77 protein-coding genes, 1 pseudogene and 1 riboswitch (1 of these 79 only partly in view) are annotated in these 115,343 nt (G+C 44.6%); of the genes and pseudogenes, 39 read left to right on the top strand and 39 right to left on the bottom strand.

The features are described 5' to 3' along the window. Positions 1-670, top strand: the 3' portion of a protein-coding gene (locus tag BCT49_RS09335) for a DUF3726 domain-containing protein (RefSeq protein ID WP_102435007.1). The gene continues 68 nt to the left of window position 1, outside the view; only the last 670 of its 738 coding nucleotides appear in the window; its start codon lies off the left edge, out of view; the stop codon is at positions 668-670. 394 nt (positions 671-1,064) lie between these two features. After that, positions 1,065-2,357 carry an alpha/beta fold hydrolase gene (locus BCT49_RS09330; RefSeq protein ID WP_102435006.1) on the top strand — a complete coding sequence of 431 codons (1,293 nt, stop codon included), beginning with the start codon at positions 1,065-1,067 and terminating at the stop codon, positions 2,355-2,357. A 246-nt stretch (positions 2,358-2,603) separates the two neighbouring features. Here the strand turns inward: BCT49_RS09330 and BCT49_RS09325 are convergent, their stop codons facing one another. From BCT49_RS09325 to BCT49_RS09300, 6 genes are all read right to left on the bottom strand, one after another. Then, positions 2,604-2,786: a hypothetical protein gene (locus BCT49_RS09325; protein WP_004730424.1), complete on the bottom strand. Its 183-nt coding sequence runs from the start codon at positions 2,784-2,786 to the stop codon at positions 2,604-2,606. 349 nt (positions 2,787-3,135) lie between these two features. Next, the gene (locus BCT49_RS09320; RefSeq protein ID WP_076670032.1) at positions 3,136-3,360 is read right to left on the bottom strand and encodes a PAS factor family protein; all 225 of its coding nucleotides are present in this window, start codon (positions 3,358-3,360) and stop codon (positions 3,136-3,138) included. Between the two features lie 313 nt (positions 3,361-3,673). Beyond that, on the bottom strand, positions 3,674-5,830 hold the full coding sequence (locus tag BCT49_RS09315; protein WP_102435005.1) for a c-type cytochrome: 2,157 nt from the start codon (positions 5,828-5,830) through the stop codon (positions 3,674-3,676). Beyond that, positions 5,827-6,441 (bottom strand): cbb3-type cytochrome c oxidase subunit II, encoded by a 615-nt coding sequence (locus BCT49_RS09310; protein WP_102435004.1) that lies wholly within the window; start codon positions 6,439-6,441, stop codon positions 5,827-5,829. The genes BCT49_RS09315 and BCT49_RS09310 overlap by 4 nt, the downstream gene beginning before the upstream one ends. After that, positions 6,431-7,867 (bottom strand): cytochrome-c oxidase, cbb3-type subunit I, encoded by a 1,437-nt coding sequence (gene ccoN, locus BCT49_RS09305; protein WP_102435003.1) that lies wholly within the window; start codon positions 7,865-7,867, stop codon positions 6,431-6,433. Before ccoN ends, BCT49_RS09310 begins: the two co-directional genes overlap by 11 nt. 15 nt (positions 7,868-7,882) lie before the next feature. Beyond that, positions 7,883-8,278 (bottom strand): c-type cytochrome, encoded by a 396-nt coding sequence (locus BCT49_RS09300; RefSeq protein WP_102435002.1) that lies wholly within the window; start codon positions 8,276-8,278, stop codon positions 7,883-7,885. A gap of 356 nt (positions 8,279-8,634) precedes the next feature. On the opposite strand from BCT49_RS09300, the gene BCT49_RS09295 reads away from it, so the two are divergent. After that, positions 8,635-9,090 carry a hypothetical protein gene (locus BCT49_RS09295; protein ID WP_102435001.1) on the top strand — a complete coding sequence of 152 codons (456 nt, stop codon included), beginning with the start codon at positions 8,635-8,637 and terminating at the stop codon, positions 9,088-9,090. Positions 9,091-9,099: 9 nt separating this feature from the next. Further along, complete coding sequence (locus BCT49_RS09290; RefSeq protein WP_102435000.1) at positions 9,100-10,125, top strand: GGDEF domain-containing protein; 1,026 nt, start codon at positions 9,100-9,102, stop codon at positions 10,123-10,125. A 401-nt stretch (positions 10,126-10,526) separates the two neighbouring features. On the opposite strand, the gene BCT49_RS09285 is transcribed toward BCT49_RS09290, so the two are convergent. Together BCT49_RS09285 and BCT49_RS09280 are read right to left on the bottom strand one after the other, a co-directional pair. Further along, on the bottom strand, positions 10,527-12,959 hold the full coding sequence (locus BCT49_RS09285; RefSeq protein ID WP_102434999.1) for a putative bifunctional diguanylate cyclase/phosphodiesterase: 2,433 nt from the start codon (positions 12,957-12,959) through the stop codon (positions 10,527-10,529). 3 nt (positions 12,960-12,962) lie between these two features. Beyond that, positions 12,963-13,994 (bottom strand): ABC transporter substrate-binding protein, encoded by a 1,032-nt coding sequence (locus BCT49_RS09280; protein WP_102434998.1) that lies wholly within the window; start codon positions 13,992-13,994, stop codon positions 12,963-12,965. 241 nt (positions 13,995-14,235) lie between these two features. Here BCT49_RS09280 and BCT49_RS09275 point away from each other — a divergent pair, with 241 nt between their 5' ends. From BCT49_RS09275 to BCT49_RS09250, 6 genes are all read left to right on the top strand, one after another. After that, positions 14,236-15,036 (top strand): PhzF family phenazine biosynthesis protein, encoded by an 801-nt coding sequence (locus BCT49_RS09275; RefSeq protein WP_102434997.1) that lies wholly within the window; start codon positions 14,236-14,238, stop codon positions 15,034-15,036. A gap of 132 nt (positions 15,037-15,168) precedes the next feature. Further along, a complete protein-coding gene (locus BCT49_RS09270) occupies positions 15,169-15,672 on the top strand; it encodes a YgjV family protein (protein ID WP_102434996.1) in 504 nt (167 codons plus the stop codon). A 9-nt stretch (positions 15,673-15,681) separates the two neighbouring features. After that, the gene (locus BCT49_RS09265; protein ID WP_102434995.1) at positions 15,682-15,996 is read left to right on the top strand and encodes a cupin domain-containing protein; all 315 of its coding nucleotides are present in this window, start codon (positions 15,682-15,684) and stop codon (positions 15,994-15,996) included. 75 nt (positions 15,997-16,071) lie between these two features. Beyond that, positions 16,072-16,539 (top strand): GNAT family N-acetyltransferase, encoded by a 468-nt coding sequence (locus tag BCT49_RS09260; protein ID WP_102434994.1) that lies wholly within the window; start codon positions 16,072-16,074, stop codon positions 16,537-16,539. A gap of 135 nt (positions 16,540-16,674) precedes the next feature. Then, positions 16,675-16,875, top strand: a complete 201-nt coding sequence (locus tag BCT49_RS09255; protein ID WP_102434993.1) for a hypothetical protein — start codon at positions 16,675-16,677, stop codon at positions 16,873-16,875. 197 nt (positions 16,876-17,072) lie between these two features. Beyond that, positions 17,073-17,369: a hypothetical protein gene (locus BCT49_RS09250; protein WP_102434992.1), complete on the top strand. Its 297-nt coding sequence runs from the start codon at positions 17,073-17,075 to the stop codon at positions 17,367-17,369. 129 nt (positions 17,370-17,498) lie between these two features. On the opposite strand, the gene BCT49_RS09245 is transcribed toward BCT49_RS09250, so the two are convergent. Beyond that, a complete protein-coding gene (locus BCT49_RS09245; protein ID WP_102434991.1) occupies positions 17,499-17,996 on the bottom strand; it encodes a fasciclin domain-containing protein in 498 nt (165 codons plus the stop codon). Between the two features lie 203 nt (positions 17,997-18,199). Here BCT49_RS09245 and BCT49_RS09240 point away from each other — a divergent pair, with 203 nt between their 5' ends. Both BCT49_RS09240 and BCT49_RS09235 read left to right on the top strand, forming a co-directional pair. Further along, positions 18,200-19,192: a DUF2860 family protein gene (locus BCT49_RS09240; protein ID WP_102434990.1), complete on the top strand. Its 993-nt coding sequence runs from the start codon at positions 18,200-18,202 to the stop codon at positions 19,190-19,192. A gap of 162 nt (positions 19,193-19,354) precedes the next feature. Next, the gene (locus tag BCT49_RS09235; protein WP_102434989.1) at positions 19,355-19,849 is read left to right on the top strand and encodes a GNAT family N-acetyltransferase; all 495 of its coding nucleotides are present in this window, start codon (positions 19,355-19,357) and stop codon (positions 19,847-19,849) included. 156 nt (positions 19,850-20,005) lie between these two features. Here the strand turns inward: BCT49_RS09235 and BCT49_RS09230 are convergent, their stop codons facing one another. Then, complete coding sequence (locus tag BCT49_RS09230) at positions 20,006-20,788, bottom strand: response regulator transcription factor (protein WP_102434988.1); 783 nt, start codon at positions 20,786-20,788, stop codon at positions 20,006-20,008. Positions 20,789-20,974: 186 nt separating this feature from the next. Continuing rightward, a riboswitch (purine riboswitch) is annotated at positions 20,975-21,074 on the top strand. Positions 21,075-21,163: 89 nt separating this feature from the next. Here BCT49_RS09230 and BCT49_RS09225 point away from each other — a divergent pair. The 3 genes from BCT49_RS09225 to BCT49_RS25810 all read left to right on the top strand — a co-directional run bounded on the left by BCT49_RS09225 (position 21,164) and on the right by BCT49_RS25810 (position 23,587). Next, positions 21,164-22,177, top strand: a complete 1,014-nt coding sequence (locus BCT49_RS09225) for an adenosine deaminase (RefSeq protein ID WP_102434987.1) — start codon at positions 21,164-21,166, stop codon at positions 22,175-22,177. 344 nt (positions 22,178-22,521) lie between these two features. After that, the gene (locus BCT49_RS09220; protein WP_102434986.1) at positions 22,522-23,238 is read left to right on the top strand and encodes a Crp/Fnr family transcriptional regulator; all 717 of its coding nucleotides are present in this window, start codon (positions 22,522-22,524) and stop codon (positions 23,236-23,238) included. A gap of 190 nt (positions 23,239-23,428) precedes the next feature. Next, on the top strand, positions 23,429-23,587 hold the full coding sequence (locus BCT49_RS25810; protein ID WP_198595837.1) for a hypothetical protein: 159 nt from the start codon (positions 23,429-23,431) through the stop codon (positions 23,585-23,587). 85 nt (positions 23,588-23,672) lie between these two features. Here BCT49_RS25810 and BCT49_RS09215 read toward each other — a convergent pair whose 3' ends face one another. The 4 genes from BCT49_RS09215 to BCT49_RS09200 form a co-directional block, all read right to left on the bottom strand. Next, positions 23,673-24,326 carry a DUF2057 family protein gene (locus BCT49_RS09215; RefSeq protein WP_102435035.1) on the bottom strand — a complete coding sequence of 218 codons (654 nt, stop codon included), beginning with the start codon at positions 24,324-24,326 and terminating at the stop codon, positions 23,673-23,675. Between the two features lie 178 nt (positions 24,327-24,504). Beyond that, entirely contained in the window at positions 24,505-26,898 is a 2,394-nt protein-coding gene (locus BCT49_RS09210; RefSeq protein ID WP_102434985.1) for an ATP-binding protein, read from the bottom strand. After that, positions 26,891-27,997: a cytochrome-c peroxidase gene (locus BCT49_RS09205; RefSeq protein WP_102434984.1), complete on the bottom strand. Its 1,107-nt coding sequence runs from the start codon at positions 27,995-27,997 to the stop codon at positions 26,891-26,893. Before BCT49_RS09205 ends, BCT49_RS09210 begins: the two co-directional genes overlap by 8 nt. 409 nt (positions 27,998-28,406) lie before the next feature. After that, positions 28,407-29,969, bottom strand: coding sequence for an arylsulfatase (locus BCT49_RS09200; protein ID WP_102434983.1), 1,563 nt, complete (start codon positions 29,967-29,969; stop codon positions 28,407-28,409). Between the two features lie 346 nt (positions 29,970-30,315). Between BCT49_RS09200 and BCT49_RS09195 the strand changes: the two genes are divergently transcribed. From BCT49_RS09195 to BCT49_RS09155, 9 genes and pseudogenes are all read left to right on the top strand, one after another. After that, positions 30,316-31,863 (top strand): arylsulfatase, encoded by a 1,548-nt coding sequence (locus BCT49_RS09195; protein ID WP_102435034.1) that lies wholly within the window; start codon positions 30,316-30,318, stop codon positions 31,861-31,863. 208 nt (positions 31,864-32,071) lie between these two features. Continuing rightward, positions 32,072-34,473 (top strand): annotated as a pseudogene (locus BCT49_RS09190) (tetratricopeptide repeat protein). A gap of 165 nt (positions 34,474-34,638) precedes the next feature. Next, positions 34,639-35,622 (top strand): AAA family ATPase, encoded by a 984-nt coding sequence (locus BCT49_RS09185; RefSeq protein WP_102434982.1) that lies wholly within the window; start codon positions 34,639-34,641, stop codon positions 35,620-35,622. Between the two features lie 12 nt (positions 35,623-35,634). Next, positions 35,635-36,597 carry a DUF58 domain-containing protein gene (locus BCT49_RS09180; protein WP_102434981.1) on the top strand — a complete coding sequence of 321 codons (963 nt, stop codon included), beginning with the start codon at positions 35,635-35,637 and terminating at the stop codon, positions 36,595-36,597. Further along, entirely contained in the window at positions 36,598-37,158 is a 561-nt protein-coding gene (locus tag BCT49_RS09175; RefSeq protein ID WP_102434980.1) for a DUF4381 domain-containing protein, read from the top strand. Next, positions 37,151-38,230, top strand: coding sequence for a vWA domain-containing protein (locus BCT49_RS09170; RefSeq protein WP_102434979.1), 1,080 nt, complete (start codon positions 37,151-37,153; stop codon positions 38,228-38,230). Before BCT49_RS09175 ends, BCT49_RS09170 begins: the two co-directional genes overlap by 8 nt. Continuing rightward, positions 38,223-39,947, top strand: a complete 1,725-nt coding sequence (locus BCT49_RS09165) for a VWA domain-containing protein (protein WP_102434978.1) — start codon at positions 38,223-38,225, stop codon at positions 39,945-39,947. The genes BCT49_RS09170 and BCT49_RS09165 overlap by 8 nt, the downstream gene beginning before the upstream one ends. Then, positions 39,944-41,323, top strand: coding sequence for a BatD family protein (locus BCT49_RS09160; RefSeq protein WP_102434977.1), 1,380 nt, complete (start codon positions 39,944-39,946; stop codon positions 41,321-41,323). The genes BCT49_RS09165 and BCT49_RS09160 overlap by 4 nt, the downstream gene beginning before the upstream one ends. A gap of 78 nt (positions 41,324-41,401) precedes the next feature. Then, the gene (locus BCT49_RS09155; protein WP_102434976.1) at positions 41,402-42,307 is read left to right on the top strand and encodes a LysR family transcriptional regulator; all 906 of its coding nucleotides are present in this window, start codon (positions 41,402-41,404) and stop codon (positions 42,305-42,307) included. A gap of 150 nt (positions 42,308-42,457) precedes the next feature. Here the strand turns inward: BCT49_RS09155 and BCT49_RS09150 are convergent, their stop codons facing one another. Then, entirely contained in the window at positions 42,458-44,932 is a 2,475-nt protein-coding gene (locus tag BCT49_RS09150) for an EAL domain-containing protein (protein ID WP_102434975.1), read from the bottom strand. Continuing rightward, the gene (locus BCT49_RS09145; protein WP_102434974.1) at positions 44,929-46,047 is read right to left on the bottom strand and encodes a substrate-binding domain-containing protein; all 1,119 of its coding nucleotides are present in this window, start codon (positions 46,045-46,047) and stop codon (positions 44,929-44,931) included. The genes BCT49_RS09150 and BCT49_RS09145 overlap by 4 nt, the downstream gene beginning before the upstream one ends. A gap of 81 nt (positions 46,048-46,128) precedes the next feature. Between BCT49_RS09145 and BCT49_RS09140 the strand changes: the two genes are divergently transcribed. Then, on the top strand, positions 46,129-47,223 hold the full coding sequence (locus tag BCT49_RS09140; protein WP_102434973.1) for a substrate-binding domain-containing protein: 1,095 nt from the start codon (positions 46,129-46,131) through the stop codon (positions 47,221-47,223). 123 nt (positions 47,224-47,346) lie between these two features. Here the strand turns inward: BCT49_RS09140 and BCT49_RS09135 are convergent, their stop codons facing one another. Both BCT49_RS09135 and BCT49_RS09130 read right to left on the bottom strand, forming a co-directional pair. Further along, positions 47,347-49,029, bottom strand: coding sequence for an alkaline phosphatase family protein (locus BCT49_RS09135; RefSeq protein ID WP_102434972.1), 1,683 nt, complete (start codon positions 49,027-49,029; stop codon positions 47,347-47,349). A gap of 148 nt (positions 49,030-49,177) precedes the next feature. Beyond that, positions 49,178-49,966, bottom strand: a complete 789-nt coding sequence (locus BCT49_RS09130) for a formylglycine-generating enzyme family protein (RefSeq protein ID WP_102434971.1) — start codon at positions 49,964-49,966, stop codon at positions 49,178-49,180. A gap of 137 nt (positions 49,967-50,103) precedes the next feature. Here BCT49_RS09130 and BCT49_RS09125 point away from each other — a divergent pair, with 137 nt between their 5' ends. Continuing rightward, positions 50,104-51,435, top strand: coding sequence for an anaerobic sulfatase maturase (locus BCT49_RS09125; RefSeq protein WP_102434970.1), 1,332 nt, complete (start codon positions 50,104-50,106; stop codon positions 51,433-51,435). A 93-nt stretch (positions 51,436-51,528) separates the two neighbouring features. Continuing rightward, a complete protein-coding gene (locus BCT49_RS09120; RefSeq protein ID WP_102434969.1) occupies positions 51,529-52,623 on the top strand; it encodes a tetratricopeptide repeat protein in 1,095 nt (364 codons plus the stop codon). Positions 52,624-52,808: 185 nt separating this feature from the next. On the opposite strand, the gene ggt is transcribed toward BCT49_RS09120, so the two are convergent. Then, complete coding sequence (gene ggt / locus BCT49_RS09115) at positions 52,809-54,539, bottom strand: gamma-glutamyltransferase (protein WP_102434968.1); 1,731 nt, start codon at positions 54,537-54,539, stop codon at positions 52,809-52,811. A gap of 619 nt (positions 54,540-55,158) precedes the next feature. On the opposite strand from ggt, the gene BCT49_RS09110 reads away from it, so the two are divergent. From BCT49_RS09110 to BCT49_RS09100, 3 genes are all read left to right on the top strand, one after another. Beyond that, positions 55,159-56,625: a methyl-accepting chemotaxis protein gene (locus BCT49_RS09110; protein ID WP_102435033.1), complete on the top strand. Its 1,467-nt coding sequence runs from the start codon at positions 55,159-55,161 to the stop codon at positions 56,623-56,625. Between the two features lie 118 nt (positions 56,626-56,743). Continuing rightward, on the top strand, positions 56,744-57,880 hold the full coding sequence (locus BCT49_RS09105) for a hypothetical protein (protein WP_102434967.1): 1,137 nt from the start codon (positions 56,744-56,746) through the stop codon (positions 57,878-57,880). Positions 57,881-57,889: 9 nt separating this feature from the next. Continuing rightward, a complete protein-coding gene (locus BCT49_RS09100; RefSeq protein ID WP_102434966.1) occupies positions 57,890-58,300 on the top strand; it encodes a phosphate ABC transporter substrate-binding protein in 411 nt (136 codons plus the stop codon). 88 nt (positions 58,301-58,388) lie between these two features. Here the strand turns inward: BCT49_RS09100 and BCT49_RS09095 are convergent, their stop codons facing one another. The 10 genes from BCT49_RS09095 to BCT49_RS09050 form a co-directional block, all read right to left on the bottom strand. Next, a complete protein-coding gene (locus BCT49_RS09095; RefSeq protein WP_102434965.1) occupies positions 58,389-59,456 on the bottom strand; it encodes a sulfate ABC transporter permease in 1,068 nt (355 codons plus the stop codon). A 1-nt stretch (position 59,457) separates the two neighbouring features. Continuing rightward, complete coding sequence (locus BCT49_RS09090) at positions 59,458-59,934, bottom strand: hypothetical protein (protein ID WP_102434964.1); 477 nt, start codon at positions 59,932-59,934, stop codon at positions 59,458-59,460. Between the two features lie 9 nt (positions 59,935-59,943). After that, positions 59,944-63,171: a response regulator gene (locus BCT49_RS09085; RefSeq protein WP_102434963.1), complete on the bottom strand. Its 3,228-nt coding sequence runs from the start codon at positions 63,169-63,171 to the stop codon at positions 59,944-59,946. Positions 63,172-63,385: 214 nt separating this feature from the next. Further along, positions 63,386-63,760, bottom strand: coding sequence for a hypothetical protein (locus BCT49_RS09080; protein WP_102434962.1), 375 nt, complete (start codon positions 63,758-63,760; stop codon positions 63,386-63,388). Positions 63,761-63,869: 109 nt separating this feature from the next. Beyond that, positions 63,870-66,008 (bottom strand): ATP-binding cassette domain-containing protein, encoded by a 2,139-nt coding sequence (locus BCT49_RS09075; RefSeq protein ID WP_102434961.1) that lies wholly within the window; start codon positions 66,006-66,008, stop codon positions 63,870-63,872. Beyond that, positions 66,005-67,591 (bottom strand): ABC transporter transmembrane domain-containing protein, encoded by a 1,587-nt coding sequence (locus tag BCT49_RS09070; protein ID WP_102434960.1) that lies wholly within the window; start codon positions 67,589-67,591, stop codon positions 66,005-66,007. Before BCT49_RS09070 ends, BCT49_RS09075 begins: the two co-directional genes overlap by 4 nt. After that, the gene (locus tag BCT49_RS09065; protein WP_102434959.1) at positions 67,581-69,005 is read right to left on the bottom strand and encodes a TolC family protein; all 1,425 of its coding nucleotides are present in this window, start codon (positions 69,003-69,005) and stop codon (positions 67,581-67,583) included. The genes BCT49_RS09070 and BCT49_RS09065 overlap by 11 nt, the downstream gene beginning before the upstream one ends. Then, complete coding sequence (locus tag BCT49_RS09060) at positions 68,980-71,211, bottom strand: ATP-binding response regulator (RefSeq protein WP_102434958.1); 2,232 nt, start codon at positions 71,209-71,211, stop codon at positions 68,980-68,982. The genes BCT49_RS09065 and BCT49_RS09060 overlap by 26 nt, the downstream gene beginning before the upstream one ends. A 3-nt stretch (positions 71,212-71,214) precedes the next feature. After that, a complete protein-coding gene (locus BCT49_RS09055) occupies positions 71,215-72,564 on the bottom strand; it encodes an HlyD family type I secretion periplasmic adaptor subunit (protein ID WP_102434957.1) in 1,350 nt (449 codons plus the stop codon). Between the two features lie 3 nt (positions 72,565-72,567). Beyond that, positions 72,568-72,930, bottom strand: coding sequence for a hypothetical protein (locus tag BCT49_RS09050; protein WP_102434956.1), 363 nt, complete (start codon positions 72,928-72,930; stop codon positions 72,568-72,570). A gap of 186 nt (positions 72,931-73,116) precedes the next feature. Between BCT49_RS09050 and BCT49_RS09045 the strand changes: the two genes are divergently transcribed. Beyond that, complete coding sequence (locus BCT49_RS09045) at positions 73,117-94,635, top strand: tandem-95 repeat protein (protein ID WP_102434955.1); 21,519 nt, start codon at positions 73,117-73,119, stop codon at positions 94,633-94,635. Between the two features lie 218 nt (positions 94,636-94,853). Next, complete coding sequence (locus tag BCT49_RS09040) at positions 94,854-95,207, top strand: hypothetical protein (protein WP_102434954.1); 354 nt, start codon at positions 94,854-94,856, stop codon at positions 95,205-95,207. 206 nt (positions 95,208-95,413) lie between these two features. Here the strand turns inward: BCT49_RS09040 and BCT49_RS09035 are convergent, their stop codons facing one another. From BCT49_RS09035 to BCT49_RS09015, 5 genes are all read right to left on the bottom strand, one after another. Further along, the gene (locus BCT49_RS09035) at positions 95,414-96,310 is read right to left on the bottom strand and encodes a sigma-70 family RNA polymerase sigma factor (protein ID WP_102434953.1); all 897 of its coding nucleotides are present in this window, start codon (positions 96,308-96,310) and stop codon (positions 95,414-95,416) included. Positions 96,311-96,809: 499 nt separating this feature from the next. Continuing rightward, the gene (locus BCT49_RS09030) at positions 96,810-97,142 is read right to left on the bottom strand and encodes an Hpt domain-containing protein (protein ID WP_102434952.1); all 333 of its coding nucleotides are present in this window, start codon (positions 97,140-97,142) and stop codon (positions 96,810-96,812) included. Further along, positions 97,136-98,725, bottom strand: a complete 1,590-nt coding sequence (locus tag BCT49_RS09025) for a response regulator (RefSeq protein WP_102434951.1) — start codon at positions 98,723-98,725, stop codon at positions 97,136-97,138. Before BCT49_RS09025 ends, BCT49_RS09030 begins: the two co-directional genes overlap by 7 nt. A 342-nt stretch (positions 98,726-99,067) precedes the next feature. Further along, complete coding sequence (locus BCT49_RS09020; protein ID WP_102434950.1) at positions 99,068-100,618, bottom strand: DHA2 family efflux MFS transporter permease subunit; 1,551 nt, start codon at positions 100,616-100,618, stop codon at positions 99,068-99,070. A 3-nt stretch (positions 100,619-100,621) separates the two neighbouring features. Next, complete coding sequence (locus BCT49_RS09015) at positions 100,622-101,686, bottom strand: HlyD family secretion protein (RefSeq protein WP_102434949.1); 1,065 nt, start codon at positions 101,684-101,686, stop codon at positions 100,622-100,624. Between the two features lie 127 nt (positions 101,687-101,813). On the opposite strand from BCT49_RS09015, the gene BCT49_RS09010 reads away from it, so the two are divergent. Beyond that, a complete protein-coding gene (locus BCT49_RS09010; protein WP_102434948.1) occupies positions 101,814-102,716 on the top strand; it encodes a LysR family transcriptional regulator in 903 nt (300 codons plus the stop codon). A gap of 123 nt (positions 102,717-102,839) precedes the next feature. On the opposite strand, the gene BCT49_RS09005 is transcribed toward BCT49_RS09010, so the two are convergent. From BCT49_RS09005 to BCT49_RS08990, 4 genes are all read right to left on the bottom strand, one after another. Continuing rightward, a complete protein-coding gene (locus tag BCT49_RS09005; RefSeq protein WP_102434947.1) occupies positions 102,840-105,152 on the bottom strand; it encodes a glycoside hydrolase in 2,313 nt (770 codons plus the stop codon). A 118-nt stretch (positions 105,153-105,270) separates the two neighbouring features. Then, complete coding sequence (locus BCT49_RS09000) at positions 105,271-106,095, bottom strand: DUF2861 family protein (protein WP_102434946.1); 825 nt, start codon at positions 106,093-106,095, stop codon at positions 105,271-105,273. Further along, positions 106,092-106,742 (bottom strand): response regulator transcription factor, encoded by a 651-nt coding sequence (locus tag BCT49_RS08995; protein ID WP_102434945.1) that lies wholly within the window; start codon positions 106,740-106,742, stop codon positions 106,092-106,094. Before BCT49_RS08995 ends, BCT49_RS09000 begins: the two co-directional genes overlap by 4 nt. After that, positions 106,720-108,129, bottom strand: a complete 1,410-nt coding sequence (locus BCT49_RS08990; protein ID WP_102434944.1) for an ATP-binding protein — start codon at positions 108,127-108,129, stop codon at positions 106,720-106,722. Before BCT49_RS08990 ends, BCT49_RS08995 begins: the two co-directional genes overlap by 23 nt. Positions 108,130-108,571: 442 nt before the next feature. Between BCT49_RS08990 and BCT49_RS08985 the strand changes: the two genes are divergently transcribed. The 4 genes from BCT49_RS08985 (at position 108,572) to BCT49_RS08970 (ending at position 111,507) form a co-directional block, all read left to right on the top strand. After that, a complete protein-coding gene (locus BCT49_RS08985; protein ID WP_102434943.1) occupies positions 108,572-109,576 on the top strand; it encodes an amidohydrolase family protein in 1,005 nt (334 codons plus the stop codon). A 9-nt stretch (positions 109,577-109,585) separates the two neighbouring features. Next, entirely contained in the window at positions 109,586-109,897 is a 312-nt protein-coding gene (locus tag BCT49_RS08980) for a hypothetical protein (RefSeq protein ID WP_133151654.1), read from the top strand. Positions 109,898-110,102: 205 nt separating this feature from the next. Continuing rightward, positions 110,103-110,636 carry a YbhB/YbcL family Raf kinase inhibitor-like protein gene (locus tag BCT49_RS08975; RefSeq protein ID WP_102434941.1) on the top strand — a complete coding sequence of 178 codons (534 nt, stop codon included), beginning with the start codon at positions 110,103-110,105 and terminating at the stop codon, positions 110,634-110,636. A 73-nt stretch (positions 110,637-110,709) separates the two neighbouring features. Further along, positions 110,710-111,507: an AraC family transcriptional regulator gene (locus BCT49_RS08970; RefSeq protein ID WP_102434940.1), complete on the top strand. Its 798-nt coding sequence runs from the start codon at positions 110,710-110,712 to the stop codon at positions 111,505-111,507. A 15-nt stretch (positions 111,508-111,522) separates the two neighbouring features. Here BCT49_RS08970 and BCT49_RS08965 read toward each other — a convergent pair whose 3' ends face one another. Continuing rightward, entirely contained in the window at positions 111,523-112,716 is a 1,194-nt protein-coding gene (locus BCT49_RS08965; protein WP_102434939.1) for an MFS transporter, read from the bottom strand. A gap of 157 nt (positions 112,717-112,873) precedes the next feature. Between BCT49_RS08965 and BCT49_RS08960 the strand changes: the two genes are divergently transcribed. Beyond that, complete coding sequence (locus tag BCT49_RS08960; protein ID WP_102434938.1) at positions 112,874-114,223, top strand: D-serine ammonia-lyase; 1,350 nt, start codon at positions 112,874-112,876, stop codon at positions 114,221-114,223. A gap of 161 nt (positions 114,224-114,384) precedes the next feature. Beyond that, positions 114,385-115,158, top strand: a complete 774-nt coding sequence (locus BCT49_RS08955) for a hypothetical protein (RefSeq protein ID WP_102434937.1) — start codon at positions 114,385-114,387, stop codon at positions 115,156-115,158. Positions 115,159-115,343: the final 185 nt, after the last annotated feature.

Raw genomic sequence — 115,343 nt, 5'->3', positions numbered from 1 at the left:
TGGTGAAGCCGATGTAATAGCGAACATGGTGGCAGATTTACAAATGGTCGGTTTGGATGGAGTTCGTCATTTTAACAATGCGAGCAACTTTATGGGTCTTGAAGACGATTGCCCTGTAGACATTCAAGTGAGCAGCGACAATACCGTTGAAGTTGACCTGCACAAGGCGAGCTTAGCCTGTCACCTTCCCGTGATTATGGACTATTCGATTGAAAAAATGGTCGGTAAGAAGACGCTGAAAATTGAGCTAAACAACTGTCACAACCGTTGGTTAGCGTACAGCGAGCTTGTGAAACTGGCTGCGAAAGGCATCGCGTGTACCGCACGTTGGGACAATGGTTCTAACCCTAAGAGCACTTTGTATGTTCTTAACCGTGGTTGCGTAGCTCCAGAACTGTTTTTATCAGATTTGCCACTGGCATCGGACGAACATATCCACAATATGACCATCGAACTTTCCGTCCAGGATTTCGATATCGAACGTTTGTCAGATGGCTACCAAACACACATTGAATCGGAAGCGCTTTTTAAAACTCAAGAGAAAGCGTGGAACGATGGCATTGAAGTTGATGATGGAGAGTGGGCCGCGTTGAAAGAGACTGCGACGGCTATTCTTGTCGAAAGTAGCCAACGTTCGACTCAAGGTGCAGGTGAATTGACGGCTTCCTAGTCGCTAGATTCTCTAAATTTGATAGATTTGTTAGAACGAATAGATTCGATAGATTAACGGCAAATAAGCCAGTTAGTTTATCAACACAGATAAAACCAAAGAGCTTAACGTATCCTCACCTCGTTAAGCTCTTTTTATTTGCCTCACGCTTTGGGTTTACTTCACTTCATTCTTTTGGCTTCTCGCTGGATAAATCCCTTCTAAACTGACTGTTTTGACACATGTTGTTACCCGTTGAGGGTTAATTGAACAATTAAACGAAGCACGTTCACATTCATGTTAAACAAACGGTTTCATTTACAAGCTACTATGCGTATCTTGCTAACTAAGGTGCCAAATGGCGCCGTTTTTATTCGTACCGATGACTTTAGAATCAGATAAAAAGGAATGAAGCGTGCAAGCTAACTTTATTGATGGAACCACCCTGTATCGTCAGCACTCTTTTGAGTTGCCACTCGATTACCAAGCAAAAGATGGACAACAGATCCAAGTCTTCGCACGTGAACTGGTTGATCTCGAAAAAGATGCGCAAGAACTGCCGTGGTTGATCTACTTTCAAGGTGGTCCAGGCTTTCCTTCTCCACGTGTTAGCGGTCAATCAGGTTGGCTAAAGCGTGCATTGCAAAACTACCGTGTTCTGCTTCTTGATCAACGTGGTACGGGCAACAGCACGGTGATCAGCCATGAAACCTTGGCGCACCTGTCCCCAGAGCAGCAAGCTGAATACCTAACGCATTTCAGAGCCGATAACATCGTTCGTGACGCGGAAGCGATTCGTGAGCAGTTTGGTGTTCAACAATGGTCGACGATTGGTCAGAGCTTTGGTGGCTTCTGCACCTTGAGCTATTTGTCGCTGTTCCCACAAAGCTTACAACGCTGCTATGTCACGGGCGGTATTCCTTCTATCGAACGCGAAGCTGATGATGTGTATCGCGCGACCTATAAGCGTGTAGAAGACAAAAACAGAGCCTTCTTTGCTCAGTTCCCACAAGCGCAAGCTATGTGTCGTGAGATTTCTGATTACCTGCTTAACAACGATGTGAGACTGCCAAACGGTCAAGTGTTCACCGTTGAACAGTTCCAGTTGATCGGCATTAATCTTGGTGGCGGTGAAGCAAACCTTCCTATGTACTTCACGCTAGAAAGTGCGTTTGTGGAAGTGAACGGAAACAAGCAGTTGAGCTACAGCTTCTTAAATCAAATGCAGCAAGAGCAGGGCTACCTAACGAACCCAATTTACGCGATTTTGCATGAATCGATTTACTGCCAAGGCACAGCGTCTAACTGGTCTGCACACAGAGTGCGCGAGCAGTACCCACACTTTAACTACCAAGCGGGTAGCGAGTTCTGGTTTACTGGAGAAATGGTGTACCCATGGATGTTCGACCAACTAGAAACGCTGAAGCCACTGCGTGAAGCGGCGAACATGTTGGCTGAAAAATCGGATTGGGGCACTTTGTACAACGCTGAACAGCTAAGCAAGAATACCGTTCCAATGGCATGCGCCGTTTACGCTGACGACATGTACGTAGAACTGGATTACAGCCGTGAAACACTGGCGAATATTCCAAATTCAAAAGCGTGGATCACCAACGAGTATGAACACAATGGATTGCGAGTTGATGGCGAACGAATTGTCGATAATTTAATGACGATGGTTGAAGCGTTAGAGAACCTGCCAAAATAATTAGACGGTTTACGTTGGAAGCTGTCTACGTTAAAAGCTAGGTACGTTAGAAGTTATCTACGTCAAAAGCTCTTTACGTTAGAGGTTATCTACGTTAGAAATCAGATACGCTAGAAACAAGAAAACGCTGCATCCGTGCAGCGTTTTTTTTATGTCATCAAACTCTGTTTTGCTCAGTATCGTATTGATAACTAAAGCGAGTAAAGCAGAGAATTTAAGAACCGGGAGGGATAGTTCCTAAACTCATTAAGGTTGGATGACGATATCTTGATTCTCAGTTGTAGATAAGCTGGCGCGGTTCTGTTCGATAAGTTGAGCCGCGTAAGAGGGAGTCACAGCTTGAATTTCGCCTTTCGAACGAATTGTTAGTGCTTCCCACGCATGATCACGGTATTTGCCTGTTTGTGTATATTCAATAAGTACTCTCATGATTCTTCCATCCGATGTGTGGTTAACGTGCTACTAACATTAGCGCCATTGTTGAGGTTGCACACCTGTTAAAAATGGAACATAAGATTAACCAAATGAGAATGCGTGTAACTTGAAAAACAGAGAGAATTGGACTTATCGCGAACCGTTATCAATACGGTTTGCCTGCTAGAAGCTAGAAGCTAGAAGCTAGGATAGGATAGGATAGGAGTTAAGAGTCAAGATTTGAGTTTATGTATGAAAGTCTTTGTTGTATGAAAGTCTTTGTTGTAGGAAAACAAAAAACGCTGCGAATTCGCAGCGTTTTAATTTTTGGTTCCTAGAAAGAAATACTCAGTACCAAGGCGGGTTATTTTTTCAAACCAACAATCTTACATGCAGAAACGACCGCACTTTCAAGGTCTGTTAAACGGCCTGCACTGGCTGGTCCTAGGACATTTGAATACAAGGCTAACTGCTTCTCAAATGATAAATCTAATTGGTTGTATAGATTTTGGCGAATTTGAGCGTGCTGTTGAGGCTCTGCGCTCGATAACCCTTCCAATGTATCGTAGATGAGAGTTGTTGTATCCATAGACGGTCCCTTAGTACATCTTTATAAAATAATGAAGATTATGCACTTAGTCACATCTTTGTTCTGGGATATCGATCTCATTATGTGTGAATTGACTTTATTATGTAATCAGTTAGTTAAAACGTTTGGTGGGTAAAGTGTCGAGATTGGGTGTGATTAGAATATCAAAAACACGGTTGTATCAAAGCTCGTCTGTACTAAAACACCGTTGTATTGGAGAGCGTTCTATTAAAAACTGTTCTATTAAAAACCCGCTCTATTAAAAAACAAAGAGGAGGCCTGAATTTGGCCTCCTGCTTGGTCTGTTTGTCGACTAACGAATGTTGATGTTCTTATCTCGACTTTCGTACATTTCAGGTGTGGTGTGTAACCCTCCAGCGTAACCTGCAGCTTCAAGCGTTTCTCTTACTTCTCGCACGTGCTCTGCCGTCACTGGCTCTTCTCTATCTCCAAGGTGCAATCGCACGAAGGTGATCAACTCAGCCAGTCTTTGATCCGACAAGACATCTTCAAAGCTTGCCATTGGCATGAAGTTTCTGTCTTTGTCGAGATAGGTGGGTTGTAGACCGCGCACGGTTACCGCGATGGTGTTGAATGGGTCACTGTGCATGATGATGCCGTTGTTCAACAATGTCGGCGCGATAGGGTCTCGCCCCTTACCATCGTCACCATGGCAGGCCCCACACGTTTGGCGGTAAGTGGCATAAATGTCAGTCGCGTAAGAGTCTTCATCAAACCCTTTAGGCTGCAACGGAACGGCGTCACTGCTGATGGTGTTGTTGATATCACCACTGAGTAGGTAGTAGGACATCGACTCGATATCTTCACGCGTCATCAAACTTAGGCTGTTTTTCACTACGTCTGCCATGCCCGCAAAAGCCGTCCCTTTGTCTGAGTGACCTGTGTGTAAGAAGTCGGTGAGTGTCGCCTCATCCCAACCATCGATATACAACTCATTGGCCGTGATATCGGGCGCGTTCCAACCATCAATTAAGTTACCTTGGAAAATACGTTCTGGTATCAGAGCTTGGGCAATGTTTCGTGGCGTGTGGCACTCAGAACAGTGACCTAGACCCGCAACCCAGTATTTACCTTGTTGCCATTTCTCAACGTTGTCGACCTTATCTGTGAGTTCCTCAGGTACTTGATAATCGACTGGGTCTGTGTCCATGAACACAATATTCCAACCAAGTAGCCCTAGACGAATGTTCGATGGAAACATCATGCTGTTATCATCATTGCGACGAGGCACAGCGGTGATTGACTGCATGTATTCCCACAAGTCGACCATGTCTTGGTCAGTAAGATACTGATATGACGTGTACGGCATAGCAGGGTATAGATAGCCGTTCTTACCCTTGCCGGCGACTAGCGCAGCTCGGAAGTCTTCAAAGTCGTAGGTCCCTATACCTTCCGTTGTGTGTGGCGTAATATTGGTTGAGTAGACAGTGCCGAAAGGGGTCACGAACGGCAAGCCACCAGCAAAAGGTTCGCCACCTTCGGCACTATGACATGCAACGCAGTCACCGGCATAAGCGAGGTATTCACCACGTTCAACGGACTGAGCTTCTAGGTTCGCGAGTCTTTGTTGCTGCTCTGAGCCCGCATGTCGAATGTAAGCACCCAGTGCGAGTATCTCGTTCTCCGTAAGCTGTTTATCGAACGCAGGCATGAGGTTGTTCAAGCCTTTGTTGATGGTGTGTTGTATCTCTTCAATACTCCCTCCGTGCAGCCAGATATCATCTGAAAGGTCAGGGACGCCAATCGCCGGATTCGCGATAGAACCATCGGCGTGACAAGAGGAACAGTATTTTACAAACAGCTCTTTACCGACTTTAACTTTTACCTCTGGCACATCGGTATGACGTTGATTAAGTGAGGCTAAGTAATAAGAAACCTTAGCCACTTCGTCTGGGCGCATTATTTCGCTCCAACCTGGCATCGCACCATTTCGCCCTTTGGCTATCGAGTGAATGATCGCTTCATCACTGCCGCCATATAGCCACTCTTGATCAATAAGGTTAGGGAAGTGTTTCTGACCTTGAGCGTTGTCACGATGACAAGCCGCGCAGTGAGTTTGGAACAAGATCTGTCCGCTATTCACTATTTCGGGTATGCCAGACAACCCTTCGAGGGTGGTCTCCGTTGTTTGTGAGAATTGCTCGTTTAACGTTGTGCTGGGTGAACTGAGTTTATCGTCGCTTTGTTGCCAGTCGACTAAACCTTCCCATTCCCCTAATCCGGGGTAAAGGACTAAATAGCCTGCAGACATTAAGAAGGCAATAGCATAGCTAACAAAGAGTAGTTTTGGCGGTGGCGCGTCTTTTTCCTCAATCCCATCAAAAGTGCCAAGGGTATGGTCTTGATCGGCTTGGTGATTGCTACGCCAGTATTTAACGACAACGGACACCATAAGAACGAAGAAAATTAAGGTTAAAATTACCGCCCATAGATTCCAAAATGTGCTCATTGTGATACCTCCTGTGACGTATCTTTACCAAGGCTTTGTAGATAGCGGATCAGAGCTTCACCTTTGGTTTTTCCTCTTACTTGTAATCGAGCGTCACCAATTTCTTGGTCGGTATAAGGCACGCCGAGTATGCGGAGGGTTTCCATATTGTCACTTATATCGTCGCCTGACAGTGTCTGTTCAAATAACCAAGGGTAGGCGGGCATGATCGATGTAGGTACGACTTTTCGAGGGTCAATTAGATGAATAGCGTGCCATTGGTCTGAGTATTTGCGGCCTAAGTTAGTTAGATCTGGCCCCGTGCGTTTAGAACCCCACAAGTTAGGAAACTCGTATATATCGTCTGCTTCTTTGTTCGGACGACCATTTCGTTTCACTTCCGGTTCTATAGGGCGAACCATTTGCGTATGACACACATGACAGCCTTCACTGATGTAGATGTCTCGTCCTGCTAACTCAATAGGTGTGAGCGGCATCGCTAAGCTGCCCTTGGCGATATCATCCCCACGGACAATGCTTGGCACTACCCAAACCAACAGAGAGAAGGAGGCGACGACAACGGTAGTCACAATTAAAATGACGATTGAATGCGTAAAGTCTTTACTCATCATTTAAGCCTCCTTCGCTATAAGCGTGTTTAGCATCAAGTGTTACTGGCATACGAACGGTCTTAAATAAGTTAAATGCCATTAGGAATAAACCCAGAACAAACAGCGCACCGCCAAAGAATCGTAAGAACAACCAAGGTGCTTTGAAGTCCATCGCTTCTACAAAACTGTAAATCAGTTCGCCATTTTCATTTTGAGCGAGCCACATATAACCTTCACCAATACCTGCGACCCAAAGTGCGATCGCATAAATCGCCACGCCAGCATGAGCAAGCCAGAAGTGCCATTTAATGAGACGTCGTGACCAGAGTTCGGTTTGGCCCCACAAGCGCGGAATGAAATAGTAAAAAACCGCTATCCCTGACATTCCTACCCATCCGAGTGCTGCGGAATGTACGTGACCGATTATCCATTCGGTGTTGTGCGCCACCATGTTGAACCAGCGAATAGCAAGTAGCGGGCCTTCGAATGTCGCCAAGCAGTAGTAAAGAATCGCTGAGAAAAAGAATAAAAGAATGTAGTCGGACTTCAGCTTTTCTTTGTTTTGAAGCAGGGTCATTGCGCTATTGAACGCACCGGCCCAGGAAGGGAGCCATAATATCAACGACATCACGATTCCGATGTTTTGAATCCAGATGGGAACGGAAGAATAAACTAAGTGGTGCGTTCCGGCCCACGTGTAAAAGCCGACCAAGCCCCAGAAATGGATGACAGACAAACGGTAGGAATAGATAGGTCGATCGGCCGCTTTGGGTATGAAATAGTAGTTCATACCAATCACACCAGCAGTCAGTAAGAAACCGACGGCATTATGCCCCCACCACCATTGAACAATCGCATCTTGAGCGCCTGCGAATACAGAGTAAGACTTCATGGCCGAGACCGGCATCGCAAGATTGTTCACAATGAAAATCATGGCAACAACGATAATGAAAGCAGCAAAAAACCAGTTGGCCACGAAGATATGGCTCACTTTTCTCTTGGCAAGGGTGCCAAAGAACAACACTGCATAGAGCACCCAAACCAACACAATCATTAAGTCGATTGGCCATTCAAGTTCTGCATACTCTTTTGAGCTGGTGTGACCCGCGGGTAAGGAAACGACCGCAAGTAACAGAATAAATTGCCATCCCCAAAAGACCATCCATGACAAACTTTTGTTGAACAGCCCGCAATGACCCGTTCGTTGGGCAATGTAGAGTGACGTACCCATTAAAATATTGACCACAAACCCGTAAATAACGCCCGAGGTATGCAATGGACGAAGACGTCCAAATTGGAAATATTGAGAATCGAAATTGAGTACAGGCCAATACAATTGAGCGGCGAGGATCACGCCGATGATCATACCCACAAAAGCCCAGATTAAAGAGGCGATGATAAAGTATCTCACGACTTTAATGCTGTACTGCGTTGTCACTTGTTCCATAACAAGGCTCCTTGCCTACAGTTTTGAACTGCTGTCTGATTTTGAGTCGCTATCTGAATTTGATTCATTGCCGAGCATTGAATAGAAGTAGGAGATATCGCGGATGTCTTGGTCTGAGAGCGTATCGGCTTGTTGTTGCATGAGGATCGCTAAACCGCTGGTTCTCTCCCTTGTTTGATAGTCTTTTAAAGAAGAGATGAGATAACCCACCTTTTGACCGCGAAGGTTAGGGTAGGGATCTTGCGTTGAGATACCATTAACGCCATGGCAAGTCATACACACCTTGGCTTTTTGTTTTCCTAGTTCGAATTGCTCATCGCTTGATTCTGCATAAACTGGATTCATGACAGCCGTCATTAGCAGAATGGAAAGTGCGGTTATGGGGTTAAACTTTTGCTTATTTAATCTCATTACTGATTCCCTTATTGAAGAAAAGAGCGAGTGCTTGATGATCCTCAGAAAACACCCACCTTGGTGTAAAGGTTATGCATGCATAAGCGTTCTCGCTACTCAGTTACTCATTTTTATTGTCAATTTTATTGGTCACTACGTATTCATCACGGGAATTGGATTACTTGTTAGCCATAAAAAAGCCGTTTTTATTTAAATTGAGCGACGTCAATAGCACGGTAAACCGAGGATTATGGGATTTCATTGAATATAGAAGAAACGTGGTAGGTGGACTGAAATTAGCGAGCGACTTACACCAATTAAATGAGGAATATGAACTAGACTCAGATAAGTGACCTTTTAAAATGGAGTTTAAAATGCGAACTGCACTTCTGTTTATACTTTCACTGTGTTCATTTTCTATTTTCGCGACATCGGAACTCACCGTATTCGACCACTTAGGGCAAAAACATCAATTAAGTAGAGAACAGCTGTTATTGCTCCCTCAAAAAGAAATTACCACGTCGTTACCTTGGGTTGATGGAGAGTTGGTTTATAGCGGTGTGACTTTACAAACCGTGCTTGAAACAATGGACTTACCCATTTCATCACAAGTCACTTTTGTTGCTTTGAATGACTACAAGATCGCTGTACCTAAAGAAGACTTTGATGATTATCAGCCGATCATTGCGATAAAACAAAATGGCCAGTTTATGTCTGTTAGGGATAAGGGACCGTATTGGTTGATTTACCCACTTTCTTCGACTCCTGAGATTGATAACACAGACTTCCATGCCAAGATGATTTGGCAGATACGCGATATTCATTTGTAAGGGTTTACTATGAAAAAGCTGCTGTCATTGACTGCTATTAAAATCGCTGTGTTATCTCTGGCAGCAGTGGTACTGACCGTTAATATCTATAGTGTTACCCGTATTAACGATATCAATAAGAGTTTTTCAAATAGACAAAATGAAGCGACCTGGTTCGTCTTTCAATTGGTAAAAGAATATGCCAACTTCTTAATGGTAAGCCGTTCTGAAACCATTGATTATGATAAGTTGTGGCTAGCATACGATATTACTTGGAGCCGTTTTGATATATTGATTAATAGTAACGAGTCTTCCAATTTCATTAAGTCAGCTAACTTTAAGCCTTATTTTACCGCGGAATTTGAGAAGTTTAAGAGCTTGGAATCTTCCATAAAGCTAGTCAGTCAAGGGGTCCTACCTAAGGAGTCTTTGCAGAAGAAAGTTGATATTTGTTATCACACACTTGTAGATTTTATTAACGAAAAATTTCGATTACAAAGCCCTGTCATTGAAGAAAACACCTCAATGGTTGATAAATTAGTCGTAGTGCATCGAATCAGTAGTGTTTTTCTTGTTGTGATCTTGGTGATGACCGGCATCATTTTCTATATGGACTTCTCTATTAAAAGGAAGCTTTACTCAACCGATTTCATCACAGGCTTTCGAAATCGAGTGTCGTTAATGAAGTTCGTTAAAAACAACTACCCGAAAGACAATAACTTCGACCTTTATTTCGTACGTATCAGAAATTTAAGCGAAATTAATCAAAAGTATGGACTTGAATATGGAGATCTCGTGGTGAGTTCTGCTGCTAAGTCTCTGACCGACAAGATTCCTGAAAGCACAATTTCATTCCGTAGTAGCGGAAGTCAGTTTTTATTTTTTATTCCTGACCATTTATATGCGAGTGATGAAATTCAAGAGAGATTTAACGATGTACTCAGTGATTACATCTCGGCAGGTAATCTAGAGTTGATGATTGACGCCGTAGTTAGACATAAGAAAAACATCAGTTCAAAAGACATGATGGAGTTACTCACATCCATGCAAGGCTAAGCTTTGTCAAAAGGCTCCTCTTGCTTTCATTGTTCTATTCCACCCGACACTTAGTTTGTCCTACCTAAACCTCTCCTATATTCGGTGTTGGCATTGCAACGCTAATAGCTTCCGCTGAACAAATGAAGACTTATTCTGTTTAATTGCCTTTTTATAGGGCGCATTGGCTTATAGGAACATATTGGTTTATAGAAGCATATTGGCTGTTCAAGGTATGTTGCGTGAATAGTTTGTGGTTGAGGTGCAGATAATGATTGAGCATCACTCAGTACATCAGAAGAAGGATTCTTGTCGCTGTGATCAAGTTGTCGCGGTTATTAAGGTGCCGTGGTTATTAAGGTGCGTAAGCGACCATGGTCATCAGTCACTGTGATTCCCTAGTAATACGGCTACTGCAAGCGTTACTGCTTTTGCTTTAGTGCCACAATCCTTTCGTGAGAGCTTGGTTCTACCGTTGTTTGTTGGTCTAGAATAGCTCGGGGGTTATGGTCACGGACAAATTCAATGAACTCGATATAAGTTAATGGTGAGCTAAAGAAGTACCCTTGTATTAAGTCGCAGTTAGCTCTTCGCAGGTGATGATATTGCTCGATCGATTCTACGCCTTCCCCAACAACAAAGGTGTCACAAGAGTGCCCTAAGTTAACCATTGATTCGACCATCTTACGGCCAGCCTTGTCCTTGACGATATTATCTATAAAGCTCTTATCAATTTTAAGCTCGTCAACAGGGTAGTGAAGTAATTGGTTGAACGCGGTATAGCCTGTGCCGAAATCGTCGAGGGAAACTTTTAGTCCTAAACTTCGGAGACTTTCTATGGTTTGCACGGTCAGTTTCGTGCTTTTAACGTAACTGGTTTCGGTGATTTCTATAATGATGTTTTCGGGAGGCACTTGATAACGTTCGATCACTTTACGAATGTTGTCGGCAAAATTACGATTGTAGAGCTCCATCGCTGATATATTGATGGATAAGGTGCCTTTGTAGTTGTGAATCTCTGAGAGCTCTTTGTAGCTCCTGATTGCCGTGCTTATAACCCACATATCGAGTTTGGAGATCAAGTTACTTTTCTCTGCGACTGGAATGAATTCATCTGGCCCTGCTTTAATGTCAAACAGGGCAGGACAGCGAATGAGACATTCAGCGCCGTCGATATGGAGTGTTTGAGCATTAAAAATAGGCATAAAACGAAGTTCAAAGTTGTCGCTCTCACAACATTCCAAAAGTCTTTTCTCAATAATATCGTGCCTTTCCAGCGTATGGACCAGCTCTTCGCCGTAAACAATGCGGCTCTCGCCATCACTGTGCGCTTTGGCGTTGATTAGCATTTCATCAATGCATCTGTGCCATATTTCTTCAAATTTCGGTGTGTCGACTGGCAGTACGCCAGTGGCAATCGAAAGTCTAAAACCATAATAATCAAGGAATGTCGTACCTGTTAGCGTGTTATTGATGTTCTCTATTTCTTCGTTTATCGATTGGTTTTCATTCATTTCCAAGATGGCAATGAACTGGTTTCCGCCCAATCTTGCGAGTGAGTAATCGCTGCAACTGAACCCAAAAGAAGACTGTTGATTTTGCAGCGTTTCTTTAAGCGATTTAGCTAGGCTTATTAGTACATTATCACCCACCTTTGCGCCGTATAGGTCGTTGATTTTTCGAAAGTCGATGATATCCCAACACACCAAATAACAGCGGGGCTTCATTGAGCTTTTAATGCGAACATCGAGGTGACGTATGAATGAGCGTCGATTAGCAAGTTTGGTGAGTTGGTCGAACTCGGCTTCAAATTTCAATTCTGTCAGTGAGTCTATATAGGCGTTCTTTAAGCCATCAATTTCACTTTGCCCCGACGATCGTTTGAAGTATCTAAGTTTGAGACCACCAATGGAGATTTCATTCAGCAGGTCTTTGAGGGGGCTGACCAATTGATAACGCACGACCAAGTGAACGATAAGCATGATAGTAAATAGAGTAGCGACGCTTCCAAGCATGGTTTGTTGAGCAATAATTGTTTTTTCTTGGTCGAACTTTTGTTCACGAATATCAACTTGAGCGAGGAAGTGTCGGCTTGTCATTTTTACATTGATGCTGTCTTCACTTTGTTCAAAAGACTGAATAACGAACTGAGTATTTTCAATGTTCTCTTTATTTGATGAGGGCTCAATCATAAGTTGCATGTTGTCGTCGCCGTTATACTGAGTCATCAAGCTAGACATTTGTTTCATTGGACCATCTGCAATCAAAATGTAGCGATCTAAACTGTTTTTGGTTCGTTTATCTTGCGGCACTAAATAAGGGTCTATCGCTGCGACATAGGCATACCTCAGGCCACCACTAACCGAAATGTAAGAAAAACCTTCTTGAGTTAGCTCATCTTTGTTCATTAAGGACGCGTATATGTCGAAAACTCGTTCGTAAACAGTATCGGGGATTTTTAATCCCTCGAACGGGTCAGATCGTAAGGTGGAAAGTGTCAGATTGAACTTGGGATCAATGATGTAGACGTTGCGTTGGCCAAATTGATTAACATGATTTTGGTTTAAAACTCGGAGTACGCGTTTCTCCAAAAGTGACAAAGTGATGTAATCACTAGGAGTTTGAATGTAGCGTAAGAACTGCAATGACGACCCAATATCTTTGACCAATAACGACAAACCGAGCTGCTCATATTCAGCGGCGACCAAAGCGGTATTTACATCAGATTGCACCTCATCCAAATACATGTGTTTGGCGTGGTTAGATGCAAAGTTGTAAGTAACGATTCCCGCAATCGTGAATACAAACATTAGGGTCGGGACTAAGACAAAGTACAGCTTCTTTAATATTGGCATTGATTATCTCAAACTGTCGACAATACGATTACGAATTTGAATGCTATTGGGTTCAAGTTGCTCATATAGATAACTGCGTTCTAATACCTCTTTGCTCGGGAAGAGCTCAGGATCATTTTGATACTCTTGAGAAGTCAGTGCTTTCGCTTTTAAACTTGGGGTTGCGAACCAAGAGTCCATCGCATTTTGTGCAGCAATGGTCGGTTGGGAAAGAAACGACAAGATAGTGGAGGCCTGTGAAGACATCTCTCCATTGTTAATAGCGGCAATGCACTCTAGCCACAGCGTTGTGCCTTCTTCAGGGACTATATAAGCCCATGAAGCGTCTGGGTCTGCATCATTAAGTACGTAACTATCGCCGGAATATCCGTAAGCCAAATCAATATTGGTGAGTCGTTCTGGCTGGTGGATATAGTCAACGACGTATTCATTGCTTTCGAGATGAGGTTTCTGAATTTGTAAGGTTTGATAGGCGACACGAAGTTCTTGTTCATCATTAGTGAAGGGATCAAATTGATTGACCAACAAGGCGGTACTCACTAAGTCCGTAGGTTCGTAGTACATGCTTATTCTGCCACTGTTCTTGGCGTCCGGATCGAGAATAGCTTTCCAAGATTGAGGAGGGGACACTTTATCGGTTCTGTACAAGATTCCAGACGTTCCCCAAGCGTAAGGGATACCATATTCCCCGCATCCGTCGGCCCAGCGAGAATCAAAGTTATCGGCGAGGGAGCTCTGCAATTCACTGAGGTTGTGAAATAGATTCTGTTTAGCCAAAGCTTTCAGTTTTACGCTCTCAACCACCACCAGTTCGAAAGCGCCTCGGCGTTCGCTCAATAGAACTTCATCTCTGATGGATTCATCTGAGAAAAATTGTTGCTTCAACGAAATATCATAGGTGTCGTTTAATTGGGTAATAACACTGTCCGACAAAAATTCATCCCAGTTATAGAGATAAATGTCGTGTTGCTGGCCGCTAACAGAACCAACCCAGAATAAAGGTGACGCAAGAATAGAAACGTATAAAGCTTTCACTGACGGATTCCCTTTCGTAGGTGAACTCTTTGATCGTAGCCTAAAAATTGAGACATAGTTCAAATTTAAGCCTCCAATTTAACTTCAACTTAATGCAATGCATCTAAAGAGCTATGTTGGCAAGGAGCTACGAATTATTCTAACTGCATCTTTTCAATGGTTGTTCTAGTCAGTTTTTACGCTTATGGTGGCGATAACGAATTAAGGCTTAACCCGTTCCACGCTTAGAAAAGGAGTCATTTTGGACCTGGAAATTTATCAAGTGGATTCTTTCACTACTCAAGCTTTTAAAGGAAACCCAGCAGGGGTTTGTATTTCACAAGAACCTTTAGAAGAGTCGTTGATGTATTCGATTGCTGAAGAGATGGCAGTATCAGAAACGGCATTCTTAGCCCTCAATACGATGACGTTGAAATGGTTCACACCAGAAGTTGAAGTCAAATTATGTGGTCACGGTACGTTGGCAACAGTACATGTGATGAAGGAAAAAGGGTTAGTCAATGTGGGGGAGGTCGTGACATTTGATACGCTTTCGGGTGAGCTATCTGCCACAGTCTGTGACTCGACAATCGAGCTCGATTTCCCAAGTACAGTGCTTGATCTTGGGTTGGATGCCAATAAAGAGTTGTTGGAATATTTAGGGCTGCGTGAAGACCAAGTGGTGTCATTCAATGAGTTCGATACCAAGCAGTTTATTGAAGTTGTTAGCGAACCGGTTCTATTGGATCTAACGCCAAACTTTGATGCCTTGAAGGGTATTAAAGGCCGAGGTGTCGTTGTGACGGCATTGTCGTCGAACTCTGAGCTTGATTTTGTTTCGCGTTATTTTGCGCCGTGGGTTGGGGTAAACGAAGATCCCGTTACGGGTTCAGCGCATTGCGCTCTCACACAGTATTGGTCTGAGAAACTGAACAAAGCACATTTTAATGCTTACCAAGCGTCACGCCGCGGTGGGTATGTATCGACAGAGTTATTGCCAAACGGCCGTATAAAACTGATAGGGTCTGCAACCACGGTAATTAGTGGTACCTTAACAGTCTAAACTTCTATGCCATTCTTAAAACAACGAAGTCATTATTAAAACAGCAATGTCGTTATTTAGAACCGCAACGTCATTATTTAAATCTGCTAGGTCACTACTCAAATCTACTAGGTCACAAGTTAAGGAATAATCGTGTCAGCCTTTTATCTGTCTCAAGTACTCGTCGCTATCGCTATTTGTTTCGATTTGTTGTCATTCCAATTTAAGGAAAGGAAGAAAATCGTCACATGCTTGTTTTTTGCAGGTGTTCTTATCTCGAGCCATTTCATTTTGCTTGAGCAATGGACGGCGGCAAGTTTGATGATCATCGCGACAATCCGTTATTTAACGAGCGTGTTTTCTACATCTCCCAAATTTAAATACTTGTTCTGTTCTATGTCGTTGGTGGCAACAGTCTTAACTTATTCCGGGTTGATTAGCGTATTAAGTTTCTTTGCTTCTGTGTTCCAAACGTTCGCTGCTTTCAATAAAGACGATCGTCGATTGAGAGAGCTAATGATCATCGGCACCAGTTTTTGGTTAGTGCATAACTATCTGATTGGTTCACCGACCGCAGTAGTGATGGAAGCCTTGTTCATCTGCAGTAATTTAGTTGGCTATTACCGATTCTATTTCAGAAAAAGTGCTGTGGCTTAGGAGAGAACAATGTCAAATATTTACTCGGATGTGCCTTCGTCAATACCCAACGAAATATTCAACGACCTTATCTCCACTGAGAATGTGCGGATTGAAAGAATACTATCTCATGGGCACAGCTCTCCGGAACAAGGTTGGTATGACCAAGATGAAAACGAATGGGTCATGGTGCTAGAAGGGCAAGGTGTTATTGAGTTTGAAGACGGTCGTGTCGTTACTCTGTCAAAAGGGGATTACATCAACATTGCTGCGAGAGAAAAGCACAAGGTTCTTGGAACGGACAAAGACGTCGTAACTATTTGGCTCGCCGTGTTTTATCGCTAGCATCGTTAGTAAACAGTAAACAGTAAACAGTAAACAGTGAGATGGATAATCAACAAGACATGAAAGGGGTGTGTCGTGGTTAGAATTAGAAATTACCAACCTAGTGATAGCAAAGTGCTATGGGAGATCTACTTTTATACCGTTCGTAACATTAACGTTCGTGACTATTCTCAAGAACAAGTCGAGGCTTGGGCGCCAAGCGGTTTTGACTCTGAGCTTTGGAAAAAAGGCATGCATCGGATACAACCTTTTGTGGCTGAGTTAGACGATCGAGTTGTTGGTTATACCGATCTTCAACCGAGTGGTTTGATTGACCATTTCTTCTGCCATCATGAATATCAAGGTAAAGGCGTCGGAAGAGCTTTGATGGAACATGTATTCGAGATTGGTCGAATTCGTGGTGTCTCTCGATACTTTTCAGAGGTGAGCATTACCGCTAGACCTTTCTATGAGCACCTTGGCTTCACGGTAGTCAATGAGCAGGAAGTCGAAATGCGTGGTGTGAAACTGAAGAATTACGTGATGGAGAAAGTCACGGAATAAGTGATAAAAAAGAAGTATTAATCATCCTTTTTGAGGATTACTTATGCGGATCTATTGATATTGTTGAGGAGTTCAAATTGTGTACAAGCTAATTTGTCCTAATCTAATAGGTAGTGAAAACAAGGAGTGTTTCTCATGAATATTGTACTTAGTAATAAGGCCCTCGTCTTAATTTCCTCTTTCTCGTTGGCGGCAGGGGTGTTGGCTTTGAAGTTCGGCTACGAAGGGTTATTTCCGCTCTTTGTCGTCGTTATTTCTTTCTTTTCTGTCGTTATCAATCTGTATTTACTGTGTATCAGTCGAGCAGATAAAGATGTCTCCGATTCCTATCAATAAGCGAATACAGCTCGTACCGAAGTATTAATTAAAGAGTCTGAAAAACCTAAGAAATAACCAACATGAATGACCGGTTTTTATTTCTAGGTATTCTCATTTTTGCGACATTTGTTGGTGGCTTTTTTACCGCGCTCTTAAGAACTTTTCCCGGGTTACATATAGTATGCAAGCTGATTTAGTTTACTTAAGGAATCCAAGTGGGAATTGAAGCTTTGGCGTTTGTAATGGACGCATTAATCACGGCATGTTGTATGTATATTGCCTCAAAAATGTCGTTCGTCGTGGCGGATTTTAAATCTCTTCTTACTATTGCCGTTATCGTGGCTTTGGTGTCATTGATTCCAACAGTGGGTTGGGCTCTAGGACTGATTCTATTTGTCTTTCTACTCGGGAAAGCAACGCATTCAAGTATTGGTGATTGCATCTGGGTGGTGGTGTTTACCAAGGTCGTGTCGATGGCAGCATTTCTGATATTTGGACGCTTGTTTGTCTAGCTGTGCACGTAAAAGAAAGTTCGCCTTCTTTAATGACGAAACTCAACTGGCTCTAAACAAGAAAAGGGTGTGATCTACTCACACCCTTTAGATAATTTTTGAAGGCTTATTACTAACTTCAGCTGTTGGTTACTTTGGTAGCAACACAGTATCAATCACATGGATAACACCATTGCTTGCTTCAACGTCTGGCATCACTACCTTGGCTTTGTTAATCATCACGCTGCCGTGATCTATTCCAATCATTACCGCTTCACCTTGAACTGTCACTGCACTGTTCAGTTTCATTACTTCAGCTGCCATTATTTTCCCGGGTACTACATGATAGGTCAGTACTGCGACTAACTTGTCTTTATTCTCTGCCTTCAACAGCATGTCTACCGTTCCCTCTGGCAATGCAGCGAAAGCCTCATCAGTCGGTGCAAACACGGTGAAAGGGCCGTCGCCTTTCAGTGTATCCACTAAGCCTGCCGCTTTTACCGCCGCCACTAAAGTTGTGAAAGAGCCGTTTTCAGCGGCAACATCAATGATGTCTTTCTTCATACCGTGATGGTTAGCGTGAGCAAAAGCCGTGAAAAGAAGGGTTGCAACCAGTACTGACAGAGTTTTGCTTAGTTGATTAAACATATTGTAGTCCTTTGAGTTTGTCTGTGATTTCCGAGATGTATTACGAAAGCTCAAAAGCGATAGATCAACTTATTGCAGTCTTAAGTCGCTTACTTCGACAACCAAAGTCATCGGAAGGATAAATTCGCATGGTTAAATACTTGTTATAATTCCATTTTTGTACTTATAGTTAACGGGTGATTATTCAAATAATGGATGTGAATATGAGGTTTGTTTTACCAGTTGTGTTTTCGGCATTTGCTTCAATGCCTGCTTATAGTGGCCTTGCTCCAAGTGAAGGTTTCAGCGGTAACTTCAGTGTTTTGGCCGGTTTCTACTCAGATAGCAGCAATTTGAGTACCGAACAAAATTCGAACCAAACAAGCAATACCATGGAAGGAGATAGCGAAAACCAAGGGTTACTGGGTTTTCTTGGAACCGTTCAATATACCTTTGGTGAATCCCTGACTCATCAAGTCTATGTCGGTACGACGCGAGAGGATATTGCGACGGGTACCATTGCGTTTGAGATTGGTTATCGACATCAACTCTCAGGCGGGACCATCTTGGATTTCTCTGTGTTACCGACGCTTATTTCTGGTAAAGCTTGGTCTGATCCTTATGCCATTGGTGTTAATCGAAACGAAACCGATGTGAAGGGTAATGTTGGACGACTGCAACTGACTAATATCGGAGGAACTGCTTTCCAAACAGATTTCGCGATTGGTCAATCTGACGTTGATGATGAGCTATCAGGCACACAAAACTCAGCGGGATTAACTGATGAAGAAATAGCGCTTTTAGATAGGGAAAGAACCTATTTGTATGCCAAAGCTGGTTATCGCTTTATATTGCCAAACCAATCAGGTTTGCTAGTACCTTCTATGGTGTATTTCAATTCAGATGCAGAAGGCGGTGCACTCAGCTTTGACAGCTACGGTATTGAATTGAATTACGCGAAGAGAATCGGTCGTCATGGTTTTGTTGTTACTTTAGATGCAAGTGATCGTCAGTACGATGAAGCAAACCCGATTTATGGCAAAGCGCGTGAAGAGAACGAATACGGCGCATTTTTAGCTTATGAATTTGGTGGCTTGATGGGCTATGAAGATTGGTCGTTTATCACCTTATTGGGTCTAAGAACGATTGATTCCAATATCGACTTCTATAATTCCGAACAGGTACTCGCGAGCGTTGGTGTCGACTATAAGTTCTAAGGGTTAGGCATTGTGAATGGTTATCTAAAGCTCAGATTTTGTTGATTTTTATTATCTGTTTAATTATTTCGAGCACTTATAACCTTTAAGGTTGTAGGCGCTCGTTGCTATCCGTAATATGAAAAATAGTTTACATCTAGGATCAGATAATAAGGAAGCGCTTTGGAAATACAAATTAGACATCTTGAACCCACCGACAACCAAGATATTTTTGATATTTATCGACACTCGTCAGTATTAGAGAATACTTCACAAAAGCCTTTCCTTAGCTCTGATCAAGTGGAGCGACTGTTTGGTCACTCAGACCATTTCACTTTAGTTGCTGAAGTGTCTGGCAAAGTCGTCGGCCACATTACTTTATTCATGACCACCAAAGTAAGAGACAGACATTGCGCTGGCCTTGCGATAGCGATTAATCCGGATATGCACGGCAAAGGGGTAGGTAAGACCTTAATGCAAGAAGCAATCAATCAAGCCGACAACTGGCTTAACCTCGTTCGACTTGAGTTAGAAGTTCATGCCGATAATCACGGTGCGATTGCTCTTTATGAAAGCGTCGGTTTTCAATTAGAAGGCACCAAAAGGCTGAGCACGTTCAAAGGCGGGAAATACATTGATATGTTGTTGATGTCGAGAATTAGACCTGACTATCTTTGATTATTAGTGACCCGTCCGGTTTGAAATAGCGAATGCAATAGCAACAGCAATAGCTCAAAGCCCTAAACAGTTCGTTGTTTGGGGCTTTATGTTATCTGAGACGTTATATTGATTGGGAAGGCATGTTGAATGACAGGGTTACTTTTGATGATAGGGCTACTTATTGTCGATCCCAAAACCGTTGCGCAGTGCAAATTGAATCAGTTCAGTGTGATTGTCGAGCTCTAAAAGATCTAACATACGGTATTTGTGGGATTCAATCGTTCGTGGGCTCAGAAACAGAATCTCGGCACATTGTTTTGCCGTATAACCTTGGGCCAGTTGAGTCAGAACCGTACATTGCTTTTTGGTCAGCAATAACAGCTTTTCACTTTCGTTAATATTGTCGGCTTCGTCACTGGTGACACTGCGCGTCATTTTAGAGTGCTGCCAAAAGCAGAGCCAAATATCACTGAGCAGCTTGATGCGCCTCATATCCGTCGCTTCAATAGGCGTATCGTAACGGTTGAAGCGTGAGAAGCCGATAGCGCCCCATTGTTGTCCAAATAATGAAAGGCTCACAATCCCATGCCAATTCGCACCTTCTTCGTAAAGTACACGTAACGGATCTATCTTGTGGTTCTCAAGTGTCTCTTCTGGGAATAATTGCCAACACTCTTTTGAACGCAAAAGCTTAAGGTAATCAAGATAATTGCCTTTTAGAAAGCGTTCCATTTCAAGCGGTGGGGTATCTGTTTTAGACACTGAAATGCTCTTACCTGTATCCAAAAGAATCATAGAGTTTGGAAATAGGGTAAGCCTGTCGAGCTTAAACCAAGCGAGCGCTTCTCTTGCCAGTAAGGAAAAAGTGTTGTCGAAATCTTTGGGTTGGCAAGCGGTCAAAATGTTGGTTTGGTGGGAAAGCAGATCTTCAAAACTATCGAATTGGGTATCTTTCATATTGACCGTCATTGGTTGTTTAAGACAAAAATAGCGGTAATAACTTAAGTGTGTCAACCCAAGTCTGTCAACCCAAGCGTCGAATGTTGTTCTGAATAAACTCGCTCTCGTGTGCCAAACTCTTATTAGCTTATTAGCTTATTGATCTATTGAGTAAATGGTTAGTGAAATTCCGACTGAACGCTGTATAGTAGCAACCGTTTGCTTCGTATAACCCCAATGATATGGTTTGGGGGTCTCTACCAGCTCCCGCAAAGTGCTGATTACGAAGGGTTTAGATCACAATTGTGTTCTTACTCTTTGTAATGGCGTTCAAAAAACATCCTGTCTATTATTCAGAGTAAGTGCACACCTAAAATCCATAGTAGGTGAAATATGAACGCATTTATTCAAGGTCTTCCAAAAGTAGAGCTGCATTTACACATTGAAGGTTCACTCGAACCCGAGTTACTTTTCCATTTGGCTCAGCGCAACGGCATTGAACTGCCTTACTCATCCCCAGAGCAACTAAGACGCGCATACGAATTTGATGACTTGCAGTCGTTTCTTGATATTTACTATCAAGGTGCAGATGCTTTGCGCACTGAACAAGATTTCTATGATTTAACATGGGCGTACTTAGAGCGTTGCAAAGCGGATAATGTTATTCATACAGAGATTTTCTTTGATCCTCAGACTCATACGGATCGTGGTATTGCATTCGACACGGCCATTAACGGCATTCATCGTGCGCTTGAATGCGGACGAAAAGAGCTAGGCATTACCTCTCAAATTATTGCCTGCTTCTTGCGTCACCTGTCTGAAGAGAGCGCAATCCAAACGTTCGCCGATGTACTCAAGCATCAAGATAAAATCGTTGGGGTTGGATTAGATTCCTCAGAACTCGGCCACCCGCCAGAGAAGTTTAAGCGCGTGTTCCAACAAGCCAAACAAGCGGGCTTTCTGACTGTGGCTCATGCAGGTGAGGAAGGCCCGGCTCAAAACATCGTGGATGCCATTGAAATGCTCAGTGTAAGCCGAGTAGACCATGGTGTGCAGTGCATGACAGATGACGCTTTGATAGCCGAATTGATTGAAACCAAAATGCCGCTGACTGTGTGTCCATTGTCTAACATCAAATTGCGCGTGTTCGATGTAATGGAAGACCACAACATTGTCGAACTGCTGAGAAAAGGCGTCGCTGTGACAATAAACTCAGATGACCCCGCTTACTTTGGTGGCTACATGTCGGATAACTTCAACGCAGTGAGCCAAGCTCATGAGATGACGAAGCAAGAGTTGGCGCAGTTTACTTTGAATGCCATTGAAGCGAGCTTTATCGAAGAATCACTGAAGCAGCAGTATCGAGATGTGGTTCAAGCGTACCTTGATCAAGCAGTTGAGCTCTAGTTAGCTCTGAATAGACGAGGTAGCTAGTAGTTAGCTTTCTAATAGAGGGGTAATTAGCAGGCAGATTACTAAAAGTTAGCTTATAGTCTGCGATCCTCTGCAATTTATCCATCGTAAAAAATATAAACGACCAGCCATTGTTGGTCGTTTTTTGTTTCTCCTACCTATGTTTCTCCTACCTATGATTCGCCAACTAAGTAAATGACTTAAGCTACTAAGATATATGATTTTATCTGAATAAAGATCTCTTGCCTTCGAAATGATGAACTACATTTAAAAGAGATCTAAAGATCTGGAAATACAGCGTTTACCTTATACAGCGATTGTCGAGGAGGAATAAACCGTTGCTAGAACCAACAATCAGTGAACAAATACAGTGGCCTTGTGATTTGCCACAAGACTTGATCGATAGCCTCGTTGAGATTGCTGTTTACAAGACAGGAATTCATAGCCTAGAGATCACACAAAAATTTCAAAACCTGCCTGGCGTTTTTTATATTCTCAGCGGTTCTGCAGGGGTCTGCTTTTCTACTGAGAACATGAAGAGCCTTTCTGGTGGCGTGATAGGTAAGGGCGATTGGATGGGCGCTTTGACAATTCATGCCGAATACAACCTATTTGCCGTCGCAGAAGAAGTCGAACCCATCACTATGGTACTTTTTCCTGCTGAGAAGGTGTTAGAACTGGCTGAAGAGCAGTGTATGGTCTTCAAATGGCTGCTTCATTGTGGAACCAGAGCACAGTCTATTTGGATGCAAGCTTACCTCTCATCGATTCATGAGAAAGAACAGAAAACCATCTATGTGCTCTTAGAGCTCGCAGCTCGTCAAACCAACGTTACGGGAGCAACGGTCAGTATCAATGTGTCACAGACTCAATTGAGCACGATTACGGGGATCTCAAGGTCGAGGTTAAATGAAGTACTGAAAGGCATTGAACAAGCAGGTTTAGTGACCATTCAAAGAGGCAAAGTGTTCATCTCGGATGTCGAAGGGCTTTACGCGCGTATTTCGCCAATGAACTTGATGATGCGAAACCCCGTCGAAGATATAAAGTCCTAATCGTCTAATGATTTCAGTCATTTCAATAATCTTAGTCAGTTAAACCTCGGTTTGATGATTGAGGACAGAACATGTACAACTTTATGAGTAAACTGCAGTGCTGTGTTCCTTTTGGAACATACATGCTTTCACTATCTCTATAACTTGCACTCTGTATTTATAAATTTAAATTTGAGTGGAGTGAGATGTTATGAAAATGGCTGTTTTGGAGTACAAGGTCTGTGGAATAGGCGACTGGATTAGAACCAGAGTATCGAGCCGTTGTGCACATTTACTGGCTGCTGAATATGGCTTATTAGGCTGGCCAACAAAAATTGATGGGGAAGCGTTCTCTGTTGAGTTGGTTTAGCGCGAACACTTATTCATTAAAACAGACACAAAAAAGCTGGCCACGATGTGCCAGCTTTTTTAGTTTGAACTAGCGATAAATCGATCTACTTGTTCACGTAATCTTTGAATTTTTGTTTGGTCTCAGCGTCAGCTTTGTCGTACCAAAAATAAAGCATTTCTTCAGCAGTATTCGCCGCGTTTGCGTCGATCTTTGCTGGTAGCGTTACTGGTTGAACAACGGCCGCTGTTGCGCCTGCTGCTGTACCCATTGCGAGCGCTGCAATGCCGCCTTTCTTATTGTACTCTTTCGCTTCTTGAGGGAATTTACGACCAATCTGCATCCCATCTTTCACTAGCTTGTCTTGCTTAACACTGATTGCATTTTGGTCTTCATCAACCAATTTCCAATCTAGGTTTTCAAAACCTTTCTTCGCTTCAGCGGTATTACGGTATTTAGGCATATCAAACGTCAATGCGGCGTCAGTAGCGCTAAAAGTTGCGATAATAGCGTCGCTATCAACAAACTCACGGTCGTTACCTTTATCAAAAGCCAGCTGATATTGGAATACGATTTGGTTTTGACCGTCTGGAACGGTTAGCGTTTTGTGAGAAGAGAAAAGACTACCGTCAAGATCTGGCTTAGCTTCATTAACCGCTAAGACATCTACGCTAGAAGGAACTTCAATTGTCACGTCAGCTAACACGTGTGGTGCTACGATAATTGTGGAAAGCAGCGCAATGGATTGTAATGTTTTCATAATCATACAGTTATTTTAGTGAGATATTTTTACAATCTCATGCAGAACGAAGTATTTCAAGTTGCCTTGTCTCGATTTGGTAAAATTCACCGAAACTTAACGTAAGGGCAGATCCTGAAAGCGTAATTGGTGCTTATTCACGCAAACTATAAGGTTGTATGCGTTATAGCTAGCCTAGTTATTTCGATGCTTCATTTCTTGTTGTTTTAGATTGCTGGTGGAGTTTGTGTATTAGACGCGTAGCTTGGTGGCTGTTCACCATCAATCGATTGATCAGCTGTTGAAGTAACTCTGCCTCTGGCATGAGGTGTTGTTCGGTCGTATATTCTGCTGACGCGGCAAGATCAAGTACCTCTGTCATTTGGAACTTAGTGGCCGTGCCTTTTACTGCATGTAATGTACTGCGTAAATCGTCAGGCTTAGCTGTCGAGAATATCTCTATCAGTGCGTCAATTTGGCTTTCTAAGTCACTTACCAGCGATTCTAAGCATTCGAGCTTCTCTTCATTTCCAAGCTCGTTTCCAACGAGTAATTGACTCCTAGATATCTCTTCTTCAGTAATGGGTAGCTTGTTTTTGGGGTGGCGAGTTAACACGGTGATATTGTTGTCGTGATGACGGGAGCTATTACTGCTTGTTAAAGCTATCTGATTTCTGTGTATCTCGAACTGCTCGTGAAATTCGTTGATGGCATTTTGTAAGCTGTTCTTTTGCAGGGGTTTAGTGAGAACGAAATCGGCTCCAGATACAAGGAATTCATCATGTGCTTCTTTGAAGACATCCGCTGTACAGGCGAAGACCACTGTTGTTAGTTTGAGATCGTTTCGAATTCTTTGTATCGCTTCAATACCACTCATATTCGGCATGTGGTTATCCATGATGATCAAGTCATATTGGTTAGAGGCTAACTTGTCGAGTGCTTGTAATCCATCGTAAGCGTTCTCTACCGATAAGTTGAGTGATTCACAGAACTTTCTGATAACCATGGCATTTATCTTGTTATCTTCAACGAGTAAGACGGTGAAGTCTTCGAGAGCCGTATTGGTTTTGCTTTCGACTTTTTCCTCTATTGTTGTTGCAAGCTCTTTCATTTCGAGTGGTAAAGACAGTGAAAACTGAGTCCCAACATTCAGTTGGCTAGTCACTACAATGTTTCCGCCCATCAATTCGACCAATTGCTTCACAATCGACAAGCCTAAACCTGTTCCGCCAAACTTGCGTGTTGTTGAAAGCTCGGCTTGTTCAAAGGCTGTGAATATATGGTCGATTTTGTCTTCTGCAATCCCAATACCGGTATCCGTGATTAAAATATTCACGCTGGGTGGAGTGGTTTTGGCAATCTCGAATTGAACCTCGACTTTTCCTGACTCCGTGAATTTGACCGCGTTCCCCGCGAGGTTGAAGAGTATTTGACGGGTACGAGCCGGGTCGCCAATTAATTGAATATTCGATGGGATGTTATCTTTTATCGTAAAAGTGACGCCTTTGTCAGCCGCAAGAGGAGTGAGTGTTTTATCTAGGTGGGTGACAACATCACGAACTGAGAACGGGCTGTATTCCAACTCCATTTTCCCTTGTTCGACTTTAGAAAAGTCCAAAATGTCATTAAGTATTGTGACTAAGTGTTGGCCAGAATCAATGATCACCTGTGCTTGCTTACGGGTATCTGCTTCTTGTGAATCATCTTTGATGATCTGGGCAATACCGAGTACACCATTCATTGGGGTTCTTAATTCATGGCTCATAGTCGCGAGGAATAAAGACTTGGCTTCATTGGCTTTTTGCGCCGTATCCGCGGCTTGCTGATAGGCTAGGTTGTTGCGTTTTAACTCAAAGATTCGCAGGATAAAAATGGCAAACGAGAATGCGAAGATCAGAATGGAAAGTATCCCTAAAAGCTTAATAATAAGCCCTTTAAGTTGATCTTGTAGGTTCGTGAACTCATGCTCAACGTGTTCAAGGTATTCCATGCTCTGAACGGAGAGGATCCCTGACAATAACTCACCTTGCTGTAAATGCAGCTCAGTAAATGTGGTCGTCAGTTGTGCTAAATCTGAGTCTTCTTCTTGCAGAGGAAGGTCGGCTTCAATTTGAAGTATGCTAGCAAGAAGATCGCTTTTAATCCTCGATGTAGGCGATAAAGAATCGCTTTCCATCAGTCGCTTGGTAAGAGATTGAAGGATAAACTGGCGTGCAACACTTAAACCGACAAGGTTATCCAATGTATCAATGTTGGACATTGAAGACAGGTAAAAATTATCGAGTAATTGTTCGGTAGGTAACCCACTAAATAAAGAGGAGTGGATGTTGGTATTTTGATAGCTCTGTTTGAGTTTCTGCAGTTCTTTTTCTAAGTTCACGAGGCTTGCTGAAAGTTGATAGGGGTTAGAGATACCTGCAATGGCAGTACTGGTTATCTGGTCCCGCATCTCAAGCACTTCATGCCCTAATTCTCGAACGACCCCTCCGTATTTGGCGATCTTCTCATGCTCAAAATAGGTGAGAGTAAGCAAACTGACTAAGCCAATGAATAAAGCCAGAAAGAGTAAGAATATGAGCCTGATTCTATTCATTTTCAAACTCCACTAACATCTGAGGTCGGTTACCGGTGAGAGATTCGAGAAACACTTTGATGTCGCTAATGGTTTGTTGTTCAAATGTTTTTCCTAACTGGCTCTCTCCCATAATCTTAATCGCCTCTTCTAACGTAGCGGTTTGTCCATCGTGAAAATAGGGGGCCGTAATCGCGACATTCCTAAGGCTCGCGACACGAAATAGATGTTTATCTTGAGGTTGAGCAGTAAACATAAAGCGGCCTTGATCTTCACTTCGTTCTGAACCTGTCTTTGATAACCCAAAATATCCGAATCGCATCACCATACCTCCACCAATATTGGTGCCTTGATGACAACGGATACAGCCTTCTTCTTGAAAGGTTTCCCACCCGCGTTGTGCGGTTTCAGAAAGGGCATTCGTGTCACCACGTAAATACTGATCAAATGGCGCATCTGGGGTGGTTAGCCCTTGCATAAATTCAATTAAAACGGCTTTTATCGACGCAGTATCAATGGGTATCTGTTCTGCTTGGAACATATCAATGTAGTCGTCCGACTGGGATACATAATTGGTAATGAGTTCCCAGTTGGAATCCATTTCATCGACGTTGTGCACCGGGCCATCAATTTGGTCAGCAAGGTTGTTCACTCGTCCATCCCAAAAGAATCGATAGTTAAAGACAGCGTTAAAGACCGTGAGTGAATTTCGCATTCCAGCGCCATTGACGCCAATAGACACAGGTATCACTTCAGCTCCGTTCGTTTTTAAGCTATGACAACTTTCACAGCTGACGCTTTGATTTGAGGAGAGGTTAGGGTCTTTGAACAGTGCCCACCCAATTCTTGCGAGTTTGTGGTCTATTTCTATGGAATCGGGAATTGGGAAAACTTGCAAACCAGAAGAACTGACGCCTGTGTTGCTAATGCCTGTGTTATTGCTGATACCTGTATTAGCGCTCGTGTTTTTGTGTGAATGCTCGCTAGTTAAGGAAGGGGGTGCTTTGTTTTCCTCATCATGGGAATGGTGAGTGTCGAACGATGCAGCATCATAAACTAAGGCTGCGATTGAAATACACGTTATAGCAATGCCGATTCCTACCAAATATGGAGTTTTCATCGCATTAGTTCCATCTGAATTTAGACCATTTTGTCAGCTCAAAATCCTTATGAGCTCACTTACTCTGTGAACGACAAGTATACAAATATAAATCTAGTTTCATAATGGAAATCTTGCAAGCGTAGGGGTTAGAACTTCGTTCTATGAGGAAGGCGACCAAAGGTTGAAACTTAAGGCTTGGTATTTGGTATTCGTTAGTGAGGTATGATTGAGCAGAAAATTTATCGTAACGAACGCGGCGTTTCAATCATGTGTGTGATTCAAATCTGGTGCATTTCAGAAACCAGTTTTTAGACTTAATAACCAATACAGTCTTAATAACGAGTAGATGCAAAAAAGCCGTGATAGCGAAATGGCTATCACGGCTTTGCTTCAATCTAGTCAGTGACTATTTAGCATAAAGTAATGATTACTTAGCTTGTGCCGCAGCTGCTTCTAGTTGCTTAAGTTTACCTTGAAGCATGTAAGCATTCTGGTTGAAGTTACCAGGGTTCAACACTTGGCTTTGCTGCATAGGGTAGTCAGGTAGCGTGTTCATGAACTCTTGTACTTTGCCGCCTACAGGTACGAATAGCCACATGTTGTCTGCCATCCAGCGTAGGTACATGCCAGATTCGTGTGGTGCTTTTTCGAATGGGTCAGCACGTAGGTGAACTACTTGAGGCCAGTTTGGTTGGAAACGCACCGCATCAACGATGTTACCATCCATAACAGCGAATGAAATCTTGAAGTCGTTCCAACGTACTGCGTTTAGCTCAGCGTTAGCAGAGAAGTAAAGCATGCTGTCACGAGGGCCTTTCTCTTCTTTACCTTCGAAGAAAGGTAGGAAGTTGTAACCATCTAGGTGTACACGCCAGTTCTTACCGTTGTAAGACGCGCCTTTATCAGAAGCTAGCTTCTCAACCACTTTATCATCACCAGCAGCTGCTAGTAGAGTCGGGATCCAGTCTTGGTGACTCATGATGTCGTTGATCTTAGTTCCCGGTTTGATAGTACCAGGCCAGCGAACTAGCTGAGGAACACGCATACCACCTTCGTAAGTTGTACCTTTCTCACCGTGGAAGTAAGTTGCACCGCCATCAGGCCAAGATACTGTCTCTGCACCGTTATCGGTAGAGTAGATTACGATTGTGTTGTCTGCGATTTTAAGCTCATCAAGCTTGTCTAGAAGGATACCCACTTGGTCATCGTGCTCTAGCATGCCATCTGCGTAGATGCTGATACCTGATTTACCTTGGTATTTTTCTTGTAGACGAGTCCACACGTGCATACGTGTTGTGTTGTGCCAGATGAAGAATGGTTTGTCAGCTTTCACTGCTTTTTCCATGAACGCTAGAGATTCTTCTAGGAACTCTTCATCAGCATGCTCCATACGCTTACGCGTCATAGGGCCTGTATCTTCAATCTTACCGTCAGACGTCGACTTGATTACACCACGAGGACCGAAGTTCTTACGGAACTCAGGGTCTTTAGGGTAGTAGTATGTCTCTGGCTCTTCTTCCGCGTTTAGGTGGTATAGGTTACCGAAGAACTGGTCAAAGCCGTGGTTCGTTGGAAGGTGTTTGTCTTGGTCACCCATGTGGTTCTTACCGAACTGAGCAGTCATGTAGCCCTGTTCTTTAAGAAGGTCAGCGATAGTTGGAGCCCAATCTGGAATACCATGGTCTGAACCTGGCATACCGATAGTCAGAAGACCAGTACGGAATGGTTCTTGACCTGTTAGGAATGCAGCACGACCTGCAGTACAAGACTGTTGACCGTAGTGATCGGTAAACAGTGCGCCTTCGTTAGCAATACGGTCGATGTTAGGTGTTTCGTAACCCATCATACCGTTGTTGTAAGCACTGATGTTGAACACACCAATGTCATCACCCCAGATAGCAAGAATGTTTGGTTTTTCTGCTGCTGTTGCCGCTGAAGAAGCTGCTAATAAGCCAACACCTAATGCTAGTTTATTAATTTTAGTACCCATAAGGACTCCATTTACTTTTAAGATTAATGCGTTAGAACAACACATCGATGAGCGCACATTAATCTCAAAAATGGATGCTGTCTTTTTATAGTGGTTATAACTAAATGTTATGGGTATGTGCTAACTTAATGATTCTAAATGATTTAGTTCTGATGAGTTAAATATCCCTTCAATTTGTATGTGTGATCCTAGTCAAGTTTGCTTACGTAAAATTTATCGGCCATTTGTGGGTTATCGAAAATAGAAAAATGACAAAAAGATTAATAAGTTAGTGAATCTCGCGAATGCGTAAAAAATGGACTATAGGTAGTAGGGCAGGATGCAAATAACTAACGAAGAGGTTTCTATGACAGCGAAATATGGCGTCAAACGTCGATTAGCGATTTTGGGTACTGCGATGATGGCGGCTTCCACCACCACATTCGCAGCAGAAAAACCGAATATTCTCGTCATTTGGGGTGATGACATTGGTCAATCTAATGTCAGTGCGTACACCTTTGGCTTAATGGGGTATCAAACTCCGAACATTGATAGCATCGCCAAAGAAGGCATGATGTTTACGGATTACTACGCAGAGCAATCTTGTACCGCAGGTCGCTCTACGTTCATTACGGGTCAAAGTGTACTTAGAACCGGTTTGAGTAAAGTAGGCTTGCCGGGTGCCGATATTGGTCTTCAAGCAGAAGATGCAACCATTGCTGAAATGCTTAAACCAATGGGTTACATGACCGGTCAATTTGGTAAAAACCACCTTGGCGATAAAGATGAATTCCTTCCAACAGCGCACGGGTTTGACGAATTTTTTGGCAACCTTTACCACCTGAATGCTGAGGAAGAACCAGAAAATGAAGATTACCCAACCGACCCAGAGTTTCGTAAGAAATTTGGCCCACGTGGTGTAATCAAATCATTTGCTGATGGCAAGATTGAAGATACGGGCCCACTAACGCGTAAGCGTATGGAAACCGTTGACGAAGAAACACTCGATGCAGCACTCGATTTCATGGATCGTGCGGTGAAAGCCGACAAGCCCTTCTTCGTTTGGTGGAACGCAACACGTATGCACTTTAGAACGCACGTGAAAGCTGATAGTAAAGGTGTGACAGGCGTTGGTAACTACGCTGATGGTATGGTTGAGCACGATCGACACGTTGGCCAACTATTGAAGCAAGTGGATGAGTTGGGTATCAAAGACAACACGATTGTTTTCTACTCAACAGATAACGGCCCACACATGAACTCTTGGCCTGATGCCGGTACAACACCGTTCCGTGGTGAGAAAAACACCAACTGGGAAGGTGCATACCGTGTACCAGCAATGGTTCGTTGGCCAGGTAAGATTGAACCGGGCAGTGTCTCTAACGAAATTATGCACCACATGGACTGGATGCCAACCTTCGTTGCAGCCGCTGGTGATGATCAGATCAAAGAGAAACTGCTGAAAGGTCATACTGCGGGTGACAAAACGTTCAAGGTGCACCTAGATGGTTATAACTTCCTGCCTTACCTAACCGGTGAAGAAGAAAAAGGTCGTCGTCACGAGATCTTCTACTTTACTGATGACGGTGATTTAGCGGCGCTTCGTTACAACCAATGGAAAGCGGTGTTCATGGAGCAGCGTGCAACGGGTACCATGCAGATTTGGTCAGAACCGTTCGTGACGTTACGTCTTCCTAAGCTGTTTAACCTGCGTATGGACCCATACGAAAATGCAGATATTACATCGAACACATACTACGACTGGTTGCTAGACCATGCTTATATGTTCGTTCCTGCACAAGCGTATGTGGGCAAATTCTTAGAAACATTTGCTGAATACCCGCCACGCCAAAAAGCAGCAAGCTTTAGCTTGGATCAGGTTATGGAGAAACTTCAAGAGAACCATAACAAGTAAGCTTTGGTTTATTGAAACTGATAGCTTGATGAAACTGAAAACACGAAAGAGCTCCTCGGAGCTCTTTTTTTATGCGCATATCGGTGAGTAAATACCAGTCGTGAATATGAATCACAACTATCGAGTTAACTGCCACTAAATAATTGTAATTTCATTGTTTTTACGTCTACCTTATTAAGCATGAGGATGTATAAAAACAAGGAATGTTATGTCTGCATGGTTGTGCTCACTAGTGAACGGATTGAAACACCAGCGAGTTGCAGTATTATCCGCAATGTTGTCTTTACTTATGTTGTCGATGTTCAGTGTCAATGCGCATGCTAATGAACAAGTGTCGTCAGTTGGCTCAGACACTATAATCGCAGGAACAAAAGCTTCGCCTGCTAGATCTCAAGCTACATATGTCGGCTCTGACGCTTGTATTGACTGCCACAACGAAGAAGTGGAAGCGTGGCAAGGCTCTCATCATGATATGGCGATGAAGCATGCGACCGAAGAGTCCGTTTTGGGCGACTTCAACGATCAAATCGTAGCTCATAAAGGAAAGCCCAACCGTTTTTTCGCAAGGGTGATGAGTTTTGGGTCAACATCGAAGGGCCAGACGGACAATTCAAAGATTATAAAATCAGCTATACCTTTGCCTTTGAGCCTCTGCAGCAGTACATGGTTGAGTTTGAAGACGGACGCGTACAGTTGATTCCTTTCGCTTGGGATTCTCGCACTGAGGACGAAGGCGGCCAACGCTGGTTTCATCTCTATCCTGATACCACCAACACCGATGAATTCTACTGGACCAACAGCGGTCAAAACTGGAACTTCATGTGTGCAGACTGCCATTCAACAAATCTAGAAAAGAACTACGACAGCGCAAGCAATACTTACAATACCACTTGGTCTGAGATTAATGTTGGTTGTGAGGCGTGTCATGGCCCTGCGAGTGAGCACGTTGAGCAGGCCAAGCTAACAAATAACCAGCAAGCCGCAGCCAACGGTGGAAAAGATGTCCATGTCTCGGCGCATTACGGTTTTGACCGTGACTTGTCGAAGTCGGTGAAAGAGTGGATCTACCAAGAGGGCAACTCAACCCTTCAACCAAAAGACATCATCCATACCAATCAAGTTCAAACCTGTGCTCAATGCCACAGTCGACGTACTCAGTTGAATGAAACGGGTGATCACGTAAACGGGTCATTTTTTGACAAGTATCGTCTGAGCTTGATTACCCCTGAGCTTTACCACAACGATGGCCAAATCTACGATGAAGACTACGTTTACGGGTCCTTTTTACAATCAGTGATGGCAGAGAAAGGCGTCACGTGTACTAACTGTCACGATCCCCATACCGCAGAACTGAAAATTGCCGAAGAAGCTGTGTGTAGCCAATGTCACATTGCCTCTGAATACACACCTGAAAAACACACATTCCATGAAGCGAATACTGAGGCTTCACAATGTACCACTTGCCATATGCCTGAAACGACGTACATGGAAGTCGACCCAAGGCGTGACCACAGTTGGCATATCCCACGGCCTGATATTAGTCAACACATTAAAACACCGAACGTCTGTACTAGCTGTCATGAAGATCAAACCGATCAGTGGGCCGATAAACAAATCGGTCAATGGTTCCCAGATTCTAAGTATCGTAACCAACAACACTTTGCTGTTGCCTTTTACGCGGATTCAATAGGGCACAGAGGCGCAGAGGATGCACTGGCGTATTCAGCTCAAGACTCAAGCTTAAGCAATATAATTCGCGCTTCGAGCTTAGAACGCTTAGGTGGCAACACGGGCAAGAACACGCTCATCTCATTGGCGAGAGCAGTGAAACACCAAGATGAAATGATTCGGTTGGGTGTTGTGCAAGGCTCGTCCGGCTTTCCATTTACTGACCGTTGGCAGATTCTAGAGCCACTATTGGAAGATCCTGTATTGTCGATTCGTTCAGAAACCGCAGGCGCGCTGGTACGTTATTGGGGAGAAATGAATCCGCTGCAGAAAGATCAAATCAAGCCTGCATTGGAAGAGTACATAGAGATACAACAATTCAATGCAGACAGAGGGTTTGGCCGCACGAACTTAGGTAACGTTTATCGAGATTTAGGTCAGCACGACAAAGCGATTGAGTTTTACCAAGGTGCTATCGAGATAGAACCTTATTTCGAGAACAGTTATGCCAACTTGGCTGACTTGTATCGCGCACTTGGCGACGAGCCAAAAGCATTAGCAACACTGAAACAAGGTATTCAAGCTCAACCAAAATCGAGTGTGTTGCCATACAGTGCAGGACTATCTCTGCTGCGAGTGAAAGATTACAAACAAGCAACCAACTACTTAAAACAAGCCGCGGAAACCGCACAAACCGACCCGCAATATTGGTATGTGTATGGCTTGGCTTTAGAGAAGTCTGATGTGCTTGCCGCGAGTAAGTCATTGAACAAGGCTTACCAATTCAGCCGCAATCCACAACACTTGTACGCACAGTGTGAGGTTTTGGCTCGAAATTACCAGAAACCGGGCGCAGCAAAAGCGTTTGAACAATGTGTTTCATCATTGAGCAAAGTAGCCCCACCGGAGGCGATTAACCAATTGAAAGCAATTAGTCAGTAGAAAGCCATTAGCAAGTAGAAAGCTGGGCTGAAATAAAGCACCAGAATTGACGTGGCTATGCGCTTATAATTTATGCTGTATATAACTAATTATCACGTTTATAACTATTAGTTATGGGGCTTGTGAGTAGGATGTCCACAGCCAGATAGAATTAAGGGAAGACCTATGAACCATGCGCAACAAGCAATAAACCAACTGATTGAACAGGCAGAGAAAAGTGTTATCGGTCAGAGCCACGTCGTTCGGGCTCTGGTAATCGGATTATTGACCAATGGCCATGTGCTTCTAGAAGGGCTTCCCGGTACAGCGAAAACGCGCTCGGTGAAGTCGTTGGCGAATTTATTGAACACAAGCTTTGGCCGAATTCAGTTTACGCCCGATCTCCTGCCATCAGATGTGACAGGTACTGAAGTGTATCAAGAGCTGGATGGTAAGCCTCAACTGCATTTCCAACCGGGGCCTATTTTCAACAGCATTGTTCTAGCCGATGAAGTGAACCGTGCGCCCGCAAAGGTACAAGCGGCACTGCTTGAAGCGATGGCAGAAGGAACGATAACCGTAGGTGGCCAAACTCATATCCTTCCAGACCTGTTCATGGTGTTAGCGACTCAAAACCCTGTTGAGCAAGAAGGCACGTATCCGCTACCTGAGGCGCAAATGGACCGTTTCATCATGAAAGTAACGGTCGACTACCCAGAAGACGAAGCGGAGCGTGACATCATTCGATTGGTGCGCAGTGAAGAACTTGGCAGTGAAACGAGCTCAGAGCTAGTCACACCGCAACACATCGAACCTGAATTGGTGCTTGAAGCGCGCCGTCAACTTCCAGACATTGCCGTTTCCGATTTAGTTGAGAACTACATTGTGGCCTTGGTGATGGCAACTCGTAAGCCAGAGCGTTACCCAGAATCAAACTTATCTAAATGGATTGAGATTGGTTCAAGCCCACGCGCGTCAATCTCATTGGATAAATGTGCTCGCGCTTATGCTTGGTTACAAGGGCGTGACCACGTCACGTTAGACGATGTGCGTGCAATGTTACCTACCGTATTAGGTCATCGATTCTCATTGTCTTATGACGCATTGGCCGATGGTGTTGACCATCAAAGAGTGGTTGAAGAACTGCTTGATAATGTTGAGATCGGATAACTAGGGGGCGTCATGGCGAAGCCAACACAAGCTCCCAAACCGCAAGGCCTTGATCCACGATTATACTGTGATTACTCAAGGTTAGTGCGAATACAGGCTCAAGCTGAGTCGTTTTCTTTGTTGCCTCATCTTAAGGCGGGCAGTGTACTGTCGGGTCGGCATAATTCTCTGTTCCGCGGCCGTGGTTTAAACTTCGAGGAATTACGTCATTACCAATTGGGTGATGATATCCGTAATCTCGATTGGAAAGTTACGATGCGAACGGGTAAGCCTCATGTTCGCAGCTATACCGAAGAGAAAGACCGTAATGTGATTATCTGTGTCGATCAGCGCAGCTCGATGTTCTTTGCTTCTCAAAACACCATGAAATCCGTTGTGGCGGCGGAAGTCGCTGCGTTATGTGGATGGCGAGTGCTGAAAGATGGTGACCGTGTCGGCTTCGTTTTAGCGTCACATCAAAAACTCTTTCATACCAAAGCGCAGCGTTCACAGTCTGATTTACTGGCTCAGTTAAAGCATCTTACCAAGGCTAATCAAAGCTTAGACGTGAGTGTCAGTGACAGCGAGGGAATTGGGTTTAGCCAGTGGATTGAACTGATAAAACGAATGAGACTCAAGCAGTCGACCTTAATTTTTATTAGTGACTGGCGTGACTGCCAAGAACAACACCTTGACCGACTCAAGCAGCTTCAACAACACAATGACATCCTAGCTATTATGGTGACCGATCCATTAGAACAATCACTGCCTCAAGATCTTGCAAGCGCAAATTGGGTGGTGGGTGATGGTCGTTTTCAGCTCAATCTCGATAGCCAATCTAAGGTTAATCTTGCGAGCGAGAGCCTGGCTCAAAAAGCGGCGCTCCAAAAACAATCTCTTGCTAAATTAATGGCGATGAAAAACCTCCCATACATTGAGTTAGACACCTCTGGTAATCATATTTCACAGCTTCAGAAACTAGTAGGAGGGCGCTAAATGGCCGTTGAACATACGCCTCCTAGCACTTATATCCTTCGTGAACTGCATGATGTCACGATTCCCGACAGCGTGAGCTGGGTTCCCCAAACGATCGGCTGGAAGATTCCCGGTGTGGTCTTGCTATTGGTTGCTTTCTATCTGACTTATCGCTTGGCGTTAAGATGGTGGAATAATCGTTATCGCAAAGAAGCACTTAAAGAGCTCGTGCTATTGGATGCGCGAGACAAAAATTCAACCGAACTCACCTTCAAGGTGCTCAAAGTGGTGCTTCGTTATCTAGACAGCAGCAATGCAAAGTTGTTTGGCCAATCTTATGTAAACCGTTTAAATGCTTATTTGCCTGTTAGCGCTGGCACGAGTGCAAACAGCAATGCTTTCTTTGCCGATGAAGTATCGGGGTTATGGATGCAAAGCTTAATTGACCCTAAGGTGCGTTTGACTTTTGAACAGCGTTTAGAGGTGATTCAAACCGCGATGATGTGGCTAAAACTTCATAAACCCGATGTACAAACAAAACCAGAGGTACAAGCGAAACCAGAGGGGCAAGATAATGTTTGATAGTTTATCTGCCAGTTTTGAATTCGCGCACCCAATGTGGTTTATCGCACTGCCTTTGCCTTTACTCGTTTACTTCGCCGTACCTGCTTATCGCACCAAGCAAATGGCTATCAAAGTGCCGTTTTTTAGTGAGTTGGTTGAAGCGATTGGTGAGGCGCCATCCGAAGGTGCAAGCCAATTAACACCAAGCTGGTGGCAACGCACCACGCTGATTATCACTTGGGTACTCGTGGTTTGTGCGTTAGCGAAACCAACCATCTTAGGTGAGCCACAAGTTCGTGAACAATTAGGTCGTGATGTGATGGTGGTTGTTGATTTGTCTGGTTCAATGGCTGAACAAGATTTTACTTCTCAACAAGGCGATAAGATCTCTCGTTTAGATGCAACCAAAGAAGTGTTAGCCGACTTCGCTAAAACTCGAAAAGGCGATCGACTTGGTTTGATCCTGTTTGGTGACGCTGCGTTTGTGCAGACGCCATTTACCGCCGACCAAGAGGTATGGCTTGAACTACTTAACCAAACCGATGTGGCGATGGCAGGGCAAAGCACGCACTTAGGCGATGCCATTGGCCTTGCGATCAAGGTGTTTGAACAGAGTGAGAAGCAGAGTGCAGCAGTTCAAGATTCAAGTATTGATGCGAACGAGAAAGAGAAAGTTGTGATTGTGCTAACCGATGGTAATGACACTGGCAGCTTTGTCGAACCTATCGATGCCGCCAAAGTAGCCAAGGCGAAAGGCGTTCGTATTCACGTTATCGCCATGGGTGACCCGCAAACCGTGGGAGAAGTAGCTTTGGATATGGAAACCATCAAGCGGGTGGCGCAAGAGTCTGGTGGTGAAGCCTTTGAAGCACTCAATCGCGATGAACTGACTAAAGCCTACGCTCAAATCGGTGAGCTAGAGCCTCAGCTGTATGAGAGTACGACTTATCGTCCTAAACAGGGGTTACACCATTACGTGATGGCGATTGTCGTTGTGATGTATTTGACTGCGTTTAGCTTGGCGACAATCCGTAGAAGATCGCTTTTGGTTTCTTCAAAGAAAAATTTGAAAGGAGAGAACAATGCCTGATTCTCTCATGTTGCAACAGTTTTTTACCCAGTTTCACTTTATCCGACCATTGTGGTTGTTGGCCTTTATTCCGATGTTCTTCCTGTTATGGGTTCGTTGGAGAGAAGAGACTAAGCCAACTTGGAAAGACATTCTTCCTGCACATTTACGCGATGCATTGACCATTGGGGAAACCGGTTGGCGCAAGCAATTACCACTGAAGTTACTGATGGTTATTGTGACCATCGCCATCATTATCTGTTCAGGCCCGACATGGCAGCGTGAAGCTTCGCCTTTTGGTGAAGACAAAGCCTCAATGTTAGTGGTGCTCGATAACAGTGACTCCATGTTGGCTAAAGACTTACCACCAAGTCGTTTGGAACGCTCTAAACAGAAAATTAGAGATTTACTCGCAGCACGCAAAGGCGGCAACACAGGTTTGGTTGTGTATGCAGGTAGCGCGCATGTCGCGATGCCAGTGACTCAAGACAGCAAGGTATTTGAACCGTTTCTGGCGGCTATCACCCCTGACATCATGCCTGTATCCGGTAAATCAGCCGAAGAGGCATTGCCACTCATCAATCAACAATTGTCGGGTGAGTTAGGTTCGTCAGTGTTGTTGGTTTCAGACGGTGTTAACCCAAGTACCATCAGAGCGTTCGAAAGCTTCTTTAACGACAACCCGTATCAACTGCTCATTCTGGCGGCAGGAAATAGCAATGTGGTGAGCGACAATCCAGTCGATCTCGATTCATTGCGTAGCTTAGCGAGCAAGACGGGTGGACGACTGATCGAAGTGACCGTTGATAATTCCGATATCCAACAACTCAACAAAGCGGTTGAAAGAAACATGCAACTAAATGGTGAGTCCTCAATGCCTTGGAAAGACATGGGGTACGGTCTGCTTATTCCAATGGCGATCATCATGTTGTTATGGTTTAGAAAAGGCTGGTTGGTTCAGTGGTGTGTGGTTGGCATTTTGATTACAGGCAGCGTGTATTCTCCGAACATTTTGGCGAAAACGGTCAGTTTAACCGCCGATAAGCCCGTGGTTGAAGAGTCCCTAACGGTTTGGGATAAAACAGCCCAATGGTGGTGGGATTTATGGCTAACGCCTGATCAACAAGGGCAACGTTTATTGAATCAAAAGGAATACCTTGAAGCCGCCAAGCATTTTAAGGATCCAATGCGAAAGGGCGCAGCTTATTACTATGCTCGTGATTTTAAGTTAGCTCACAGTGCCTTTTTACAAACCAAAACCGATTATGGTTTGTATAACGCAGCCAGTGCATTAGCTCGACAGCGTGAGTACCTTGCTGCTCGCGATCTACTGAAATCACTAAGTGAGAAGCCCGATTTATCTCCAGAACTGAAAGCCGATATAGAAAATAACTTAGCGGTTCTGAGTGGCATTGTCGAAGAGGTCAATCGCACCAGTGAAAGCCAATCAGGCACCACCGATGGTCCTGAGGAATCTTTAGAGCTGGAGGACGACCAACCGCGCACGGGTGATGGTGCAGAAGAAGAAACGGTAGCGGAATTAATGCTTAAGGAAACACTTAACGCCAATGAGATTTTGGGTAGCCAAGAGCTTGCCGACAAGTGGTTGAAGCGAGTAGAAGCGGATCCTAAGTTTTTCTTAAAGTCGAAATTTCAGATTCAGTTAAGAGATCCTGCGCCTTCGCTCGAACCGTCGTCAATACAAGAACAGGCACCAAAACAGGAGCAAACACAATGAGTCGAGTTGATTTAGCTCTTGCAGCGGTTCAAGTAAAAGTAGGGCGCTCAGAGTCCTTTAAACTAACGAAGACCTTGCTTGTGTCGATGGTTCTGTTGTTTAGCACTGTTTTACCTACTCTTGCTTCTGCGGCTGATATCTATGATCTACAGAAGAGTGGTGATGTAGAGCTGATCGCTTGGGTTGGAGAAAAGCCAAAGTCAGGAGATAAAATAACACCAGCCAAAGTCAGCGTTAATGAGCAGGTGATTCTGACCATTGAAGTGGCGACTCCGCGTTGGCTAACTGGTGGTACTAGAATTGGCAGTATCGAAATCCCTAATGTCATTGCTAAGCAGCGTAACCAACTGGCGACGAACTACACTGAACGAGTGGATGGTACTACATGGTCGCGCCAACGTTGGGAAGTGACGCTTTATCCGATGACATCGGGCGAGTTTGTGATTCCGACGGTACCTGTTCGTGTTCAAGTCTCCGCTCCTAATGGATCAAACGTTGGCGGCACGCTTTACACGCAGCCGATTAAGTTTGAAGCCTCACTGCCTTCTGGTCTATTAAGCGACGAGTCGCCTTGGTTTTCTGCGACAGACGTGGATGTTGAACAGCAATGGCAGCGTTCAAGCGAAGACTTAAAAGTGGGTGATGCGGTTACACGAACAGTGACGATCAAAGCGAAAGACAGCTTGTCGGTATTACTGCCCAATGTGTTGACCAATGAATCGACTCAGCAATATCAAGCTTACCCACAACCTAATCGTTTGGATGATACACAAGAACGTGGTGATTACCGTTCTAGCCGAGTTGAAGAGACGGTTTATGTGATTCAGCAAGGTGGTGAATTCACCTTGCCAGAATTTTCATTCCAATGGTGGGACAGCAAAAATCAACGTCTTGAAAGTGTTGTCATAAAAGGTGAGGTGTTCGAAGCAAAGCACACACTTAAATCCTTTATCAAAGCCTATATGTCGGTCTTTATCAGCGTTGGCTTAGTATTAGTGTTGTGTGTTGCGTTGCTTGTTTCTTTGAAGCGCTATTACAAGAACCGACCAACACCGAGTTGGTTGGTATTCCGTCGTTTGCTTAAGCAAGGTAACTGGTCTGCATTGAGAACCTTTATCTATCGTGAGTTGCGAACTCAGACTACTCAGCTAGAACTGGGTAAAGCGCAACTTGGTAAATTGAATGGAGAGAAACGTTGGATAGAAGACAGTAAATCCCTCCAACAAGGGCATGAAGATAAAAGCCTATTTACTCGTTTGTGGAGAGGGTTACGTAACTTACCCAGTGACAAATCAAACTCAAGCAATTCTCGTTCGATTTTTGAACGCTTGAAAATTCCTAAAGCCTTGCCAGACTTAAAAGATAGAACTAAGTAGCAAACTTTAGTTATTCGCATCGAACAAAATCGGCAGGTTCTCTACTATAGGGAACCTGCCTCTTTAATATGGAACTGTATGAAAAGTACCGAACTCAATTTAATTCCTATATTTGTCGCAATTTATGAAGAGCAGAACTTATCAAGAGCTGCTAATCGTATGGATATAAGCCAACCAGCTGTGAGCAAAGCGCTTGCAAGGTTGCGAGATATCTATGACGAGCCACTGTTTCACCGAACCACATCTGGCGTAGAGCCAACCACATTCGCTATTGATATTTACCCTGCAATGGCCGCTGCGCTTAAAAACTTTACTTCTACCTTATCCGCATCAAGAGATTTCGACCCTAAAACTTCAGGCCGCGTGTTTTCAATTGCCTGCGTCTCTGCGGCGAGCTACGAAATGATGCCAAGAGTTATGCAGTTAATCAGCCAAGTTGCACCGGGTATCGCACTAGAGGTTCACCCTCTATTTACGGAAGATTATGAGTCTGATTTAAGGCTCCAAAGACACGATGTTATTGTCGATATGACGCCAAAAGGAAGAACCATGCTTAAGCATGAGGTGATTTCTAGAGAAGAGTTAGTGGTGGTGTGTCGCAAAGACCATCCTACGGTTGGCGATACTATCGATATGGAACAGTTCCTATCACTTGAGCATGTGGTTGTTTCTCGTTGGCATGCACGTAAAAGCTTATTGAGCTCTGAACACTACAGTGACCTAGAGAAACGTAGAATAGTCTATCGCGCTGCGGGTGTTGTTGAGATGCTACCTGTTATTGACGGCTCTGATTACATCGGCGTGTTACCTGTTTCATCGGTACGTTGTTTTGCTGAAAAGTACGATGTAAAAACACTGCCATTACCATTCGAACTGGAAGACCTCGATATGTGTATGATTTGGCATCCAAGTCGTACTAACGAGCCAAGCCATAAATGGCTGCGCGCTAAAATTAAAGCGGCAGCAAAGGACACATCCAGTTAGCCTAAGAGGACACAGCTATTGGCAGCATTTGCGCGATTCTAAATGGAAAGAAAGCCAATACCCCAGAGTTGAGGCAGCGGTTTTTCGGCAAGGCTTCTTACCCAATGCAGTCATTTATGCCGCTAAGACCTGTTATGCAGCTAACAGCTGTTATGCCTCTTTTTGCCTCTGTTCTGAGTTGAGCTGGAAGTAAGATACCCAATCGTTAACCGGTAAAGGTCGCGCAAAGAAATAGCCTTGAGCGTATTTACAACCGATCTGGCGTAGCGTTTCAACGTGGTTTTGGGTTTCCAAACCTTCAGCTATCACTGAGAAATCCAATATTTGCGCGAGTTTGAGTACCGCGCAAGTGATCTCGTAATCGACCTTTGACGAGTTAATGTCTTCAATAAAGCTTCGGTCTAACTTAACGCAATCAGCAGATAGATTTTTCAACACTGACAACGAAGAATAGCCCGTACCAAAATCATCAATCGCAATCTTATACCCCTTCGAATGAAGTACCTCTATGGTTCTTGAACAGGTTTCAAAGTCTCGCATCATGTCTCTTTCCGTGATTTCCAGTAGCAGTTGATGCGGCTGACAATCGGTTTCGTCGAGTATCACTTGCAGCTGCTCAGCAAGGTCGGTCATGTAGAACATTCTTGCTGAGAAGTTGATGGAGAAAATCACCCCCTGAAGATCTAAGCCTGAGCGTTGCCACTCGGTGATTAAATTCGCGACTTTCTTAAATACCCACTTATCAATGTCGATGATCAAGTCACTCCTCTCGGCGACTTCAAGAAAATCAACCGGTGGCAGTAGCCCTAGCTTGGGATGTCTCCATCGAATCAAAGCTTCGGCTCCAATGATGTCTTGGGAGTTCAAATCTACCTTAGGTTGGAAGTAGACTTCCAGTTCGTCATTGGCGATGGCTTGATGAAGTCCCATATTGGTTTCGATTAAGTCATTGACCGCATGGGTCATTTCGTCAGCATAAACTCTGTACTGGTCTCTTCCATTGCGTTTGGCGTGATACATGGCAGTATCTGCGTTTCGAATTAAGGTTTCACGATCCAAACCGTGAGTTGGATATTCACATACGCCGATACTGGCTGACACAAAGATAGAGTTGTCATCAATGTAATAAGGTTTTCTCAATGCTTGGTTTAAGCGGTCGGCGATTGGTTCGCCCTCATCTAAACCAACGTTCGAGTACATAACCAAAAACTCATCTCCACCCATTCGAGCAACAAAGCCTTTGTCTCCGACCAGGTTACTTAGGATGTCAGAGACATTGACCAATAGGTTGTCGCCTGGTGCGTGGCCTAACGAGTCATTGATGGTCTTAAATTCGTCAATATCGAGATAAAACAATAAGAAAGGTACGTTGTTCTCACTCGAACGTTCAATTTCTTTGTCTAATTGTTTGGTTGCTAATAGTCGATTTGCTAAGTTGGTCAACGGATCGTGGTGGGCGAGGAAGTCGAAGTTCTTCTTCTCCTCTGTGAGATCCAAATAGGCTTCAGACAACCTTGATGCCATGTTGTTATAGGCTTTTTCTAAGTGGGACCACTCGTCATTTCTGCCTAAGTTGATTGGGTGTTTGAGGCTACCGGACTCTAAACGATCGAAACCATGCCTTAGTGCGTTGAGGGGTTGTCTGATGTGGTGTCTAACCACGTGGTTAACTAACAGCATCGACAATACAATAGCGAAAAAGCTCATAACAATGGCGTTCAACCTTGATAAACCGATCTCTTTTTCAAGTTGATCGGTTAGTTCTAAGGCTTGAATTTGAACGCGTGACTCGGTGTTTTCTACCATTTCCAACAAGTCGCTTTGTGCTTCTAAGAGTGACGCCATTACTAACCAACGTTGCTCTAAGTTGGCTCTAATGCGTTTTAGGGCGGCGTTGTATCGTTTAACCGTGCGGTTGATGCGTTTTTTCTCTGCGATGACAGCGGCAGTTTCAATATCAACGTTTTCTAGGTGAAGTAAGAAAATATCGAGTTCTTTTTCTACTTCAATAAGCAGCACTTTTTCGGTTTCTGGGGTGATACGGCTGTGAATATCACCGACCATTTTCCCCGAGGTAAGAAAAGACTCACGCAACATGTTGATGAGATCTAACTCGTTGTTATAACGAATGAAGTCAGGTTTATCTAGGTGTCTAAGTTTACTGTCGGCGATAGCAAATTCGAGTTGGTTGAGTTGTTCGGCCAAGGTCGCATCAATTTTATTGGTCTGTTTAAAGATTCTGTTCAGTGCCAGAGAGCTGCCTAAGAATCGGTGAAAGTTGTTAATAAAGGCATCAATTTTTTGCGAAAATCCTTCATTGGTCGACAAATCTCTCAGTCGTTGGAGCTGGAGATCCACGTTAAATGCCTCTTCCGACAGTGTGGTTTCACTGAATAAAAAGGTCTGTTCGAGTAACTTCACTCTAGACGTTAAAGTGAACACTCGACGGCTGATCTCGGAGTTCACTATCAACTCTGAAACGTGTGTAGAGGTTTCGGTTTTGAGTGTTGATTCTACGTAATAGAGCGACCTAATCACCATAATGACGGCGAGGCTCACGATCAATAACGATAAAAGGTTCGAAATAATGAGTCGTTGGGTGATGTTTATCTGACGTAATTTCATTGTGGCTTCCAAATTCTCAGATACGCTTCACGGTAGCCGTTTTTAGGGTCGTAAATACCTTTGTCTTCTTGGCTTATGAGCTCTTCGACATTATCTGGCGTGACTAGATGAACAGGTGCAGAGTAGCCACTCGGTGGCATATTGTTAAAGGCTCGATTAAGTTCGTCGACAATTTGCCAGCCTTGTAAATACAGGGGCTCTGGGACGGTTGCCAGTTGGAACTGACCACTATTAATTCTTTTGTATGCGGCTTTGCTTCCGTCGCCAGCGGAAATGTTTTGTGGAATCAGTCTGTACTCTTCGAGATTGGACTCGAGAGAAGGGATAGCGTAATCAATGTATAGATCGTTGATTGCTAGCATGTGCGTGATTTTTTCGTCGTATTTCTTCTCTAGCGTTTTTAATGTCGCGGGCATCTGCTCGGCGATTTTTTCTAATGGTAGGTAGTTCAGTTCTAGAACCTGACATGTTTTACAACGTTTAATCGTGTTGACCATAGCGTTGGCTTTGATCATCGCTATTTCATAATTAGGGTCGGTGAACACCACGGTTTTGGCTCGACCATTTGAGTTAACGATCGCGAGTAGGGCCGCTATTTCGGCCACATCGAGAGGGTCGGTGGTGATATTGGTGTACAAGCCAATATCTGGGTTTCCACCCGCCAATTCAGTCACATGCCACCCAATGACAACAATCCCGAGACTTTCGGCTTGTTTTAATATGTCTTTGTGTCGGACGGCATCAATCCCACCGAGAACAATGGCATCGGGCTCAAAGCCGATCGCTTTTCTGATCGCCGCACCTTGGCGCACTTCTGAGCCCAAACCATCGATGAACCTTAGATGCCAGTTGATGTGAGAAATGGCTTCAGATATGCCTTTCCCTACGCCATACACGCCACCATTACGTAGGTCAGACGCGACGAAGATAACACTCTTTTCATGACGCACAGCAGGCCCTTGTGTTGGCCCTCCCCAAGTTCGTTGACTGGACACCGCTCTCATTACTTTTTCTTCAGCGTATAGGAAGAAATCGTCTTCTGGATTACCTGCAAAACTGTTTGAGTAGCAGGTGGTAGCAAGCAACAAACTCGCAAAATTAATTATCTTATTCATGAATTCTATAAAGTGCTTTAAATCATTGTCGGTATATATTTATAATATTGTTAATAAACATTCAAACATTTGGTAACAGTTATGATGGGTCAGATTTATAAAAACATTTTACCAACCCTGCTAACCGCTTGTTTTACGCTTCCTTGGTACGTGAGCGCTGATGGCATAAGGTCTGACGCCGATTTGATAAAACTGGATAAATTTCAAGAGACTGTAAGTGGCGAGCCAATCGTCTTGGAAGCTAGCTCTCTTGAAAACCCAGTGAGAATTGCACTAATTTACCCAAGTGCAGATATTTCTGACTTTTGGATAAGAAATTACACTGCATTGAAGAAAAGATTGATTGCGTTGGAGTTGCCATTCGAGATCAGAGAGTTTACTTCGAGACAAATTGAACACTCATTACAGACCCAATATACCGATCAAGTTTTGAGCTCAGATACGCCCTATGACTTCGTGATTTTTGGCCCTTCTGAACTTGGAATGCAAGCCGAAAATATTCAAAAACTGTCTGCTTCAACAGAGTTCAAAACCTTTATTTGGGCTTTTCACACACCGAATGAACAATGGAAACACCAACCAGACAGTTGGTTCGATTTCTCAAGTGCGATGGGCGCGAAAGTGCTGTGTCACCATGTGTTGGAAGAGTTAGGTGATGAGGTGGAGTTTTCTGCAAATAGAGGGATTCCGGGCATCACTGATACTCAACGCTCGCAAGGTTTCATTGATTGCGTAGAGGAAAAAGGTGACTGGCTAACCGTGTATGAGCACTTTGGGCAGTATCAAAAAATTGGTGGGGCTGATGGGATTCGTTTGGTGCTCGGTAATTTCCCTGAAGTGACCATGATTCATAATGCCAATACAGCGATGACCATGGGCGCTGTAGATGCATTAGGTAAAGCCGGTATGCTATCGCAAATCTATGTCACGGGGTGGGGCGGAACAGCAAAAGAGATAGAAAAGATTCGTTCAGACGAATTGGATGCGACACCCATGCGAATGAGCGATGATCTTGGTGTGGCAACGGCTGAAGCCATCAAGTTTCATTTGGAAGAGAGAGAAGCGGAAGTTCCGTTGGTTTATTTGGGGCGCATTAATGTTGTGCACAACAAAATGACGGATGAGGAATTGAATCAGTTAACCAGAGAAGCGTTTCGTTACTCGGGTAAAAACTAAGCACGCTTTAATCTATCTAGCATTACACAAAAGAGCCGCTTATTCAGTTTAATCAGAATAAGCGGCTCTTTTTATGGTTGAGACTCTATGAGCATGTTTGGTTCACAACCTGAGTAGCTGTGATTAGTCAGTAATCTCTTCTAACACCTGACCAATAGACCCACTTGGTTGAGTGATACCCAGTTTGTTGGAAAGCGTTGGTGCAATGTCGTACGGCGTGATTGGACGAGAAACCTTTTTAGCATCTACATCATAGCCCGCGAAGATAACTGGCACATGCGTGTCGTATTTCCAAGGTGAACCATGAGTCGAGGCAATTTGAAGGCCTTCCATGTCGTTAATGTAGCTACGTGGAGCAAATACCACATACACATCGCCAGAACGAGCAGGGTGGTAGTTGTTCTTGATGAGCTGCATCACGTGAGTATCAGGTACTCGGTTTGCTGCGATATCACTGCTTGATACGGCAAACGCAACGCCTTTCACTTTTGCTATCTCATCCGCAATCGCTTCTTGGACCTTCGCGAGATTCAGTTTCTTTTCAGCGATCAAATCGTGATTTAGATAGATGTAAGGCTGCGCATACAAGCGAATTGCGTCTTTGGTTAAGCCAAAATCATCTTTCAGTCGTTTCTCTACACCGCTCGATAGCAGCGCATCTTTGTCGAAGTACTGAGCTTGACTGAAACCTAAAGCATTTGCCGCAGGTGAAGATTCAGGAACACCGTGGTCGGCAGACAGTACAATTAACGTATTCTCTAGCCCAATGTGGTTATCCACGGTCTTAAGAAGTTTAGCGATCGTTTTGTCGAGTCGAATTAGGTTGTCTTCGGTTTCAAGACTTTCAGGGCCATAAAGGTGAATCACATAGTCATTCGATGAGAAACTAACCGACAGGTAATCCGTTGCGTCACCTTGTCCAAGCTTCTCTTGCATCAACAACGTGCTTGCAAAGTTTTCTGTGATTTCATCGCCAGCCGGGCTTACGGTTAATGTTGTGCTGTAGTACTTGTAGCTCGCAGGGCCGTATGGGTGAGGGAAGGTGCGTTGGAAATCACCGAGCTTAACCTTGTGGTCCATGTTGTGCTCTTGCAGGGTGTACTGGTCACGCGGTAACGACAGTTCCCATCTCTGTTTAGAGTATTGAGCAGCAATTTCTTTTTCATTCCAACGAGATACCCAAGCCGGGTATTCGTCGTAGTAATAGTTACTGGTGACAAATTCAGACTGTGCCTTCGAGAACCAGAACGCTTTGCCACTGTGTCCTGCAAGGGAGATCGCGCCGCGGTCTTTTACCGAAACACCGAAGACTTTAGATTTTCCACTATTGGAAATCATCAGTTCGTCACCAAAGGTGGTGGCCAGTATTGGCTCTGGAGAGCGACCATCACCTTGTGCTGTTTTTTGCGTTGGATCGATCTCGGTTGCTTTGTCGACCCCCGCGCCTGAAGTCAGCATTTTGTAGTTGCCGTCTTCTACGTTATACACCAAACGTTCTTCACTGCGGTCATACCAAACATTACCTACCATACCGTGAACACTCGGTGGAGCGCCCGTTGCGAGCGACACATGACCGACAATGGTTTCTGTGTTGCCGTGCTGGTAGTTCGCATTGGTATAGTAGGTACCGTTATCCATTAAGTACCGAAAACCACCTTCACCGAAGTTGTGCTTATAACGCTCGATAAGGTCTGCACGCAGGCCATCTACCGTGATTTGAAGGACTAGATCTGGCTTCTCTGCTGCTGATGCAGGAAAGGCGCAGAGTAACGCGAGTGTAAGTCCTGAAAGCTTGGTGTATTGCATAGAGTGTCCTTATTCAGTGTGGCCGCAGAATTCTAATACTTGATCAGTGTTCTAACGTTTGGTCAGATTTCTAATGTTTGGATGGCGCAATCATGTGTTTAGTATTAATCATCGATGACCACTTAGTGGCTTTGGTCTACATCTTTAACTAGTCCGCATCTTTAACTAAGCGCAGACCCATGTCCGACATCGTGATCGATTGGCTTGCGAAATCACGACGGTAACTTTCAGATTCATCTTCGTCATAAGCAAAGCTGCCACCGCGCACTGATTTGTGTGATAAACCAACGTCACTGTGTTTAGCATTGTTTGGATTGTCTGTTGGTCCGAATCTGTAGAAGGTGTCATCGAAGGCATCAATGACGAACTCACCAACGTTTCCTGTCATGTCATATAAGCCTAGTTCATTTGGCTTCTTTAGCCCGACAGGATGCGCGCTATTTTTTGAATTTGCTGAGTACCACGCAACATCATCTAAGTTGTTGGAACCACTGTAAGTATAGCCTTTGCTTTTGTTGCCACCCTTCGCTGCAAATTCCCATTCAGCTTCAGTCGGCAGGCGGTATTCTTCGCCCGTTAATTCATTCAACTGTTCAACGAAATAGTTCGCTTGTTGCCAGCTTAGGTTATTGACCGGAACTTGCGGGTTTTGGAAATAACTGAGAGATGAGCCCATCACCGATTCGAACAATTCTTGAGTCACCTCAAACTTCGCGATGTAGAAACTATCTACAGTTATATCTCGCGCAGGTCGTTCTGCTTTGCTCGCTTCAGGGAGGTTTGAACCCATGGTGAATGTACCGCCTTCAACCAAAACCATCTCTTGGTCGATTTGTTGGGCGATAGGGTGTGTAGGCACGCTTGCACAGCCGCTCAGGAAAATAGTCATGGTGACGCCGCTAACTGCTGCTAAATGTTTGTAATTGAAAAATTTCATCACGTGCCTCAAATGTTCGAAATAGGCTGTGATTCTAACGTTTAAGGTCATTCCTATTGGTTATAAAGGGTATAACATGCCACTGACTTTATTAGGAATTATGATGGGAACAAGATAATAAGATAGGTAGGTAAATCATGCACATTACTCAAGGTCCACAATATAACGGTAAAGCGTCTAAGCGCTTACATGTTATGGCTAAACCGATTGGCGCAGCGTGTAACATTGACTGTAAATATTGTTACTACCTAAGTAAGCAAGATTTGTTGGAGTACAAGAAAGGCAGTTCTCCAAGAATGGATGATGAGACGTTAGAGACTTACATCCGACAATACATCGAAGGTCAAAATACCCCTGAAATCATCTTCTCATGGCAGGGCGGTGAACCGACCATGCTGGGTTTAGCGTATTTCGAACGTGTGGTTGAGCTACAGAAAAAGTATCAGCCTGAAGGTGTTTTGATTTCAAACGATCTACAAACCAACGGCACACTGCTGAATGATGATTGGGGTCGCTTCTTAGCAAAGAATAACTTCCTGATCGGTTTGAGTATTGATGGCCCTGAAATGCTGCACAACGCGTATCGTGTCAACAGAGCAGGTCGTGGCACATTTAAACAAGTGATGGCTGCTGCAGAGTTGCTGCACAAACACCAAGTCAAATTCGCAACGCTAACCTGCGTAAATAACCTCACCAGCCAAAATGCATTAGAGGTGTATCGTTTCCTACGTGATGTGGTGAAGTCTCCACAAATGCAGTTTATTCCTATCGTTGAACAGAAAACCTTTAGAACGGTTGCGCCACAAACGTCTCAAGTGAGTGAGCAACTTAAGCAAGGTGACAAGCGTCTGATCCCTGGCCATAAAGATTCAATCATGGAATCTTGGTGTGTGTCGGATTTGGCTTGGGGTAATTTCCTGATTGCTGTGTTTGACGAGTGGGCAAAGAACGATATCGGTAAAGTGTTCGTTCAGTATTTTGAAGCGAGCTTAGAAACGTGGATTGGTCGCCCGAACCCGCTTTGCACTTTGAACGAGATATGTGGCAAAGGCCTAGCAATGGAGCCTAACGGTGACGTGTTCTCGTGTGACCACTATGTCTACCCAGAATATAAAATTGGCAATATCCACCACGATAAACTTGATGACTTGGCGTACAGCGCGCCACAACAAAAATTTGGTTTCGCTAAATCACGCACATTGACCAGTCAATGTCAGCAATGTGACTACAAGTTTGCTTGTCATGGCGAGTGCCCTAAAAACCGCTTTATCAAAACTCGTGCCGGTGAGCCGGGTCTGAACTACTTATGTGCGGGTTGGCACAAGTTCTTTTCTCACGTTGATAAGTCGATGGCTTACGTCGCTCGAGCGATGGGGCACCCAGTTGCTCATGGTAAATTCAGTGATTCGGTCATGATGGCTCGTCGAGCAGAACAGGCGCAACAAGCTACGTTCGAGACCAAGTTTTAAGTCAAGTTCTAGGTTCAGAGTTATCGATCCTAACAAAATTTAATCAGATATGAGTCTAGGGACAGGCTAAGTTCTCCAGCTTAAGGTAATACTATGATCAAGAAGACTTTAGCGACTGCGGTTGCTTTATTTATTTCAACGTCCGCATTTATTTCAACGTCCGCATTGACTTCAACGTCCGCATTGACTTCAACGTCTGCGATGGCAGCCAATAGCGTTCAAGAAACCGTTGATGCGCCAGCACAAAATATCAATCAAGTGCTTGAAATGACGGACACTCAAACCCGCATTCAACAGTTGTCTTACATGGCACAAGATCAGAATCAATCTGTCGAGAACCGTACTGGTGCACTGCAAGAGCTTGCGACATACCCAAGCCAAAATGCGCTGGTGGCGGTTGCTAGAGGCTTGAAAGATCAAAACCCTGAAGTCCGTGAAGCGGCGGTTATTGGCTCTGAACCTTACCAACTAGAGCATCGTTGGGCATTAGTATCACCACTGCTAAAAGACAGCGATACCATGGTTCGTCACACGGCAACGTCAAACCTGATTCGTGACTTTAATGTTTTAGATGATCAACAAAAAGCACAAATTGAACCACCAGTAAAAGAGTTGATTAGCTTCTTGGAGACGCAAGAATCTGAAAAATTCCAACTATTGTTTGCTGATGTACTTCGTTGGCACAATGAGTGGGATAAGGCGGAAACGGTTTATCTAGAGCTGATTAAAACGCATCCAAAAGAGCCACAAGTTTGGTTGAGCTATGCCGATAACTTCCGTGCACAGAATAAAGACCAGCAAGCGGTTGAAGTGTTAGACCGTGGTTTGAAGAGCGTGCCGGACAATGCAGCAATGCATTACTCTAAATCTTTGACTCTGGTTCGGCTTGAAGACAAGAGCGCTGCGGCGAATGAGATTGAAGTGGCAGCCAAGCTAGCGAAAGATAACAGCTACTACTGGTACCTAAATGGGGTATTACAAGAAGAGTTGGATATCGACAAGTCGACCCAATCTTTTGAAAAAGCGTACCTAATTTCAGGCTCTCCAGAGCAACTATACGCAGTGTGTGACATCTACGTACGTTACGGTAATGAAAAAGCGGATGAATGCTTGGCAGAGCTTTCAAAAGTGGCACAGGGTTACGTGATTGATCAGCTGAAAGAGAAGCGAGTAGCGCCAAGCTCATAATATTTGTATGAGTGAATAGATAAGTCGCTAATGAAAAGCCAGTCGAAATCTTCGACTGGCTTTTCATTTAGTGTCAACCCATATCAAGACGGGTCATAGAGTTCTGTTTGGAATGTGTTTGGAATCAGAAGCAAGTTGGAGGCGTCTAAAGTGGGTGAGCTTATTGACTCACCCATTTAGTTAAATCATTCGCCCATTGAGGTGGATGCGCGACGTCTGTCTGTTGCGCCATGGATCTTGCCATCTTTGATTTCAATGGCGTTCAAACCGCTGACCACTGGAATGACATGCACTGGGTAACCGAGCTGCATGAACTCAGGAACCAACATTTCAGCGTAAGTCTTCTTCTCGACTAATAAACCGGTTGGGTCATAAGGTTTGGTTCGGTCAATCTTAGTGCCGTACTGAATGTTTGGGAGGTCGATAGCTTCTTGTGCGGAGAGATCCCAATCGAGAACACCCACCACGGTTTTCAACACGTAACCTGGGATTTGCGAACTACCCGGAGAACCGACCACTAAGCGCAAGTCGTCTTTTTTATCCATCACCATTAACGGCGTAATCGCAGAGCGAGGACGTTTGCCTGCTTCTATGGCGTTTTGCGTCGGCTTACCATTGATGGTTGGTTTGGTTGAGAAGTTTGCCATCTGCGCATTAAGAATCACGCCGTCGACCATCACTCCAGCACCCATACCTGTGCCGACGGTACTTGTCATAGCAATCGCGTTTCCGTCTTTGTCGATGATGGAAATGTGTCCAGTATCCTGACTTTCAAAGCCTTGATACTGTGCGTATTCGGTGTCGGTGATTTTCCCCGCTTTAGGGTTGTTTTGAGCAATGCCACTTTCAGGGATCAGTTTGCGTCGTTCATCGATGTAGGATTTGTCGAGCAAGGCATTCACAGGGGCTTCAACGTAATCAGGATCACCTGCATAAGCGATTCGGTCGGCTTTTGCGATTCGCATTGCTTCCGTCATTAATCGCCAAGGTTCGACATCGGTTTTGGACATGTCTGCCAAATCATAGGCTTCTAGCATTTCAAGACTTTGAGCAACCATCACGCCACCAGAGGCAGGGTAGCCAAACGACACAATCTTATTGCCTCGATAGTCGCTTTCAATGACATCACGCTGTTTAACGTGGTACTGCTCAAAGTCTTCGATAGACAGCTTAGCGTGGTCTGAGTCGATACGGTTGTTGACCGTTTCAACGATATGCTTACCAAACTTACCACCATAAAGGTATTTGTCACCTTGCTGAGCAATATTGGTCAGTGTGTTGGCAAGTTCTGGGTTCTTCATCAAAGTGCCTGTTGGTTTAATGTCATCGTTATCCCAATAGAGTGCTTTGATTTCAGGGTCTTCAATCAATCGTTCTTGCTCACGAACCACGATGTCATAGGTGTAGCTGTTCATCGCATAGCCTTTGCTAGCCAGCTCAATCGCCGGTTGAACTAACTCAGACCATGGCAGTTTTCCGTATTCTTGATGTGCGCTATAGAGCAAACGAAGGGTACCCGGTACTGCGACAGATCTTGGCCCTAAAATCTCATTTCGACTGAGTGCCTTACCACCTTCTATGAACATATCTGGAGTCGCACTTGAGGGCGCTTCATCACGACCATCGAGTGCAAGAAATTGGTCTTTGTCTTTTTGATAAAACAGCGCGAAAGTGCCGCCGCCGATCCCTGTCATATCCGGTTCTACGACCGACATGGTCATCTGCATCGCGACCATAGCATCGACCGCGTTACCGCCTTTTTTGAGTATCGAATACCCAGTACTGCTTACGTATGGGTTAGTCGCACTTACCATAAACTCTTCGCCACTTTCATCTGGCGTAATTGGAAAAGGATTTGGCTCAGCCGCGAAACCGACCGCTGAAACCAAACTTAAAGATAAAGTAGCTATTCGCATGCGTTCTCCGTTTAAGGTATCTGTTTATTCGCTCTAAGATTGACCGAGCAAGGGCGGTGAAGTTCGTGAGTTTGCAGCCTTTTGACACAATGCTGACGGCTCTGACAGAACTATTAAATTGTAGATCACTCTGCGACGTTAATTTATTACCAAGTTGAATGTAAGAAGGGTTTTGGCTTCTTTATATCGATTTAATAGTGACGATAGGTCTGCTCTTAAATAATAAAAATGAGGAAAAAAACCGCAGAACTATATTTTAAATAAAGGGCCGATATTTTGATGGCTAGGGGCTTTTAATAAAATGGTTATTTATACATGTTGATTTATATGGTTATTTTTCCTAGATAACAGTTTATAAATAATATTAACATTTCTGTCACTATTTTTGGTGTGACAGATTGATATACTGGTCAGATCTGTTATTGTTCGAATAATTAGTGCAGTTTGTCATACTGTTTAGCAAGGAAAGCTTATGTTTACACTATCGATCAAGAATAGAATTCTAGCGTTATGTTTAGTTTCGTTAGTCGGGTTTATTAGTATTCTATTTGTTGGAGGGGATACATTAACCAACAATACCAAGCAGGTTAATCGAATTGATCAAGTGACTTATCCTGTCATGAATTCTGCTTCGTTGAATAGTGTTTTAATCTCTCAATTAGCAGAGCGTTTTAATTTAGCAGTGACTCTCGGTGATGAAGAGATTTTGGAGATGAATAAGCAAACTCTTGCTGCGATCCAAAGCAACTTCAATATTCAAATTTCATTGGACCCATCTTTACAGGGTTCATCCGCACTTTTGCAAAATCAAACCAATCAATATTTCGATCTGGCTTATCGTATCGCGCAAGACATGATCGACGAAGAGATTAGCCTTAGTGAGGCGGGTCGTCTCGCGAAGCAAAGCACTGCAATTTTAGAAGAGCTTACTACGGGTATGAGTGAGTTTTCGTCGGCTCGTCAGTCAGAGTTTGAGAACGCAGTGCAAGAATTAGAATCGAATAACAAAACAGCTAACCAGATCATGAGTATTTCAGGTGCATTAGCCATGCTTGCTATGTGTATCTTTGGATGGTTTGTTGTAAAAGGTATACGGAAAGATTTAGCAAACATCAGTGATAAAATGCGTGATATTGCGGAAGGGGATGGTGATTTAACGGTTCGCTTACAACACGAGAAAAACGACGAACTAAAGCCACTCGTTGAATCATTCAATAGTTTTGTTTCTCATCTACAACAAAACGTGACGCATACAATCGAGAACGTCACTCAATTGGACACTATTTCTAGCGCTTTAGTGAGCTCTAGTCAGGTCACTAACGAACTTTCGACCAAACAACATCTTTCTATTGAAGAAGTATCTAGTTCATTAAATCAGTTGTTTGTTGCTGCCAGAGAGATCGCAACGAACGCGAATGATGCTTCGACTTCTGCTTCGAGTGCCAGTGAACAGGCGACACTAGGAGAGCAGCAGGTTAAAAGTACCATTTTAGCCGTGCAAGAACTGACGCAAGATGTAGGCAATGCTTCACAAGTGGTTAAGCAGTTGAATGACAAGACTCAAAGTGCCGGATCTATCTTAGAGGCGATAAGCGCTATTGCTGAGCAAACAAATCTACTGGCACTAAATGCTGCAATCGAAGCGGCACGTGCTGGTGAGCAAGGTCGTGGTTTTGCTGTTGTTGCTGATGAAGTTAGAACGTTAGCATCAAGAACACAAACGTCGACACAAGAAATCCAATCTGTACTTTTGCAGTTACAAGAGCAAGCTAAAACAGCCTCTACGATCATTTCGGATAGCGTGATGAAAGCTGAAACCTGCGTTGAAAAGTCACTGGTTGCTGAAAACTCGCTACAAAAAATCACTTCCGAGATCACTGAAATCAGTCAGCGAAACGAAAGTATTGCCGCTGCAACTGAAGAGCAGGAACAAACTTCAACTCGTATAGAAACTTTTGTCGAAGAAATTAGAAAAATGGCAGAAGGTACAAGCAACAGCGTTCAACAAGTCGACGCAGTTGCTCATGACATTCAGGAAGTCACTCGTAACATATCAACATTAACTGGCCACTTTAAGGTTAGTTAAGCCCTCACGAATTATTCCTTCTCTCTTTCTGGCTATGCCTCAAGGAGGGCGGGAGTATGCCCAAAATTTGGGTTAATTACATAAAAACAAGAAACAACATAACAAATTGGAGTTAGTTATGAAAAAGACAGTGGTTGCTGCCCTAGTAAGCATGGCGTTTGGAGCAAATGCTGCAAATATGGATAACCTTCGTATTAGTGGATTTGGTTCTGTAGGTATCGGTAAGTCAGATAACGCAATCGGTTATGCTGGCTACACGGACGAAAAATTGGATTGGGAGCAAGAAACACTCGCGGGCTTGCAGTTCGATTTCCAAGTTAACGAGCGAGCAAAGTTCGTGACGCAAATTGTTGCAAACAGCCGTTATGACTATGAACCAAAAATCGAAATGGCTTACGCCTCTTATGATTTTGATTCATTTACTGCCCGTGCAGGTAAGCTGCGTCTACCTCTGTTTTTCTACTCTGACTACACTGATCTTGGTTATGCATACCCTATGATCAGACCTTCTCAAGAATTGTATGAAAACATTGTTTTAAAGGGCTATACGGGCGCTGATTTATTGATTCCGATTGAGCTTGAAGATTCAAGCATTCTTCTTCAGCCTGTGGTCGGTATTGGTACTATTGATGAAGACGACTCAATTGTTGGTGAAGTTAAACTGGATAAGTTGTTTGGTATTAGCGCCAACTGGAATGTAGATGACTTTACCTTCCGTGGTTCATATTTTGTTGCCGAATCTAACCCATCTTGTGACTTCCAAAATTCTCAGGATCCGTACTGTCAGCTAGGTGCGATTTTAGATAGCCAAGATGGCCAGTTTATCTCTTTTAGTGCTCAATATGACAACGGTGACTTACTGGTTAATGTAGAAGCCGCTGACGTTCAATTAGAAGGTCAATTTTATGATTATCAATCGGTATCTGGCTTGGTTGGTTACCGTATTACTGAATTTACGCCTTATATTTCTGTAAGTTGGGTTGAAACAACAGATAACGAAGAACGTGAGAACATGATGAGCACGGCTGTGAAGGAGTCAATGAATTATGAACGTCTTTCTTACTCTGTTGGTAGCCGCTGGGATTTCGCTAAGAACATGTCTTTAAAAGCGGATGTTACCTACGTAGATTACCGCGACACAAGTGGCGGTTTCCAAAGCAATGTTGAAACAACTGCAAATCCATATGTTGCGACCGGTAACTACCTTGAAGACAGTTCTATTGTTTATTCAGCACGTCTTGATTTCGTATTTTAAGGAGGCAACATGAAAAGTTTACTGACAGCAATAACCATAGCGGTTCTTTCATTTAATGCTTCTGCTGGAATGGTCGTTATTGGTAACAATGCAGGTGTTGATTCATTATCAAAATCTGATGTTAAAAAACTCTTTATGGGTAAAAAGAGCAAGCTATCAAATGGTACGAAAGCACAAATAGTCGAATTGGCTGATGGTTCTGAAGGGCGACTAGCTTTTCACGAGGTAGCGACAGGGCGCAGTGAATCACAGCTTCAATCAGCTTGGTCACGACTCGTCTTTACAGGTAAAGCTGAGGCACCTATTCAGGTAGCTGACTACAACGAGGCCATTACAACGGTTGCTTCTAAAACCAACGCTATTGGTTATGTCGATGAAGCAGTAGTCACAGGTGACGTGAAGGTTTTATTTAAGTACTAATCGGCTGTTACTTGTCCATCATAAAAAAGCCCAAGGTAGAGTGACTATCTTGGGCTTTGTTTTTTCATGACGATTGTTTAATTCTAGGTTAGAACACGAAACTTAGCATGATCGTGTAGAGCATGGCATCTTTATCATCAAAGCCAGTCAGCGCGTTAAAATCTTCAACAAAGGCACCGTTTGTTTTACGAGCTTCAAAGTATTGCACCTCACCATTGATGGAAACGTTAGGTAACACATCATAGTCCACGCCGATTAGGTAGCTGTTTCCTGTTAGGTGTTCGTGTGAATCAAACTCTGCACCGTAAACGACGTACGGAGTAAACGAATTGAGTCGATAGCCTAAACTAGCGTACATTGATGACGAGAAGTCACTTGTTTGTCCTTCACTGGCCAGTATTGCTTGACCAAATTCGTATTCAGCACCTAACGACCAAAGTTGGATGTGTTGGTTGTCTTGTTTTGGAAGAGATCCAACGTTTTTAATCTTAACTGTCTGATCAAAGTTTGAATCTAAGAAGGATAAGTTCCAACGATAATTTTCTCCGATTAACTGGAGGTTAGCACCGAACATTCGATTGGTTTCAAATTCCAGTTCTGTACTCGAATTGAAGTTGACTTCATTGTTGTCTTTGATACCTAAGAATGGAGTAAGCAATAGCGTCGCTTCGTCACTAACATCGTGAGTCCAACTCACTTTAATACCATTGAAAGCAGTAATGCCCAGTACAGCGTTATACACCTCTGTAGGTGGCCTAGCAGTCATGTAGGCTTGGCCGACATAGTAGTACTCAGAGGCAAGAAACAGTGGCAGTCTCAATCGACCGATGCTGACATCAAAGTCATTGAACTCATAGCCAAGGTAAGCCCATTCAAGCTGTGGGTCACTCCAATCAAACTGTGGCGCTTTAACAACTTGTACCGACGCTTTAAATGAGTTGTAGAAGTAGTCGAGTTGAACACCAAACGTGGTATCACAGTCGTAGCAGTTCTCATCGGTAAAGCCGCGGTTAATAATTAATGGGTTGTCGTTATCTGACGTTGCCCAAGACGTTGAACCAAAACCGCTTAAGGATAAATTATCGGTAAGCTCAATGATGGCGAAGGCTGGAGAGGCGAATGAAGCACATAGCACTGACGTAATTATTTTTTTCATGTTATTTCTCCGAGCTTATAACGTAGAGAACGTTGGCATTTTCAGGAACTGAAGAGAGTGGGGAGTAGCCGATACGGTTGGGCTTGTCATCAAGCCAGTCAACCAAACTGTCTGTTGAGGCAGCTTTGATCTCCCGTGGATAACGTGCTTTCCCTGAGAAAGACAGTCCAGCCCAGTGTGCATTCATTTGAGCGGCGTTTTTCCCCAGTAAAAGCTGATAAAAGCTCTCTCGTTCAGCGCTGTTTTCAGGCCAATCAGACAGTTCTACACGCTTGCCATTGAGGCGTTTGGTTTTCCCTCTGTATAATTTTCTCGCTTTGTTTATCGATATCGCTTCAAATCCAGAATCTAAAGAGAATATTGCGTACTCCTCAGCAGCGTGAGCAGGGCTAAAGAGTAGCAAGCTTCCCAGCAGTCCGATCACTGCTGGTATGACACTACTGCGTTGGGCAGTTTTTATTGTTCTGAGCCAATCCATTGATTTCTCCTAGCAGGTCGCACTTTCAATTTGATGGAAGAGTTTTTCTTTTCTAACGGGCTTCGCCACATACCCATCCATGCCGGAATCGAAGCACCTTTGAATATCATCGTCGATAACGCTAGCGGTTAACGCGATGATCGGAGTTTTATTTAAGCCTAAGTTTTTCTCGTGTTCTCTTATCTCCCTGGTCGCCGTGAAACCATCCATCACGGGCATCATGCAGTCCATTAAAATGATGTCGAAACTGCTGTCGTTCTGGTACATATCCACAGCGATTTGTCCGTTATCAGCAATCTCAAAGGCATAGCCTCCTTTAGTTAACATGACCGAAGCGACTTTTTGGTTTACTCGGTTGTCTTCAACGAGAAGGATCCTTTCTGATTTACTCGGCACCATATTTTGCTCGGGTGCTTCCGGTAGCGTTTGTTTAACGTTGGCTGTAGGCGTATTTGAAGTGCCAGTCTTCGTAGTCGAACTGGAGTTTGCGGTGTGAATTGGGGTAACCGTTGATGTGGTTGGGGCAGGTGACCCACTGTCAGTTGCGGGTAATGGCATTGCTTCAACCGCGGCTAGCACTTTCTCTTTCAACATTTCAAATTTAAACGGCTTTGGAACGTAATCATCCATACCGACGTCAAAACATTTCTGGATATCATCGTCAATCACACTGGCTGTGAGGGCGATGATAGGGATACGGCGCGTGGATTTGGTCTCTTTTTCTACACGCCTGATGTTCTCTGTTGCGGCAAAGCCATCCATCACAGGCATCATGCAATCCATCAAGATTGCTGCGTAGTGTGGGTTGGCGCTGAACATGTCGACAGCTTCTTGACCGTTATTCGCAAATTCAAACTCAAACCCACTTTTACCAACGTGTAGGCCAGCTATTTTCTGATTGATCTTGTTGTCTTCAACAATCAGGATTTTTTGTTGGGTCGGCGCAGCTTCTTGTTTGCTTTCCGATAGCTCGGCTAAACCTTGAGTGTCACACAACTCTACCGCTTTGATTAAACGTGAACCCAGAAGTGGCTGTGAGACTTGTGCGGTAATACAATTACCTATGTCTGCTGGGTCACTTAGGAATGAGCGAATTAGACAAATCGTAATGCCGTTATCATGTAAACGATTTAAATCATTCGTGTAGTCGCTTGCATGGAAAGCTCTATCTTCGGCAAAAATGACGGTGATCGGTTTACTGTGTGGCTGTGTTGCAAATTTATCAGTAATGATCGAGGCATCATTGGTTATTTGCGCGACTTGCAAGCCATAGAAGTTGAGGTCGCCTTCGATGCGTTTCGATAACTCGTCGTCGCCGCCAAGGATGTAGATATCGGCGGTCGCTTGGCTTGGTTTTGGCACGTTTAAGTCAATAGGTAAATCGAGTTCGAAATAGAAACAACTGCCTTCGCCTTTGACTGAGTCCAATTGAATCTGACCACCCATCAATTCGACTAATTGAGTACTGATCGCTAAGCCCAATCCGGTACCCCCGAACTGTCTTGTTGTTGAATCATCTTCTTGAGCGAAAGGTTCGAATATCTGTTTCTGTTGCTGTTTATCAATACCAATACCGCTGTCTTGAACGGCAAATCGAATGGTAACGTTATTCTCTGTTCTGTTGAGGGTCTTGATAGTTAAGGTCACACCACCTTCAGCGGTAAACTTCACGGCGTTGGACATGAAGTTCATCAAGATCTGTCTTAATCGGTGGTCATCGATCATCACTCTTGCTGGGGTGTCAGAGCTAATGTCGACGTTAATTGTGATTTTTTGTTCTTTCGCTTTGGGTGCGACGATTGAAGCGATGTCGTAGATAGACTCTCGAATGGAGGCGGAATGAGGGTTGATTAGTAGCATTCCGGATTCGATTTTAGAGAAGTCTAGTATGTCGTTGATTAAGCTAAGAAGCAGTTGAGAAGAGGTTTCGATAGTATCAACGTAATCTCTTTGAGTGGGTGTTAGTGGGGTGTCTGAAAGAATCTCTGAGATACCAATTACACCATTTAGAGGCGCTCTAATTTCATGGGACATGTTCGCCAAGAAACTACTCTTCGCTTTACTGGCTTGTATTGCGTCGTCTTTCGCTTTCTCTGCGTCTTCTTTTGCAATCGTTAGTTTTTCTTTGGCGTGCTCTCTTTCCAAAGTCAAACGTTCGACTTGTTGTGCAAATAAGCTCAGCTCGTCTTTACCCTGTATTAGTTTATCCAACGAAGGGCGGGTTTCGTCGTTTTCACTTTTCAAGAAGTCCAACACTAATTTAAGATTGTTGGTCACTTGTCTCGCCAAGCTTAAGGTTAAACCCATCACAATGGTCGCGAGCAAAGCCACGATGGAGATGAATAGCGTTCGTTGCATTTGAGCATCAGAAATGGCTTGTCCAACTTCTTGTTGGAATTCTTGTTTGATCACACCACCAAGATTTTGCAGCAAGTTAAGTCTGGCGCTCATTGCTTCAAGCCCCACTGAAATCTCTTGCGGAGTGAGTTGGCTGATAGCCGTTAAGTCGAGCAGGGCACTTCTGATTTCTTGGCTTTGTGCGAACACATCACTTCTGAACACTTCGACCATTAAAGACACTTGATGCTCGTTGGCATTCAAAGAAACGAAGCGTTCTAAAAATAGTTGCTGTCTTTGACTCAAGGTTGCAATTTGCTCTGCAAGTTCTGGGTCGTATTCTTGGCTATTTTGGAAAATTTCAATAAGTGAAGTGCCCAGTTTAAACTCTTCGTTCGACCAGAACATCAGCCATTCAAGCTGTTGTAACGCGGTAAGGTGTTGTTGAATTTCGCGTTTGGTGTTTTCGAATGGGACTTTTTCAATTTCTAGGAGTAGCTGTTTGTACAAGTCACTTTGCCATTCAAGGGCGTCCAACTTGTCGTAGCTGTCTGTTGCTTCCATCGTAGAGAGGGTGGCTTCGTTAAAGTCAGAAACCAGCTGATTAATGCTATTGGAAGCGCCTAGGAAAATACTTGGGGAGAGTGTTTTCAATTCTGCGCTGACTTGATTACTTTGTTGGGTAAACTCTTCTGGGTTGGAGGCAAATGAGCTTCGATATAACACCGAAATATCTTCGAGATACACCGATAACTGACTGGTTCTCTCGAAATCTGTCAATTGAGTGGTTAAGAAATACGCCTGCCTGCCTGCAAGGAAGAGTAGTAAAGAAATGGGAAGTAGAACTAAGCCAAAGAGTTTATGTTTGACTGAAAGGTTATTCCAGACCGTAATCGCCATATAAGGATCCATCCAACTGTTTTTATATAAAAACAGTAGAATAAAAATTGCGATTTTGAAACTTTGAAACTGTAAATTTGATGGAAGTGTGGGAGGGGTATAAGTTCTTGTGATTCCAGAGCTTATTTTGAAATATGTTGTATCACTAGCAATTTATAGCGTTTGTCAGTCGGTTTGATTTTTATGCTTATTGATGAATAACTTAAAAGGCGACTTAATGAGGACGATTTTTATCGAGACTTAGTTCAAATAGAAGTTGCTCTAACACGGTTTTTGCAGAGGGCTCTAACGCCCAAACACCGAGCATTCTGTTCAGTGCAGCGCGGTACACTCTGTTTTTGAGTAGGAAAGCGAGCGTATTTGTATCGTTGCTCAAAACATGTGTTTGTACGACGGTTAGCTCAGCTTTGTTCTCGATATCGATTTTCTGAAGATTGAAAGCAGGGAGAAAGGCACACTCATACCAAACCTCAACGATCTCTCGAAGTTCGATCTCCTCTTCAGGCACATCGCAGTCCTGAAGTTGATGGTTTTCAGGAATTGCGGATAAGTAAGCTACATCAAGCTTGTCTGCAACGAATGTGTACATTTGCTTCCTTGTTATCGGTGATTTTAGAGCGAATCATCTCTCTCACTTATGTTTTTGTCAATTACATCCATTTATCTAACGAGTAATCTGTGAGTAAGCATCGTCGTGTTTAACTTAAACTGTTTAAGTATTTGTCTGTTAAGCCAAAATATTTAAGATTCCCGTCAGGCTCTAGAACCAAACTCATGTTGGAAGTGGCGATCAAACCGGGATCATTGGTTGAGAAAATGACTGTTTTGTTCAACAACTTATCGCTGAACAAGCGGTTAAAATACTGCGCGTTTTCATTTTCAGCCCCATTAAAGGGTTCATCAATGATGATCAGAGATTGCTCACAGTTGCCTAAACCAAGCGCCAAACGCAGCTTTTGTTGAATACCATTGGGAAGGCCTTTGCATTTATCGACACTTAGTTGAGTTGCCAAGCCTTCTGGCAGCCATTCGTCTAATTCGAAGAAACTCACCATCTCCTGCATTTTCTCTGTGGGAATCAATCCATTGTGCAAAATGAAGTTTGTCTCTAAAGAGCCTTCGAAAATGTGCAGATTGAAAGGGATGTAATTGATCGATGTGCGATAACGATAACTGTTGAACTGCTTGATGTTATAGCCATCGACAGACACTGCACCCTGATAACGATCTTCTAAGCCCGCAATGATTGAGATGAGTGTTGTTTTGCCACAACCAGTAGGGCCACAAATGACGACTTTTGCACTAGGAGGCACTTTGAAACCAAGGTTGGTTAAGCCTGTTGCTGCGCCTGCATATCGATGGCTTACACCACTGCCCACAATGCTGCCTTGGAATAGGCGAATAGGCGGGCTTTTTTCTAGAGTCAGCTTGTCGTCATTCATCGACATCAAATTGTTTATCTGTGCCGATGACGCCTTGATGGATTGAAATTTAGAAATTGAGTTATAGATGCCCATTATCGGTCCTAACGCTTTCCATACCAGAATAACGGTTGCGAGCATGGCACCCGCATCTGAAGTGCCTTCCATTACGCCGATTACCGCGGTCACGATACTTGCAGTACCGATCACCTGAATCAAACTACCACCCGCAGCCTGAATTTTACTGTTGGTGACAGCAACGTTCTCGGCATCACTGGTGCTTTGCATATGCGAAGCGCTAAAGCGAGATTGAACCACACGCAGCAAAGGCAAACCTTGAATGGTTTTGATACCACGCAGGATTTCGTTCCACTGGTAAGAGACCATTGCATTAGCGCGCGAGCTTTTGGATGTGGCTTGTGAGTAGATATAGCGCGAGTAAACGCAGAACACCAACATCAAGATCAAGCCGCCCATCACCACAAGCGCGGCTGTACCAGACATCAGAGCGATCGCAATAATGAATACAATCACAAACGGCATATCAAAGTAACTAAGGGTCGACTCCGCGGTCACCAAACGACGGAAGGTGTCGATGTCTTTCAAACGAGCCAACTGGGATGAAACCCCAGCGGTTGATGTCATCGCGTAGGGCAGCCAAAGAAGCTTCGATATTACGGCTTGGGATATATGTACTGCGAGATCTTTACCTGAGGTAGCAATGATGTTGACCCGCATCTTTTTAAAGAAGTATTCCGAAAAACCAACAATAACGGCAAACAAGGTCAACCAGTAGAGTGTGGCTTGAGAGCTCGATGTGAGTGCGAAGTTATAGACACTCATGATGAAGAATGGCTGTAACGCTCCTAGGATACTGATCACGAAGCTGAGGATGATCAGGCTTTTGAGTTCATTGTTGTAACGATAGAAAGCGTACTTTATCCAATTGCTTCTGTCTTGAGATTCCGGTGGTGGTTCACGGAACAGGCGAGAGTATTCACTAATTGAAATAAGCAGACAGGGCTTTTTGCACATTGGATATTCGATGGTGTTGTTGTTCGTGTAATCAAACAAGATCAACTTTCCATCTTTGGTGCCTAAGAAAATCGCACTAAGGTTCTCTATCTCAATAAAACATGGGTGAGGGTATTTATCGATATTCTCGAGTGTCTTTAGCTTGGTTACATCACAGCGATATCCAAGACGTTCTATAGTTGCAGTAAAACTGTCGCTGTCTTTTGGCTTAGGAATAAAAGCGTCACTGAGTATAGAAGGCGTCCCCTCCCATTCCAGTGCGATCAAGGTGTAGGCTAAGCCGCGAATCAGCGGTGACTGACCGTAGCGTTCATCATAACCACTTGATTCAAAGTCCAACACACGCTGCGGAACATTGTTGAAGTCAACTAGGATACTCATTGGTCACCTCCCGTAAGCTTGACACGTTTGAGGCGGTGGTTGAGTTTGTCCATTTTATTGCTGGCTATGATTAAGATTTTGTCATTGGCACGATAGGCGGTACTGGTCAGCACGACGCGTGCAAATTCTTCATCAAAGACGCAGTCTATGTCGTCGAATATCAATACGCGTTTACTGGCGAGCAGGGCACGGACTAATAACAGAGCATACCCAACTTGGCGAGAGAATGGATTACGCATGTGTCCTTTCAGTTCGGTATAGAAACCAGCAGGCAACCCATCAATCTGTGTCTTGATGTTCATGGTTTCACATAAGGCGAAAGCCGTGTTATTCAGGCTTGGTCGAAAACAGGTTAGGTTATCAATAATGGTCCCTTCTACGAATGAGCTTGTTTTATCGACCATCAGCACGCTGTTACGCCAAACGTTGTAGTTCACGTCATCCAGAGGCGTATCATTAATCATGATGTCGAGTTTGTTATCGCTGTTCTGCCGCGTAATACAGTTGGCGAGATGGGTTTTGCCTGTGCCGCTTTTCCCGGTAAGTAAATAGGCTTGTCCGAGTTCGAATTCAATACGCTGCTTTTCAGAATATTTAACCGAAATACGTTCTACTTCCGTTGTCTCATGTTGGTGTTCAACAGACGCAGCCAGTTCAAGAAGCTCGGCGATACGCTGTATGTGAAGTTTGTTCAATTCCCAACGGCTCGCGGTACGCATCACTTGTTGGTAGGGCGCGAAATAACGGTTGGTCAGCATAATGATCGCAGCCATGATGCCTTGGCTTGATTCCATATTGATAACGGCGGTTGCTAGTACCACAACAACACAAGCTATAGAAAGCTGTTGGATGAGCGCTAAGATCAAGCCGAAGTTCGATTCGATCTGTTCATATTTGATGTTCTCCACTTCACGCTCTTCGACCATTTGTGTCATCAGGCTTTCAACGCGGTATTCCATGTTTCGCGCTTTGATATCTAGCGGGCTAGAGATGATCTCGATGATTTTAGAAGTGGTTAAGCCTTCTATGTCTGACTTGTTTTGTAAGCTGCCAATCTTTTGTTTAGAAAGGCTCCAAGCGAAAATGGCTAAGATGAGCGAGGCAATCAGAAGCGTCACGCCAGCCCATATGTTGATAAGGCCAATAATCAGGATGGTTATCACGCTGACAGCAAGATTTATAAGGGCTCGAACCGATTCTCCGCCAAAGAAGGTTTTCAACTCCGGAATGGTTGAGATTCGTTCTAAGTATTCCCCCGGTTCTAAACGGCGGAATTTAGAGATTTCAGCCAAACAGATGGATTGGAACACCTTGTTGGTTAAGTTGGTCTCAAACTGCCTCATGATGACGGAAGATATCTTCTCTTCCTGATTTTTCAGGTGGTAGTCAAGGAAGATGGAAATCAAGATAATCGCGAACAATAAGAACAACGTATCTTGTGCTTGATTGGGTAACACTCGGTCAAAAATGATCAGAATAGAGAAGGGCAGTACCAAGCCAAACAGGGTGGAAATTATCGTAGAGAAAGTCAGATAGCACTTATCTGCCATATTGATCTTTTGTGAAAACTGCTCAGTTTGCATTGCGGCCTCCTGTTTTCAACGACTCCGTTGAGAGAAGGTGTTTCGGCACGAGTTCTTGATTGTTACGACCTTCAATATCGCTCATCAATTGCATGATGTTTTCTATCGATTGAATCGAGAGTACGCCCTTAACTTGCTCAAGCTTGATGGTTTCGATGATGTAGTCGTATCGAGCGCTTTCATAATCTCTTAAGGCGCTGAAGAGCTTACTTTCAGCGGCCAATAAATCGGTGATGGTACGGGTGCCTAACTGGTATGCCCTTTGAATACCTTTGTAAGAGGCGTAGTTGGCGCGAATGATGTTCTCGTAACTGCTTATAGACTGCGAGAAATCATTTATGTTGAGCACAGAGGTGTTGACGCTGTTACGGGTGGTGTAAAGCGAGTCTTGATAAAGCAGCTCGGTACGTTCAATCGCTGTCGATGATTTTTGATATCCGTAATAATCAGAACCACCAGACAAGATAGGCAAGGCTAGATTCAAGCCAACACTGGTAGAGTTGCTTTCGCCTGTCGCAGTGATGTCGGTTTTATCGTAGTTATTGGCGTCATCGTGACGATAACTGGCTGAAAGCGACACGGTAGGTAAGAAGTTTGTACCGCTCTCTTTTAAGCTTCTCCGGCTTCTCTCGACGTTTTTCTTCGCCACTAACAAGTCGTTATTGAGCTTTAACGCCTGATCCATGATTGAGCGTTGTTCGCTTTCGTTAATCTCTTTTAATGGCACGCTTTCGTATATATCTTGCGACGGAGTGATAGGGTATTGAATCTGAATTGAGAGCCCGTTGAGAATGACGCGACGATCTTTTTGTAAGGTTCTCAACCGATTCGACACACCTTCTTTTTGAGCGATAACTTCGTACAGTTCACTGGCGGCTGTGTTGCCTAACTCTACGTTTCGTCGCATTTGATGTTCACGCGTCTCAGATGATTTAAGCTCGACCTTGGTCGCTTTTATCTGCGCGTTGTTTTTCAAATACTCAAAGTACTGTGAGCCGATTTCAGAGATGGTGCTTTGGATTTTGTTCTCGTGTTTAATCTCTTCGATATTGAAGTCGAGCTTTGCCGTTCCGTATTTGAAAATATCGCCTAGGTTGAATACCGATTGGGAAAGGGAAAGGCTGTAGCTGTTTGAGTTATAGCTTGATGTTTCATCAGGCACGCTAGATAACAAGGTTTCGTTTTCATTCCATGTGGTATCGGCAGCGCCATTAAGCGAAGGAAGAAATTTAGAGCGGCTGATCCCAATGTTGTATTCGTTCTCTTCCACACCTTTATCACTGGCGCGAAGGGACAGGCTGTTTTGCAGGCCGAGTTCTACTGCCTCAAGCAGGGTCGTTGCCGATGCTGAAGGTGTCGTGCTGAATACAAGCGCAGCCATGATGCTGCTAGTTAAGTTTCTGTACCGCCACATACTTGTTGATCACCTTAATGATTTGGTCGCTTTTGTAAGGTTTGCTGATCACGTAATCCATTCCGGCTTCAATACAAGCCTGATGTTCGTTACTGCTGGTCAATGCGGTTGCACCTATGATGGTGCAAGGGTTTTTTTCGTTTTCTTGTTCAAACTGGCGAATGCGTTTGGTCGCTTCAATGCCGCCCATACCCGGCATGATGCAGTCCATGAAGATGATGTCAGAACGTTTATTCATGAAGTGCTCAACTGCGTCAGCACCATCGCCAACCGTGTCTGGTTCATACTCTTGTTTGGTTAGAATTCGTTTAAGTAAGATCTGCTGAACTCGGTCATCTTCTACGATAAGGAACGAACTGTTCTCCATCTGTTCCTCTGATGCTTCTGCTTCCATAATGGTGAGCAAGTTAGGAATAAACTCATAAGGAATCGCAGGGGAGTTGATGATCTTATCGACGAAGCTGTGACACTCTTGCGCATGCTGAGTATTGGTTACTGACAGCAACAACTTGGTATTTGGGTGATTCTTAAGTTGAGATTTCACTGTTTTACTTAGTGATGCCAACTTATTGGGTTCAAAGGTGTCGGTCAACATGATGGCATCGTACTCACCGAAGGTTTTCGCCGCCGAAAATAACTCATTGGCAGTGCGAATTTCGGTGATATCAAGCCCCAAGTTGCTGAGCATTTTCTTCATTACATCGATACGAACTTGAGTATTGGCACACAGCAGTAAACGTTTGCCGTCGAAGCGAGTTTTCTCTGTATGGAAATTCTTCGCCTTGAGGTCAAGCTCTATCTGAAAACGTTCTTGTGTACCCGATTGGAACCAGTGACTTTCGTAATACCCGTAATCTTTTAATACGCTTTTCGCTAAGTCGTCTGTGTTAGCGGTATGGTGTTTATGATCGCTCCAATGGAGCTTATTGAGTTTGGCAACAGAGACATCTAACGTTGAAAGGAAGTTGAGATTGATGGTGACACGCGTATTTTCCATATCCGAAGCCGCGCCAGACTCAATCGTCACGAACAACTTCTTGTTTGATTTAAGCTGGATTGCGTTAGAAAGCTGCAGGAACAAGATCCAGAATAAGCTGGTGGATTGGCCTTCCACACGGTTCGGCAAGTTGTCAGAGATAAAGCAGTCAAGTTGACCTTCGTTCCTCTGAACTTTGGCGCTGATATGAATCATCAATTCAGACAACACGTTCAGTAGAGAGAACTCCTTCGACTTACTTTCCGTACCCTGTGAAATCAAACGGTTATAGTTTTCTGCTAACTCAGACAAGGTACTACACGCAGAGGTAATATCCTTCGCCATCAATACGCCGTTTTCATCGGTTTCTTGAACCAGATATTGGACTCCACCGTTGATGGTGTTGGTGATTCCGCGAATCTCGTAACCAATCAGTGCATACAGCTGTTTGTAGAGGTCGTTATTACGCTTTTGGTCTTCTAATTTACTGAAGATCAACTTGAGGTGAGAGTAGATTTGGCGCTGTTTGGGGTTGATGCTCACTTCATTAAGAAGCTCTTCGAGTCTTTGTAAATCGAGTTCCTTTAGCTCTTGATAGAGCGCATCAAACTCATAGTCGATTTCTCGCTCGTTAGAGCTGGATTTCTTCAGTTTCAACATGGCAACTGAGTTAGAAAAAACGGCAATCACGGCCAATATCACGACCACCATAAACAACCAGACAAAGAACTCGTTTTTCTCTGACATTAAGTCGCTCGCATGGTTGTTAAACATGGTGCGATAGTTGTCGTCCATCTGTAGGTAGTTGTTCGTCAGCGACAGGTATAAGTCGAGTATGTCATTACGTGTTTTAGCGCTGTCGGAAAAGCGATTAATGGCCAATTCAAGTTGGGTGTATTCAGTCGCACCAACCAAACTGAATTCGGTTTTGTTCAAAGAGGCTAAAGACCTAAACTCGTCAATCTCACCCTTCAAAGTGGACAGGTTAAAGTCACTGGTACTGCAATTGTTGGCTTTTAAGCAGTGCTGCAAGGTTTGAATGTCAAATTCTATGGTCTGATTGAGCTTTTGGGCTTGTATCAGAAGTGGGGCGCTTTGCACTTGCGCAACCGAATCGACTTTCGACCAAGAAAAGTATAAATAGAAAGCGAGCGCAGCTAAAACCACGCTAAACAAGATGCTGAGTCGCAGAGCTGGTACGGAAATGTTGTAAGAAGGTTTTCCGCTCATTGATTACCTCTCATCGAATGCATCTTCGATGGCAGACATCACGGGTTTAGCTGCGTATTCGATCACGCGACGCGAACCTGTTTTTACATCTGCGGTAAATTCCATATAAGGCGATAACTTGTATTGAGTGCCTCCTCGTTCAAGAAAGTTTCGATCAATCTCAATCTCTGCCAAATAGAATTCAGCATCTTCTTCTTCATAGGATGAACGGCTGATCGAGGCGATAGTACCCTCAACAAATCCATATTTTGCGAAGTTATAGGTATCCATTTTCACTTTCACCGCTTGGCCAATTTCAACAAACCCCATGTCTTTACGCGGGATTTTCGCCTCACCGTGTAGGGAGTTATTGATTGGTGCAATATCAGCGATACTCTCGCCGGGTGGTATTACCGCAGAGCGGAAGTTGAAGTGTAATTTGTCGACCACACCATCCACTGGCGAGTAGACGATCAGGCGGTCAACCTTGTCGGAATGTTGTGGTTGAAGGATCCGTTTCAGTTTGAGATCTTTATTGGCTTGAATGATTTGCGCTTGGTACTCGGAGTTGCGGTTCTCAACCAAATCTCGATGTTGTTTCTCGAGTTTGTCGAGTTGGAAACGTTCGTTCATGACCGACTCATCAAGGTTTTCAATCTCACGAACCATATTGGACTCTTGTACTTTCATATTGAGAACGTCGACATAGGAGGCCATCTCTTCTTTATACAGCGTGTTTTTGATGTTGAGTTGTTTGCGAATGAGCGAGAGCTGGTTCTCTGAACTTTTACGACGTTTAAGCATCGATCCAATCAGCGAATTTTTGTGTTTGATATCGTGGGTGATGAGCTCTTCGTTGGAGCGGTTTTTCGAGAACTCTTGTTGCCACGTATTCATGTTGACCTGAACTTGTTCTGGGAACTTTTCGATATAAGAAGCAAAGTTTGGTTCGATCATGTCGCGCAAGCTTTCATAACGAATCTTGTCGAGTTCCAACTGAATGATTTCGGTGTTCACGGTATCGAGTTGGGTGTTGCGGTCGAGTGAGCGGATTCGGGCAATAGGTTGACCTTCATATACAACTTCCCCTTTTCTGACTAACAGCTCTTCTAAAATGCCGCCTTCTAAGTGTTGAACCTTCTCAACGTCAGATTCCAACAGCAGCTCACCACGCACAGAAACGACAATGTCGATGCGCGCCTGTGACGCCACGGCGATAGCGACCAAAGCGAGCAGGAATATGATGAGCAAGGTTTTATGAACGCTGGTCATAGCACTCGCAAGTACGATGGTGTCATCTGCCGTCACCTTCGAAGCCTCGTTATTAGAAACGAGTGCTTTTCTGAGGTGGTGCTCTATTTGGTTATTACTCATGACCTACCTCGATGACTTGTCATCGACCACTTTCTTAATATCCAGCAAGTGATTGATTTGTCGATTGACGTTTTGTAGTTCAGTTTTTACATCCTCTAAAAGCGCTTCTGGAGCAGGGAACTCGTGTTTGCTCAAATGTTCTAGCTTGGCCATTTTAGGCGGTAGGTCTTGGTCACATAACAACGTTAAGATGGTCTTCAATTTTTTAGAGTAGTTGTTGAGTTCGTCAAAACGATTCCCTTTATGAAGTGTCTCTATGTTCATTGGTGCGTCCGAAAAGTCTTTATAAAAGTCGCCTAACAGCAATTGTAGCCCTTTGTGGTTGTTGTCGATTGAACGCAACAAATTCGTCATGTCTATCATCATTCCACTGCCTTAATTGCTTTAATCACAATAACTAAGGATCTTTAAAGGCAGTTTTCAAATTTTTTTTGATTCTTTATGTATAAAAACAAAAATATGAAAAAAGTTGTATAAAAACTTGGTTTTCCAAAATGGTGTCCTTTAATGCCTCTAAATACGATCAGTTAGCTAGTAGCAACGGAGGCTGTAATGGCAGGCGAAAATAACCAAAACAACCAAAATGAAGATCTCAATGACGCGGTAGAACAGACGGACACGAACGACGCGGGTACGCCCTCCCAACAGCAGAATCAACAAAATCAACAGAACACGATTGCGTCGACGGTAGCGACGGGTGCTGAAAATACGGATGCAGCAGACGAAGTTAACCAAGCGTTGGAAGACAATCCAAGTGGCGCAGGTAATGCGGAAGAAGCATCGGCTTCTGGTGCGGCTGTTCAAGAAGAGACGCCAGAAAGCGATGGAGATTCAGATGCAGCTCAATCCAATGTAGTTGGTGGTGCGGCTTCTGATGCTGGCTCAGAGAATGCTGCCGGTAGTGGCGGCGGAGCGGGTGCTGGCGCTCAAGCTGTCGGTGGCGAAAATGCCGCAGGTTCTGGAGGTGCTTCGAGCGCTGAAGGTAACGAAGAACAAGGCCAAGCTGCACGTACGTCTGCAGCTCCAAGTGCTGCATCTTCTGAGTCCGACAACCAACAAGTCGGTGATGATTTAGATTCACAGACGGTAGAAGAGACATTCGCCGTTGATGTTCAAGCTTCTGACGAAGAGACCATCAGTGAAGTAGAAGACGACTTTGATTCAGAGACGGTAAGTGAAACGTTCAAAATCAAAGTAGAAAGCGAAAATGATGCACCAGAAGCCGAACAAGTTCTGGCTTACATCATGGATGAAGATGGCTCCATAACATTCACTCAAGAACAATTACTCGAATACGCAAGTGATGTTGATGGCGATGAGCTGGTAGCTTCAAATGTTCAAGTTGGCGCTGATGCAACGGTTCAAGATAATGGTGACGGCACTTTCACGGTTGTTCCTTCAGCAGATTTTAATGGCGAACTTGACCTTACTTTCGATATCAGTGACGGCCAAGAAACGATAAGCAGCGCAATTGATTTAACGGTTCGTCCTATTAATGACGCACCTGTACCAGAAGATAAAACGTTTGAAATAGAAGAAGATGGCACGCTAGTTTTCACTGATGCCGACCTTTTAACAGGTGCAACAGACATTGAAGGTGACAACCTGTCAGTTGAAGGTGTTACCTACGATGGCGGCGACGGTATTCTTACTGACAATTGTAATGGCACTTATACCTTTGCTCCAAATGAAAACTTCAATGGTGATGTAAACTTCAGCTTCGATGTGTCTGATGGTACCGATACAGTCTCTGCGAACATCGATGTAAGCGTAACAGCGGTTGATGACGCGCCAGTGTCTGGCGATTTAGCTTACTCAGTAGATGAAGACGGTTCAATTCGCCTAAGCCAAGAGCAGTTGTTATCTCAAGCATCTGATGTAGAGGGCGATGATCTGACTGCAAGCAGCCTAACCGTTGATGGTGATGCGACGGTTACTCAAAACGTGGATGGTAGCTTTACCATCACGCCAGATGAGAACTTCAATGGCGACATCGATATCAGTTTCGACATCTCAGATGGTACGAACACGGTTCAAGCATCGGCTGACCTAACGGTTAATCCAGTTAATGACTTGCCAGTACCTCAAGATCAACAATTCAGTGTTGAAGAAGACGGCACGCTCATTTTCACCGATGCTGACCTGCTAACCGGCGCGACAGACATTGAAGGCGACAACCTTTCTGTTGAAGGCGTAACTTACGATGGCGGCGACGGTATTCTTACCGACAACGGTAATGGTACTTATACCTTTGCGCCAAATGAAAACTTTAATGGCGATGTTAACTTCAACTTCGATGTATCTGACGGTACCGATACGGTGTCTGCGAACATCGATGTAAGCGTAACAGCGGTTGATGACGCGCCTGTCTCGGGCGACCTAGCTTACTCTGTGGACGAAGATGGTTCGATTCGCTTAAGCCAAGAGCAACTGCTCTCTCAAGCATCTGATGTTGAAGGTGATGACCTAACGGCTAGCAGCCTGACGGTTGATGCTGATGCAACAGTTACTCAAAACGTGGATGGTAGCTTTACCATTACGCCAGACGATAACTTCAATGGCGATATCGATATCAGCTTTGATATCTCTGACGGCACCAACACGGTTCAAGCATCTGCCGATCTAACTGTAAATCCAATCAATGACTTGCCAGTTCCTCAAGATCAACAATTTAGTGTTGAAGAAGACGGCACGCTAATCTTTACAGATGCAGATCTTCTAACTGGTGCGACAGACATTGAAGGTGACAACCTTTCTGTTGAAGGTGTTACCTACGATGGCGGTGACGGTATCCTTACCGACAACGGCAATGGCACATATACATTCGCTCCAAACGAGAACTTCAATGGCGATGTAAACTTCAGCTTCGATGTTTCTGATGGTACCGATACGGTATCTGCGAACATTGATGTAAGCGTTACAGCGGTTGATGATGCGCCCGTATCTGGCGATTTAGCTTACTCAGTCGATGAAGATGGTTCTATCCGTCTAAGCCAAGAGCAACTTCTGTCGCAAGCATCTGATGTTGAAGGCGATGACCTTACAGCAAGCAGCCTGACGGTTGATGGTGATGCAACGGTTACTCAAAACGTGGATGGTAGCTTTACCATCACGCCAGATGAGAACTATAACGGCGACATTGATATCAGCTTTGATATCTCCGATGGTACCAATACGGTTCAAGCATCTGCGGACTTAACCGTTAATCCAATCAATGACTTGCCAGTTCCTCAAGATCAACAGTTCAGTGTTGAAGAAGACGGCACGCTTCAATTTACTGATGCAGACCTGCTAACCGGTGCAACCGATATTGAGGGTGATGATTTAACGGTTGAAGGCATCAGTTATGAAGGGACTGATGGGGTACTGACAGATCATGGTGACGGCTTATACAGCTTCGCGCCAAATGAAAACTTCAATGGCGACGTGAACTTTAGCTTCGATGTGTCTGATGGTACCGATACCGTATCTGCAAACATCGATGTCAGCGTAACTCCGGAGAACGATCCACCTGTTGCGGGCTCTACGTCTTACACGGTGAATGAAGACAATTCGATTACCATTTCTGATGCACAACTATTGGCAACATCTTCAGACATTGAAGGCGATGTATCAATAGATAGCGTGACTTATTCTGGTAGTGACGGTGTCCTTGAAATCAACGGTAACGGTACTTATACCTTCTCACCAAACGAGAACTTCAACGGTGAAATTGCTCTTGATGTAGTGGTTGCAGATGAAGAGGGTGCGACAGATGCGACAACTGCGGGTATTACTGTACTTGAAGTGAACGATCCGCCAGTTGCAGGCCCAACTTCTTACACCATTGATGAAGACTCAGTGCTTACGTTCAGTGAGTCACAAGTGCTACTTAACGCTTCTGATGTTGAAGGTGATGTCGAGCTTGTCGGCATTAGCTACGACGGCCCTGATGGCATCTTCTCAGTCAATGGAGATGGGACTTGTAGCTTTGCACCGAATGAGAACTTTAATGGCCAAGTTCAACTTGACGTGACTATTCGTGATGAAGACGGCGCAGAAGTTGATACGGTCATCAACGTGGATGTTCTGCCAATTAACGATGCACCAGTCTCGGGTGATTTGGCTTACAACGTTAACGAAGACGGTTCAATTACCTTGAGCCAAGAACAATTGCTGTCTCAAGCATCTGACGTTGAGGGCGATGACCTCACTGCGAGCGACCTAACGGTTGATGGCAACGCTACAGTAACCGCTAATGATGACGGTAGCTTCACCATTGTTCCAGATGCGAACTTTAATGGTGATGTTGATATCCAATTCAACATCACTGATGGCACTGACATAGTTCAAGTCACCGCGGACTTAACCGTTAATCCAGTTAATGACTTACCGGTCCCTCAAGACCAACAATTCAGTATTGAGGAAGACGGCACGCTGCAATTCACTGACGCTGACCTGCTTACGGGTGCAACCGATATTGATGGCGATGACCTCACCATAGAAGGCATCAGCTACACTGGTGGTGACGGTGTATTAACAGACCATGGTGATGGTACTTATACCTTTGCACCAAACGAAAACTTCAATGGTGATGTGAACTTCAGTTTCGATGTCTCTGATGGCACAGAAACGGTTAGCGCAAACATTGATGTGAGTGTGACGCCAGAGAACGATCCGCCAGTTGCAGGTTCTACTTCGTACATGGTGAACGAAGACAATGCGATTACCATTTCTGATGAGCAATTATTAGCTAACTCTTCGGATATTGAAGGTGCGGTGTCGGTCGATAGCGTGACCTACAGCGGCACCGATGGTGTGTTCCAAGACAACGGCGACGGCAGTTACACCTTCCTTCCTAATGAAAACTTCAGCGGTGATATCAGCCTTGATGTGATTGTTGCAGATGAAGAGGGTGCAATTGATGAAACCACAGCAGGCATTACCGTTCTTGAAGTGAACGATCCGCCTGTTGCAGGGCCTACGTCTTACACCATTGATGAAGATTCTGTTCTAACGTTCAGTGAATCTCAAATCCTTGTGAATGCTTCAGACGTTGAAGGTGACGTTGAGCTTGTCGGTATCAACTACGATGGGTCAGACGGTATCTTTACCGTCAATGGTGATGGCACATGCTCCTTTGCGCCAAATGAAAATTTCAATGGTCAGGTTCAACTGGATGTGACTATTCAAGATGAAAGTGGCGCTACGGTTGAAACACATATCAATGTTGATGTACTGCCAATCAACGATCCTCCGGTATCTGGTGACTTGGCTTACACGATTAACGAAGACAGCTCAATCACGCTGACACAAGATCAATTGTTAGCACGAGCGGGAGACATCGATAGCGATAATCTAGAAGCGATTAATCTATCGACGGATGAAAACGCGACCATCCAACAAAACGAGGATGGCAGCTACACCATTACACCAGACGCTGATTACAACGGCGACCTAGACTTAAGCTTCGATATCATCGATAACGATGGTGGTGAGGTTCAAGTCGGTCTCGATATTACAGTCAATCCACTGAATGACTTGCCACAAGCGCAAGATCAACAGTTCACAATTGAAGAAGATGGCACATTACTGTTTACCGATGAAGACCTACTTGCTGGAGCATCGGATATTGATGGTGATGACCTATCGATTGAAAATGTGCTTTATACAGGTGCAGACGGTGTACTGAGTGATAACGGTGATGGCACCTACAGCTTTGCACCAAACGAGAACTTCAATGGTGATGTTCAATTCTCATTCGATGTCTCTGATGGCATGGGTTCAACACCTGCCGTTATTGATGTTAGCGTAACGCCAGAGAATGATCCGCCAGTTGCGGGCTCAACGTCTTACACAGTTCAAGAAGATGGCCAAATCACTATCAGTGATGAGCAGCTATTAGCGAATTCGTCAGATGTTGAAGGCGATGTTTCACTATCAAGTGTTAGTTACACAGGTGACGACGGTTCGTTTGTTGATAACGGTAATGGCACATACACCTTCACGCCAAATGAAAACTTCGACGGTGATATTTCACTAGATGTAGTTGTCGTTGACGAAGATGGTGCAACGGCGACTAGCACGGCAGGCATTGATGTTATTGCTGTGAATGACGGTCCTGAGACGTCTGGTATTCAGGCCGAAGTTGACGAAGATAATTCAATCACCATTACTCAAGAGCAATTACTTGCGAATGCAACTGACGTTGAGGGTGATGAGTTAACGGCGTCTAACCTGCAAACCAATGATCCTGACGCGACGATCGTTGCGAATGACGATGGTTCATTCACTATCACGCATACCGAGAACTTCAATGGCGAGTTGGACTTCACATACAGCATCAGTGACGGTGACAACGAGGTTCTGACCACTCTCGATCTAACCGTTAATCCAGTTAATGATGCTCCAGAAGCCGGCGAAGAGATCTTCATTCAAGCGCAAGAAGACCAAACGGTTGGTGTCACGCTTCGTGAAGAGCCAGCACTACGTCTAGACCAAGCGCCAGAAAACGGCATCATCGAAGCAAATCTTGATAATGAGTGGGTAGTACTCGAAGTTGGACAGGAAGTACCGGCTGACACAGAAGTGCGCTTTGTACCAAGCGAAGACGCTTTAGCTGAGGGAACACATACCACGCAAATTGGTACCTTCGATGATAACGCGAGCGTTGATGACTGGGGCACAGAAGTTGACCCATACACGCGTGAGTTCTCGGATGGTGATTTAACGGTTACGGTTCAAAGTAACGATGATCCGCTTGGTGCGTGGAATGGTAATACGCACATAGGTCATGGTATCGGTGATACCGACCGTCAAGGCTTGAGTGGTGATGAAAAACTGACTATCTCGGTCGAAGGCCAAGACATCAATGAAATCAGCTTCCACCTAGATGGTTTGGGCGGCTGGTTCATGGAAGAGTCGCGCCACTTTACTGAAGTCGAAATTCGCGCCTTCAATGAAGACGGCGACATGATTGACTCGATGACTTATCACAAAGAAGACCGTGGTACTTTCGAGACAGACTACACGCTAACCGTTGACCAACCTGTGTCTTACTTTGAACTGGGTACAGTGCAAGGTAATGGTACTTATGTTGTGCAAAACATGACAGTGTCACAAACTTGTCATGATGAAGCAGTGTTTACATCGATTGGTGTAGACGGTTCTGAAATCACTGAAACGGTTGAGTTGAACATCCATGCGGGTGACAACGAAATCGAGCTAACGGCTGATCTTCCTAATATCACTATCGATACGGAAGGTTCAGCTCAGTTTGCTTCTGTTGTGATTACTGAAGAACAACTGCTAGCTCAGGCATCAGACATTGATGGCGATGATCTTGATATTAAAAATCTAGAGCTGGTGGGTGAAAACTCAGAACATGCAACACTAACAGATAACGGTGATGGCACTTGGACAGTAACACCGGATGAAAACTTCTATGGCGAAATTGAGCTCGGTTACCAAGTTAGCGATGGTGAGTTAACTGACGACAACATTATCAACATCAACTTCGAGTCGGTGAATGATGCGCCAATCGTTTCTGGCCCAATTGTTCTATCGACAGATGAAGACCAAGGTATCACGTTCAGCGCTGATGACTTGTTGGCGAACACTACTGATGTAGAGGGCGATACGCTGTCTATTTCTGACATCACTTATGGTGGTGATGACGGTGACTTAGTCGATAATGGCGATGGTACATTTACCTTCATGCCGAATGAAAACTTCAACGGTGAAATCGACATCGACTACAAGGTGTTCGATGGTACCGATGACGTGGCAACGCACCTAGACCTAACGGTTGTACCTGTTAACGATGTTCCAGTTCCAGGTGAACCGCTACACACCCAAATGCTAGAAAATGGCTCGATTATCATTGAAGCGAAAGACCTATTGTCTGGTGCGACCGATGTTGATGGTGACATTCTGCATGTCGAAAACCTACTACTTGCAGACCAAACGCAAGGTACGCTAACAGACAATGGCGATAACACCTTTACATTTGAACCGGCTGAGAACTTCTATGGTGAAGTGAACCTGACCTTCGATATCAGTGATGGTCAAGCAAGCGCGCCAAGCACAGCAAGAGTTGACGTTGAGATTGTCAACGAAGGCCCTGAAGTGAGCGGTCCAATTGAAGCGGCGGTTGATGAAGATGGCTCAATCACCATTACGCAAGAAGACTTGTTAGCGAACGCGACGGATGTCGATGGTGACAATCTTGAAGCCGTTAACTTAGCAACCAACGATCCAAATGCGGTTATCGTAGAAAACTCAGACGGTAGTTTTACTATCACACCGAGCGCAGACTTCTTTGGTGAGATTGAGTTTACTTACGATGTAACAGATGCGATTGAGACAGTCGCAGCCGACCTGAACCTAACCGTAAACCCTATCAACGATGCTCCAGATGTGCCGGACATGTCTTTCACTACGGAAGACGGTCAAGCCATTACCATTACCGAAGCTGAGCTACTAGCACAAGCGACAGACATTGAAGGCGATGAACTGTCTGTGGTGAATGTGACTAGCGCAAGCGACACAGTAGAAGTTACGGATAACGGTGATGGAACATACACACTAACGCCAGAGCAGGGCTTCTTCGGCAATGTTGATCTAGCGTTTGATGTGAGCGACGGCACTGATGTGGTTGCTGCAAACATCGACCTGAAAGTTGAATTCGTCAATGACGCACCAGAAGCAACGCCAATGGTTGCGGATGTTGACGAAGACGGTTCAATTCTGGTTACACAAGAGATGTTGCTAGAGAGCGCGAGCGACCAAGATGGCGATGAGCTGTTTGCGAGTGCACTTGAAACCAACGATCCAAATGCAAGCATCGTAGACAATGGCGATGGCACTTACACGGTGACGCCTTCGGAGAACTTCAACGGCGACATCGCATTCACTTATGAGGTGAGCGATGGTGAGTTAAGTACCTCTAATGACATGACATTGACCGTGAATCCGGTGAATGACATTCCAATTGTTGCTCCAGGTATGTACCAAATCGAAGAGGATGGCAGCATCCTGTTCACTCAAGAAGATCTGTTGAGTGGTGCGATTGATATTGATGGCGACGACCTAAGCGTTACCAGCATCAATTACTCTGGTGATGAAGGCACAGTAACCGATAACGGCGATGGTACGTTCAGCTTCGTTCCTGAAGAGCACTTTAGTGGTGATCTGCAGTTCAGCTTTACCGTGACCGACGGTACAACTGAAGTTGAACAAGACCTCAATGTTCACATTGAAGCGGTCGCGGATGCGCCGGATCTTGTGATTACCGATGGTGATGGCGTTAACGTTGATGACCAAGCTATTTTGGTTGAGCCAGGCGGTATTGTTGAACTGAACATTGCAGCGGCACTTGTCGACCAAGACTTGTCTGAAACACTCACTGTTACAGTGGATGGTGTGCCAGAAGGGTCGGTTATCCAATACGATAACGAAGGTGTTCTGAATGACCAAGAGAACGGTATCACCAGTTACAACGATACTGAAATCACAGTAACGTTTGAAGGCGAAACCGCGGGCTACCAAAACGCAGCGGGTTACTACAAAGTTGACGAAGATGGCAACATCACAGGTGTTGAAGTTGTTTACGAAAACGCATCACAAGTTGGTGGTGGCGGTGACCTTGTCCCAGGGCAAGATCAATTCAGCTTCCAAGTTGCAGAAGGTGAAAGCTTCAACCTGTTCTTGATTCCAAACGGACATCAGCACAACGACTTTGACGCGATGCAAGACGGTCAGTATGAGTTCCGTGCTGAGGATGGTTCGCCTGCAAGCATGGATACGGTTGATCCTCAACTTGTCTTTGTTGCTGCCGATGGTACTGAAACAGTGATTCAAGGCCAGAATGGCGATGCGATCTTCCATGGTGGTTCAAGCGCTCAACTGAACCAAGATGGTATCGAACATACTCGCACTACGGTTAATGAAGATGGCGAGCTAGTTTACGGGTTTGAAGACCTTTATGGCGGCGGTGACGCAGACTATACCGATTTCAACTTCACGATTGATGTGGGTGAGGTGAACAGCCAAATCTATAGCGGTGAAGTGACTGTTGGCCCAGATGGTTCTGTAACGCTACCAACAACGGCAATCGCACAAGAACTGCAAATCCAGTTACCAGAAGACTTCAATGAACAGCTTGAAGTTCATGTAACTGCAACCGCAACAGAGCTATCGAATGATGATTCTGAAACGGTATCTCAAACCATCTACATTAATGCGACAGGCGCGCACATTGAGCACGCACCTGAAGCGCTTCCTGTTGCAGCAACAGTGGAAGAAGATGGTTCAATTATCATCACGCAAGAAGACTTGTTGGCGAACGCTCGCGATTTAGGTGGCGACCAACTCACAGCGCTTAACCTAGCAACTGATGATGACAATGTGACCATCACGGATCACGGCGATGGTACATACACATTAACGCCAGACGCTGACTTCAACGGAGATGTTAATTTCACCTTCGATGTATCGGATGGTGATGATGTTGTCTCTACCAATCTAGAGTTAACCGTTTCACCAGTGAATGATGGCCCAGAAGCACAAGACCAAGCGTTCACAGTTAACGAAGATGGTGTATTAACCTTTACAGACCAAGATCTATTAACGGGTGCTACGGACATTGAAGGGGATGACCTAAGCGTTGACGGTGTCACTTACACTGGCGCAGATGGTGTCCTAACCGATAACGGCGACGGTACATACAGCTTCGCGCCGAACGAAAACTTCAACGGCGATGTGAACTTCTCGTTTGATGTATCAGATGGTACAGATACCGTCACTGCGAATGTTGATGTGAGCGTGACGCCAGAGAATGATCCTCCGGTTGCTGGCAGCACGTCTTACACCGTTCATGAAGATAATTCCATCACGATCAGTAACGAACAATTGCTTGCTAACTCTTCGGATATCGAAGGGGAAGTGGCGATTGATAGCGTGACTTACAGTGGTAGCGATGGTGTGCTTGAAATCAACGGTAACGGCACATACACCTTCTCTCCGAACGAGAACTTTAATGGCGAAGTTAGCCTAGATGTTGTTGTGACGGACGAAGATGGCGCGACTGAAGCCACCACCGCAGGTATTACTGTTCTTGAAGTGAATGATCCGCCAGTAGCAGGTCCAACGTCATACACAATCGACGAAGATTCAGTTCTGACATTCAGCGAGTCTCAAGTTCTACTCAATGCTTCAGATATTGAAGGCGATGTTGAGCTTGTTGAGATCAACTACGATGGTCCTGACGGCATCTTCTCTATCAATGGTGATGGCACATGTAGCTTTGCACCGAATGAAAACTTCAACGGCCAAGTGCAGTTGGATGTGACCATTCAAGATGAAGACGGTGCTCAAGTAGATACCTACATTACGGTAGATGTGTTGCCAATCAATGATGTTCCAGTATCGGGAGATTTGGCATACAGCGTTGAGGAAGACGGTTCAATTACCTTGAGCCAAGAGCAACTTCTATCTCAAGCGAATGATGTAGACGGTGATGACTTAACGGCATCCAACTTAATGGTTGATGGTGATGCAACGGTTACCGCTAACGACGACGGTAGCTTTACCATCACACCAGATGCTAACTTCAACGGTGATATTGACCTAACGTTCGACATCAACGACGGGGCAGACACACTTGTCGCTACCGCTGACCTAACGGTGAATCCAGTTAACGATTTACCACAACCGCAAGACCAAACGTTCAGCATTGGCGAAGACGGTGTCTTGAACTTCACAGATGAAGACCTGCTAACGGGCGCTACTGATATCGATGGGGATGACTTGTCGGTCGAAGGTGTGACTTATACAGGTGCCGATGGTGTCCTTACCGATAACGGTGATGGCAGTTACAGCTTCGCACCAAATGAGAACTTCAATGGTGACGTGAACTTCAGCTTTGATGTGTCAGATGGTACGGACACGGTTCAAGCCAATATCGATGTGAGTGTGACACCAGAGAACGATCCACCTGTTGCTGGTAGCACGTCTTACACAGTTCATGAAGACAACTCAATAACCATCAGCGATGAGCAGCTTCTAGCGAACTCTTCGGATATCGAAGGTGATGTTGCCGTTGATAGTGTGACTTACTCTGGCACGGACGGTGTCTTTGAAGACAACGGCGATGGAACTTACACCTTCTTACCAAACGAAAACTTCAATGGCGAAGTGAGCCTAGATGTTGTCGTAGCGGATGAAGATGGCGCGACTGAAGCGACAACCGCAGGTATTACAGTACTTGAGGTGAACGATCCACCAATCGCAGGTGTAACAAGCTACTCCGTGAACGAAGATGAAGTGATTACCATCAGTTCCGAGCAACTGTTGGCGAACGCTTCAGATATCGAAGGTGAAGTCGCGATTGATAGCGTTAACTACACCGGTTCTGACGGTATCTTTACCGACAACGGTGATGGTACGTTCAGCTTCGCACCGAACGCAAACTTCGACGGTGATGTCAGCCTTGATGTGGTCGTAACTGATGAAGACGGCGCAACCGCAACTACTACCGCAAACATTGATGTTCTGCCTGTGAACGATGCTCCGGTATCGGGCGAGTTGGCTTACAGTGTTGATGAAGATGGTTCGATTAACCTAAGCCAAGAGCAGTTACTTGCTCAAGCGGGTGACGTTGATGGCGACGACCTATCGGCATCTAACCTAACCGTTGACGGTAATGCGACGGTAACCGCGAATGACGATGGTAGCTTTACTATCACACCAGATGCGGACTTAAATGGCGACATTGATTTGAACTTCGACATTACCGATGGTGATGCGACGATTCAAGCAACGGCTGACCTAACGGTTAACCCAGTCAACGACCTGCCAACAGTCGGCGAGCCGCAATTTGTGACTCAAGAAGACACCAGCTTCACCTTCACTGAAGAGCAGCTACTGCAAAATGCAGGCGATATTGATGGCGACAACTTGTCGGTCGAAAATGTTGCTTCTGATAGCGGTTCATTGGTGGACAACGGTGACGGTACTTACACATTTGCGCCGAATGAAAACTTCGATGGTAATGTGAATGTGACGTTCGATGTGAATGACGGCACGGCAACGGTACCTGCAGAAGCGACGATTGATGTTCAATCTGTGGTTGATATGCCAGAGCTGTCGATTGCGTCTGACTTGGTGATTGCTTCCGATAACTTCGAGTCTGGCTCGAATGGTTGGAACACAGGCACAGAAAGCTCACAAGGATTCGAGTCGGGTGACATGCTGGGTCGCATTGGTGGCACGGGCGGCGATGAAGCGGTTAGCAAAACTTACGACATTCCAAGCGATGTGAGCGAAGTTAATATCTCGTTCAGCTTCTACGAAATCGACTCTTGGGATGGTGAGTCCTTCCAAATCTTTGTTGGTGGCGAAGAGCTAACTACGCTAGATAACTCTGCGTTCCGTACTCAAGATGGCACAACAACGCTTTACGATTCAGAAGGAAATGAAGTCGGTGAAGTGGTTCACGGCGTATCGCAAGGTGAGGGCTTCAGTGGTTGGAATGACCAAGCACACCAAATCAACCTAACGGTACCCGTTGAAGACGGCCAACTTGAACTTGGCTTCGGTTCAACCCTGAATCAAAGCGTCAATGACGAGTCGTTTGGTATCGATAACATCGAAATCTCAGTGTCTGACGCGGATTACCAAATCATTGGTACCGAAGACACACCAGTTCCACTGGATATCGATGCCGCACTAACGGATACCGATGGTTCAGAAAATCTCGCTATCTTGATTGAAGATGTACCAGAGGGAAGTTTGCTTTCTGCAGGTACCGACAACGGCGATGGCACATGGTCTCTACAGCCAGAAGAACTTGCAGGCCTAGAGTTCATCCCTTCAGGTGATTTCAATGGCGATGTGGTGCTAACGGTTAATGCGACATCAACGGATGTTGATACGGGCACCACTGCGACGGCAACACAAGATGTGACTATTCATATCTCGCCTGCAAACGATGCGCCAGAGGTAGAAGGTGATATCAGCGCAGTCACTGCCGAAGACAACAGCATCACATTAACGCAAGAGCAGTTGCTAGAACACGCTGTCGATATTGATGGTGATGATCTATCTGCAATCAACCTCACAACCAATGATGAAAATGCGACCGTTGAAATGAACGACGATGGCAGTTTCACCATTACACCAAGTGAAAATTTCAACGGTAATATCGAATTTAGTTACGATGTCACTGATGGAGAAGACATGGTGGCAGCAGGCCTAGACTTGACGGTAACACCAGTCAATGACGCGCCAGAGCCACAAGACCAAGCGTTCACAATTGGTGAGGATGGTATTCTTAACTTCACAGACGAAGACCTATTAACAGGCGCAACGGATGTTGAGGGTGACACACTAACGGTTGAAAGCGTGACATACACGGGCGCTGATGGTGTGCTTACTGATAATGGCGACGGCAGTTACAGCTTCGCACCTAACGAGAACTTCAATGGTGATGTGAACTTTAGCTTTGATGTGTCAGATGGCACAGATACGGTTCAAGCCAACATTGATGTGAGTGTCACACCAGAGAACGATCCTCCAGTGGCAGGCAGCACGTCTTACACGGTTCATGAAGACAACTCAATCACCATCAGTAACGAGCAGCTATTGGCTAACTCTTCTGATGTCGAAGGTGAAGTGGCAATTGATAGCGTGTCTTACACCGGAAGCGATGGTGTGTTTGAGGACAATGGCGACGGCACTTATACCTTCTCACCAAACGAAAACTTCAATGGCGAAGTCAGCTTAGCGGTGGTTGTTACCGATGAAGACGGTGCAACAGAAGCGACCACCGCCGGAATTACTGTACTTGAGGTGAACGATCCACCAATCGCAGGCTCAACCAGCTACTCAGTGAATGAAGACGAAGTTATCACCATCAGTTCAGAGCAGCTGTTGGCAAACTCTTCAGACGTTGAAGGTGAAGTGGCGATTGATAGCGTGAACTACACAGGCGCTGACGGCATCTTTACTGACAATGGAGATGGAACATTCAGCTTCGCGCCAAACGCAAACTTCGATGGCGATGTTAGCCTCGATGTCATAGTGACTGATGAAGACGGTGCGACAGTAGCCACCAGCGCAAGCATTGATGTTCTTCCAATCAATGATCCACCAGTATCTGGTGACTTGGCGTACAGCATTGATGAAGATGGTTCGATAATTCTGACTCAAGAGCAATTGTTATCTCAAGCATCGGATGTGGATGGCGATGACCTAACGGCAAGCAACTTAAGTGCTGGTGATAATGCAACCGTTGTTGATAATGGCGATGGCACCTTTACGGTAACGCCAGATGCGAACTTCAATGGCGATATCGACCTAAGCTTTGATATTTCGGACGGTACTGAGTCAATTGTGGCGAACGCCGATCTGACGGTAAACCCAGTCAACGACTTGCCAACGACATCTGATGTTTACGCGAACGTAGATGAAGACAATGTCATCACTATCACGCAGGAGCAGTTACTTGCGAATGCCGCTGATATTGAGGGCGATGATCTTGTCGCTTCCGACTTAACCTTGGTCGGTGACGATGCAACCATTGTCGATAATGGCGATGGCACATTCTCAATCACTCCAAGTGAAAACTTCAATGGCTACATCGATGTTGCCTACAGTATCAACGATGGCGACACACCAATTGCAGCTAACTTAGGCTTAACGGTTGATCCAGTTAACGACGCACCAATTGTCTCTGCTGACGTGGCGATAACCATTGAAGAAGACGGTTCGTACACCATTACTCAAGAAGAGCTCCTACAATTCGCGACTGACATCGAAGACGATGACATGACAGCGATTATCGGAGAGTCGGGTGATGAAACGACGGTAACTGGTACGGTGTTGGATGCTGAAACAGGTAATCCAATCGCAGGTGCGGACGTTACGCTAACCGACAATGCCGGTCACTCTTACACAGCGGTGACGGATCAATCTGGTAACTACTCTGTGAGCGGTCCTGTTGTTGACCAAGGTACCGTAACTATTGAACAAGAAGGCTCTATTACTAGTAGCTTCTTGGTTCCAGCAGGTGAAGATACCAATGGTGGCGTAACCGCAATATCGGAAGTGCTTGAAGAAACCGATATGCGTATCGTGGTCACATGGGGTGAAAGCCCACGTGATATGGATAACCACCTATGGCTCTACGATACAGAGAATGGCAATGAGCTAGACCATATTTACTATCGCGACATGAGCCACGATTTGGGCGAAGGTAATGTCGTTCAGCAAGATGTAGATGACACAAATGGTGGCGGTCCTGAAACCATCACCATTCCAAACTACCAAGATGCGGACATGCACTATTCAGTTCACAACTACACCAGCAGAAGTTGGGATGTGGACGGTGTTGAAGATGTGCAAGTTCAGGTCTTCGTAGGCGATACATTGATTGAAACCTTCAGTCCTGATTTATCGGATAACCCATCGGGTGATCACTGGCATGTATTCGATATCGTGAACGGCGTGATTGTTCCAAGCCAAGATGTTGGTTCACAAAATGCGTTTGATTTGCCAACGGCAGAAGAAGCGCTCGCGAATGAAAACGGCATTGATATCTCTGAATTGCTAACCGGCGATGAAGATGGCGACTCTGGTGAAACAGGTGGTAACGAACCAAGTGTTGGAGATGTTTCAATTGAGAACGCTCTAATCACTGACAATGGTGATGGTACTTACACCATTACACCTGAAGAGAACTTCAACGGTGAATTCTCCATTAGCTACAACGTGGATGATGGTAACGGCGGAGTGACTCCGGCAGAGCTAGATGTGACCGTAACAGCAGTCAACGATCTTTCTGTGATTTACGACCACGACTACACCATTAATGAAGATGGTTCATTGACCTTTACCGATGAACAGCTATTGGCTGGTGCAACGGATATTGACGGCGATGACCTTTCTATTGAATCTGTTAACTACGAAGGCACCGACGGTGTGTTCACGGATAATGGCGATGGCACTTACACCTTCGCGCCAAACGAGAACTTCAATGGCAGCGTCGACCTTACTTACGATGTCAGTGATGGCACCGATGTGGTATCGGCAAACATTGATGTTCAAGTTGTTCCTATCAATGACGTACCGGTTGCAGGCACTACTGCTTACACAGTTGAAGAAGATGGCAGTATTACCCTAAGCGACACACAACTTCTGGCGAACAGCTCAGACGTTGAAGGGGAAGTCTTAGTTAGCGATGTCAGCTACAGCGGCACAGATGGTGTGTTCACTGATAATGGTGATGGTACTTACACTTTCTCGCCAAACGAAAACTTTAACGGCGACATCAGTCTTGATGTGTCTGTTATGGATGAGGATGGCGCAACGGCTGAAACAACGGCAGGCATCGACGTTATTGCTGTCAATGACCTACCGGTTGCAGGTTCAACGGCCTACAGCGTTGATGAAGATAATGTGATTATTATCTCCGATGCTCAGCTTCTTGCGAACAGCTCAGACATTGAAGGTGATGTATCCGTTAGTGACGTTTCTTACTCGGGTGCAGACGGTATCTTTACTGATAACGGTGATGGTACTTACAGCTTCGCACCAAACGAAAACTTCAACGGAAATGTCAGCCTCGATGTTGTCGTTGCTGATGAAGAGGGCGCAACTGCTCAAACTACCGCGGGTATTGATGTTATCGCCGTCAACGACGCTCCAGTCTCTGGCGACTTGGCTTACTCCGTGGATGAAGATGGTTCAATCACCCTAAGCCAAGAGCAATTGCTAGCTCAAGCTTCAGATGTAGATGGCGATGACCTTACCGCAGCTAACTTAACGGCAGGTGACAACGCGACCGTTACGGCAAACGATGATGGTTCATTTACCATTACACCAGATGCTGATTTCAATGGCGACATTAACTTAAGCTTCGACTTGTCTGACGGTACTGAAACGGTTGTTGCAACGGCAGACCTTACTGTTAACCCAGTGAATGATGTCGCGGTTGTTGAAGATGTGGCTTACACCATTGAAGAAGACGGTTCATTAACCTTCACAGATGAGCAACTGCTAGCGGGAGCTTCTGATATAGATGGAGATGAGCTTTCAGTTGCTGATGTGTCTTACACCGGCGCAGAGGGTGTGTTCACTGACAATGGTGATGGTACTTACACCTTCGCTCCAAATGAAAACTTCAATGGCGAAGTAAGCCTGGACTTCTCAGTATCTGACGGTACAGAGACGGTTGATGCAAACATCGACGTAACGGTAACAGACGTTAACGACGCACCAGTGGCGGGCGCAACGTCTTACCAAATGAACGAAGATGGCACCATTACACTAAGCCCTGAGCAGTTGATTGCGAATAGCTCAGATGTAGATGGTGAAGTATCGCTTGATAGTGTGAGCTATTCAGGTGCAGACGGTATCTTGGTTCAAAACGAAGATGGTTCAGTCACCTTCGCTCCAAATGAAAACTTTAACGGCGATATCAGTCTTGATGTGACGGTTATTGATGACGATGGCGCAACGGCTGAAACTACCGCTGGTATTGAAGTGATTGCTGTCAACGACGCTCCAGTAGCCGGAAACGTGGCTTACTCGGTTGATGAAGATGGTTCAATTACGCTATCTCAAGAACAGTTGTTGGCGAACGCTTCCGATGTTGATGGCGATGCACTGACCGCAAGCAACCTATCCGCAGGTGACAATGCAACCGTAACAGCAAATGAAGATGGTTCATTTACTATCATGCCTGATGCTGATTTCAATGGTGACATTGATTTAAGCTTCGATGTGTCGGATGGCCTTGAAACGGTTCAAGCTGGCGTCGACCTAACGGTTAACCCAGTCAATGACCTACCAACAGCAGAAGACCAAAGCTTCACCGTTGAGGAAGATGGAACGCTAATCTTCACGGATGCAGACCTACTAGCAGGCGCTGCAGACATTGACGGCGATGACTTGTCTATCACGGATGTGTCTTACACGGGCGCAGAAGGTGTGTTCACGGATAACGGTGATGGCACTTACAGTTTTGCTCCGAACGAGAACTTCAATGGCGATGTAAACCTTGGCTTCACAGTGTCTGATGGCACTGAGACAGTCGATGCCAATATTGATGTGACCGTAACGGACATTAACGATGCACCAGTAGCGGGTTCAACGTCTTACCAGATGAACGAAGATGGCACGATTACCATTAGCCCTGAGCAGTTGATTGCGAACAGCTCAGACGTTGATGGTGAAGTGTCGCTTGAAAGCGTGACTTACACTGGCTCTGACGGCGAATTGGTTCAAAACGATGATGGCTCTGTGACCTTCACGCCGAGTGAGAACTTTAACGGTGATATCAGCCTAGATGTGGTAGTAACCGATGATGACGGTGCAACAGCGACAACAACTGCAGGTATTGAAGTTCTGGCTGTGAATGATGGACCTGAGTCGGAGGATGTGAAACTAACCACAGCCGAAGACAGCACCATTCTTATCACGCAAGACATGTTGTTAGCTCAAGCTACCGACATAGATAACACCGCAGATGAGCTGTCAGCATCTGGTCTACAAATCGACCCTAGCTTGGGTGAGTTGCTAGACAACGAAGATGGTACTTGGTCATTCACACCAAACGAGAACTTCAATGGCGATGTGCCAATGACGTTTAACGTTAGCGATGGCCAAGAGACAATCTCAGTCGACGGCAACATCGATGTTACGCCAGCGAACGATGCACCTGAAGCGCCAACCGTTGAGATGCAAGGCGAAGAAGATGTGGTCATGGTGATTGACCCGGCTTACATCGCGGATCAAGTCACAGACCTTGATGGTGACGAGATCAGCATCGAAAGCATTACGGTTCGTGCTCCAGCGAATGCGACCTTAACTCAGCAGCCAGATGGCATGTATCACTTAGTGACTACTCAAGACTTCAATGGCTTGGTAGAACTGGGTTATCAAGCAACTGATGGCGAAGAAGTGGTTGATGGTTCGCTGAATGTGGATGTTATTCCAGTTAACGACGCTCCATTTAATGTCGGTAACGCGATGATGACCACAGACGAAGATGGCGCGTTCACCTTCGATGCTGGCGACTTAATGAACTTGTTCGGTGACATTGATACGGCTGACCTTGTGGTTTCACGCATCATCACCGCCGACGGTGAAGATGGCGGTGAAGTTACGGACAACGGCGATGGCACTTGGACATTCACACCAACCGGTGACTTTGCAGGCGTTTCAGACCTACAAGTTGTCGTAAGTGACGGTGAGTTCGAAACGGTTCTCGATGTTCCTGTGTACGTACGTCCTGTCGCAGATGGTGCAGTTATTTCAACTGACCATGACGGTCCATTGGTGTTCGGTGAAGATGAAACCGGTCACTTAGGACTGAATGTTGGCCTAGTCGATGATTCAGAAACGCTAAGTAACCTAGTGATGACAGGTTTCCCTGTTGGATTCGAGGTGACCGATGGCGTGAACACTGTGATGATCACTGAGCCGGGTCAATACATCGACCTGTTCGACTGGGATATTTCAAACATTCAAATGACGCCTCCTGAAGACTTCCATGGTGAGTTCTTCGTAACCGTAAGTGCAACAACCGTTGATTACGGAGATGAGCCAGAAGCATTTGATGATGGCATCGATACTGGTGATTTCGAAACGGTGGCGGGTGATTCCATCATCCTAACCGCGGACGACCTAATTGGGTTGGCTGAGAATGTGGATGCTGACAGCGACGATGAAGTGAAACTGGTTCATCTAGCAGACCGCAGCCAAGGTGAGATTGTCGATAATGGCGACGGCACTTGGACGTTCACACCAGCACCTGGCTTTACTGGCGAAGCAGACATTGCTTACGTGGTCGATAAAGATGGCGTGCTTCATGATGAGCAAACTGGCGTGGTCGTGAAAGAAGGCGATTCACAAGAGAATGCAACACCTGAAGTTAACAGCATCACAACGACCGAAATCGCAGCCGATGCAACCTTATCGTTCACTGATGAAGACATGTTAGCGAACCTGAGCGATGCAGAAGGCGATAACTTGAGCATTGAGTCAGTGAGCTTGATGGAAGGTGAGGGCGTAATTGAGAGCGATAACCAAGGTAATTATCAATTCACACCGGCTGAAGATTACACAGGCGATGTTCAAGTTGGATTTATAGCAACCGATGGCGAGAACCGCATCGAAAGCTTCTTTAACGTGGATATTCAAGGTGGTGATGAAACAGCTGTTAGTGAAGGTTATGCGTTAGCGGATGATGGTTCATTAACGATCACAGAGTCGCAGCTGGTGGATGAGCTAGGCATGAGCGATACGGCACAAGTTGTTGATGTTGCGGACGCGAACGATGCAGGCTTCTTCGCTGAATCTGGTGAAGGTGAGTGGACGTACTGGCCAAACGAAGACTTCGACGGCAACTTAGCGATGAATGTCGACGTTAACGATGGTGGTGAGGTGTCGAGCCATAGCTTAAGCATCCAAGTGGCCGATGATTCAGTTCAAGGCGATGAACCACAAGCTCAAGTCGCTCAAGCAACTGAAGAGCAGCAAGTGGAAGTCGTACAGCAAGCTGATGACCAAGCTCAAGATACTGAAGCCGAAGACAGCGTGGCTGACGTAACGGCGGCTCCGGGCGATACTATTTCTATCTCGATTCCAGATGAGGTGAGTGGTAACGAATCTGTTGATTACGCTGAGATGTCTGGCTTACCTGAGGGCTCTACTGTGAGTAACGCACTGGATAACGGTGATGGTAGCTTCATAGTCAGTGGCAACTTAGAACAGCCGGTATCGGTTGAACTTCCTGAGGGTTATGAAGGGACTAGCGAGATCCAATTCCAAGGTTACGACGAATTGGGTAGCTCAATAGACGGTGCAAGCGGTTCTGTTGAAGTTGAGGTCGATGATCAATACACCATGCAAGGTTCTACTCAAGAGCAGCAACCAGACATGGCTGGTATGGAATCTGGTGGCAGCGACTGGACAAGTTCAGGTGGTCAAGATCATGGTGTTGACTTCACGGACGACTCTGGAAGCTTCGATTCAGATTCTCAAACTGGAACCGATCAAGGCAACGACTTCGATCAAAGCTCGCTCTAACCAGAAGGGTTTGGTTCAGTTGAGCCAACAAACAGATAGAGCAGCGTAATGTTGCCCTCATTGAAGCCATGCAGAGCGCGCTTTGCGTGGCTTTTTATTTGTGCTGTATTGCTCGTCACTTGCTTTAAATAATTGCTGTTAAAAACTGGGCATTAAAACTTGTGAACCAATAAAAATGTCCTTAATTATTAGAAGAGCCAGTTAAAAGGAGGGACGACATGTATCGATATGTCAGTTCACCACAAGCATCCAAATACATCGTGCCACCACCTCAACATCGTGAGTTGTCGAGTGTGGATGTGCCTGAAGCTGAATTGGAGATGCGAGAAATTCTAAATAATTGGTTTGCCGATGGTTTGGCTCCAATTATTCAAAGTGATGACGAATATATTTCGGCCAGCGACCAAGTTCGATTTGAGAAACTCAGCCGCACGGTTGGCATGTTATTGAGGAACAAAGATTATTACTTTGCTACTAAGCGTATCTTGTCGTTGTGGGAACAAGACTGCCTTGAAACTACCTACGTCAATTATCTCATTCTACGCAGCGAACGAACCACTTCGTTAAGGTGAATAATCGAAGCCTTGGTTCGCTGACCATGATTGTTTGTTTTGAGTGCTTATGATGACTCAAGTTTGCTAAGAAAGCAGGCAAACAAAAAGGGCAAGCTTTTGAGGCTCACCCTTGTGATTGTTCTTTAAATGACTAATCTAGCTATTTAGTGTTCTGACTACTCAGTTTCTTGCTTAATTACTTATCTTACCGATGGCTAAATCACTTAGACCCAACCATCAAACTTGAGTCGTTTTTGAATTCTCTCGACTGCTTCTTTCTGCATCTGTCTAACTCGCTCATTAGACACATTCACATCCAACATTTGTCCGACTTCGGATAGCGTTTTTACGTTGTTATCGAAGAAACCAAAACGATGAATGAGCACTTTCTGCAATTTGGGTGGCAGTGTGTTGATGATCTGCTCTAGCGCATGTGTGAATGATCGGTCTTCACAATCCTGTTGAGGATCCGGGATGTATTCACTTTCACACTGTTCCAATACGAGTGGCGCATGGCTGATACCAACCGTTGTTGTTACATCAATAAATCCGCTTAACGCGATCAGTTGATCGACACGTTCAGCTTTTACGCCTGAGCTATTTGATAATTCTGAGATCGAGATTTCTTTTCGCATTTTTTTGCTTACATCAAGCTTCTTTGAGGCAAGGCTATTAATTTCTTTGCACACATGAGCAGGTAAGCGAACGGTACGACCTTTGTTCATCAGGGCCGCTTCAATGTTTTCGCGAATCCACCACACAGCATAGGTCGAAAAACGATAGCCAGGTTCTGGATCGTACTTATCGATGGCCTTGATCAAACCGATGTTGCCTTCTTCGATCAGGTCGAGGAGTGTGAAGTTATTGCCTTTACGCTTTAGGTAACTCTTTGCGACTTTTACAACAAGGCGCAGGTTCGATTCGATCATTACGTCGCGTGCTTGTTTATCGCCTGAACGATTCAATTTTGCGTAATACAATTCATCTTCACGCGACAACAGGTCAATGCCCACAATATCTTTTAGATAGTGAGCATAAGGTTCTGCAGTGGTAGAAAATGATTCTTTAATGGGTGTGTCATCCGTGAGCCCCTGAAACGCAGCAAAACTGTCATTGTTCATTTCCTTGTCCTTTTTTAGCCGACTGAACGTTTTATTTTTTTATTTTATTATTATGCCACCAAGTGATTAACGCTTGGTTTCATTAGAGTGTAGATAACAGTTTCTTCTTTACCAATAAATAAAATGCAATTTCGTATGTTTTTGTCACAAAAAGAACTACAAATATTTAACTAAGTTGCATCTTATTGAGAGGGAGGTTATTGCAGATAAAACATGAACATGCGGTGTTTATAAAGCACGTGTTATGCATTGTTATATGTAGATAAATGAGGTGAATTTATAGGTGTGTTTGGACTCTGTAATTGACAGGGAATAATGAGGAGAAAATGGCAAGAGTCGAGGTTCCATGTTTCCAAAGTACCTCTGCTCTTTAACCTGTTCCGCTGACATTGGTCGCCGTGTAAAGCTTGAAAGCTATTACTCATACTTAGAGATTTATCCAAACTAAAAGCTATTAGCCAAGACTAAAATCTATTACTAATAAACCTCAGTGAATTGACTAATAAGTGCTGAGTACTTCATCGATTTGTTGATTGATGATCTTCATTTCGCTGTATATGACAGAGAGGTCGTCAGCCTGAGGCGCTAGTTTATTGAATGTGGTTTGTTCTACATTCTCTAGAGCGACCGTTGCTGTCTCTTCGCCAAAGCTAGCCAATATTCCTTTCAAAGTATGCACAGTAAAATGAAGCTTGCCCCAGTCTTGCTGTTGTACTAATTCTTCTATTTCTTGTAACGAATTTCCGTGATCTTCTTGGTACGTTGATAACACAGCGAAAATTACGTCTCTGTCGTTATCTAAGTAAGCGTTTAAAGCATCAAAATCTAGCATGTGGACTCCTGTCGGCTGCATGTTGAAAATGGATTGGGCGGCTTAGTAGAAAAACCGTTGCGTGATGAGTCATTGATCCATTGGTTCCATCTTGGTGGAAGTTCTAGTTGAGTCAGTTCTTCTACATATTCGTCGCTAAGGTTTGTTTCTATGTGCGCGTTATTGACGGCATATAGATAGTCAAGTTTAGCGGCGACTGAATAAGGGTAGCTGTGAATGTAATCTTTCAATTCTTGAATCGATCCCGAATTTCCGATATTGATGCAAGTCGAAGGATCGGCCGTGTTTGACGCCAGTTGATCTTGTACTTTCTCACCACGAGATCTTAGGCATTCAGCCACAAGGTGATATAACGAGTATTCACCAAAATGACTGAGCAAAGGCAGCAATTGAGCGAGCAGCGAAGTGGGTTGGTTGAAAAAATGATTCGATAAAAGCTTGGTTGCTCGTATTACTTTTTTATGGGCAACCGATGGGCTGTTTTCTATCAGTAATATACTGCTTTGAAACAGAGCAAGGCTTGCTAACACCTGTTGTTGCTGTTTCGCAGGCAGCTTTAAATTAACCAGCTCAGTAAACTGATTGGCGTGCTCAAGCAACATGCGTTTATTCTGTATTTGAGTTTCGCGTTGGTAGGTCGCTTTTAGCGAGTCATAGTGCGTACCAATGGAGTGAATCAAATCAATGTCGGCGGATGAAATGTGGGTCGCGTACATTTCCCCAAGCTTAATCAGCATGTGCGTATTGTCGACATTCTCTGCTAAGTCGATCGCTCTTATTGCGCGATGGCTGATACTTGGCGTCATTTCAAATGCTCGGATCGCCAGCTTAAGTGCAGGCAGCAGCATCTTATGTTTTTCATAGATGCAGCTTAAGCAATCAATCACGTTTAATGACAGTGGCTGAACAATCAAGTAATTGTGCAGCTTCTCTATCGCTAGGTTCGGTTTGCCTAAGCTGTCTAGAATCAATGCCTCTGCCACTAATTTGGTCGGGTGCATTTTCGTTTTTGAGTTAGTGATAACACTCGACAGCAAGTCCCATTTTTGACCTGCAATTAAATGCTCAATGAGTGTTGCCTCGAACTGAACATTCACTTGGTTATTCGGGATGTCTAATGCCTGTTTAAGCAACTCAGGAGTGTTAATCGGGTAGAGACGGTTTAGTTGATCAATTTGCTGCGATTCGAACACCGCGTTTTGGATTTTCTTACCTAACGACTGAGTGTGAATCGGCTTAGAAATGAAATGGTGCGCCTCGCCAGAGAGGGCGGTTAATACGGTTTCCTGACGCATGTCTCCAGAGAGCAAAATCGTCGCTACCGTATGATCAATAAGTCTATTTCGATACAGGATCCCCAAAAGCTCAAACCCCGTAAAGGATTGCTCTAAGTGGTAATCGATGAGGAGTACATGAAAAGAGTGCGTCTCGACCGCTTTAATGGCTTGTCGATAATCGGTTGCAATAAAAATGCAGTCACGCGCAATGCCTAGGCTCGCCAATTGTTGCTTGATAAGTATCGTTGCACTTTTAGAGTCGTCGACAATCAAAACCCGTAGGTCTGGTGGTAAGGTCAAATCCATTTTCCTCAATACCAAATGTTATTTTTAATTTAGGTGTCAGGTTGCACATTGTCAAGGTGCCTAGCTCACATGTAAATACTCAATAAACTATTGGTAATTAAAGAGTATTCGACAACATTGATTAAACCCGGTTTACACTTACTTTTTTCACCTAGATTTTGTGTGGTGATACAGGTTTTATCAATCAAAAAGAGGCAAGCCATTAAGCTTGCCTCTTTATTTCGTGCCTCGATCTTTTACTCGATATTTTGCTCTTGTTCGCTTGTTCGCTTGTTCGCTTGTTCGTTTGTTCGTTCGCTTCGCCTTGATGTCGATAGTGAAGTTTAACAAAAGGCTCTAATTCTAATCTCGCATATTAAGAATCAACACGGCGGCTAACGCCAAGAATGCCGTCATCATTAAGAACACATCGTTGTAAGCCATGATAGCGGCGTCACGTTGCATTGTTCCTAACAGGCTTGCTTGCGCTTGTTGCATCGCGGTCGCAGCATCACTTCCTGACTGAATAAAAAACGCTTGTTGATCTTTGAGGGTTTGCCAACCTAATTGACTCACCGAGGGTAGCGACTCTTTGATGTGTGCAAGATGCTCACGGGTTTTGTTATCCAGTAGCGTAGCGATAATCGCAATACTGAACGCGCCGCCCAAGTTACGCATTACGTTGGTTAAAGTCGAAGCGTCAGGGGTGTCCATTTTGCTGATGTTTTTCATAGCAACCAAAGACAGCGGAACCATAATAAATGGGCTACCAATAGCACGCAGAACCATAGACAAAATCAACTGCTGGCCACCAAAATCAATCGTCATGTGGGTGTTTACGTAACAACTTAAACCGAACATCGCGAAACCAAAGGTCACCAAGTATTTAGGCTTAATGATTTGCGTCAGCTTGGGCACGATTGGGAATATCAGTAGTTGTGGGAAACCCATCCACATCAGTACTTCACCGATCTCCATTGCGTTGTATTGCTGGATTTGCGTTAAGTACAACGGCAATACATAGATTGAGCCGAGCAACGCCATCCCTAAGATCAAATAGGCGATACAAGACATCGCAAACTGCGCATCCCGCAATAGCCGCAAATTCACCAGTGGCTTTTTGTGTTGCAGCTCGTTTATCACGAAGTAAACCAAACTCACCGCGGACACAATGCTCAGGCCCACTATAAAGCTTGAGCTAAACCACTCTTCGCGGTTACCTTCTTCTAAAACCACTTCCAAACAACCTAACCCCAGCGCCATGGTCGCAATACCGAACCAGTCGGCTTTTTTCAGCGTTCCAAGATCAAGCTTTTCATCGTCCAAACCATACCGGATCATGGTGATCACGAGCAGAGCGGGCGGAATATTGATGTAGAAAATATAATGCCACGAGAAGTTTTCCGTCAGCCAGCCACCAAACGTTGGACCAATAGACGGCGCAAACGTCGCTGTTACACCAAACAATGCCATGCCGACCGCTCGTTTATTGATGGGCAACAGTTGTATAACCAGCGAGAAGGCGAGTGGGATTAATGCACCACCACTAAAGCCTTGCATTGCTCGGAAGATGATCATCGAGGTCATGTTCCACGAGAACGAACATAACAAAGACGAGAAGGTAAAGATGACCGTCGTCCAAGTGAGGTAACGGCGTTTACCAAGCGCTTTTGAAAGCCAACCACTGAGTGGAATAGCGATCATTTCGGCGACTAGGTATGACGTCGAGATCCAAGAACTTTCATCCAAGGTGGCAGACAAGGCACCTTGAATGTCTTTGAGTGATGAGTTGGTGATCTGAATATCCAAGATCGCCATAAACGCGCCAATCAGGCCACCAAATAGGGCGATCCAATGGCGTCTTGAAACCTCGTTCTCATCATTAGTTGGGCTGACAACAGCGGTGTTGCTCATGGTCTAGCCTCGTTTATCGATGGTCGCGACCACAGACAAACCAGGAAGCAGTCGACCTTTTAACTCTTGCTGATCTGAGATAGTAATTTTCACAGGCACACGTTGAACGATTTTAGTGAAGTTACCTGTCGCGTTTTCTGGCGGTAGCAGTGCGAACTTTGCACCCGTAGCAGGAGAAAAACTGTCTACAACGCCTTCAAGTGGTTGGCCTGGGAAAGCGTCCAATTCAACTTCAACAGTCTGACCTTTGTGAATGCCGCTCAGTTGTGTCTCTTTGAAGTTGGCTTCAATCCATACTTGGTTGTTTGGCACCAAACTCATTAGTGGCGCGCCTGCTTGAATCAACAAACCTTCACGAACACTTCGCTTGCCAATCACGCCGTCTGTTGGTGCGTAGACCTTGGTGTAATCCAGATTAAGCTGCGCTTGTTGTTCTTGCGCCTGAGCTTCGGTTACTGAGGCCTTTGCTTGTTCGATTTCACTGGCAATTACGATCAATTGATCGTTACTTGCGACGAGGTTTGCTTTCGCTTCTTCGAGTTCTGCTTGGGTGACTTTTTGTTGTGCGACCATGCTGTCGACTTCATCTTGTGACGCATAATTACGTTTCAATAGGCTACGAGAGCGAACAACTTGTTGAATAGCACGCTCATATTCGGCTTGTGCTGAATCGACACGGCTTTCGGCTTGGTTAATTTGGCTACGTTGTAACGTTTGTTGAGCGACAAGGTTGTGTACGCTTGATTCGACTACTGTTAAATGGGCGTGAGCTTGTGCAAGTGCGGACTGGTAATCACGATCATCAATTTGAACCAATAAATCGCCTTCTTTAACCGACTGGTTATCACTGACGTAAGACTTAACAATGTAGCCAGACACTTTTGGACTAATATTGGTGATGTCGCCTTGTAGGTAGGCGTTATCGGTCGATTCGAAGTACTGGCCATAGCCATACCAATATCCAGCGCCAGCTAAGCCCAATGACAGCATGATCGCAGTAGCAATAAGCGGTGCTTTTTTACGTTTTTTTGTGCTTACTGGTTGCGAAGCGTTATTGATATCTGTCATTTCTTTTTCTCATTTTGATTTTATTTAGATGTAACGAATTGTAAATGAATCTCATTGATTGATAAGATAGGAAAAAAGAGAAACACTGTTGCAAAAATCTTACTAATTATGATTTTGGAGAGGTCGGATGGACTTAAATGCGGTCACTGTTTTTACACAAGTCGTTGATTGTGGGAGTTTCACACATGCCGCTGAGGCGCTGAACATGACCAAGTCGACAGTAAGCCGAAAACTTGCTGAGCTAGAACAGCATCTAGGTGTGAGGTTGATCACTCGTTCGACACGAAGTTTGGTATTAACACCGGAAGGTGAGCGCTTCTATCAATCGAGCATGCAAATGCACGAGATCATGAACCAAGCAGAATTAGAAGTTTCAGCTAACCAAGATCTGATTCGTGGCCCTCTAAACGTTGTGCTTCCTGTTGAGTTGGGGCACCAAGTACTGGCGAAGTATATTCACAGCTTTCTTCTTGAACATCCGAATGTCACGATGAATTTGGAGCTGACTAACCGTGAAGTCGACATTATTGGTGAAGGCATCGATCTTTACGCGCAGATTGGTGAGTTGGTAGATTCTAGTTTGGTCTCTCGTTACTTAACGACTTCTGAGCGTGTATTGGTCGCAAGCCCTGAGTATTTAGAACAATTTGGTGAAATCAAAACACCGAAGGACCTCAAATCACCATTTCGAATGATTGAGGTCTCGAATAAAGCGGCGCGTTTGCCTAAATGGAAGTTACAGCTTGATGACGGTGAATCCGAGCTGATAGAGCTTCCAAGCCAGCTCAAGGTGAATACCATTACGGCATGCCTTACCGCGTGTGTTGACGGGCTAGGACTTGCTGTATTGCCTGAATTCATCTGTAGAGATCATTTCAGAACTGGCCGATTGGTGCACTTACTGCCTGAATACGACATGCCACAAGTCTCGGTGAGTTTGGTGTATGCCGACAGGCAGCTCATGCCTAAACGTAAAAAGGTCTTCATCGATTATTTGCTAACGGCATTTCAAAGCCGCCACCATGAATAGCTTTTGTCTAATCACTCTTAAATCGCGACAAAAGAATTCAGTTCTTTAGTATGGAAATAGAACACTAAAGAACTGAAAGCTAACGAACTCACTAATGAAAGAGTAAGAGTGCGATCAATTGAGCTATGGTTGCCACTCTACGACTTGTCCATTACTTAATACGGCTTTGATAGACGTTGCCGCAACATCGATACCATTTTTGTGAAACGCTTGGTCAGAGAAGTTTGCGATTATCTTGCTACCGTCATCGAACACGGTTTGTTGAACTTTGCCGCTATTATCCAACCATATGAAATCAACTAGCGCCTTGTCCCATAACTGCTCATGTATTGGCTCAAATCCATCTTGATAGTGTTTCAATGCCTTAAGCCTTGGGCTTGAGCTCGATAACGCTTCATCTCTCGTTAAATGAACCATCGCTGGCGTGTTGTAAAGCATGGTTGTTAAATCACGATTAGCTTTCACATTGGTGAATTTTAAGCTGTCTGAATGCCAATGGTGGGTGTTAATCACTTCGTCATGGAATACGGCTTGGTATAGCGGAATTCGGTATTGAGGTGAGAACAGCAATGACTTGTAGGGTTCTTTGACCTTAGCTGACTTAAAGAAGAAGTCAGGTTTATGATCCGGATACCAACGGCCCAAGTAATAAGGCGACTTGCGGTTTTCTTTCATGTCTTTGTCAGTCCAACCAAAGCCGACCGTTTCTAAGCCGTGTGCAAACGCGATGCCTTTGGTGGTCAGGCTATTACCATCTTCAGAACCCAGAACTAAATCTGGTTGCTCGCTTAACCACTGCATGCGGTTATTGAAAGCAGAAAGCATGTCCGACTCACTGGTATTGTCTCGATAATCCTCACGCGCCATGGCGGTGGCATCGACATCTAAGAACAGGCTATTGAAGTGACCAAAGCGCATGATGTCGAGGGCTCGCTGTTTCACGTATTCGAAATGGCAATTCGGATTTAGATAATAACCGTTTCCTCGGAATCCTTTTTTCAAACTGCCATCTGCCAACTCAATCGCGCAAGTCTCGCGAATGGGTTTCGGCAGTTGAGCTGTTAACCAGTTGTCGTTCAAACTGGCGGGTATTGCTGTGTTGTAGGAATCGTAGGTGCCAACCAGATAACCGGATTGTTTAGCCAGTTCGACGGCATTGGGTTGATAGAATGTTGGCATCCAGTTATCGAAGCCTAACCAAAGTTTGTTTAATCCTGCTTTGTTCAGATTACTGACCATACCCAATGATAAGGCTTGCCCCCAAGTATCAGGTGCATTGAGATAAGAAGAGGCGTGTTTAATCAACCAGTTCTTTTTATGTTGAGCTGCAGTGTGTTGAGCTTTAATGGTGTTATCAGCAAGTGTTGGCGTTGCAACAGGGTACAAGCCTTGTAATGACTGGCTGATAGAGTCCAACAACAGCTGTTTGTGATATTGGCTAAACCAATCTTTACCCTTGGATAGAGTTGACAGCTCTCGCTTCGCTTCACTTGAAATGTTTAGTTTAGAGTCTTCTAGGTACCAAGCTTTTAATCCCCACCAGTCGCTCACATCTTGAATACTTAACGCGTCTTTACCAAACAGATAAACGTGACTCGCACCAATCAGCTTACTCACATCTGAATTACGCTTTTGCTTTTCCACTAGTGACTCAGAGAGACCATGATCGATGCGCCAATCGCGGTATTGTTTGGCGCCGTCTAACCAAGAGTCTCCAATTGTTATACGAACCGTAAAAGGCTGTGATTGATTCAGCTCTGTAAATTGGTGTGAAGCGCGCATATCAATCTTGGTCTTTTTATCCGAGGAGGCATCAGAAAAAAGCAATTGGTTGTTGGTTGGGTTAATCATCTGATAACTGATGAATTGATCATTCTGTTGTACAGTCCAAAACGGCATTTTCAAGTCTTGAGTGGTGTTACTTTCGGAATGATTGTCGACTAGGTAATTGGCCCATTGCTTGTTGTTGGTAGGAACACGCATGCCTTCGCTAAAAGGCAGGAATAGGGTTTGAGTTTGTTTCTCTGCAAGGTCAAACCAAGCGAGTTCGATGGGGTGATTTCGTTTTACTTCTGTGTTTGTAGGTAAGGTGAATTGGACAAGAAGATCACCTTGCTTAAGTCCAGCTTCTACATGGATTCCGCTAGGCACTAGCGTCCAAGAAGCCTTAGTTTTTGAATCTGTGACTAGGTGAGTAACCTTTTGAGGCTGGCGATCAACGGTCAAAGCAGCGCTATTAACGCTTAAGTCATTCCAATCTATCGCTAGTGTTTTTGTTGAAATCGACACTATGTTGTTGTCGTTACTGTTGTTGGTATGGCTATTGCGGATAAGGGTGACTTGATTATCTTGTGCGTTTGCTGAGAACGCACAAGTACTGAAGAGAGCCGCGATGGCGAAAGACGTAAAATTAAGTTGATGACGAACATTGAGCATATCTAGATTCCGTAAAGGGTAAGTACGGTTATTACACCCAAGTCGTGTTAGTGCTTTGTCACCTATATGTCTCTATTCTTTCCCTTGGGTGTTTAATGCTTTCTTATGCGAGATTAATTTAGAAAGGCACCGCGACACGCTGTACATATTGGACTTCAATTGCGCCTTGGTATTCAAACATTTCAACCGATGCACTTAAGTGTTTAGCTTTAGCTCCGGCCGGGCTTTCTGTAGGAACAGATGCTTGCGTTGTTTTGATTGGCACCTTGAAACCTAGCATATCGTAGTTTTCATCAAACCACTGCCAACTGACATTGGTGTCTGGGCAGTTGTCGATTATCTCTGGTGGTGTTACCACAATATGCGGGTCGTTAAGTTTACTTTCGAGTGCTAGCCACCGCTTGTTATCGTCCAAAGCGACAACAATAGGGTAGTTGTTCGACCCTATCATTAACCGATAAACACCCGATTCAGGCTTGAGGAACATCTCGCTGGTTTCGATCTCTTGATATTCGACATCGACATCGACATTGAGCTGTCCGTCGATAACCACTTTCCCATTAGGCGAAACCAGAGAAATGCGTTGCGTTTGATCTTCTGACGCTTCACTGAGTTGCTCCGCAGACACTTTGATCTGATAGCCTTGTGACGAAAGACCGTGGCGTTTGATAAAGCTGACTTGGATGTGGTTGTTGGGCGTAGCACTTTGTTCAAGAGTGCTTCCGCATTGAGTTCGACTCAGGATTTCTTGTTTCACGGGTAACCAAAGTTGACTATCTAGCTCCGCCTGATCAAGCGCGATTTCCAGTTCTTGCCATGCCACTTGCGGTTGATCATCGAGCAGTGATTGATAGGTGTGTTGCAATGGCGTATTGGTAAACCAAGCTGCATGACATGCAAAGGGCAATGTGCAGAGCAGTGCTGTTAATGAACTTACTTTCATTGTGATTCCCCAGCCAAACGATAACCAACTCCACGATGCGTTTCTAGATTCAGCGTTGGTAGCTTTTGACGTAAACGCAGTATGTGGTTATCAACGGTTCTTGTACTTGGAAAGGCTTGATAACCCCAGATTTTATTCAATAACTCATCTCGGTGGAACACGCGCCCTTGGTTTTGAACAAACAGAACCAATAGCTGAAACTCTTTAGGCTTGAGCGCAATTGGGCTGTCATCCAAATAAGCGATTCTTTCGGATAAGTTGATTTGGATGTTGGCGTAATGCAAGTGGCTAACACCTAACGGGCGAAGTTGAGTGATCACTCGTGCCAGCAATTCCTCGTTCGAGAAAGGCTTAGTTACGTAATCTTTGGCGCCAGCCATTAAACCTTCTACGCGTTGCTGAACTTCCACTTTAGCCGTTAACACGATCACTGGCAGGGCTTTGAGCAGTAACCAATTAGGCAAGTGTCGTAAGCTGTCGCCGTCTTCAAGTTGTCGATCAAGCACCACGAGATCGGCACGTAACCAAAGCTTACTGACACTCTGAGCATCTTGCACCCAAAGGCATTGATACCCATTGGACTCAAAGAAACTGACAAGCCCTAGTCCAAGTAGTTGGTCGTCTTCAATCAGCAGTAGGGTGTTCATAAGCGATTTCCAAAATACATCGAGTTGGATTACGGAGAATGATGAGACGGCCATTCGCTTGTTTCATCAAGTGCTCGACAATAGTTAGGCCAATGCCCATATTATCTTGTTTGTGATTGGCGCACGGTGTCGTTCTTGAAATAAGTCGTTGTATCAAAGAGGGGAAGTGACCCTCATCTTGTACCTCTATACTCAGCTTATCGGCAAGGGTGACCTTGACTAAAACCTTACCTTGCCCGTGCTGCTTGGCATTCTTGATCAAGTTATCTAAACAGATGGTTAGCCAGTAATAAGGCAGGTTCAGTTCAACATCTCTTGCTTCACATTGATAAGCAATATTGTGCTTTTCGCAAACATGGTCGAGCCACTCTTCTAATGATGCGTTTTGCTTCAATAAAGGCTCGGACTGATCGGCACTTAGATACACTTTACTGTTTTGAGTAAGCTGAGAGAGCCTTTGATAGTCTGAGATTAAGCGCCAAACTGCCCCTTGGGTATCATCGGGAAATTCATCGTAGCGATTTCTAAACATTTCGACGGTTAAGCCAAGGCTAGTGATCGGTGTGCGGAGTTCATGTGTGAGAAGCTGCAACACAAACTGTTTCTCTTTACGCTCTTTTCTTCGCAGATATAAGGCTCTACTTAGCACGGAAAATAGCGTTAAAAGTAATGAAAGAGTCACAAGCTTCATGACAAGCCTGTCGTTACTCGATTCACTCAGACACAGGTTGCTGTAACGAAAAGTGCAATTCTCTCCCGACAACGTCACTTCTTGTTGCTCTGCGATAGGCTGCCAAACTTCCGACGGGATCGCTTTCCAACCTTGTTCGCCACTCAACCAAAGCACATCACCTTGTTGCCAAGCACGGTATCCATTGAGTAGAGCTTCTTTCCCGTCTGCGGTTAAGCTTTCGAGCTTGGTAAACAACGGGTGCAGAGGATTGCTGATACTCAAAAACGAATGGATTTGTTCACTGTTCTCTGGGTAATGAGCAACATAACGATCAGCAAAACTGCCACCAGCAGGGTGTCGTTTGGAGTGCGCCGCAAACCAGATTGAATCCAACGGTTGTTCCTGACACAAAGCCAGTTCGAATTCGATGGCATCATTCAAAGAAGGGTTGGTGCTTTCAATTGCTTGGCAGTGATCTTGTATCGAAGCTAACTCTGCGATGTCGTCCCAACTGAACTTGTTGAAGTCCGGGTAACGACTGCTTTCTTGAAGAAGCGCTTTCGGGTATTGGGTTAACTCTTGCTGAGAAACTGAGATAGGAGACGATTGCCAACTAAGTTGATACAGGGTTTGCCACTTGTCTTGCAAACTTTGGGCATTGGCTAGCGTAGGAAGCCAAAGGGTCAAACAAAGGGCTAATGTCAGCCTGCGCATCCAGTCATTCTCGTTAAAAGTTAGTTGGGTGAGTCTAAAGTGTTTTGGTCAAGTTTTGTAACCTGAATGTCAACAAGTGCACTTTTGTTTAAAACTGTGATTAGCATGCCAATCAATCATCGTGAACATGGTCAGTTCTGAATACGGATCCATCAAGCTTGGCATTAGCTTCGACCTAATATCCATCGTAAGGATATACAAAGAAGTCACGATATCAAACCTGTATAAAAAACAAATAAAACACACCGAAATTGCATTTAAAAATTAACGTTAAATAATTGAATGTTAGTGTTTTATTTAAGTTTAATGCCGTTTTTATTTGGTTGTGATGTTAGTGATCTTACCGGTCGTTAAAGTGACGTCATCAAAACGCACCCACTACATATGTTGGAAAATATTAGAGGGGAGCGATGACTCATTTTAATTAACGCAAAGGTTACCCATGAAAAAATTACTGGCATGCGCCATCTTACTTGCAGTCCAAACTCCTAGCTTCGCTTCGGACATTATTATTCAGGATGTAGACATCTTTGACGGCACATCAAAGCAACTACAGAAGAACATGGATGTCATTATTGAAGACAATATCATCAAACAAATTGGCGAGGACTTAGTAGCATTGCCAAACATGACGATTATTAATGGCGAAGGGAAAACCCTGACTCCCGGTCTTATTGATAACCATTGGCACTCAACGCTCGGACTCCCTTTAGGCCAACTTTTACGAGCACCAAACCAATACGTTGATGCGATTGCGGTAGACGAACTTGGAGACATGTTATTGCGTGGTGTCACGACGATTCGAGATGCGGCAGGGAATTCGGCTGGATTGAAAATGGCCATCGACAATAAGTTCATACCGGGGCCAAGAATTTATCCATCACAGGCACTGATTGGTCAATATTCAGGGCATGTTGATTTCAGAAACCCGAACTTCTTACCCAAAGAGTGGGGCGGTCCGGTAGATCCAATCGAACAGATGGGCATTGGTATTTTAGCTAACGGCACCGATGAAGTATTGGCAGCTGCACGTAACAATCTTTACCAAGGTGCGACTCAAATCAAAATGGCAGTAACTGGCGGTGTGAGTTCTAGCACCGATCCACTTTACGTGAACGAATACACATTGGAAGAAATAGAAGCTGCAGTGAAAGTTGCCTCTGATTACGGCACGTATGTAATGGTTCATGCACATTCTTCAGAAGGCATTCAGAGAGCGATTAAAGCGGGTGTAAAAACGATCGAACATGCTGCAATGGCAGATGAAGAGACATTCGCAATGATTGCCAACGAAGGGCTTTACACTTCGATTCAAGTGTTGGTGTTTAAACAACTGCTCGACACGATAGACAAAAACGACCCGCGTTACCTTAAAGCTAAGCAAGGTTGGGAAAATCTAGACAATATCTTTGACCATATTAAGAAATACAATGTTAAGACGGGTTAGGGAACCGATTTGTTGGAAGGTTTAGATAACCGAGAGCAACAACTGCAGGACTTGGCTTTGCGAGAAAAGTGGTTCACGCCAGCAGAAATAATGATTCAAGCAACGGGCACTAACAGTGAAATTCTGCAACTGACCGATAAACGCAACCCTTATGGCAAAGTAGGTGTGATTGAAGAAGGTGCGATGGCTGATGTACTTCTGTATTCGGCTAACCCATTAGAGGACATACAAATCGTGGCCCAACCAAAAACGTACCTATCAACCATTATAAAAGATGGAGAGATAGTGAAAATTGAAGGTGAAGTTATTTCGTCTTACTAAACCAAGGAAAAATGGCACTAACGGAGCAACCGGAACGTTTCAATACTTCCGGTTTTTCTTGTTAGTTATAGAATCCTTACTAAATTGCGATAAAATACAAAAAGTATCACCACTTGCCTTGTTTAGATTTAATATGATACATAATGTTGGGTGCGTTCCTGTATGAGTAAATATACTTAACTCATACCTAATCAGAGGAACTACCATGAAAACACTCATTAAATCAGTATTGGCAATTAGCATCTTAACAGCGGGCTCGGCTCAGGCATTCGAATTAACCAGTAATGATATTCAAGAAGGTCACCCAATGGCGAAGACGTTTGAATATTCAAGCTGGGGCTGTGATGGCGATAACTTGTCACCACAGTTGATGTGGGAAGACGCGCCAGCAGGTACCAAGAGCTTTGCGATTACGGCTTACGATCCAGATGCGCCAACTGAAAGCGGCTTCTGGCATTGGGTGGCGTTTGATATCCCTACGACGGTAAATGAGCTGCCTCGTGGTGTCGATATCTCTAAGTTTGGTGGTAAAGAAGGGCGCATCGATTACGGCACGGTTGGTTTCGGTGGCGCTTGTCCTCCAGAAAATGATGGCATGCACCGTTATCAATTCACGGTTTGGGCATTACCAACGGACAAACTTAACCTAGACGAAAATACACCGTCTGCTGTTGTGGGTTTCACCTTGAATAGCATGGCGCTAGACAAAGCGAAGCTGACAACGACTTACACTCGTTAGTTTGCTAATCAAGCAATCAGTATCAGACGAACAATAAGTACAAGAAATACAACAAAACAGATAAGGGGATGAGATGAATCATCAATATCAAGTGACAGTCTTTCGTGCCGAGCAATTACAAAAGCTGCGCAATGTGAGGATTCTATCCCCTAGTATTATTCAGATAATCACAGGCAGTAAGCGTCTGTTTTGGAAAGAGTCGGCAGCCGAACTTACACATTCAGAGTTGTTGCTGTGTGAAGCATCGGCATCATTGAGTTTTGAGAATATGCCTCACAAAGGACGTTTCCTTTCGCGTGTGTTCTGTTTTCATTTCCAACCTACGCAATCCATGCTCGATTTCAGTGCAGAGCGAGCAAATGAACTGGATTTACCTACCGTTGAAACTGACCGTGGTTTGCAAGATTCACTCAATGCGTTGTTTTCGTTTGATCGTCAGAGTATGAGCGAGCATACCCAACAGTTTTGGTTACAGGGTTTGTATCAGCAATTAGCAGAGAAGGGCGTGTTGCACCGGCTGTTTATTAGTTCAAACGTTTCGTTTAGCCAAAAGCTTAGCCACTATCTTTCGCATTCACCGGACGACAAGCATCCGTTGGAATCGGTAGCCGAACGTTTTGCTATGAGCCGCGCCACGCTTATCCGTAAGTTGAAACTTGAAGGTATGCAATATCGCGAGGTGCTGGCGGAAGTGCGCTTAAGTCACGCCCTTTTCCTGATGCAGAATGGACAGCAGAACGTTGCAATGCTGGCTCAGTCTTGTGGTTATCAATCAGAAGGGCGTTTTAGCCAACGTTTCAAGGGCAAGTTTGGTTTGTCGCCGAGTGAATATATCAAGACAGTCGCGAGCAAGACAGACGCAAGGGCATAGCCATTCTGCTGTCGTTTAAACGCTGACTTTCTTGTCTCTTGCTGCGAGCGCTGCAAAAATCGTACAGGCAAACGCGACAGTTGCTATTAATAGAATCGGAACACTCCAAGAATCAGTCAGAGCATGAAGCTTACCGACTAGAGTTGGGCCTGTTGCCGCTAGAGCATAACCAATGCCCTGAGCCATGCCAGACAGTGAAGCGGCTTGGCTGCTATTTGAGGTTCTCAGTCCCACAAAAGAAAGCGCAATAATAAAGGTTGAGCAGTTCGCCAATCCAAACAGTCCTACCCAAAATATGGCAAAATCAGGCAAGTACAGTAGGCCAATCAATCCAACAAACACACTTGAGGTACAAAGGGTAATGAGCCATTGTTGGTTATCGCTTTTGCCTAAGAATGGCAGTAACAATAGCCCTGGAACCATGGTTGAAAACTGCAGGAATCCGTAAATGTAACCCGCATCGATCTCGCTGTAGCCAAGATCGTTCAAGATCTGTGGCAACCAACCAGCCAAAGAGTAGAAGGTAAATGAGTTAAGCCCAAGTGCTAACGTTACTTGCCACGCGACACCACTCTTAATCATCTTTTTCATTGGCAGAGGTTTATCTTCTTGCTTCTTATTGGTGGCAGAAGAAGAACGCTTTCTGATTTTAGGTAACCAGATCATCAAGGCCAATATTGGAAATACTAAGTTCATTAACAGCGCTAACTGCCAACCAGTCAGCGTGAACAAGGTCAGTTCTGAAAACGGAACCATCAAACTTGAGCCCAATGTCGACCCAATGCCCATCGTAAAGATATACAAAGAAGTCACGGTAGCGATGCGTGTCGGGAAGCTGATTTTGACCACAACCGGTAACAACACGTTACCAATCGCGATACCAAGCCCGATCATCACAGTACCGATGTATAAGGTAGGAATAATTCCAAAAGAACGTAGCGTAATACCTGTCGTGATCAACACCAATGCTAACAACAGGCTAGGCTCAAGGCCGATTCGTTGGGATATCTTGGTGACTAATGGTGAAAACAAAGCGAAGGTTAGCAGCGGTAAAGCCGTTAAGAATCCAGCAGCAGAAGAGTTAAGGTTGAGCCCTTCCATAACCTGAGAAAGCACCGGAGCCAAGCTCGTAAATGGCCCGCGAAGGTTAAGTGATAGGAATAGAATCCCTAACATGATGAAAATGCTGTTACGAAGTGAAGCGCTCATAGGTTGTTCTACTGTGTGCTTATGAGAAGAAACGCTAGCCTACAGATCATTGAATGATTTCACAAATACCGTTTTAATAGGCACAAAACCAAGTGATTGAACGAGTGCATGTCGCTGTATAGCAGCGCAGATTGCTTTATGCCAGAGAAGGTAACCCATGACTGAATTGAACCCAAAAAGTGAATTAAACATAGACAAGATCACTAGTGATTTCCCGTTGCTAAAACAACTGATAGCACTTGAAGAGGTGAGTTGGTTTAACCCAAGCATCACAACGCTAGAGCAGGGTTTACCTTATGTGGGTTTGGGAGAAAAAGACATTCACGATGCAAGCAAGCGGTTACAAAGGTTTGCTCCTTATCTGGCGAAGGCATTCCCTGAAACTCAAATCACTAATGGTATTATTGAGTCTGAGATTATTGATATCCCAGCGATGAAATCGACGCTGGAAGCGCATTATCAGTCGTCGATTAAAGGTCGTCTGATGATGAAAAAAGACAGTCACTTGCCGATTTCAGGTTCAATCAAAGCCCGTGGCGGTATTTATGAAGTATTAACCCACGCCGAGAAGTTAGCGTTTGAAGCAGGATTACTGAGTGAGAGTGATGATTACAGCAAACTGCTAGAGCCTGAGTTTCGTGACTTCTTCAAACAATACAGTATTGCCGTAGGGTCGACAGGTAACCTAGGCATGTCCATCGGTATTATGAGTGCCAAGCTTGGCTTTACGGTATCGGTTCACATGTCTGCTGATGCGAGAGCGTGGAAGAAAAACAAACTGCGCGAGCATGGCGTTAATGTGGTTGAGTATGAGCAAGATTATGGTGTAGCGGTAGAGCAAGGGCGTAAAGAAGCTGAACAAGACCCGCGCTGTTTCTTCATTGATGATGAAAACTCTCAAACCCTGTTCCTTGGTTACTCTGTGGCGGGAGAGAGACTTAAACAGCAATTTGAGCAACAGCAGATTATTGTCGACCAAGAGCACCCATTGTTCGTTTACTTGCCATGTGGTGTTGGCGGCGGCCCCGGTGGTGTGGCATTTGGTTTAAAGATGGCCTTTGGTGATGATGTTCACTGCATCTTTGCTGAGCCGACCCATTCACCTTGTATGTTGTTGGGTGTCCACACTGGCTTGCATGATGACATTGCAGTGCAAGATATGGGTATTGATAACCTAACCGCAGCAGACGGACTTGCAGTAGGCCGTGCTTCTGGTTTTGTTGGTCGAGCAATGGAGCGCTTATTGGATGGTTACTACACATTAACCGATGAGCGTATGTATCAACTGTTAAGTGAATTGAATCAAGCCGAAGGTATTCAGTTAGAGCTTTCTGCACTGGCTGGTATGCCGGGCGCAGTTCATGTTGAACACAACAGTGAGTATCTGGAAAGGTTAGGCATCGATGATTCTACGTTAGCCAATGCCACACATCTTGTTTGGGCGACGGGCGGAGGCATGGTACCTGAGCAAGAAATGGCAGCGTATTTAGCTAAGTCTTCGGTGTAAATCGGATAGAAAGTCGGACGCTGGTGGATGATTTGTGAGTTTAAACGAAGCAATAAGTTGCGCAGATCGTTATCCCAAACACATATTTTATAAATTAGGCTTCATAGGTGTTCTAATTATCAGTTAGGTTGAGTGGCATTCAACTTGATAGGGATAGAGCGATGCCAGTACAACAACCAAATACACCAGAAAAACTCTTACAGCGCTTAGATGCCATTGGGGAATCTTTGAAAGCTTCTGGTAAGGCGCATGCCTTGTTGGGGCTCGGTTCTGTTGGCATTGAAACGGAGCGATTGGATCATTATTCTGACGTGGATTTCTTCGCGATAGTGCAAACGGGGCACAAGCAGTACTTCTTAGACAGCTTGCATTGGCTGTCTGATATTCTTCCAATCGACTATGCCGTAAGGAACACGGTCGATGGCTATAAAGTACTTTATGCCGATGGGATATTCTGTGAGTTTGCGGTATTCGAACCAAACGAATTAGCACACATTCCCTTTGCTGAAGGTCGTATTGTTTGGCAGGACGCTGGCTTTGATACTCAGTGTTGTGTTCCACCAGCAAAAGGTGTCCCTGAAACGAACTCTCAAGAATGGATCATCGGTGAAGCACTGACCAATCTTTATGTGGGTATGTCTCGCTATAATCGCGGTGAAAAGCTTTCTGGGAGTCGTTTTGTTCAATCTTACGCGCTTGATCGTTTGATCGATTTAGTGGATCAAACTGAAACGTCTGAGCCAGAATTCGTCGATGAATTTATGTCGGATAGAAGGCTAGAGGCGCGCTTCCCTAAGTTCGCTCAGTTATTACCGACCTTTACTCAAGGCTATGAGCGCACGGCGGAATCTGCTCTGGCACAGCTTGAGTTTTTGAATGCTCACTTTAACGTCAACCAAGCTATGCGCTCTAGAATCATTGATTTATGTAATTAATACATTTACTTACGATATCCATCTTCAATAGTTTCTGTTTTAAAACGCATCGAAAACTGGTTTCGGTACGTTAGTTTTATTGTCTACCAATAAAAGGGTTGTCGCTAACCCTTATTATTGGTAGGTTTTAATAATGAAATTTACTTCCGCTTCAACTTCAATTTTCTTTTGGTGGTGCTCTATCT

The sequence above is a fragment of the Vibrio lentus genome, assembly GCF_002875945.1.
GTDB lineage: Bacteria > Pseudomonadota > Gammaproteobacteria > Enterobacterales > Vibrionaceae > Vibrio > Vibrio apostichopi.
Note: the sequence above shows the minus strand (reverse complement) of the source record. Positions and strands in the feature narration are given on the sequence as shown.

Excerpts from the sequence above, each read along its gene's own strand:
- BCT49_RS09285 (WP_102434999.1), bottom strand. The coding sequence starts at position 12,959 with ATGCCAATATTAAAGAAGCTGTACTTTGTCTTAGTCCCGACCCTAATG.
- BCT49_RS09225 (WP_102434987.1), top strand. The coding sequence starts at position 21,164 with ATGAACGCATTTATTCAAGGTCTTCCAAAAGTAGAGCTGCATTTACAC.
- BCT49_RS09100 (WP_102434966.1), top strand. The coding sequence starts at position 57,890 with ATGAAAAGTTTACTGACAGCAATAACCATAGCGGTTCTTTCATTTAAT.
- BCT49_RS09325 (WP_004730424.1), bottom strand. The coding sequence starts at position 2,786 with ATGAGAGTACTTATTGAATATACACAAACAGGCAAATACCGTGATCAT.
- BCT49_RS09295 (WP_102435001.1), top strand. The coding sequence starts at position 8,635 with ATGCGAACTGCACTTCTGTTTATACTTTCACTGTGTTCATTTTCTATT.
- BCT49_RS09035 (WP_102434953.1), bottom strand. The coding sequence starts at position 96,310 with ATGAACAATGACAGTTTTGCTGCGTTTCAGGGGCTCACGGATGACACA.
- BCT49_RS09210 (WP_102434985.1), bottom strand. The coding sequence starts at position 26,898 with ATGAATAGAATCAGGCTCATATTCTTACTCTTTCTGGCTTTATTCATT.
- BCT49_RS09120 (WP_102434969.1), top strand. The coding sequence starts at position 51,529 with ATGATCAAGAAGACTTTAGCGACTGCGGTTGCTTTATTTATTTCAACG.
- BCT49_RS09130 (WP_102434971.1), bottom strand. The coding sequence starts at position 49,966 with ATGAAATTTTTCAATTACAAACATTTAGCAGCAGTTAGCGGCGTCACC.
- BCT49_RS09170 (WP_102434979.1), top strand. The coding sequence starts at position 37,151 with ATGTTTGATAGTTTATCTGCCAGTTTTGAATTCGCGCACCCAATGTGG.
- BCT49_RS09075 (WP_102434961.1), bottom strand. The coding sequence starts at position 66,008 with ATGAGTATCCTAGTTGACTTCAACAATGTTCCGCAGCGTGTGTTGGAC.
- BCT49_RS09180 (WP_102434981.1), top strand. The coding sequence starts at position 35,635 with ATGGCGAAGCCAACACAAGCTCCCAAACCGCAAGGCCTTGATCCACGA.
- BCT49_RS08960 (WP_102434938.1), top strand. The coding sequence starts at position 112,874 with ATGACTGAATTGAACCCAAAAAGTGAATTAAACATAGACAAGATCACT.
- BCT49_RS09160 (WP_102434977.1), top strand. The coding sequence starts at position 39,944 with ATGAGTCGAGTTGATTTAGCTCTTGCAGCGGTTCAAGTAAAAGTAGGG.
- BCT49_RS09060 (WP_102434958.1), bottom strand. The coding sequence starts at position 71,211 with ATGAGCGGAAAACCTTCTTACAACATTTCCGTACCAGCTCTGCGACTC.
- BCT49_RS08965 (WP_102434939.1), bottom strand. The coding sequence starts at position 112,716 with ATGAGCGCTTCACTTCGTAACAGCATTTTCATCATGTTAGGGATTCTA.
- BCT49_RS09205 (WP_102434984.1), bottom strand. The coding sequence starts at position 27,997 with ATGAAAACTCCATATTTGGTAGGAATCGGCATTGCTATAACGTGTATT.
- BCT49_RS25810 (WP_198595837.1), top strand. The coding sequence starts at position 23,429 with ATGAAAATGGCTGTTTTGGAGTACAAGGTCTGTGGAATAGGCGACTGG.
- BCT49_RS09085 (WP_102434963.1), bottom strand. The coding sequence starts at position 63,171 with ATGGCGATTACGGTCTGGAATAACCTTTCAGTCAAACATAAACTCTTT.
- BCT49_RS09265 (WP_102434995.1), top strand. The coding sequence starts at position 15,682 with ATGTCAAATATTTACTCGGATGTGCCTTCGTCAATACCCAACGAAATA.
- BCT49_RS09230 (WP_102434988.1), bottom strand. The coding sequence starts at position 20,788 with ATGAAAGATACCCAATTCGATAGTTTTGAAGATCTGCTTTCCCACCAA.
- BCT49_RS09015 (WP_102434949.1), bottom strand. The coding sequence starts at position 101,686 with ATGACAGATATCAATAACGCTTCGCAACCAGTAAGCACAAAAAAACGT.
- BCT49_RS09025 (WP_102434951.1), bottom strand. The coding sequence starts at position 98,725 with ATGGATTTGACCTTACCACCAGACCTACGGGTTTTGATTGTCGACGAC.
- BCT49_RS08975 (WP_102434941.1), top strand. The coding sequence starts at position 110,103 with ATGAAAACACTCATTAAATCAGTATTGGCAATTAGCATCTTAACAGCG.
- BCT49_RS09010 (WP_102434948.1), top strand. The coding sequence starts at position 101,814 with ATGGACTTAAATGCGGTCACTGTTTTTACACAAGTCGTTGATTGTGGG.
- BCT49_RS09005 (WP_102434947.1), bottom strand. The coding sequence starts at position 105,152 with ATGCTCAATGTTCGTCATCAACTTAATTTTACGTCTTTCGCCATCGCG.
- BCT49_RS09200 (WP_102434983.1), bottom strand. The coding sequence starts at position 29,969 with ATGGGTACTAAAATTAATAAACTAGCATTAGGTGTTGGCTTATTAGCA.
- BCT49_RS09150 (WP_102434975.1), bottom strand. The coding sequence starts at position 44,932 with ATGAAATTACGTCAGATAAACATCACCCAACGACTCATTATTTCGAAC.
- ccoN (WP_102435003.1), bottom strand. The coding sequence starts at position 7,867 with ATGGAACAAGTGACAACGCAGTACAGCATTAAAGTCGTGAGATACTTT.
- BCT49_RS09095 (WP_102434965.1), bottom strand. The coding sequence starts at position 59,456 with ATGAAAAAAATAATTACGTCAGTGCTATGTGCTTCATTCGCCTCTCCA.
- BCT49_RS09030 (WP_102434952.1), bottom strand. The coding sequence starts at position 97,142 with ATGCTAGATTTTGATGCTTTAAACGCTTACTTAGATAACGACAGAGAC.
- BCT49_RS09185 (WP_102434982.1), top strand. The coding sequence starts at position 34,639 with ATGAACCATGCGCAACAAGCAATAAACCAACTGATTGAACAGGCAGAG.
- BCT49_RS09135 (WP_102434972.1), bottom strand. The coding sequence starts at position 49,029 with ATGCAATACACCAAGCTTTCAGGACTTACACTCGCGTTACTCTGCGCC.
- BCT49_RS09310 (WP_102435004.1), bottom strand. The coding sequence starts at position 6,441 with ATGATGAGTAAAGACTTTACGCATTCAATCGTCATTTTAATTGTGACT.
- BCT49_RS09315 (WP_102435005.1), bottom strand. The coding sequence starts at position 5,830 with ATGAGCACATTTTGGAATCTATGGGCGGTAATTTTAACCTTAATTTTC.
- BCT49_RS09000 (WP_102434946.1), bottom strand. The coding sequence starts at position 106,095 with ATGAAAGTAAGTTCATTAACAGCACTGCTCTGCACATTGCCCTTTGCA.
- BCT49_RS09290 (WP_102435000.1), top strand. The coding sequence starts at position 9,100 with ATGAAAAAGCTGCTGTCATTGACTGCTATTAAAATCGCTGTGTTATCT.
- BCT49_RS09140 (WP_102434973.1), top strand. The coding sequence starts at position 46,129 with ATGATGGGTCAGATTTATAAAAACATTTTACCAACCCTGCTAACCGCT.
- ggt (WP_102434968.1), bottom strand. The coding sequence starts at position 54,539 with ATGCGAATAGCTACTTTATCTTTAAGTTTGGTTTCAGCGGTCGGTTTC.
- BCT49_RS09080 (WP_102434962.1), bottom strand. The coding sequence starts at position 63,760 with ATGTACACATTCGTTGCAGACAAGCTTGATGTAGCTTACTTATCCGCA.
- BCT49_RS09245 (WP_102434991.1), bottom strand. The coding sequence starts at position 17,996 with ATGTTTAATCAACTAAGCAAAACTCTGTCAGTACTGGTTGCAACCCTT.
- BCT49_RS09165 (WP_102434978.1), top strand. The coding sequence starts at position 38,223 with ATGCCTGATTCTCTCATGTTGCAACAGTTTTTTACCCAGTTTCACTTT.
- BCT49_RS09145 (WP_102434974.1), bottom strand. The coding sequence starts at position 46,047 with ATGAATAAGATAATTAATTTTGCGAGTTTGTTGCTTGCTACCACCTGC.
- BCT49_RS09240 (WP_102434990.1), top strand. The coding sequence starts at position 18,200 with ATGAGGTTTGTTTTACCAGTTGTGTTTTCGGCATTTGCTTCAATGCCT.
- BCT49_RS09110 (WP_102435033.1), top strand. The coding sequence starts at position 55,159 with ATGAATTCTGCTTCGTTGAATAGTGTTTTAATCTCTCAATTAGCAGAG.
- BCT49_RS09045 (WP_102434955.1), top strand. The coding sequence starts at position 73,117 with ATGGCAGGCGAAAATAACCAAAACAACCAAAATGAAGATCTCAATGAC.
- BCT49_RS08990 (WP_102434944.1), bottom strand. The coding sequence starts at position 108,129 with ATGCGCAGGCTGACATTAGCCCTTTGTTTGACCCTTTGGCTTCCTACG.
- BCT49_RS09105 (WP_102434967.1), top strand. The coding sequence starts at position 56,744 with ATGAAAAAGACAGTGGTTGCTGCCCTAGTAAGCATGGCGTTTGGAGCA.
- BCT49_RS09300 (WP_102435002.1), bottom strand. The coding sequence starts at position 8,278 with ATGAGATTAAATAAGCAAAAGTTTAACCCCATAACCGCACTTTCCATT.
- BCT49_RS09215 (WP_102435035.1), bottom strand. The coding sequence starts at position 24,326 with ATGAAAACATTACAATCCATTGCGCTGCTTTCCACAATTATCGTAGCA.
- BCT49_RS09040 (WP_102434954.1), top strand. The coding sequence starts at position 94,854 with ATGTATCGATATGTCAGTTCACCACAAGCATCCAAATACATCGTGCCA.
- BCT49_RS09155 (WP_102434976.1), top strand. The coding sequence starts at position 41,402 with ATGAAAAGTACCGAACTCAATTTAATTCCTATATTTGTCGCAATTTAT.
- BCT49_RS09320 (WP_076670032.1), bottom strand. The coding sequence starts at position 3,360 with ATGGATACAACAACTCTCATCTACGATACATTGGAAGGGTTATCGAGC.
- BCT49_RS08955 (WP_102434937.1), top strand. The coding sequence starts at position 114,385 with ATGCCAGTACAACAACCAAATACACCAGAAAAACTCTTACAGCGCTTA.
- BCT49_RS09070 (WP_102434960.1), bottom strand. The coding sequence starts at position 67,591 with ATGCAAACTGAGCAGTTTTCACAAAAGATCAATATGGCAGATAAGTGC.
- BCT49_RS09050 (WP_102434956.1), bottom strand. The coding sequence starts at position 72,930 with ATGATGATAGACATGACGAATTTGTTGCGTTCAATCGACAACAACCAC.
- BCT49_RS08970 (WP_102434940.1), top strand. The coding sequence starts at position 110,710 with ATGAATCATCAATATCAAGTGACAGTCTTTCGTGCCGAGCAATTACAA.
- BCT49_RS08995 (WP_102434945.1), bottom strand. The coding sequence starts at position 106,742 with ATGAACACCCTACTGCTGATTGAAGACGACCAACTACTTGGACTAGGG.
- BCT49_RS09065 (WP_102434959.1), bottom strand. The coding sequence starts at position 69,005 with ATGTGGCGGTACAGAAACTTAACTAGCAGCATCATGGCTGCGCTTGTA.
- BCT49_RS09020 (WP_102434950.1), bottom strand. The coding sequence starts at position 100,618 with ATGAGCAACACCGCTGTTGTCAGCCCAACTAATGATGAGAACGAGGTT.
- BCT49_RS09255 (WP_102434993.1), top strand. The coding sequence starts at position 16,675 with ATGAATATTGTACTTAGTAATAAGGCCCTCGTCTTAATTTCCTCTTTC.
- BCT49_RS09125 (WP_102434970.1), top strand. The coding sequence starts at position 50,104 with ATGCACATTACTCAAGGTCCACAATATAACGGTAAAGCGTCTAAGCGC.
- BCT49_RS09195 (WP_102435034.1), top strand. The coding sequence starts at position 30,316 with ATGACAGCGAAATATGGCGTCAAACGTCGATTAGCGATTTTGGGTACT.
- BCT49_RS08985 (WP_102434943.1), top strand. The coding sequence starts at position 108,572 with ATGAAAAAATTACTGGCATGCGCCATCTTACTTGCAGTCCAAACTCCT.
- BCT49_RS09175 (WP_102434980.1), top strand. The coding sequence starts at position 36,598 with ATGGCCGTTGAACATACGCCTCCTAGCACTTATATCCTTCGTGAACTG.
- BCT49_RS09090 (WP_102434964.1), bottom strand. The coding sequence starts at position 59,934 with ATGGATTGGCTCAGAACAATAAAAACTGCCCAACGCAGTAGTGTCATA.
- BCT49_RS09055 (WP_102434957.1), bottom strand. The coding sequence starts at position 72,564 with ATGAGTAATAACCAAATAGAGCACCACCTCAGAAAAGCACTCGTTTCT.